Here is a 94,606-nt window from a genome sequence, read left to right as displayed (position 1 = left end):
AGGCTCCAGGACATGAATCCCCCATCCAGAATCGATCCCGTCGTCATCCGCAAGGGCAGATGCTCACTCCCTCAGTTCCAAACGCGATTCCCCTGATGCCATCAAGGAGCCAAAATACCGAGTGGTAGGCTATAAAAGCTATTGGAAATAAAAATCCAGTTATTAAGAAAAGAACCAGAGAGATATAGAGAATTTCAATGGAGAAGCGATCAACAAAGTCCGAAAGTGTAAAGAAGAATGGAGACTTTCCAGCGCGAAATAGAAAATATATCTCAACAAAAAGCAAGTTGAGCGCAACCTTTCCGCTCATTGAAAATGAGTAGCTTTTTAATTCCCCGTTCATGCAAAACTATCTCTCAAACATCCAACTCCTCCACAAACCGCGCGTTCTCGCTGATATACTGGAACCGTAATTCCGGCTTCTTGCCCATCAGCCGCTCGACAAGGTCCGATGTCTCCCCCGGCATGTCGTCATCGACCGACACGCGGATCAGGCGGCGGCTGGCCGGGTCCATCGTCGTTTCCTTCAAATCCTTCGCGTCCATCTCGCCCAAGCCCTTGAAGCGGGAGACGTCGATCTTGCCTTTGCCGCCCAAGCCCTCGGCCAGCAGCCTATCCTTCTCGGCCTCGTCCAAAGCGTAAACCCGCTTGGCCCCTTGGGTCAGCCGGAACAGGGGCGGGCAGGCCAGATACAGGTGGCCCGCGTCGATCATGGGGCGCATCTGGGTGTAGAAGAAGGTCATCAACAGTGCCGCGATATGCGCACCGTCCACGTCGGCGTCGGTCATGATGATGATCTTGTCATAGCGCAAATCATCCAGCCGAAACTTGGACCCGAGGCCCACGCCCATGGCCTGGCACAGATCGTTGATCTCTGCATTCGTGCTCAGCTTGTTCGACGCCGCCCCCAGCACGTTCAGGATTTTGCCGCGCAAGGGCAGCAGGGCTTGCGTGCGGCGGTCGCGGCCCATCTTGGCAGAGCCGCCCGCGCTGTCGCCCTCGACGATGAACAGCTCTGTGCCCTGTCGGTTGGTGGCGGAGCAATCGACCAGCTTGCCCGGCAGGCGCAGTTTCTTGGTCGCGGTCTTGCGCGAGGTTTCCTTTTCCTGCCGCCGCCGCAGCCGTTCTTCGGCGCGCAACACCAGAAAATCGAGGATCGCGCCCGCCGATTTGGGGTCGGCGGCCAGCCAGTTGTCGAAATGGTCGCGCACGGCCCCTTCGACCATGCGCGCGGCTTCCGTGGTGGCCAGCCGGTCCTTGGTCTGGCCCACGAATTCGGGTTCGCGGATGAAGCAGGACACAAGCGCGCAGCCGCCCGCCGCCATATCCTCGCGCGTGATCTGGGCGGCTTTCTTGTTGTTGGCGAGTTCACCGTAAGCGCGGATGCCCTTCAGGATCGCGGCCCAAAAGCCCGCCTCATGCGTGCCGCCTTCGGGGGTGGGGACGGTGTTGCAGTAGGATTGCACGAACCCGTCGCGCGCAGGTGTCCAGTTGATGGCCCATTCGACGGAACCGGGCTGGTTGAACTTGTCCTGAAAGCTGACCTTGCCGGCGAAAGGTTTGTCGGAATAGGTGACATTGCCGGTGAGTTGCTCGTTCAGGTAATCAGCCAGACCGCCGGGGAAGTGGAAGACGGCTTCGGTCGGGGTGTCGCCATCGGGGATGGCGGATTTCCAGCGGATTTCCACGCCCGAGAACAGGTAGGCCTTGGAGCGGACCATGTTGAGCAGGCGGGCAGGGCGGAATTTCAGCGCGCCGAAGATCTCGGCATCCGGGTGGAAGGTGACAGAGGTGCCGCGCCGGTTCGGCGCAGGCCCGACCTTGGCCACCGGGCCTTGGGGGATGCCGCGCGAGAATTCCTGCGCGTAAAGCTCGCGGTTGCGGGCGACTTCGACGCGCATGGTGTCCGACAACGCATTCACGACCGACGCGCCCACGCCATGCAGACCGCCCGATGTGGCATAGGCTTTGCCGCTGAATTTGCCGCCTGCGTGGAGCGTGCAGAGAATGACCTCCAGCGCGGATTTGTCGGGGAATTTGGGGTGCGGGTCGATGGGAATGCCGCGGCCATTGTCGCGGATGGTGATGGAGTAATCGGCGTGCAGTTCCACCTCTATGCGGTTGGCGTGGCCTGCCACAGCTTCGTCCATGGAGTTGTCGAGAACCTCGGCCACCAGATGGTGCAGCGCGCGCTCATCGGTGCCGCCGATATACATGCCGGGGCGTTTGCGGACGGGTTCCAGCCCTTCCAGCACCTCGATGGATGAGGCGTCATAGCTGTCGGCTTGCGGCAAAAGGTCGGACATGGGCGCACGATTCCATTTCTGTGTGGGAACACCACCAGTAGACCACCCAAGGCGCACAGGCGCAAGGGATTGGGGGCTGTGGCTTGGCTTGGGTGGCGGATCGGCAAGGTCATGGATCGGGCTTGCTGCGCTGCCGTGCCCGAATGCGCAACATGTGAAAAGCTTTCGGGCGGATTTGCGCAAGTTTCTGGCAATTTTGGCATTGACCCGCCAAGCTTCGCAACTTAGGTTGCGCCCTGCAATGCAAGGGAAAGCGGCAATGCGGAATGCACTTGTAATCGTAGTAGGAAAGATGCGCATGGGCCGGTAACGGACTTCCATAACGGAACCCCATGCGCCCCCGACGGAACCGGGGGCTTTTTTATTGCCGCGACCCGCGCTAAAGCGCCTTTGACATGACGGTGGATGGAGCAAACGATGACACGTCAGATGACCGGAGCCAAGATGGTGATCGAAGCCTTGAAGGATCAGGGCGTGGAAGTGATTTTTGGCTATCCGGGCGGCGCCGTGCTGCCGATTTATGACGAGCTGTTCCAGCAAAACGACATCAAGCACATCCTTGTGCGCCACGAACAGGGCGCGATCCACGCGGCCGAAGGCTATGCACGCTCGACCGGCAAGCCGGGCGTCGTGCTTGTGACCTCTGGCCCCGGTGCGACCAACACCGTGACCGGTATTGTCGACGCGCTGATGGATTCGATCCCGGTCGTGGTTCTGACCGGGCAGGTGCCGACCTTCATGATCGGGTCCGACGCGTTCCAAGAGGGCGACACCGTCGGCATTACCCGCCCCTGCACCAAGATGAACTGGCTGGTGAAGGAAACCGACAAGCTGTCGGCCACCATCCATGAAGCGTTCCATGTCGCCACCACGGGCCGCCCCGGCCCGGTGCTGGTCGATATTCCCAAGGATGTGCAATTCGCCACCGGCACCTATACCGAAAAAGCCGACACCCGCACCGGCCATTACGCGCCGCGCACCAAGGGCGACCCGGAAATGATCGCCCGCATGGTCGAGTTGATCGAGACGGCCGAGCGCCCGGTCTTCTACACCGGCGGCGGCGTCATCAATTCGGGCGACCGTGCCACCGAATTGCTGCGCGAATGGGCAGAGGCGACGGGCTTTCCGGTCACATCCACGCTGATGGGCTTGGGCTGTTACCCGGCATCGGGCAAGGCATGGCTGGGCATGTTGGGGATGCATGGCACCTATCAGGCCAACTGGGCGATGCATGATTGCGACCTGATGCTGAATATCGGCGCGCGGTTTGACGACCGCATCACCGGGCGGATCAACGCGTTCAGCCCCGGCTCTACCAAGGTGCATATCGACATCGACCCATCGTCCTTGAACAAGGTCATCCACACGCATGTGCCCATTATCGGTGACGTGGCCGAAGTGCTGGAAGAAGCCCTGGCGCTGTGGAAATCGCGCGGGGCCAAGGTGAACCGCGAAGCACTGGCCAAGTGGTGGAAGCAGATCGACGAATGGCGCGCGGTGGATTGCCTGGCCTACAAGCCCGGTACCCATGCCATTCGTCCGCAACACGCGATTGCCCGTCTGGAAGCCCTTACCAAAGGAATGGACCGCTATGTCACCACCGAAGTGGGCCAGCACCAGATGTGGGCGGCGCAATATCTGGGCTTTGAAGGGCCGAACCGCTGGATGACATCGGGCGGCTTGGGCACCATGGGCTACGGCGTGCCCGCGTCCATCGGCGTGCAGATCGCGCACCCGGATGCGCTGGTCATCAACGTGGCGGGTGAAGCGTCGTGGCTGATGAACATGCAAGAGATGGGCACCGCGATCCAGTATCGCGCGCCGGTGAAGCAGTTCATCCTGAACAACGAGCGCCTTGGCATGGTGCGCCAGTGGCAGGAACTCTTGCATGGCGAGCGCTATTCCAGCTCTTGGTCCGAAGCGCTGCCCGATTTCGTGAAGCTGGCAGAGGCCTTTGGCTGCAAGGGCATCCGCTGCGACAACGAGGCCGATCTGGACGACGCGATCCGCGAGATGCTGGCCTATGACGGCCCGGTGATCTTCGATTGCATCGTGGAAAAGCACGAGAACTGCTTCCCCATGATCCCCTCGGGCAACGCGCATAACGACATGCTGCTGGGCGACGCGGAAACCCAAGGCGTGATTGGCGCCAAGGGCGCGGTTTTGGTGTAAGGAAGAGATATGTCCCCCCTCAATATCCAGAAAGGCGCGTCGAAACATAGCGCCTATGACCTGCGCGACCCGAATGCAGAGGTGATCGAGACGCATACGCTTGCGGTGATCGTCGATAACGAATCCGGCGTTCTTGCGCGCGTGATCGGCCTGTTCTCGGCGCGCGGCTACAACATCGACAGCCTGACCGTGGCAGAGGTGGACCATCTGGGCCATTTGTCGCGCATCACGGTTGTCACCAGCGGCACGCCGCAGGTGATCGTGCAGATCAAGGCGCAGCTTGAGCGTATGGTCATCGTGCACCGCGTGCATGACCTGACGCTGGAAGGGCCGAACGTGCAGCGCGAACTGGCGCTGTTCAAGGTGAAGGGGAAGGGCGAGGCGCGGATCGAAGCGCTGCGTCTGGCAGAGATTTTCCGCGCCAATGTGGTGGATTCGACGCTGGAAAGCTTCGTGTTCGAGATGACGGGCACGCCGCAAAAGGTCGATGCCTTTGCCGAATTGATGCAGCCCTTGGGGCTGATCGAGGTGGCGCGCACCGGGGTCGCCGCGATTTCGCGCGGGGTCTGAGCCCCAAGCAAAAGGCCGCCCCTGATCGGGCGGCCTTTGTCGTTTCTTGTCTGTGTCTTAGGCGACCGAGACCACTTCCACCGCAAAGGTCAGCGCCTTGCCGGCCAGAGGGTGGTTGGCGTCGAGCGTCACGGTCGTCTCTGTCACCTCGGCCACCTGCACCGGAATTTGCCGCCCGTCCGGCGTCTGCATGTTCAGCATCGTGCCCAGATCCAGCGGAATCTCTGCCGGGATCTGCTCGCGTGGCACTTCCTGCCGCGCTTCGGGGTGGTAGTCGCCATAGGCCTCGGCGGCGGCGATGGTCACGGATTTCGTCTCGCCCGTGGCCATGCCGTCAATGGCGCGGTCCAGCCCCGGAATGATCTGGCCCGACCCAAGCGTGAATTCCAGCGGATCGCGGCCTTCGGAGCTGTCGAAGACGGTGCCGTCGTCCAGCGTGCCGGTGTAGTGAATGCGAACGGTCTTGCCCGCGGTTGCGTGCGTCATGGGGTTTCCTTCCGATTTCGGGAGTGGATTGCTCGAGGCGCGCAGTCTCGCGCGGTTGCTCTTGGCCCAAACCTGCCAAGAGCGCGCCCGAATGTAAACCCCGCCGCCTTTGCCTGCTTGACGGGTCAGCGCCAAGCCGCCATACCCCGCGCCGCGACAGGGGGGCATCATGGCCGAGCAGGAACGCAATTTCTACGGGCGCATCAAGGGCAAGGCGCTGAAGCCCGCGCAGCGGCGGTATCTGGACGAAGACCTGCCCGCGCTGGAATTGCGGGGCGTATCCCGTGACGAAAACCCTGAGCGCAATCCTGTGGATCCGGCCAGTTTCTTTGGCGACGCGCGGCCCCTGTGGCTGGAAGTGGGCTTCGGCGGGGGCGAGCATCTGGTTCATCAGGCCGCGCGCAACCCCGGCGTGGGCATCATTGGCTGCGAGCCGTATATCAACGGCGTTGCCATGGCGCTGGGCAAGATCCGCGCCGCCGGGGTTGCGAACTTGCGCTTGTATTCGTGGGATGTGCGTGACTTGTTCGATGTCCTGCCCGATGCCTGTCTGGACCGCGCGTTTCTTCTCTATCCCGACCCGTGGCCCAAAGCGCGCCACCATCGCCGCCGCTTTGTTACGCCCGATCACCTGTTGCCCTTGGCGCGGGTCATGACGCCCGGTGCCATTTTCCGCGTGGCGACCGACATTCCCGATTACGTGCGCCAGACCATGGAAGAGGTGCCGCAAGCCGGGTTCACCTGCCTGACGCCCGACCCGGCCGATTGGGCGCAGCCATGGGACGATTGGCTGTCCACGCGCTACGAGCAAAAGGCGCTGCGCGAGGGGCGGCGGCCGCATTACCTGACCTTCCGACGGGACGGCTAGGCCCGCCGCCTAGGGGCTTGCCAGCTTGCGCACCGCTCCCATGAAGGTGATGCCGTGGTCGAACTGCCCGTAGCGCAGGAATTCCAGCACTTCGGCCAGAACGATCGGGTTCGACATGATGAAGGTATGGGACGTGGGCAGCACGATATGGTCGGTCATGCCGGCAAGCTTGGTGCTCTCGATCGACACCTTGCCGTCATCCGCGCCGTCGATCAGCGCAGAGGTCAGCGGGTTCAGCGACAGATCGCCCGCGATCACGCCCAGTTCGTAATCGGGAAATTCGGGCAGTTGGTTGGGCGTTGCATCGCGCGAAGTGCCCAGCTCCAACCCCGCTGGTCCGTTGATCCATTCGAACGCGTCAATGTCGGAAAACACGTCCACCAGTTCCGACCCGTGATTGGGCGGGGCCAGCATGACCACGCGGCCCATCTGTTCGGGGCGGTTGCGCTCCAGCCAAGCGCGGGCAAGGATGCCGCCCATGGAATGCGTGACGAAATGCACCGGGCCCGCGCCGCATTGCGCAACGCCGGTGCCGACATGGTCCACAAGCTCGGCAATCGGCGCGGCGGTCGACGGGTAGCCTTGGTTCACCACCTGAAAACCGTGCAGGTCCAGCACCTCTTCCATCACCAGCATGGAGGTTTCGGTCCGCGCCAGCCCATGCAGCAGCAGCACGCAATCGGCGGCGGCGGGCAGGGGGGCAAGGGCGGCGATCAGGGCAATGGCTTTCATGTGCCACATATATGGTGGCACAAGGGGATGTGCCAGAAGAACGGAGTGCCCCATGCCGACCCCGCGCCTTGCCGTGCGTGCGCTGATCCTGCACCAGAACCGCTTGCTGTTGGTCAATGCCTGGCCCGATGGCAAAAGCGATCTGTGGTGCGCGCCCGGTGGCGGGGTCGAGCGCGGGCAATCGCTGCCCGACAACCTGAAGCGCGAAATCCACGAGGAATGCGGCTTGCAGATTGCCGTGGGCGCGCCTTGCCTTGTGAACGAGTTTCACGACCCCAAGGGCAGTTTTCACCAGGTGGACATCTATTTCCACGCCACGATCATCGGCGGCCAGATAGACCCCGCGTGGCGCGACCCCGAAGGCGTGGTCACTGCGCGGCGTTTCGTGACAGAGGCAGAGCTGCGCGGCCTGCGCTTCAAGCCCGACAGCCTGCCCGATCTGGCCTTTGGCAGCGATGGGGATGCGGCCAGCGCGTTTTATGACCCGCTAGAGCCGATTGTGCTGTAGCGCGGGCGGGGCTGGATTGGCTTTGCATTGACATTCCCTGTCCGGGTCTCACATGTAAGCCCGCATCACTGGAAAGCGCATCGCGCAAGTCATTTCGAGGAATTCATGGCCGTTGTCGTCGTCGAATCGCCTGCCAAGGCCAAGACAATCAACAAATATCTTGGGTCTGGTTACACGGTTCTCGCCTCTTACGGGCATGTGCGCGACCTGCCGCCCAAGGACGGGTCGGTCGATACCGAGCATGATTTCGACATGAAATGGGAGGTGGCGAGCGATTCGCGCAAGCACCTCAAAGCCATTGCCGAAGCGCTGAAAGACGATAACGAACTGATCCTTGCGACCGACCCCGACCGCGAGGGCGAGGCGATTTCGTGGCACCTGACCGAGGCGCTGACGAAGTCGAAGGCGCTGAAGAAAACGACGCCCGTGAAGCGCGTGGTGTTCAACGCGATCACCAAAACCGCCGTGACAGAGGCGATGAAAGCCCCGCGCGATGTGGATATGCCCTTGGTGCGCGCCTACCTGGCGCGGCGCGCGCTGGACTATCTGGTGGGCTTCAACCTGTCGCCGGTGCTGTGGCGCAAGCTGCCCGGTGCGAAATCGGCGGGGCGGGTGCAATCGGTGTGCCTGCGCCTGATCGTCGAGCGCGAGATGGAGATAGAGGCCTTTCGCGCACAGGAATACTGGAGCGTGGACGCCGCACTTGCCACCCCGCGCGGGGCAGAGTTCAGCGCGAAACTGGTCAGCCTTGCGGGCAAGAAGCTGGACAAGTTCGACCTGAACAACCAGACGGCGGCGGAAATGGCGGTTCAGGCCGTCACCTCGCGCGATCTGACCGTCACCTCGGTCGAAGCGAAGCCCGCCAGCCGCAACCCCTCGGCCCCGTTCATGACCAGCACGTTGCAGCAGGAAGCCAGCCGCAAATTCGGCATGGGCGCGAAGCACTCCATGAGCACCGCGCAACGCCTGTATGAGGCGGGTTACATCACCTATATGCGGACCGACGGGATCGACATGGCCCCCGAAGCCGTGATGGCCGCGCGCGATGTCATCAAGGACCGCTACGGGGCAGATTATGTGCCGTCCTCGCCGCGCATGTATAAGAACAAGGCCAAGAATGCGCAGGAAGCGCATGAATGTATCCGCCCGACCGACATGGCGGTCAGCCCCGACAAGTTGAAGGTCACGGATGCCGACCAGCGCAAGCTTTACGACCTGATCTGGAAGCGCACCATCGCGGGCCAGATGGAAGCCGCGCGGCTGGAGCGCACGACGGTCGAGATCGGCTCGAAAGACGGGCAGGTGGGTCTGCGCGCGACGGGGCAGGTGGTGCTGTTCGACGGCTTTCTGAAGGTCTACGAAGAAGGCCGCGACGATGTGGTCGATGACGACGACAAGCGCCTGCCGCAATTGTCCGAAGGCGACAAGCTGACCAAGCGCAGCATTACGCCCGAGCAGCATTTCACCCAGCCGCCGCCCCGCTACACAGAGGCGACGCTGGTCAAGCGCATGGAAGAGCTGGGGATCGGGCGTCCGTCCACCTATGCCAGCATCGTGACGACCATTCAGGACCGGGGCTATGTCATCAAGGACAAGAACCGCCTGATGCCAGAGGACAAGGGCCGCCTGGTCACGATCTTTCTGGTCAATTATTTCAAGCGCTACCTGGAATACGATTTCACCGCCGCGCTGGAAGAGAAGCTGGACGACATTTCGGCGGGCGAGGCTGACTATAAGGAAGTGCTTGACCAGTTCTGGCGCGATTTCTCGGCCGCGATTTCCGAAACCGCCGATCTGCGCATCACAGAGGTGCTGGACAAGATCGACGAGGTTCTGGCGCCGCAGCTTTACCCCCCGCGCGAGGATGGGACCGATCCGCGCATCTGCCCCAAATGCGGCGAAGGGCGGTTGCATCTGAAAACCGCGCGCTCTGGCGGGGCGTTCATCGGTTGCGGAAACTACCCCGAATGCCGCTTCACTCGCCCGATTGGCGTGACGGACGAGGCAGAGGCGGAACTTTCGGGCGACGGCAAGCTCTTGGGCCATGATGCGGGCGACCCGATCAGCCTGCGCACCGGGCGTTTCGGCCCCTATGTGCAGCGCGGCGAGGCCACGAAGGAAGACCCGAAACCGCCCCGTGCGTCCTTGCCGAAAGGGTGGGAGATTGACAGCATCGACCTTGAAAAGGCGCTGATGCTTCTGTCGCTGCCGCGCCCCGTCGGCCCGCACCCCGATGACGGCGAGATGATCGAAGCGGGGATCGGACGCTACGGCCCCTTCGTGAAGCACGGCAAGAAATACGCCAACCTGCCCGAGGTGGACGAGGTGTTCACCATCGGCATGAACCGCGCGGTCGAGGTGCTGGCCGCCAAGCCCGAGCGCGGTCGCGCGGCGGCGGCGGAACCGCTGAAAACCTTGGGTGACCACCCCGATGGCGGCGCGATTGCCGTGATGAAGGGGCGCTATGGGCCATATGTGAAATGGGAAAAGATCAACGCGACCTTGCCCAAGGATATGGAGCCGGAAAGCATCACGCTGGAACAGGCGCTGGAACTGGTGAACGCCAAGGCCGCGACCAAGGGCAAGAAAAAAGCCCCCGCAAAGAAGCCCGCTACCAAGAAGGCAGCCCCGAAGAAAGCCGCCACCAAGGCAAAGGCCAAAAAGGCCGAGTGAAATTTGACAATTACACCTGACAGTTGATCTGTCAGGTTGCTTCATATTGACTCTGCCCTTGGGGCAGGTCAGTGATGAGGGAACAAAAAACTCGGGGACGAATGTCATGCAGAAAGTTTTCGGCTCTGCCGCCGAAGCCCTTGATGGCTTGCTGTTCGATGGGATGACCATCGCATCGGGCGGGTTCGGGCTGTGCGGTATCCCGGAACTGCTGATCGCCGCCATTCGCGACGCGGGCACCAGGGATCTGACCTTTGCCTCCAACAATGCCGGTGTCGACGGGTTTGGCTTGGGCGTGCTGCTGGAAAGCCGCCAGGTCAAGAAGATGATGTCGTCCTATGTGGGCGAAAACGCCGAATTCATGCGCCAATACCTGTCGGGAGAGCTGGAGCTGGAATTCAACCCCCAAGGCACTTTGGCCGAACGGATGCGCGCGGGCGGTGCGGGAATTGCCGGGTTCTATACCAAGACCGGCGTGGGCACCCAGATCGCCGAAGGCAAGGAACATAAAGAGTTCAACGGCGAGACCTATATTCTGGAAGAAGGCATTTTCGCCGATCTGTCCATCGTGAAAGCCTGGAAGGCTGACACGACTGGCAACGCGATTTTCCGCAAGACTGCCCGAAATTTCAACCCGCCTGCCGCGAAATGTGGCAAGGTCTGTGTGCTTGAGGTGGAGGAAATTGTCGAACCGGGCACGCTGGACCCGGATGCGATCCATCTGCCGGGGATTTACGTGCACCGCCTGATTCAAGGCGAACACGAAAAGAGAATTGAACAGCGCACCACGCGCGCGGCGTAACGAGGGAAGGCGATGGAAGGACAAACGCTTTCAAGCGCATTGGGCACGAATGAAGCTTTTTCGGGCTTCTCACGGCTGAGCATTGCAATGGTGCTGACCGACCCGAACCAGGACGACAACCCCATCGTTTACGTCAATGACGCGTTCGAGCGCACGACCGGTTACAGCAGCGCCGCCGCCGTGGGGCGCAATTGCCGTTTCCTGCAAGGCGAAAAGACCGACAAGCGCGACGTGGACCGCATTCGCGCGGCGATCGAGGCGCGGCGCGAAGTGTCGGTCGATATTGTCAATTACCGCGCCAATGGCACTCCGTTCTTCAACCGGCTGATTATCGCGCCGATCATGGATGAAGAGGGCGAGCCGGTCTTCTTCTTCGGTATCCAGAAAGAACTGACCGAAACCGACCGCGGGGCCGACAACCGCATCACGGTCGACAATCTGGCGGTGGTTCAGAACCTTGTGCAGCGCGATCTGGCGCTGATCCTGACCAGCCTGCGCGAACCCGCCGCGAATGACGACATGTCCACCCGGCGCGAATTGGAAGCCCTGCCGCGCCGACTGGAGACGTTGCAACTGGTCTATGAGGAAATGCGCCTGACCGGCGGGGCCGACGGGCGCGGCAAGATTGATTTGGGCACATTGCTGGGCCGCGTCTCTGCCGCGATTGCGCATGACGAGGGGCGCGCGGGCATCCGCTTTGTCCAGACAGTCGAGCGTGCCGAGATCACGCTGGACCACGCCACGCGCATTGCCATGATCGTGTCCGAAACCCTGCACAACGCCTTTGCTCACGCCTTCAACCTGCAAGACGAGGGTCGGATCGAGATGCGCGTCACCAACCTGTCGGGTGGGGGCGTGCGGATCATGGTCAGCGACGATGGCGAAGGTCTGCCCGCCGATGTGAACTGGCCCAGCGAGAAATACGCCGGTGGCCGCTTGGTGCGCGGCCTGCTGGACGGGCTGGACGCCACGCTGAACGTGGTGCGCGGTGCCGCGGGGTCCGTGGTGCTGCTGGACGTGCCGGTGAATTTCGAGTCCTGAACGCTGGAAGGAAGGCTCATGCCCTGGGATCGCAACCAGATGGCCGCACGCGCGGCGCAGGAACTGGAAGACGGGATGTATGTGAACCTCGGCATCGGGATACCGACGCTGGTGGCGAATTACATTCCCGAAGGCGTGCAGGTCACGCTGCAATCGGAAAACGGGATGCTGGGCATCGGCCCTTTCCCGACCGAGGATGAAATCGACCCAGACCTGATTAACGCGGGCAAGCAGACCGTTACGGCGCTGCCGCATACCGCCTATTTCGACAGTGCCGAAAGCTTCGCCATGATCCGGGGCGGCAAGATCAACATGGCGATCCTGGGCGCGATGGAAGTGGCCGAGAATGGCGACATCGCGAACTGGATGATCCCCGGCAAGCTTGTGAAGGGCATGGGCGGCGCGATGGATCTGGTCGCGGGCGTGAAGCGCGTGATCGTGGTGATGGACCACACCAACAAGGCAGGCGAATCGAAGCTTTTGAAGCAATGCACCCTGCCGCTGACGGCCACGGGCGTCGTGAAGCGCATCATCACCAATCTGGGTGTGCTGGACGTGGTCGAAGGCGGCCTGAAGATCGTGGAATGCGCCGATGGCGTGACAGAGGATGAAATTCGCGCGGCGACCGAGGCGACGATCGTCAATTAACCCGACTGCGCGATCTTGAACACGCAAGGGTCACTGGGCAATTCCGGCACAGTGGCGCACAGGCCGCGGGCGACCTGCCACGCGGCCAGCACCTTTGGCACGTAGTCGCGGGTCTCGGCATAGGGGGGCACGCCGCCATTGCGGTCCACCGCGCCCTCGCCCGCGTTATAGCCCGCCAGCGCCAGCACCACGTCATTTCCGAAACGTTCCATCAGCCAGTGTAGGTATTGCACGCCGCCCTTTATGTTCTGCGCGCTGTCGAATGGGTCAGTCACGCCGAAGCGTTCGGCGGTGGCGGGGATAAGCTGCATCAACCCTTGGGCATTGGCGGAGCTGACCGCATCGCTGCGCCCTGCCGATTCGACAGAGATGACCGCCAGCGCCAGCGCGGGCGAAACGCGGGTGCCGACCGTGGCGAGCAGGATGGCGGGGGCGTGCGCCTCTGCGATGTTTTGCAGGTCTTGCAGGCGGGGGGCGCGCGTCGTGGCACCGGGGGGCGGGGCCGAAAGCACGTCGCGCGCGGCCAGAAAGCGCCCAACATCCGGCCCGCCGCTGGGGGGCACGCGGTCCCAGAACCATGCGAATTGGCCCACGGGGCCGCTTTCGGGCCGCGCCGCTTCGGCGGAGGGCGGCGTTTGCGGCACGCGCGGGGCTGCCGCCAGACGCGCGGCCTGTTCTTCGGGGTTGATCTGCACGGTGATGCGCCGCCCGGCGCCACCTTCGCCCACCGCGATGCGTCGGAAGGTGAAATCGCCCTGTGGCTGCTCTTGTGGCTGCTCTTGCGCGGGCGCAAGGGCTGGCCATGCCACCACGCAAAGGGCGGCCAAAAGGCTGCGATCCAACGTCATCGGGTTTACTGCTCTTTTATATTTTGTGCCTAAAGATGCCCATATGGTGCCGATTTATCCAGCAGAATCGAAATGGCCCGCCGACGGGTGTGGCCCCAAAACCGCGCCAATTGGGCGGCTGACCGAAACAATTCTTACTATTCACGCGATTGTCCCGCGTTCCCGAACTCTTCCTGAGTCGAGCCGTGCAAAGGTTCTGAAATGGTCAGAAACGTGCCCAAATCCCGCCATGGTTCGGGGGCTATATGGGTCTCAGCCAAGCGGTGAACGACCAAACACCATTTTAGAGTAACCGGTTCGGCTGAGTAGAAACTGTTCAAACGTTGGAGACTTAACATGAAACTGTTCGCAAACATCAAAAACTTCGCCGCTGACGAATCTGGTGCCGTGACCGTCGACTGGGTTGTGCTGACCGCCGCTATCGTGGGTCTGGGCATCGCCGTGATCGCTTCGGTTCGTACCGGCACCACCGACCTGGCAACCGACATCCAGACCTCGCTGTCGGGTGCGACTGTGCCTGGTCTCGGGACACTGGGTTACGGCACGGTTACTGCCGAGTAACCTGATTCAGGCCATGTCTTGCTGGGCGCCCGACTTCAGGGCGCCCTTTTCACTTTTGCCGTGCGACTTTCCCGACGCGCGCCTCGACAGTCGAATCGGCGGCAATCTCCGATTTTTCGTCTCGTCCCGAACAACAATCCGCCACATTCGGCGGGCATCGTTTCTGGGTAAAGAGGTCCGCATCACGTCGGATCACGTGAGTTGAAAGGATATGATTATGCGCATCGTTTTCGGAGCTGTCCTTGTCGCGGGCTTGGGTCTGGCCGGCGTCGCGGCGTATCAGACCCAAAACTACATCTCTGGTATGCAAGCAGAACTGGTCGAGGCGCGGGCAAACGCGAACACCGCCACCATGGTCAACGTGTTCCTTGCAAAACGCCCCATGACCTATGGCGAGGTGCTGACGCGCGAGGACGTGCTGGTCGCGCCCTTCCCGGATTATGCCGTGCCCGAAAACGCGCTGACCGATGTCGCGCAGCTTTTCCCCGGCAATACCGACGAACGCATCGTGCTGCGCACCATGGATGAAAAGGAAATGATCCTTGCCAGCAAGCTGACGGCACCGGGCAAGGAAGCGGGTATCACCTCGCATCTCAGCGCGGGGATGCGGGCGTTTACCATCCCGGTCAACCAGATCAGCGGTGTCGCGGGCTTCCTGCGCCCCGGCGACCATGTCGATGTGTTCTGGTCGGGCCGCCGCAATGGCAACGAGGAATTCACCCAGCTGATCCAGTCGCAACTGCGCATCATCGCGGTGGACCAATCCGCCGACATGGACCGCACCGACAAGGTGCGCGTGGCCAGCAACGTGACGGTCGAGGCTACCCCGGAACAGGCTGCCGCGCTGGCGCTGGCCCAAGGCTCGGGCCGGTTGTCGCTGGCGCTGGTGGGCGTGGGCGATACCGAAGTGTCGGGCGATGTCGAGATGACGCAGGACCGCCTGCTGGGCGTGGTGCGCCAAGAAGAAGTGGTGGAAGAAACCTGCCACATCCGCACCCGTCGCGGCAATGAACTGGTGCGTATCGAAATCCCGTGCACCAACTGATCTTGGCCGAAATTCACCACCAACCGGGCCTGTGCCACTGCACGGGGCCGGTTTTTGGTTAAGATCGCGCTGCTAGATCGGCCATATCGTCACCCTGTGGCTACAATATCTCGGGTTGCAAGACGGTTGCGTTGCAGTTTTCACATAAAGAAAGCACCGCAACCATCTGGATTCTTGATAAGTTATGCCAGTTCGGGCATAGTCGTGCAAAATAATGGGCAAAGCCCGAGCAGTTTTCAAAGGCAGGCAACCAATGCGTTTCAAGAGATTGGCAGTCGTACTGCTGGCCGTCACCGGCCTTGCGCTGGCGCAAGGCGCGCCTGTTTCGGCGCAAACGGTTCGGGTGATCGACGGCGATTCCGCGTCGACCCTGCGCGTTCCCATGAACCGGGCCGTGGTGGTCGAAACCGAACAACCCTTTGCCGAATTGTCGATTGCGAACCCCGGCATTGCCGATATTTCGACCCTGTCGGACCGTTCCATCTACGTGCTGGGCAAAACGCCGGGCCGCACGACCCTGACGGTTCTGGGGCTGGATGGCGGGCTGATGTCGAATGTCGAGGTGCAGGTGACGCCCGACATCGCGGAATTCCGCGAGCGGCTGCGTCAGATACTGCCGAACGAAAAAATCGAGGTGCGCACCGCGAATGACGGGATCGTGCTGTCGGGCACGGTTTCGACGCCCGCGCGTCTGGATGCCGCGTTCCAGCTTGCGCAGCGCTACGCGCCCGACCGTGTGTCGAACCTGATGAGCGTGGGCGGCACGCAGCAGGTCATGCTGAAGGTGCGCTTTGCCGAAATGCAGCGCGGCATCGGCAAGACGCTGGGCGGAAGCGTTCGTGTCAACAGCGGCACAAACACGCTTAGCAGCGGCAACTACGCCACACCCTCGCCGACCAGCCCCGCGGGCACGCTTGGCTTTACCATCGGCGGCGGCAGCCTGACCGCGCAGGTTCTGATCGAAGCGCTGGAAACTCAAGGCATGGCCCGCACGCTGGCGGAGCCGAACCTGACCGCGCTGTCGGGGCAGGAGGCGTCCTTCCTCGCCGGGGGCGAATACCCGATCCCGGTGCTTGAGGACGGCAATGTCACCATTCAATACAAGCCCTTCGGCGTAGAGCTGACCTTTACCCCGCGGGTGCTGGAAGACAACATCATCAACCTTGCGCTGGAAGCGGCGGTCAGCTCGCTCGATGGGACCAACACGGTGTCCATCGGCGGCACAGTGGTGAACGCCTTCCGCCGCCGCGAAACCCAGACCACGGTAGAGCTGCGCGACGGCGAGAGTTTTGCCATCGCGGGCCTGCTGGAGGATGATTTCCGCGCCGGATCGACCTCTGTGCCGTGGTTGTCGGAACTGCCCATCCTGGGCGCGCTGTTCCGCAGCGCCAATTACCAGCGTAGCCAGACAGAGCTTGTCATCATCATTACCGCGCATCTGGTCACACCCACGCGGGGCGAGGCGCTGATGCTGCCGACCGACCGTGTGCGCCCGCCGACCGAGCGTGAGCTGTTCCTGAACGGTCAGATGACGTCGCGCAGCAGCGGTGCCGTGGGCGAAGTGGCCCGGCAGGAATTCGGCGGGTCTTACGGGTATGTAATGGAATGACCGTCGCCCATTCAGGTGATGCAGGAGCGTGTCATGAGCTTTAGCAGACGTTTTTTTATACTGGGTACGGCGAGCGTCGGGCTATCGGCCTGTAGCGGGTCGTTCAACCGCGAAGCCGGGATCACGCTGGACGAGGGCGGCTTCGGCAACCCAAGCATGCACAACCACCTTGTGCAAACCGGGCGCATCAGCCTGGCAGAGATCATGACCCGACGGTTCCATGACGAAGTGCAGTCGATGGTCAATTTCGACTTCGGAAGCGCTACGCTGTCCGACGAAGCCCACGCCATCCTGCGCCAACAGGCCGACTGGATGAAGCAGTTCCCGGAGCTGCGCTACACGATCTATGGCCATACCGATGCCGTCGGGTCCGACGCGTTCAACCAGCGCCTTGGCCTGCGCCGGGCGCAGGCGGTGCGGCGCTATCTTGTCTCGCTGGGCGTGCCCCATCGCAGCATCATCGCGGTCGTCTCGCGTGGCGAGCGTCAGCCGCTGATCGTCAGCGAAGGCCGCGAACCGGCCAACCGCCGCACCGTGACAGAGATTTCGGGCGCAATCCGGCGCGGTCGTGACGTGATGAACGGTGAATATGCCCGCGTCATCCAGCGTGAATACGTCGCCTCGGCCACAGAGGTTCACGGGACAGCCCAGTAACCGCATGTTGACCAAGACGAAAAAAACCCGGCCAGACGCGACCGCCTTGGCCGGGTTTTTTATTTCCGTTTCATCACTTGCCGAACAATTATAGCCATTTGGCCCAATTCTCGCCCGATTTATCGACAATCTTGTCTCAACACTTTTAGCCCTATCCTGCCTGCACGCGATTCTGTGTCGGTTGGGGCCGGGGCGCAAAAAGATCATCAGGACGAATGCCATGAGCGCACAGTCACAAGCAAAAGCGAATTTGATCCGGGCCTGCACGGTTTCTCGTGACGTTCAGAATTTTGATCTGCTGATCGAAGACATGGAAACCGAGTATGGCGAGGATTGGGGCGATCTGACATTCGCAGAGGCCCATGCGTTCATGGATGCGCCAGAGGCCGGCGCTCTGGATGTGATCGCCATCGCGCTCGATGACGCGGATGAGCCGTCGACGCCGCTGGTGCGCAGCATTATCGAGAAGGCATCGGCGCGCGGTATTCACATCCTGCTTATTGCCGAAGCGCTTTCGCCCATCCTGCTGCACCAATTGCTGCGGGCCGGGGCAGAGGATTTCGTGCCTTATCCCTTGCCGGAAAACGCCCTGCATGACGCGATCGAGCGGCTGCACCGCGCTGAAGCGCAACAGGCCGCGAACCTGAACGCCGCGGCCCCTGGCGCGCAGGGCAGCGCCGGCGCGAAGGATGGCGCGGTTCTGGTGGTGCAAGCCTTGTGCGGCGGCGCTGGCGGCACGAATTTCGCGGTCAACCTGGGCTGGGAATTGTGCCAGCTTGCGAAGAACCGCACGCATAGCGTTTGCGTGCTGGATTTCGATTTCCAGTCCGGCTCTGTCGCGACCTACCTGGACCTTGCCCGCACGGAAAAGGTTTACGAATTGTTGTCGCAAACTCACAGCATGGATAGCGACGCCTTCTTCGCCGCGCTTCAGGTGTTCAAAGAGAAGATGTATGTCCTGACCGCCCCGTCGGACATGCTGCCGCTGGACCTGCTCAGCCCCGACGAGATCGAGCGCATCATCAGCGTTGCCAAGTCGCATTTCGACTATGTCGTGATCGACCTGCCGCGCGCGGTCATGCACTGGACAGAGACGGTGCTGAACATGTCGGACGTGTTCTTCGCGCTGCTGGAACTGGACATGCGCTCGGCGCAGAACACGCTGCGGATGCTGCGCGCGCTGAAAGCCGATGGCATCGACCTGAGCAAGCACCGCTTCATGTTGAACCGCGCGCCGAAATTCACCGATCTGAGCGGAAAATCCCGTGCCAAGCGCATGTCGGAAAGCCTGGGCATTACCCTTGTCGGCAACCTGCCCGATGGCGGCGCGCAGGTGCGCGACGCCAATGACCACGGCCTGCCGCTGGCCGAATTCGCCGCCAAGAACCCGCTTCTGAAAGAAATTCGCAAGCTTGCCACCGAATTGCACGATGCAACGACCGCGGCGCATAAACTTGCCGCAGAGTAACGAGGAAAGCCATGTTTTCACGCTATCGCAAGAATGCCGAGGCAACGGCAACGCCCGTTCGCCCCTCTGCCGTCGGCCCCGCGCGCAACGCCACGCCAGAGCAGCGCAAGCCGGAAACCGACGCGCGCCCGGTCAAACCCGTGGCCAAGGCGGTTCCGGCAACGCCCGAGATGTCCTCGAAAGAAGCGCAGCGCCAACTGCGGATGAACAAGGTCAAATCCGACCTGCACCGCCGCCTGCTGGACAACCTGAACCTGTCCGCGCTGGACAATGCCAGCGAATCTGAGCTGCGCTCAGAGATTAACGCGATCGTCGCCGAAGCGCTGGCCGAGATGGATGTCGTGCTGAACAGCGAAGAGCGCGCGACGCTGAACCGTGACCTGTTCTTCGAGGTGATGGGCCTTGGCCCGCTGGAGCCGCTGCTTCAGGACGACAGTGTGAACGATATCTTGGTGAACGGCCCGAAAAAGGTGTTCGTGGAACGTGCGGGCAAGCTGGAGCTGACAGATGTCACCTTCCGCGACGAACGCCACCTGCTGCGCATCATCGACAAGATCGTGTCGGCGGTGGGCCGCCGGGTCGACGAATCGAACCCCTATGTCGATGCGCGCCTGGCCGATGGCTCGCGCTTCAACGCCATGGTGCCGCCGGTCGCGGTGGATGGCTCGCTGGTCTCCATTCGTAAGTTCAAGAAGGAAAAGCTCAGCGTCGATGACCTGGTGAATTTCGGTGCCTTCTCGCCCGAGATGGCGCTCTATCTCGAAGCCGCGGTCTCTACGCGCCTGAACGTCATCGTCTCTGGCGGGACCGGCTCTGGTAAAACCACCACGCTTAACGCTTTGTCCAGCTTCATCGGCCATTCTGAACGTGTCTTGACCATCGAGGATACGGCGGAATTGCAGCTTCAGGGTGAACATGTCGGGCGTATGGAAAGCCGCCCCGCCAATATGGAAGGCAAGGGTGCCGTCACCCAGCGCGACTGTCTGCGCAACGCGCTGCGGATGCGTCCGGACCGCATCATCGTGGGCGAAACGCGGGGCGAGGAAGTGATCGACATGTTGCAGGCCATGAACACAGGCCATGACGGGTCCATGACCACGATCCACGCCAACTCTGCGCGCGACGGGATCAGCCGTCTGGAAAACATGGTTGCGATGGCGGGCATCGAAATGCCGCTGAAAGCCGTGCGCAGCCAGATCGGTTCGGCTGTGAACCTGATCGTGCAGGTCTCGCGCCTGCAGGACGGCTCTCGCCGGATGATGTCGATCACAGAGATCACCGGCATGGAGGGTGAGATCATCACGATGCAGGAAATCTTCCGTTTCGAGCGCACGGGCATCGAACCCGACGGCAAAATCCTTGGCCATTTCACCGGCACCGGGCTGCGCTCGCATTTCGCGGACCGCTTCAAGCGCTGGGGCTTCGATCTGCCCTCGACCATCTATGACCAGGTAAAGGCGTAATCCCATGGAACTCTCGCTTAGCCCACTGATTTATATTGCTATTTTCGGCTCTGTCCTGCTGGTCATCCAAGGGCTTTACCTTGTCATGTTCGGGCGCAGCATCGAACATGATTCCAAGATGAACCGCCGGTTGGACCTGATGTCCAAGGGTAAATCCAAGAAAGACGTGCTGGAACAGCTGCGCAAGGAGCGCTCGGTCCATGGCGAAGGGTTCTCGATCCCGCTTTATGGTCTGCTGTCGGAACGCGCGCAAAAGGCCAATATCGCCTTTAGCCCCACGCAGCTTATCATGCTGATGGGCGGGCTGAGCGTGTTCAGCTTTGTCATGCTGACCATGGGCACCAGTGCCCCCGTCGCCGTGCGTCTGGCCATCGCGATCGGCATGGGTGTGGGCGGCGTGTTTTTCTGGGTATCCAGCAAGGCGAAGAAGCGCATCACCGCCATCGAGAGTCAATTGGCCGAAGCAGTGGACCTCATGGTGCGCAGCCTGCGCGTTGGTCACCCGTTCAGCGCCGCGCTTGGCATCGCCGCAGAGGAGATTGCCGACCCGCTGGGCACCGAACTGGGCCTGATCGCGGATGAGGTTGCCTATGGCCGTGACGCGGGCGAGGCCTTGGGCGAATTCGGCAAACGCGTTGGCCTGCCCGATATCGGCTTCCTGTCGGTCGCGGTCTCTATCCAGCAGAAATCCGGCGGCAACCTTGCGGAAATCCTAGATGGTTTGGCCAAGGTGATCCGCGCGCGTTTCAAGCTTTTCCGCCGTGTGCGTGCGATCACGGCAGAAGCGAAATGGTCGGGCATGTTCCTGTCGGGCTTTCCGATCCTTGCGATGATCATGATTCAGGTCATCAAGCCGGATTATTACGACCCGGTGAAGGGCACGCCGCTCTATATTCCGCTGGCGATCGTGGTCTGCATGTTCCTTGTCATCAACGTGCTTTACATGCGCAAGATGACGGACATCAAAGTGTAACCCGCTGAAAAGTTAGGAAAAGTAAGATGTTCGACATGTTTTCAGGTGGGTTCGGGACGATCATGCTTCTGGGGGTTGCCGGCCTAGTGCTGGTGGCTATCGCCGGCTTGGCCGCCCTGCGCGACACGTCCGACGACCCGATGAGCAAACTCAAGGAGCAAACCCAGTCCGCGGGCCGTGCCAGCAAGCGGGCAGAGGCGAACAAGGCGCTGCGCCGCAAGGAAAGCGCGGGGTTTGCGGGGCTTGAGAAATATGCGAAATTCCTCGAACCCGAAAACGAGAAGGAATTGTCGGCGGCGCGCCAGCGCATGATCCAGGCGGGCTACCATGGCAAACACGCGGTGCGTGATTTCCAGGCGCTTCAGTTCATCCTTGCGGTTGGTATGTTGCTGGCTTCGCTTCTGGTTGTCTTCGTCCTGCTGCCAGAGAAGTTCGAGAGTATGCCGATGCGCGCCGCGGCCTTGGTGTTGCCCATGCTGGTGGGCTATTACGGCCCGCGCCGCTGGATCGAACGCCGCGTAGAGGCCCGCAAGGAAGAGATCATCTCCGGCTTTCCCGATGCGCTCGACATGATGCTGATCTGCGTCGAGGCGGGGCAGTCGCTGGACCAGTCGATCCAGCGTGTCTCGCAGGAGATCGGCGCGACCTATCCGGCGCTTGGCGAAGAACTGGGCACAGTCAGCGAGCAGGTGAAAGCCGGGCGCGAACGCAGCGAAGTGCTGAAGGATCTGGCCAAGCGCTGCGATATTTCCGACATCACCAGCTTCACGACCGTGATGATCCAGGCCGCGGCCTACGGCACCTCGATCACCGACGCGCTGCGGGTTTTCGCGGCAGAGATGCGCGACAAGCGGATCATGCGGGCCGAGGAAAAGGCCAATATCCTGCCCACCAAGATGACGCTGGGCACCATGATGTTCACTGTCCCGCCCTTGCTCATCATCTTGATCGGCCCGTCGGTTGTGGGCATCATGACCGAACTGAGCGGCAGTAACATAACGGGCATGTAATGCTGCATCGAACCCTTGCGCTCGCGCTTTTAGGCCTCGCTTCGGCCTGTGCACCGTCCTCTCCGGGGGGCGGTGACGGCGTTGCGGCGCTTGGCTCCGGGCCGGACCAGATCGCGGCGCGGCGCGGCGATATCTCCGAGGCGGTGGACGGGCTTGTGGTCGGGCACCGGCTGATGGCGGCAGGCGAGTTCGAACTGGCGTTGCGTGCCTATTACCGCGCCTCTGCGGAACGTGGCGTGACTGTCGATATCCTGTCCGCCATCGGCTCTGCCAATTTGCGCCTAGGCCGCGTGCAACAGGCCGAACAAGTGCTGCGCCGGGCGCTGGAACAGGACGAAACCTTTGTTCCGGCGCATAACAATCTGGGTGTCGCGCTGGCCGAACAGGGCAAATGGGGCGAGGCTGGGCTGCATTTTCGCAACGCTTTCGCATTTGATAGCGGAAGATCGTCCGAAATTCGCGAAAATCTGCGTTTGGCAATCGAAAAAACCAAAGAAACCGGGTATCTTGAAGGTGAGGCACACCAGCTTTCGCTGGTGCGGCGCGGACAGGGCAGGTTCCTGCTGCTGGAAACGCCGTTATAACGAGCAATGAGGACGCAAAAATGCGCCAACTGATCTTGATGACGCTGCTATCGGGCAGCGTGTTCGTCCTGTCGGCCTGTGACGGCAGCAGACAGGCAAACGTCACCCGCGCCATAGATGCGGTGAATGCTGTCGACCAGAAGAACGTGGCCGAGCTGATGCTGGCATCGGGCAACCCGGACGAGGCGGTGGCCTATTTCGCCGAGCAGGTAGACCGCAACCCCGAGGACATTGCCAACCAGCGCGGTTTGGCCCGGTCGCTGGTGCGCGCGGGCCGCCTGGCCGAAGCGATCCCGACATGGCGCAAGGTCGCGCAACACCCCGAGGCGACCCAAGACGATAAGGTCATGCTGGCAGAAGCGCATATCCGCGCGAATGACTGGGCCGAGGCTGAGGCGGTTTTGAACACGGTCCCGCCCACGCATGAAACCTTCGACCGCTACCGGCTGGAAGCGATGATCGCCGACGGCAAGAAGGATTGGAAAAAGGCCGACCATTTCTATGAAACCGCCGCCGGGCTGACGACGCGCCCCGCTGGTGTGTTCAACAACTGGGGCTTTTCCAAGCTGACGCGCGGTGCCCCGCGCGAGGCGGAGCAATTGTTCACGCAGGCGCTTCAGCACGATCCGCACCTGTTCACGGCCAAGAACAACATGGCGCTGGCGCGCGCGGCTCAAGGCAATTACAGCCTGCCGCTGGTCCGGATGAGCCAGCAGGAACGCGCGATGTTGCTGCACACGATGGCGATTGCCGCGATCCGCAAGGGCGATGTGAATGTCGGCCGCACGCTTCTGCAAGAGGCGATCGACACCCATCCGCAGCATTACGACGAGGCCGTGCGCGCATTGCGAGCGCTTGAAGGGGGGCAAGGGTGATGGCGCTTTCGGCACAGGCAGCGCTCTGGTTCCTGCCCTTCGTCGCCCCGATCGCGGTCTGGGTCGCTTGGAGCGATATGAAATGGATGAAGATCCACAACTACGCGGTGCTGGCGCTGGCCGCCGTCTACTTGCTGATCGGCCCGTTGGCCCTGCCGCTAGAGACATGGGCCTGGGGCTGGGCCAGCCTTGGCCTGGTTCTTGTCGTCGGCTTCGTGCTGAACATGGTCGGCCTGCTGGGCGCGGGCGACGCGAAATTCGCCGCCGCCATGGCACCTTTCGTCGCGCTTGGTGACTTGAGCAGTTTTCTGATGTTGTTAGCCAGCGTCATCATGGTCAGCTTCATCGCACATCGCCTTGCCCGGCGGTCATCGGCCATTGTCGGCATGGCCCCAGCTTGGGAAAGCTGGCACCGCCGCGAGTTTCCGCTTGGCTTGGCCTTGGGCCCAAGCCTGCTGTTCTACCTTGCTCTCGCGGCCGGGATCGGCGCGACCGCTTAGCTTGTTACGCGCCCGCAGCGCCTTGCGGGTTTGGAGTATCGGATATGAACGCCCATGCATCGCCCGTCGCTGCCCCGCCGGTTCCGCGTAATCTGGACGCCACCGGCCTGACCAATGTCATGATGCGGGACATCCTGCTGAAGACGATGTATCGCATGTCGCTGTCGCGCATTTCCGAGATCGCGCGCAACATTTGCCTGCCCATCCCGCAAACGATTGAACTGATTGACCTTTGCCGCAAGGAGCGCTTGCTGGAGGCGACGGCAAGCAGCAGCATAAGCGGATCTGGAGAGGCCGGGTTCCAGCTGACAGAGGCCGGCAAGGCGCGCGCCCTGAATGCGCTGTCGCAATCGGAATATTACGGCGCGATGCCGGTGCCGCTGGAAGCTTATGCCGAGCAGATCAAGAAGCAATCCATCCGCAATATTCAGGTCACGCGCCGCCAGTTGCAGATCGCGATGGGCGACCTGATCCTGCCGCCGACATTGATGGACGATCTTGGCCCCGCGGTCAGCTCAGGGCGGTCCATCTTGCTGTATGGGCCGCCGGGGAACGGGAAATCCTCGATCTCGAACGGTATTCGCGCGGCCATGGGCGACCGGATTTACGTGCCCCGCGCCGTGTGCCATGCCGGGCAGGTCATCAGCGTCTACGACCCGATCGTGCACACGATGGTCGAAACCTGGGTCGATGACCCGAACCTGCTGCGCCAGACCGGCAACCGGTTCGATGCGCGCTACGTCTTTTGCGAACGCCCGACGGTTATCACCGGCGGCGAGTTGACGCTGTCGATGCTGGACCTGACCTTCAACCCGGTGTCGCGGACATACCAGGCGCCGTTGCAGTTCAAGGCCACCGGGGGCGTGTTCATCATCGACGACCTAGGCCGCCAGGAAGAGCCGCCGCAGGCCATCGTCAACCGCTGGATCGTACCGATGGAGATGAATTATGACATTCTGGCCCTGCAATCGGGCGAGAAATTCGTGGTCCCCTTCGACACGCTGGTGATCTTCTCGACCAACTTCCACCCGAACGAGATTTTCGACCAGGCGGCGTTGCGCCGGATTTTCTACAAGATCAAGATCGACGGGCCCAGCCAGCAGGATTTCCTGAAGATCTTCGCGCTCGTGGCCAAGAAGCGCGGCATTCCGCTGAACGAAGATGCGATCATCCACCTCATCAAGAAGAAATATCCGACGATCAACAATGTCTATGCGAATTATCAGCCGATCTTCCTGATCGACCAGATGATCGCGATCTGCGATTTCGAGGGCAAAAGCCGCCGCATGACGCCCGAACTGATCGACCGGGCGTGGAAAAACATGTTTGTCGAGATGGAAAAGATCACGCGCTAGGCGTTATTCGATCTCTGCGGCGCGGGCTTCGAGCACGTCGAAGGGCACGCCGGGTTCCAGCTTGGCGCCGCGAATGACGAGCGAGGTTTTGACCGTTATCACGTTATCGGCGGCCAGCAATTCCTCTGTCAGGAAGCGCTGGAAGGTCGACAGATCCGGGGCCACACACTTCAGGATGAAGTCGATTTCACCGTTCAGCATGTGGCATTCGCGCACAAGCGGCCAGTCGCGGCACCGCTGTTCGAAGCGGGCAAGATCGGCTTCGGCCTGACTGTTCAGGCCGACCATCGCGAAGACCTGCACCTCGAAGCCTAGATCGCGGCTGTTGACCTGCGCGTGATAGCCGCGGATGAACCCGGCCTCTTCCAGCGCGCGCACACGGCGCAGACAGGGCGGCGCAGAGATGCCGACGCGCTTTGCCAGTTCGACATTGGTCATCCGACCATCGGCCTGCAATTCGGCCAGAATCTTGCGATCAATCGGATCTAGCTTGCCGCCCGACATTTCCACTCCTCAAGGTTTGCACTTATGTAAGCCGTCCCGGCGGGTTGCGCAATATTATTTCAATATTCGGCAAGAATAATTCCCGAGGGTCGCGCGCGGAATGTCCTCTTGTGTGGTCGGCCCGAATGCCTAGATTGCGATGCAGGAAACGTTGAAAGGACATGCCATGACCAGCCCGCGCCACACCCGCTTGTTGATTATCGGTTCCGGACCGGCTGGCTACACGGCGGCGGTCTATGCCGCGCGCGCCATGCTTGAGCCGGTTCTGGTGCAAGGCATTCAGCCCGGCGGCCAGTTGACCATCACCACCGAGGTCGAGAACTGGCCGGGCGACACGATGGTCACGGGGCCAGAGCTGATGGTCCGCATGGAAGCCCATGCCCGCGAGATGGGGACCGAGATCATCAGCGAGCATATCGCCTCGCTCGACTTGTCGCAGCGGCCGTTCCGCGCGGTGGGTGACAGCGGCGCGGTGTTCACTGCCGATGCCGTGGTCCTGGCGACGGGTGCACAGGCGCGCTGGCTGGGTCTGCCGTCCGAGCAGAAGTTTCAGGGCATGGGCGTCTCGGCCTGTGCGACCTGCGACGGGTTCTTCTACCGGGGTAAGGAAGTCGTCGTCATCGGCGGCGGCAACACGGCGGTGGAAGAAGCGCTGTTCCTGACCAATTTCGCGACCAAGGTCACGCTGGTGCACCGCCGCGACAGCCTGCGGGCCGAGAAGATCTTGCAGCACCGCCTGCTGAACCACCCAAAAGTGCAGGTGATCTGGGATCACACGCTGGAAGAGGTGATCGGCGATACCGATGGCGGCGGTGTGCAAGGCGTTCGGCTGGCGCATGTGACAACAGGTGCTGCGCAAGAGTTGAGCTGCGACGGCGTGTTCATCGCCATCGGTCACAGCCCGGCAAGCGATCTGGTCAAGGACCAGCTCAAGATGCAGCCCGGTGGCTATGTCTGGGTCGAACCCGGCAGCACGCGCACGTCTATCCCCGGCGTTTTCGCGGCGGGCGATCTGACCGATCACACCTATCGTCAGGCCGTCACCAGCGCCGGGATGGGCTGCATGGCCGCGCTCGATGCCGAGAAATTCCTGGCCGAGCAGGGTCTGGATGTCGAAGCGGCCTAAGCGCGGCTGACCAGGCCGCCGGGGTGGCGCTGCACGGCGCCATCCAGTTCCAAGGCCACCAGCGCAGGCGAGATGATCGCCGCCGACAGACCCATGTCGCGGATGACCATATCCTCGTGAATGGGGGTTGGACCCAAAAGGCGCAGGATCGCGGCTGTCACCTTGTCAGCATCGGGCGCAGCGGGCTGGGCCAGAGGTGCCGCGTCGGGGCGCGGCACGGGGGGCGCGCTGCGCAAACGGTCCAACACTTCCAGCACGTCCTCGACACTGCGGATCAGGGTTGCGCCCTCGCGGATCAGCCGGTTGCAGCCGCCCGCGCGCCCATCGACGGGATGGCCGGGCACCGCCATCACCTCGCGCCCTTGGTCGAGCGCGTCTTTCACTGTAATCAGGGTGCCCGATTTCTCCGCCGCCTCGACCACGATGACGGCCATGGACAGGCCCGAAATGATGCGATTGCGCGGCGGGAAGTGGCGTGCTTGCGGATAGGTGCCCATGGGCTGTTCCGACAGGCGCAGGCCTTGGTCGGAAATCGCGGCGGCCAGAACGGCGTTTTCCGCGGGGTAAATGACATCGACCCCGCCGCCCATGACGGCGATCGTGCCGGTTTTCAGGCTGGCCTGATGCGCCGCCGTGTCGATGCCGCGCGCAAGGCCCGACACGACCGTGTAGCCCGCCAGCCCCAGCCCTTCGGCAAGCATTCGCGCCATGCGCGTGCCAAGGCTGGAGGCGTTGCGCGCGCCCACAAGCGCGACCATGGGTTGCGCCAGCGGTTTGCGCCCGCCCATGCACCACAGGACCGGGGGCGCGTCCGAAATGCTGGCAAGGCTGGCCGGGTAGGCATCTGTCCCGAAGCACAGCATCCGCGCACCCTTGGCGCGGGCAAGTTCGATTTCGGCCTGCGCCTGTTCTACGGTGAAGGGCGTGTAGCTATCGACACCCGCAGCCTTGGCCACCTGTGGCAGCGCGTCCAGCGCGGTGCCTGCGCTGCCATGTTCGGCCATCAGGCGGTGAAAGGTGGTCGGCCCAACGCGGGGAGAGCGAATGAGACGAAGCCAGGATAGCCTGTCCTCTTCCGTCGTGGGTGGGGTGAAGGGTGGGTGAGAAGAAAACATATCTTTCGCCATCCGTCCTACCTCGTCTCATTCACTCACGAATTTGACCGCAGATAGTTAAAGGCTGGTAAAGAAACGCGCCCAAGGCAAAGTTTTTTCACGCAATGGCCACAAAAAGACCTTAATCGGATTCGCGCGCCCGCTGCGCGGCCTTGCGCACCAGCACTTCGCGCAGATCCTGCATGGCCAGAAGCAGCTCTTCCGTGGCGGCGTCCAGTTCCGCCGGGCTGGCGCGGAACTGCGCCCAATGCGCGATATGACCGATCTGTTCGGCAGCCTTGGCGGCGTCGCCGTCCAGCCCGTTGCCGCGCACCAGCCACGCGTCGATCAGCGCGCGTTCGGTCTCGGTCAGCTCATGCCCAGATGTCACGTCAATGTCGCCGGTTTTGGCGTTTATGCCCGCCACGCGGTGCATCTCGGACCGGCGCAGCCGCGCATCATAGACGATTCGCAGCATCATCGCGCCGCCGGGGCGCGGGCGGAAGTAATACTCGCGCCCGCCGCCCATGGTTATTTCAGCCCCGCGCAGAAATCCTGAATGCGGGTGCAGGCCTCGCGCAGCGCATCGTCAGAGGTGGCGTAGCTGACGCGGAAGGCGGGCGAGGTGCCAAAGGCCGCACCGAACACGACGGCCACGCCCTTTTCTTCCAGAAGGGCGGTTGCGAAGGCTTCGTCATCCTCGATCTTGGCGCCGCCTGCCGAGGTTTTGCCGATGCAACCCGCGATGGACGGGTAGACATAGAACGCACCTTCGGGGACCGGGCAGGTCACGCCTTCGGCGGCGTTCAGCATCTCGACCACTAGATCGCGGCGGCGCTGGAAAGTCTTGTTGTTCTCGGCAATGTAGTCCTGCGGGCCGGTCAGCGCCTCTACCGCCGCCCATTGGCTGATCGAGCAGGGGTTCGACGTGCTTTGCGACTGGATCTTGCCCATCGCCTTGATGATCTCTTGCGGGCCCGCCGCGTAGCCGATGCGCCAGCCGGTCATGGCATAGGCCTTGGACACACCGTTCACGGTCAGCGTGCGGTCATAGAGCGCGGGTTCGACCTGTGCGGGGGTGCAGAATTTGAAATCGTCGTAAACAAGGTGTTCATACATGTCATCCGACATGATCCAGACATGCGGATGGCGCAACAGCACATCGGTCAGTGCCTTCAGCTCGTCCCAAGTGTAACCCGCGCCCGTGGGGTTGGACGGCGAGTTGAAAATCAGCCACTTGGTTTTCGGTGTGATCGCGGCTTCCAGCGCGTCTGGCGTCAGCTTGTAGGCGGTGTCGGCGGTGGCTTCGGCGATCACCGGCTCGCCGCCCGCCAGCAGCACCATGTCGGGGTAGCTGACCCAATAGGGCGCGGGGATGACCACTTCGTCGCCGGGGTTAAGCGTGGCCACCAGCGCGTTATACAAGACCTGCTTGCCGCCGGTGCCGACGGTGACTTGCGCGGGCGTATAGTCCAGATCGTTGTCGCGCTTGAACTTGGCGCAGATGGCTTTCTTCAGCTCTGGCAGGCCGTCAACGGCGGTGTATTTCGTTTTTCCCGCATCAATTGCCGCTTTTGCCGCGTCCTTGATGTTCTGGGGCGTGTCAAAGTCGGGTTCCCCGGCGCCCAGCCCGATCACGTCTTTTCCCGCGGCCTTCAATTCGGCGGCTTTCATGGTCACCGCGATGGTGGGCGAGGGTTTGACGCGTGAAAGGGAGTCGGACAGGAAGGCCATGATGGGTTCTCCGGTTTGTGTCTCGGGCGTCCTTGTCATAGGTTGCGCCCCAAGGGCGTTCAAGCACAATCAAATCCGGAAGGAAGTGATATGACGGAAAACTCTGACACGACCGACTGGTATTCGGGCGACCATGCCACCTTTGGCGACCGCCTGACCGCCGCGCGTGAAGCCCAAGGACTAAGCCAGTCGGAACTGGCCAAGCGGCTGGGGGTGCGCCTGCCCAGCCTTCAGGGGTGGGAGAATGACACGTCAGCGCCGCGCGCCAACAAGTTGCAAATGCTTGCGGGCTTGCTAAATGTTTCCTTGGTGTGGCTGCTGACGGGCGAGGGCGATGGTGTGGCCGATCCTGTCAGCCAGGAAACCCTTGCCGAAGATGCCGAAGCGGTGCTGAAAAACCTGCGCGGGTTGCGGACCGAACTCAACCGGATCTCGACAGAGTTGGGACGGATGGAGAAGCGCCTGCGCGTGATTGTGAAGGAAACGATCTGACATGCAGATCACCCCGGAAGAAGCGCGGCTGAAGCGGCTGCGGATGCGGTCGTGGCGGCGCGGCATGAAGGAAATGGACCTGATCCTCGGGCCGTTCGCGGATGCGGGGCTTGCCGCGCTGAGCCCGGCAGAGCTGGACGCCTACGAGCGGCTGATGGAAGTGAACGATCAGGATCTGTACCTGTGGGTGACGGGCGCGGCAGAGGCACCTGCCGACCACCTTCCCATGCTGCAAACCATCCGCGCATCCATCGCCGCGCTCAATCGCTGACGGCTTAACCCTTTTTTCGCATGTTTTCGCCATTCTCTGCCTGTGAAAGGCAAAGACGGAGCTTGGTGTGAGCATTCAACAAGACATTGGCGCGCCCCTGCGCGACCAGACCATGGCGCGCTACCTTGACAGTGTCGCGCTGCTGGAACGGATGCATCGGCTGCTGCTGGATGTCATCAAGGACGAATTCGAACGGTTGGGCATCGTGAATATCAACCCGGTGCAGGCGCTGTTGCTGTTCAACATCGCCGATCACGAGGTGACGGCGAGCGAATTGAAATCGCGCGGCTATTACCAAGGGTCGAACGTGTCCTATAACCTGAAAAAGCTGGTCGAACTGGGGTATATGCACCACCAGCGCTGTGGCATCGACCGCCGCTCTGTGCGTGTGCGGCTGACGCCCAAGGGACAGGCCATCCGCGGGCGCGTGGCCGATCTGTTCGCACGCCACGCGGCAGACCTGGATGAAGCGGGTGTGATCGGCTTCGCGACGCTTGACGAAACGGTCCGCGCGCTGAAACGGCTGGAACGTTTCTGGGGCGACCAGATCCGGTATATTTACTAGTCTTTGGGGATTTCCCGCTGGGGGAATGGTGGGCGACCCTGGAATCGAACCAGGCGTGGGTCTCCCCGGCGGAGTTACAGTCCGCTGCCGCACCTTGCAGCCCGTCGCCCTAATGCGGCGTGACTTACGCGAGCCATCTGGACGCGTCAAGGGCGGAAATGCCCGCAAATCGAAAACGCGCCACGCCCACGGTTCGCCCTTGCGCAGCCATGGTTCCTTGCGCAAAGCTGGCCCCCGGAACCAGCCGAGGGAATGCGCGTGAAAAAGCCTGCTTGGGTCATCGAGAAAGAAAAGGCCCGGCGCGAGGGGCGTCAGGAAACCGTGTGGCTCTTCGGGTTGCACGCGGTGCGCGATGCGCTTTTGAACCCCAAACGCAAGAAACTGACGCTGTATCTGACCCGCAATGCCGAAGCGAAGCTGGCTGACGCGGTCGCCGTCGCGGGCATAGAGGCGCAGATCGCCGACCCGCGCAAATTCCCCGCCCCGCTGGACCCCGGCGCGGTGCATCAGGGCGCCGCGCTTGAAGTGCAGGCGCTGGATTGGGGCCGGGTGGCGGATGTGTGCCGCCCCGATGGGCGCGACATCGTGGTGCTGCTGGACCATGTCAGTGACCCGCATAACGTGGGGGCGATCCTGCGCTCTGCCGAAGTGTTCGGCGCGCGCGCGGTCATTGCCACGCAGCGCCATGCCGCCCCCGAAACCGGGGCGCTGGCCAAAACCGCCAGCGGTGCCCTGGAACGCCAGCCCTATCTGCGCGTTCGCAACCTGGCCGAAGAAATGGTGGCGCTTCAACAGATGGGCTATGTCCTGATCGGGCTGGATGGCGATGGCGAGCAAGACATTGGCCCGGCGCTGGACAGCCTGCCGCCCGGCCCGGTCGGGCTGGTGCTGGGGGCCGAAGGGCCGGGGCTGCGCGACAAGACACGCGCCACGTGCGATATGATCGCGCGCATTCCGGCGGCGGGTGCGTTCGGTTCACTCAACGTGTCGAACGCGGCGGCGGTCGCACTTTACGCCGCGCGCCATTCAGGGGGGAAAGAGACATGAAATACTGGGCGGTTCTCGGGGTTGCGCTGCTCCTGTCGGGCTGTGCAACGCTTAGCGAGGAAGAGTGCCTGTCGGGCGATTGGCGCGGAATCGGTCTGCGCGACGGCACGGCGGGCCAAGTGGCGGACGCGCAATTCGCCCGTCATGTGAAAGCCTGCGAAAAGGCAGGGATCACTCCGCAACGCGCGGCGTGGCAGCAAGGCTATACCGAGGGTTTGCGCAGCTATTGCACGCCAGCCAAGGGGTTGGAAGAGGGGCGCGCGGGGCGCAGCTACAGCAATGTCTGCCCCGTCGGGTCCGAGGCGGGCTTCTTGCGTGGCTACCGGGTCGGAGAGGCCGATTACGACGCCCGCCAAGAGGTGCGCCGCGTCGAGAGCGAGATGTCGCGGCTGGAGGCGCGCAATGCGCAGATCAGGGCGGCGCTCGCGGTCAAGGGCGATCCGTCTTTGCGGCAGGAATTGCGCAGCAACGAATCCGAACTGTTGCGCCTGCAACTGGAACTGGGTTTCGCCCGCGCCGAGGCTGCCCGCACCCGCCGCGCCGTGGCAGAGTTCAGGGCAGGCTGACCGGCGCACGGTTGCCTTCGGCCACGCGGCGCAGCACCAGCGGGTAAAGCTGATGCTCCATCGGCAAGACGCGCGCGGCCAAGGTGTCGGGCGTGTCGCCTGGCAGGATGGGCACGCGGGCCTGGCCCAGGATCGGGCCGTCATCCAGCGCTGCGGTCACTTCATGCACGGTGCAGCCGGCTTGGGCATCGCCCGCCTCTATCGCGCGGGCATGGGTGTGCAGCCCTTTGTATTTCGGCAAAAGCGAGGGGTGTATGTTCAGCATCCGCCCCTCGAAGCGGCGCACGAAGTCGGCGGTCAATACGCGCATGAAGCCCGCCAGCGCGATCAGGTCGGGCTTGGCGGCCAGAAGCGGTTCTAGCAGTGCAGCCTCGAACGCCGCGCGGTCGCCTTTAAAGGGGCGGTGGTCCACGGCGGCGGTCGCAATGCCCATGGCTTGCGCCTTGGCCAGCCCGCTCGCGGCAGGGTCATTCGACAGCACAAGGCACGGGCGCGCCGGGTGATCGCCGGTCATGGACTGCGCCAGCGCCACCATGTTCGACCCCGATCCAGAGATCAGGATGGCGACCCTCATGCCAGTTGCCCGCTATAGCGGATGCCCGCGCCTTGCGTCACGCAGCCCAGTGTGCAGACGCGTTCGCCTGCATCAGCCAGTAGGGCTTTCAGTGCGTCGGCCTGTTCCGGCGCGACCACTAGCACCATGCCGATACCCGCGTTGAAGGTTTTCAGCATTTCGGCCTGCGCGATGCCGCCTTCTTGCGCCAGCCAGCCAAAGACGGGGGGCAGCGACCACGCGCCAAGGTCGATGTCCGCGCCCAAACCTTCGGGCAGGACGCGCGGCAGGTTTTCGGTCAATCCGCCACCGGTGATATGTGCCAGCGCATGCACGCCGCCCGCACGGATCGCCGCAAGTGCGGGTTTCACATACAGACGCGTCGGGGCCAGAAGGGCCGCGCCCAGGCTGCCCTCGGCGAAGGGGGCGGGTGCATCCCATGTCAGGCCCGCACGCTCGACCACTTTGCGCACAAGGCTGTAGCCGTTCGAATGCACCCCGTCGGATTCAAGGCCCAGAAGCACATCGCCCTCGGCCACGTTCGCGGGCAGGTCTTGCCCGCGTTCCATCGCGCCCACGGCGAAACCGGCCAGATCGAAATCCTCGGCGGCATACATGCCCGGCATTTCGGCGGTTTCGCCCCCGATCAGCGCGCAGCCAGAGCGCCGGCACCCTTCGGCAATGCCGTTGATGATGCGGGTGGCGGCAGGCACATCCAGCTTGCCGGTGGCGAAATAGTCCAGAAACAGCAGCGGTTCGGCACCTTGGCAGACAAGGTCGTTCACGCACATGGCGACAAGGTCTATGCCGATCGTGTCCAGATGCCCGGTGTCGATGGCAATGCGCAGCTTGGTGCCCACACCGTCGGTCGCGGCCACAAGGATGGGGTCGCTATAGCCCGCAGCCTTCAGGTCGAACAGCGCCCCAAAGCCGCCAAGCCCGGCCATGACGCCGGGGCGCGTGGTGGCTTTGGCGGCGGGTTTGATGGCGTCAACCAGCGCGTTGCCTGCGTCGATATCCACGCCTGCGGCTGCGTAGCTCAGCCCGTTCTTGTCGTCTGCCATGATGCGCGCACTCCTGCCAAGCCATGCCTTGCCGCGCGATACCCTGAATCTGCGGGCAGGGCAACAGAGCGGGGTTGAAGCGCGGGGTCGGAAGCTTATGTCACATCTAGATAATAGAATATGATGGAGTGATCCGATGTCCGCCGAGCTGAAATCCCCCTTTGTGCGCGCGTTTTTCGACCGCCCGACCGGCAGCCTGCAATATGTGTTCCACGACCCCGCGACGAAGCGCGCCGCCATTGTCGACCCGGTCTGGAACTATTTCCCCGAAGCTGGCGCGGTCAGCACCGAAAGTGCCGACGAGATCCTGGCCTATATCGAAGAGCAAGGCCTGACGGTCGATTGGGTGCTGGACACCCACCCCCATGCCGACCATTTCAGTGCTGGCCCCTACCTGAAGGAAAAACTGGGCGCGCCGCATGGCATTGGCGAAAAGGTCACGGGCGTGCAAAAGCTGTGGGCCGAGATGTATCATCTGCCCGACCTGCCCACCGATGGCCGCCAATGGGACCGCCTGTTTGCCGAGGGCGAGGAATTCATGGTCGGCACGATCCCGGTCAAGGTCATGTTCTCGCCCGGTCATACGCTGGCGTCGATTTCCTATGTCGCGGGCGACGCGGCCTTCGTGCATGACACGCTGATGATGCCCGCCTCCGGCACCAGCCGCGCCGATTTTCCGGGCGGCAGCACCGAAGACCTGTGGAACTCGATCCGGGCCATTCTGGACCTTCCGCCGCAGACGCGGCTGTATATCGGGCATGATTACCCGGCAGCCGATGCAGAGCCGGAATACATGGCCACGGTCGCAGAGCATCGCGCACACAACCGCCATGTGAAAGACGGCATCAGCAAGGCCGATTTCATCGCCACCCGAGAGGCGCGCGATGCCACGCTGAAGCTGCCCGCGCGGATGCTGGAAGCGCTGCAAGTCAATATTCGCGGCGGGCGTTTGCCCGAACCAGAGGCGGATGGGCGCAGCTACCTGAAAAAGCCCATCGGGCGGTTCGACCCGCGCTGAGCGCGCGCGCTTGACGCGCGGGTGCATTCTGCGTAGCAGACGCTTGGCGGGCCTGTAGCTCAATTGGTTAGAGCAGAGCGCTCATAACGCTTTGGTTGGGGGTTCGAGTCCCTCCGGGCCTACCACGCCATCTGATTGTCTTGCGATCGCATCGGGGCGTTTTGGCTGCGATTTGGGCAAGTGATCCTCGCGCGCTGAGGCGGCCCCGTGAGGGGCCGCTTTCGTCGGTCGGAATTATTTTCACAACGCCCGCACCCGCCACTTGAAACACCGTTGCGCGATGCTGATTTCAGCGGCGTCCAGACGAATGGGTCGTCTGGCATTATTGAAAGAAAGTCTCGAAATGCGTCGTGCAGCACTTGCAGCCACATTTGTGGCCCTGTTCGCGGCCCCGGCTTTTGCCCTGACCGTGTCCGATGTCGACACCGATGGCGACAGCCTGATTTCCTTTGCCGAAATGGCAGTCCTGTATCCCGAGATGACCGAGGCAGAGTTTGCCGCGGTCGACGCCAATGCGGATAGCATGGTGGACGAGGCTGAGCTTTCGGCCGCGCTTGAGGCTGAACTGATCGCGGCACCTGCCCAGTAATCACCCAAACGCGTTTCCGGGACTGTCGTGATGGTCTCGAAAGGAAAGACGACAGAGACCTTCGTTTCACGGTGGGGTGCTTTCATCGTGGTCGTCGGTCTGATTGCCGTCGCCGTTGGGTATGGCATGGTTTCGCTCAGCGGCCTTTGACTGTGCCGTGAAGCCGGGCTTTTGCCAGATGTAACATGACAGCTTGGCCCCCGAGTCGTTCTCGGGGGCCGATGTTTTTGGCCTGAGCTGCTTATGTTGGCCTATGCGAAGCCAAGCCTTGAAAGCTGCCGCACTTGGCCTGCGCCGACCAACGGGCGCATATCGGGCTTGTTGTGCCGTATATCTTGGCCAACGACCCGCCCGCTGTATCTGGCTTTAGCCGCGCCGATATGGTCTTCTCAGCCAAGGTAGACGCGCAAGCAGAGCGGCAGGCATGGCACTATTCAACAACGCGGGCGGCTTGACCCTGCTCGATCTTCTTGCGGTGGCGCTGTTTTTCGCCGTCTGGCTGTGGTTGGGGTGGCGGATCGGGCATCCATCGGCGGCGCGACCCTCGGTGTCGGTGCTGATGCAGGATTACAGGCTGCAATGGATGCGGGTCATGGCCGCGCGGCAGCCCCGAATCTTCGATGCGCAGATCATGATGAGCTTGCGTCAAAGCACGTCGTTCTTTGCCTCGACCTGCTTGCTGGCGATGGGAGGGCTTCTGGCGCTGATCGGCAACGTGGACCCGCTGCAAGGTCTGGCCACGCGGCTGACCAACATGGAAAGTGCAAGCGCCGCGCTTCAGATCAAGCTGTTCCTGCCCTTGTTCATGCTGGGCAATGCGTTCCTGAAATTCGTCTGGGCCAACCGGGTCTTTGGCTATTGTTCCGTTGTCATGGGGGCGGTGCCGAATGACCCGGACGATCCGCAAACCTTGCCGCTGGCGATGAAGGCCGGACATCTGAACGCGCGTGCGGCGTTGAATTTCAATGCCGGGCTGCGGTCGATGTATTTCGCGCTTTGCGGATTGGCCTGGGTCGCAGGGGCATGGGTTTTGCTGGTTGGTGTGGCGGTCACGGCCTGGGTGGTCTGGAGCCGTGAATTTGCCTCTGCCTCGCGCGAGATCATTCACGGGCCATGATCCGGGAACGGCCCAAAATGGCGCTCTCAGGCTGGGCATTCGACATTTCGCGGATCTACCGACCAAGCCGCGCCAATGCCCCAAGTCGGTTTCCTGCGCGTGCAGAAAGCGCATCGCGATCATTTTGAACTGCAAAGCGCACATTCACCGGGCGAATGTTGCGAATTGCGGCGTTTCATTCGATTAACGACTTGACCCTCGGACGCTGCTCGGCGCAGATTATTTGTGCAAATGGCGCAATTCTGTGCCGAATGCTAAGTGCCCCAAGGGCAGACCGCCGCAAAGGCGGCGTCAACAGAGAGGATAACATGAAAAAATCCGTATTTTACGGCACCCTTGCCGCTACCGCTGTTCTGGCCGGTGCAGCAAGCGCGCAAACCACGCTGGAAACCGTTCAGCAGCGTGGCGAACTGATCTGCGGTGTGTCGATGGGCCTTGCTGGCTTCTCGGCTCCCGACGCAAACGGCGTTTGGCAGGGTCTTGACGTGGCCGTGTGCCGCGCCGTTGCCGCCGCGGTCCTCAGCGACCCGATGGCCGTCAGCTTCGTTCCGTTGACCAGCCAGACCCGCTTCTCGGCACTGGCGTCGAGCGAGATCGACATGCTGTCGCGCAACACCACTTGGACCTATTCGCGCGACACCGACCTGCAGCTGACCTTCGTCGGCGTGACCTATTACGACGGTCAGGGCTTCATGGTTCCGCGTGAGCTGGGCGTCAGCTCTGCGACCGAGCTGGACGGCGCGACCGTCTGCATCGAAACCGGCACCACCACCGAATTGAACCTGGCTGACTTCTTCCGCATCAACGGCATGTCCTACGAGCCGGTTCCGGTTGAAAGCAACGCCGAAGCACAGCAGCAATACCTGGCTGGCGCTTGTGACGTCTACACCACCGACGCGTCGGCACTGGCCGCCGTTCGCGCCGCCTTCCCCGAGCCGGGTGCGCATGTGATCCTGCCGGAAATCGTCTCGAAAGAGCCGCTGGGCCCGGTTGTGCGTCATGGCGACGACCAGTGGGGCGACATCGTCCGCTGGACCCTGAACGCGCTGATCGCAGCTGAAGAGCTGGGCATCACCTCGGCCAATATCGAAGAGCTGAAGGCAGGCACCGACAACCCCGAGATCAACCGTATCCTCGGTGCAGAGGGTGATCTGGGCGCGATGATCGGTCTGGACAGCGAGTGGGCCGTTCGTGCGATTTCCGCCGGTGGCAACTATGGCGAGCTGTTCGCGGCCAATGTTGGCGAGCAGACCCCGATCGGTCTGGCCCGTGGCCTGAACGCACAGTGGACCCAAGGCGGCCTGCTCTACGCACCGCCCTTCCGTTAATCCACATCTTTGACCGCGCCCCGCTTCGGGCGCGGTCATTTCTTTTCCAAATCCCTGCCTGACCGCCATTTGGTGAAGCGCTGCGTTTCGCAGCGACAGGAGAGTTCCATGTCAAGCACCGGCGACGCCCGTATGCAATCTGCCGCCCCGAAAGCGGCATTCAAACTGAGCATGTTGCTCTACGATCAGCGATACCGCTCGATCACGATCCAGATCGTCTTTCTGTTCGCGCTGATGCTGGGCATCGCGTGGTTGGTGGACAACACCATCAACAACCTGCGGGCGCTGGGCCGGGATTTCAGTTTCGCGTTCCTGGGCAATCCGGCGGGGTATGACATCAACCAGCGGCTGATCGAGTATGACAGCCAGATGACTCATGGGCGCGCGGCGCTGGTGGGGCTGCTGAACACCATCCTTCTGGCCATCATGGCCTGCGCTCTGGCGACCGTTCTGGGCATTGTGGCGGGTGTGTTGCGCCTGTCCAACAACTGGATCGTGGCGCGGCTGATGACCATCTATGTCGAGATCTTCCGCAACATTCCGACGCTGGTCTGGATCATCATCTTCGGCGCGATCATGTCCGAATCGATGCCCGCGCCATCGGCATTCCGGGGCGATGACCCATCTGCCAGCATGTTGCTGGGCGATGCTGTCGCGATGACGAATCGCGGCGTCTACATCCCGGCCATTCTGTTCGACAACAACCTTGGCAACCTGAACCTTGGGGTCGTGTCCCCGTCCATCAACTGGATTCTGGTGCTTCTGGCGATCTTGGGCGGCATCTTTGCCCATAAGCGCATCGTCGCGCACGCAACCGCTGTGCAAAACGCGACCGGCGAGCGTCCCAAGACATGGTGGAAAACCATTGCCGTCATCGCCGGTCCGGTCGTGCTGCTGTTCATCTTCTTCGGCGCGCATCTGGAATATCCCGAATTGCGGGGCTTCAATTTCCAGGGCGGCATTCATATGCGCAACTCGTTGATCGCGATGTGGCTGGGCCTTGGTATCTATACCGGGGCGTTCGTTGCCGAAATCGTGCGCTCGGGCATTCTGGCCATTTCGCGCGGCCAGTCAGAAGCCGCCGCCGCGCTGGGCCTGCAACCGGGCAAGACCATGCGCCTTGTGATCCTGCCGCAGGCGCTGCGGGTCATCATCCCGCCGCTGATCTCGCAATACCTGAACATCACCAAGAATACCTCGCTGGGTCTGGCCGTGGGCTATATGGACCTGCGCTCGACCCTTGGGGGCATCACCATCAACCAAACGGGCCGAGAGCTGGAGGGGATGCTGCTGATGATGGCGATCTACCTGATCGTGAGCTTGACCATCTCCAGCTTGATGAATGTCTACAACAATCGCGTAAAGCTGAAGGAGCGGTAAGATGAGCGATACCCAACCCATCAGCTATGTGCGCGACACCATGCTGGGCCAGCAAGAACCGCCGGCCACCCAGCGCGGCGTCGTGAAATGGCTGCGCGAGAACCTGTTCTCTAATTGGCTGAACAGTATCCTGACGCTGGCGGCGCTGGTCGCGATCTACCTGATCCTGACCTCTGTCGGGCCGTGGCTGCTGAATTCCATCTGGGATGCCGAATCGCTGCGCGAATGCCGCGATATTCTGGATGGCACGCCGGGGGCTTGTTTCGCGGTCATCACCGACCGCTGGCACCAGCTATTGTTCGGCTTCTACCCGCCGGAACACTACTGGCGCCCGGTTCTGGCGCTTGTCTTGTTGCTGATCGCGCTGGCCCCGATCCTCTTTGCCGAATTGCCGCGCAAGATGCTGTATTTCTCGGCCGTGTTTCCGTTCATCGGCTATCATTTGCTGTGGGGCGGGTCGGTCTGGTTCCCGATTTCGGTCTTCCTGGGCTTTGTCGCGGGCTATATCGCCTTTCGGGCACTGGCCAAGGTCTCGGCGCTGGTCAGCGTGATCGGGGCGGTTGCCGCAACGCTTGTCTGGTGGTTCTTCATCGCCGGTCCGTTTGACGCGGCCATGTATTCCGTAGCCCCCATCGGGCTGGAATTCGTGCGCTCGGAATCCTTCGGGGGGTTCCTTATCTCGCTGGTTATCGGCGTGACCGGGATTTCGCTGTCGCTGCCCTTGGGCATTCTGCTGGCACTGGGGCGGCAGTCGGACATGTTGTTCGTGAAAACCGTTTGCGTGGTGTTCATCGAATTCATCCGGGGCGTGCCGCTGATTACGCTTCTGTTCACGGCATCGCTGCTGTTGAACTACTTCCTGCCGCCGGGCACCAATTTCGACCTGATCCTGCGCGTCATCATCATGGTGACGCTGTTTGCCGCCGCCTATATGGCAGAGGTTATTCGCGGTGGTCTGGCGGCGCTTCCCAAGGGCCAATACGAGGCGGCGGATGCGCTTGGGTTGGATTACTGGAAGGCGCAGCGCCTTATCATTATGCCGCAGGCGCTGAAAATCTCGATCCCCGGTATCGTGAACACCTTCATCTCGCTCTTCAAGGATACCACGCTGGTGGTGTTCATCGGGCTTCTGGACCCGCTTGGGCTGTCCAATGCCATCCGCGCCGACACGGCCTGGACCGGCATCTACTGGGAGCTGTTCATCTTCATCGGAGCCTTGTTCTTCATCTTCTGCTTCAGCATGTCGCGCTATTCCATGTATCTGGAACGCAAGCTGAAGACCGACCACAGGTAAGGAGTCTGTCACATGTCAGAGAATGCTGCCGCAGAACGCAATATCGACACCAGCAAGATGCAGGTCAGCGACGAGCTGGCGATCCAGATCAACGGTATGAACAAGTGGTACGGGTCGTTCCATGTGCTGCGCGACATCAATATGAGTGTCTATGCCGGTGAGCGCATCGTGATCTGCGGGCCGTCGGGGTCGGGCAAATCGACGCTGATCCGCTGCATCAACCGGCTGGAGGAGCATCAGGCGGGGCAGATCATCGTCGATGGCACAGAGCTGACGGGCGACCTGAAGAATATCGACAAGGTGCGCTCCGAGGTCGGCATGGTGTTCCAGCATTTCAACTTGTTCCCGCATCTGACGATTCTGGAAAACTGCACGCTGGCCCCCATCTGGGTGCGCAAGATCCCGAAGCGCGAGGCCGAGGAAACGGCGATGCACTTTCTGGAGAAGGTCAAGATCCCCGAACAGGCTAACAAGTATCCCGGCCAGTTGTCGGGCGGTCAGCAGCAGCGTGTGGCAATCGCGCGTTCGCTCTGCATGAAGCCGCGGATCATGCTGTTCGACGAACCCACCTCTGCGCTGGACCCGGAAATGATCAAGGAAGTGCTCGACACCATGATCAGCCTTGCCGAGGAAGGCATGACCATGCTTTGCGTCACTCACGAGATGGGCTTTGCGCAGGCGGTGGCGAACCGGGTGATCTTCATGGACCAAGGTCAGATCGTGGAACAGAACGAACCCAAAGAGTTCTTCAACAACCCGCAATCCGACCGCACCAAGCTGTTCCTGAGCCAGATTTTGGGGCACTGACAAAAGTCAGCTTTGCAACGGAAACGGGGGCCGCGCGGCCCCCGTTTTCATTTCGTCAGGATCAGTTTCCCCGCGCGCGTGATGCGCAGTTGGTAGGTTTTGCCGTCCAGCACGATCTGCGCCAGATTGCCGCCGCGTGTCAGGGTGTAGACATCATGCACGGGGGCCGACGGTTCGGTTTCGGGAACGAAGCGGGTGTAGGCGTTCATGGTCACTCTCATGGGTCAGAAACGGGGCTGGCTGGCCTCGCGGCTGGCTTCGGGATAAACCTGACAAAATAAATCGGATTTGTCAAACCGCTTTCGCCATCGGCACCACGCCACCCGTCGCCGCGGTTATTTTTGTCGCAGTTTCGACCACCAGTGCGCCGATCCGGTCCAGATTATCAGTGTCCAGACGAAACGCCGGGCCAGAGACGGACACGCCAGCAACCGGTTCGCCATACGGGTTAAAAATGGGGGCCGCGATGCAGCGCATTCCGGGCGCGCGTTCTTCGTCGTCAAAGGCAAAGCCGCGCGCGCGGGTTTTGGCGCAATCGGCGCGCAGATCGCTCAGCGTGGTCAGAGACGCGGGCGTAAACGCGCGCAGGCCGCGGCGTTCCACAACTTGGGCCACGCGCGCATCGTCAAACCACGCCAGCAGCGCCTTGCCAATGCCAGACACATGCATCGGACCTATGGTGCCGGGCGGAAAGAAGGCGCGAATCGCTTGATGGGTTTCGACCTGTGTCAGGAATAGAACCTCGTCCTTTTGTTCCACGCCCAGATTGGCCGTCTCGCCGCTTTCGCGCATCAGCGCTTGCATGGGTGCGCGCGCGCGCTCCACAAGCGAGGTGCGCCGCAGAAACGACGTGCCTGCCCGAAACGTGCCGACGCCCACATGCCAGACCTGCCCGGCCGGGTCCAGGTCGACCATGTCACGTTGCTGAAGCGTCACCAGCACGCGGTAGACGGTCGCCGTGGACTGCCCGCAAGCGGCGGCGAGGTTCGACAGCGTCATCCCTTCTGACCGCGACAGGGTTTCCAGAATCGCCATCGCGCGATCCAGCGACTGGATGGTGTTCTGAGCAGTCTTGTCATTGAACGCACGGGGCCGCCCGCGCCGCGATACCTGTGTCATGTCCCACCTTTTTTGGCCCACGCCGCAGCGCAGAAAGCAGAGTGAAAAACGCTTACTACCTGATATATAACACGAATTCTGAGTTTTTCATATATGGTAATTATTTTTCAAAAAAATTGAAAAATGCCTGTAAAGGTGGGATGACAGCCCCAACTTAATGGAGGGGGATCAAATGTCCTTGCAGAACCCGGTTTTTATTCCCGGCCCGACCAATATGCCCGAAAGCCTGCGCAAGGCTTGCGACATGCCGACCATCGACCACCGTTCGCCCGCTTTCGCGGCGGTGTTCAAGCCTGCCGTTGCGGGCGTGAAAGAAGTGCTGGGCATGGGCGCGGGCGAAGTGATTATCCTGCCCTCGACCGGCACCGGCGGCTGGGAAGCCGCGATCAGCAACACGCTGTCGCCCGGTGACAAGGTTCTGGCCGCGCGTCACGGCATGTTCAGCCACCGCTGGATCGACCTGTGCCAGCGTCACGGGCTGGATGTGCAGATCATCGAGGCACCTTGGGGCGAAGGCTGCCCGGTCGATGCGATGGGCGCGGCACTGGCTGCCGACAAGGACCACGCCATCAAGGCCGTTCTGGCCACGCATAACGAGACCGCAACCGGCGTGCGCTCTGACATCGCAGGGCTGCGTGCGGCGATGGACAAGGCAAGCCACCCGGCGCTTTTGCTGGTCGATGGTGTCAGTTCCATCGCGTCCATGCCGTTCGAGATGGACGCTTGGGGCGTGGATATCGCTGTCTCGGGGTCGCAAAAAGGGTTCATGCTGCCCGCTGGTCTGGCCATTCTGGGCGTCTCGCCCAAGGCGCTGGCCGCGCGCGAAAGCGCGAAGTTGCCGCGCACCTTCTTCGATTTTGGCGACATGCTGAAGGGCTATGCCGCAGGCGGCTATCCCTATACGCCGCCGGTTGGCCTGATTAACGGTCTGGCCGCCAGTATCGAGATGCTGAAGGCCGAAGGTCTGGACAATGTTTATGCCCGCCACCACCGTCTGGCCGAAGCCACCCGCCGCGCCGTCGATGGCTGGGGTCTGAAACTGTGCGCCGCGCGCCCCGATCTTTATTCCGATACCGTCAGCGCGGTCATGGCCCCGGAAGGCTTCAACGGCACCGACCTTGTGACACTGGCCGCTAGCAAATACGGCGTGGCCTTTGGCGTTGGCCTTGGCGAGGTTGCGGGCAAGCTGTTCCGCATCGGCCATCTGGGCAGCCTGACCGATGTCATGTTGCTGTCGGGTCTGGCCACGGCAGAGATGTGCATGGCCGATCTGGGCTGGCCCGTGAAGCTTGGCAGTGGCGTTGCCGCCGCGCAGGATTATCTTCGTGGGACAGCGGCAGCACCGATTGCCAAAGCTGCCTAATGACATATCGCCAGTGTGGACGGGGCAGGCAAACCCGGACACACTGGCCACATCGCATCAGCAGGGGGTGACATGAAAGACCAAGCCGAAAGACCGCTTCCGACCTTTGACGACGTGATCGCAGCGCATGAGCGGATCAAGCCGTATATCCATCGCACGCCGATCCTGACCTCGGAATTCATGAACAAGCTTACCGGGGCAGAGCTTTTCTTCAAATGCGAGAACTTCCAGAAAGCCGGTGCCTTCAAGGTGCGCGGCGCGTCGAACGCCGTGTTCGGGCTGAGCGACGAGGAAGCCAAGCGTGGCGTGGCCACCCATTCCAGCGGCAACCATGCGCTGTCGCTCAGCTATGCTGCCGGCCGCCGGGGCATTCCGTGCAACGTGGTCATGCCGCGCACCGCGCCGCAGGCCAAGAAGGACGCCGTTATCGGTTATGGCGGCACCATCACCGAATGCGAGCCGTCGACGACCAGCCGCGAGGCGGTCTTTGCCGAGGTGCAGGAACGCACCGGCGCGGATTTCGTGCATCCCTATAACGACCCGCGCGTGATCGCGGGCCAAGCCACCTGCTCGCGCGAGTTGATGGAACAGGTCGAGGGGCTTGATGCCGTGATCGCACCCATCGGGGGTGGCGGCATGGTGTCGGGCTGCTGCCTGACGCTGTCGAATATCGCGCCGCATGTCGAGATTTACGCGGCAGAGCCAGAGCAGGCGGATGATGCCTATCGCAGCTTCAAGGCGGGGCATATCATTGCCGATGACGCGCCCAATACCATCGCCGATGGCTTGAAAGTGCCGCTGAAAGAGAACACTTGGCATTTCGTGTCGCATCATGTGACCGATATCCTGACCGCAACCGAGCAGGAGATCATCGACGCGATGCGCCTGACCTGGGCGCGTATGAAAATCGTGATGGAGCCGTCTTGCGCCGTGCCGCTGGCGACCATCCTCAAGAACCCCGAGGTATTCCGCGGCAAGCGTGTCGGCGTTATCATCACCGGGGGCAATGTAGACCTGGACAAGCTGCCGTGGATGGCAGGCTGACCGTATAACAGGGGGTTTAGAGAAATGAACTTGCAGACGAAATTCGAAGGTCTTGAAGTCGGCTATGACATCCCGGCGCTTCCGGGCATGGACGAGGCAGACATCCAGACGCCCTGCCTTGTGCTGGATCTGGACGCGCTGGAGCGCAACATCAAGAAAATGGGCGACTACGCGCGCGAGCACGGGATGCGCCACCGCGTCCACGGCAAGATGCACAAATCGGTCGATGTGGCAAAACTGCAGGAAAGCCTTGGCGGCTCTTGCGGCGTGTGCTGCCAGAAAGTGTCGGAAGCAGAGGTGTTTGCCCGTGGTGGCATCAAGGACGTGCTGGTGTCGAACCAGGTGCGCGACCCGGCCAAGATCGACCGTTTGGCGCGCATCCCCAAACTGGGCGCACGCGCCATCTGCTGTGTCGATGACGTGGCAAACGTGGCCGATCTGTCGGCGGCGGCGGTCAAGCATGGCACCCAGATCGAGTGCCTTGTGGAAATCGACTGCGGCGCGGGCCGCTGCGGTGTGACCACCACGCCCGAAGTGGTGGAAATCGCGAAAGCCATTGACGCCGCACCGGGCCTGAAATTCGCCGGCATCCAGGCCTATCAGGGCGCGATGCAGCACATGGACAGCTATGACGAGCGCAAGGCCAAGGTCGACATCGCCATCGGCATGGTCCGCGACGCGGTCGAGGGGCTGAAAGCTGAAGGGCTCGAGTGCGACATCGTCGGCGGTGGCGGCACCGGGTCGTATTACTTCGAATCGAATTCGGGCGTGTATAACGAACTTCAGTGCGGTTCCTACGCCTTCATGGATGCCGATTATGGTCGGATTCTGGACAAAGACGGCAAGCGCATCGACCAGGGCGAGTGGGAGAATGCGCTGTTCATCCTGACCAGCGTCATGAGCCACGCCAAAGCCGACAAGGCGATCGTCGATGCCGGTCTGAAAGCACAGTCGGTCGATAGCGGCCTGCCCTTCATCTACGGGCGCGACGATGTGAAATACATCAAATGCTCGGACGAACACGGCGTCGTCTCTGACCCCGATGGTGCGCTGAAAGTGGGCGACAAGCTGAAGTTGGTTCCCGGCCATTGCGACCCGACCTGCAACGTGCACGACTGGTATGTCGGCGTGCGGAACGGCAAGGTTGAAACCGTTTGGCCCGTTAGCGCGCGTGGCAAAGCTTACTAAGCCAGCCCAGTGATCCGCGAGGCTCCGGATCAAGTCCGGAGCCTTGTGCCCCCCCCTCTCCCCGTGCCCCGGACCTGATCCGGGGCCTCTTCCCCTGCGACCCGAACTTACAGGAGGCTGTCCCATGTGGATCGTGCCCGAATCCGCCATTGGCGGGCTTGTCGATGACCAAAGCGCATTCGACGCCGTTGAAGCCACTTTCGCCGCCATGGCGCGCGATGATGCCTATAACTTCCCCGTTGTGCGCGAGGCACTGGGCGAGGGGCGGCAATACGGGTTCAAATCGGGTCTGGACCGCGCGGGCGGTCAGCTTGGCGTGAAAGCGGGCGGCTATTTCCCTGGCAATGCCGCCAAGGGCATCATCAACCATCAGTCCACCGTGTTCCTGTTCGATCCCGACACCGGCATCTTGCAGGCGGCGGTGGGCGGCAACCTGTTGACCGCGCTGCGCACGGCGGCGGCATCTGCCATTTCCATCGCGCATCTGTCGCGGCCCGATTCGAAAGTTCTGGGCATGATCGGCGCGGGCCACCAGTCGGTGTTCCAGATGCGTGCGGCGCTGCGCCAGCGCAAGTTCGAGAAGGTCGTGGCGTGGAACTACCACCCCGACATGATGGACCGCCTGGCGAGCGCCGTGGCTGAGGAAGGGCTGCCCTTCGAGGAAGTCAGCCTGGACGATCTGGGCGCGCAGGCGGATGTGATTATCACCATCACCTCCAGCCCCGCCGCCAGCCTGATGGATGCGCATGTCCGCCCCGGCACGCATATCGCCTGCATGGGCACCGACACCATCGGCAAGCAAGAGGTGGAGCCGGCGCTTTTGGTGCGCGCCACGGTCTTCACTGACGAGGTCGCGCAATCCATCACCATTGGCGAGGCGCAACACGCCATCGCCCAAGGGCTGATCGCCGCCGAGGACATCACGCCCATCGGCGCGGTCATCAACGGCACGCATAAGGGGCGCACGAGCGCTGACGAGATCACGCTGTTCGACGGCACCGGCGTTGGCTTGCAGGATATCGCGGTCGCCAGCAAGGCCGTGGACCTGGCGCGCGCCAATGGCACCGCGATCGAGGTCGCGCTCTGACCCTGTGTTTCTGGCCCTTGCGCCCCGGCGCGCGCAGGGGCTAACTGCGCGCAAGTGCCGACAGGGCAGGGGGCAGCAACATGATACGGGTGGCGATCAACGGGTTCGGCCGGATTGGGCGGACCGTGCTGCGGGCGTGGCTGCAAGGCGGCTGGCCCGATGTGCAGATCGTGGCGATCAACGACATCGCCGATGCCGAAACCTGCGCCTATCTGTTCGAATATGACAGTGTTTTCGGGCGCTTGGCGCAGCCCGTTTCCGCAGGCGACGGGCAGTTTCGCGTGGGCGACACCACCCTGCGGCTGACACAAAAGGCCGACCTGTCCGAACTGGACCTGTCCGATATTGACCTTGTCATGGAATGCACGGGTCGCGCCGACCGCACCGAGGTCGCGCGCCGGGGCATTCGGGCTGGTGCGCGCCGCGTGCTGATTTCCGGCCCGTCAGAGGCGGCCGAAGAAACCATCGTTCTGGGCGCGAATGACGCCATGTTGCGCCCCGAGTTGGAACTGATCTCGAACGCATCCTGCACGACCAACGCGCTGGCGCCCTTGGCCAAGTTCCTGCACGACCGCTGGGGCATTGCCACGGGGTTCATGACCACGGTGCATTGCTACACCGGCAGCCAGCCCACGGTCGACGCCCCGCGCGGCGATCTGGCGCGCTCGCGTGCGGCGGCGCTGTCGATGGTGCCCACGACGACCAGCGCGCAAAAACTGGTGGAACGCGTGTTGCCGGAAATGGAAGGGCGCTTGCTGGGGGCGGCGGTGCGGGTGCCGACGGCCTCTGTGTCGGCAGTGGATTTGTGCGTCATGCTCGACCGGCGCCCCACCGTGGCAGAGGTGAACGCGGCGCTGAAGGCGGCGGGTGGTGTCATCGGCTGGACCGACCGGCCGCTTGTGTCGACCGATTTGCGCGCGCGCCCCGAGAGCATTGTCATGGCCTTGCCAGAGACCCAGCAAACCGATGGCGGGATGCTGCGGGTCTTTGGCTGGTATGACAATGAATGGGGCTTTTCGTGCCGGATGCTGGACATGGCGGCGCGACTATCGGCTTGGGCGTAAGCGAATTTCCTTGCCCGAATCCGTGCAGCCCTGTATTGGGAAGCCTGCGACGTTACCTCTATCGACCCCTGTTCTCCTTTATCGGCCACAGTGATCTCGATCTTGCACTGACTGAGCCGAACTGCCGCAATGTCGTGGGCAGTGATACATTTAGGAGACTTCACATGGCCACTGGCACCGTGAAATGGTTCAACGCAACCAAAGGTTTTGGCTTCATTCAACCCGATGGCGGTTCGAAAGATGTGTTCGTGCACATTTCGGCTGTCGAGCGCGCTGGTCTGCGCGGTCTGGATGACGGTCAGAAAGTGACCTTCGACCTGGAAAAAGGCCGCGACGGCCGCGAATCCGCGTCGAACCTGGCACTCGCCTAATCCAGCTGCCAAATTATTTGGCATGTTATTCGGAAGCCGCCCATTTTTTGGGCGGCTTTTGTTTTTGGTTGGAAAGCGGGCACTTCCGTCGGCCCGGTGGTTGGACCTGCGCCGCTCTCGTCCCATCTTAAGGGCATGGATATAGCGACACAGCGCCCCCATGCGGGGCAAAGCACGCGCATGGTGCTGGCGACGGACCTTGACGGAACCTTTCTGGGGGGCAGCGCTGCGCATCGTGCGACACTCTACACATGGTTGCGCGCACAGCCTGATGTGCGGCTGGTCTTCGTCACCGGGCGCGATCCCGCGTTTATCGGGCGTCTGGTGGAAGAGGGCGACGTGCCCGCCCCCGAATTCGTGGTCGGCGATGTCGGCACGACGATTGCCCGGTTCGATGCGGGCCGCGTCCAGCCGCTGCCCGATTTGGAAGCCCCGATTGCCGAAGCCTGGCGCGGGCTGGACGGCGAAATCCGCGCGCGGCTGGCCGATGTGCCGGGCCTGTGGCTGCAAGAGGCGGAATTTCGGCACCGCCTGTCGTATGAATATGACGACCGCTTCGATCGCGCCGCCCTGTCCGTGCTGGACGGGCTGGCGGTGGATCTCATCGTCTCGCACGGCTGTTTTGTCGATGTGCTGCCCAAGGGTGTCAGCAAAGGCCCCTCGCTTCTGCGGCTGATCGACCATCTGGGGCTGGATGCCGAGCGCGTGCTGGTCGCGGGCGACACGCTTAATGACCTGTCCATGTTTGAAACCGGGCTGCATGGCGCGCTGGTCGGCGGGTCAGAGGCAGAGTTGCTGGACGCGACCGCCCATCTGCCCCGCGCCCATCGGTGCCGCCATATCGGTGCGGGCGGCATCATAGAAGCCATCCACGCCCATGCGCTTCACCCAACACCACCGGAGATGCCGCTATGAAATCGGATCTTGTGATCGTCTACCATCGCCAACCCTATGAAGAGGTGATCGAGGACGGGAAGGTGCGCTACCGCGAAAACTCCAGCCCGAACGGCATTGTGCCGACGATGAAGGGCTTTCTGGGCAAGGCGGATCGTGGCGCATGGGTCGCCTGGAAAGAAGCCGAAGACCCCGCGAACCCCGATTTCGAGCAGGTGATCGAGATTTCGGACAGTTTCGGCACTTACACGGTCAGTCGCCTGCCGCTGACCAAGGAGCAGGTGAAAAGCTTCTACCACGTCACCAGCAAGGAAGCCTTCTGGCCGATCCTGCACGGCTTCAAGGAACGCTACAACTATGACCCGGTCGATTGGCCGACCTTCCGCGCGGTGAACTGGTCCTTTGCCGAAGCCGCCGCAAAGCAAGCCACCGACGATGCAGTGATCTGGATACACGACTATAACCTGTGGCTGGTGCCGGGCTATCTGCGCCAGCTGAAACCCAATGCCACGATCTGCTTTTTCCATCACACGCCCTTTCCGGGGCCGGATATGTTCAATGTGCTGCCGTGGCGCGAAGAGATCATCAACAGCCTGATGACCTGTGACAGCGTAGGCTTTCACATCCCGCGCTATGCACAGAATTTCGCGGCGGTGGTGCGCTCCATCAAGGGCGCGCGGCTGGTGTCAGAGGCCGAAACGCCCAGCACCCTGTCGGCCACGGGCGTGGCACTGAACGACCGGCGGATGCCGCTGATGCTGGAGCATATGGGTGCCACGACCTGCGTGCACACGAACCCGGTGGGCGTGAATTTCGACTATATAGAGGAACTGGCGAACAAGCCCGAGGTGGCCGAGCGGGTGCAGGAAATTCGCGCCGAGCTGGGCGGGACGAAACTGGTCCTGTCCGTGTCGCGCACCGATTACACCAAGGGCAATATCGAACAGTTGGAAGCGTTCGAGCGCCTGTTGCAGCGCCGCAAAGACCTGCGTGGCAAGGTGCGGCTGATGCTGGTCTCTGTCGGCGCGAACCGCAACATGACCGCCTATGCCGAGGTGCAGGAAGCGATTGAGTCACTCGTGGGGCGTATCAACGGCACCTTCGGCAGTTTCGACTGGCAGCCGGTCACGCTGGTCAGCACGGCCATTCCGCTGGCGCAGCTTGTAGCCTATTACCGCGCCGCCGACATCGCGTCGATCACGCCCTTGGCCGATGGGTTGAACCTTGTGGCGTCAGAATTCTGCGCCGCGCGCGACCTGACCCATCCCGGTGCACTGATCCTGTCGGAATTCGCGGGTTGCGCGGTGCTGCTGGACGGCGCGATCCCGGTGAACCCGTTTTCGCATTCTTCGATGGATTCCGGTCTGGAACAGGCGCTTGCCATGGGCATCGAAGAGGCAAGCGCCCGCATGGCCGCGCTCCGCCGCTCGGCCCGGACATGGGACATCGCCGCATGGACCCATTCCGAGATGGCGCATTTCCGCACGCTTCAGCGCGAACGCCACGGCACGGGGCCAGAAATGGCCGCGGCACCCGCCGCCTGACGCCGGTTTTATCCGGAATCGAACCGGTTTGCCTTGACTTTCATCACCCCCGTATTTGATGAAAGGCGAACTCTTTTACTCGCCCATTCCCTCTGCACCGCGTGCCCGCACGCGCGCGGATCATAACAAACGGAAAAAAACGCCGATGTCTCTTGCCCTGATCGCAGCGCTTCCATTTCTGGGTGCGCTCCTTCCCGGCCTGATGCTGCGCGCCGGGCGCAATGCCTGCGCCACAGCCACCGGCGCGGTGACATTGCTGGCCCTGCTGGGCCTGCTGTCGCACCTGCCTGCCGTGCTGCGCGGCGAAGTCGTTCAAGCCCGCTTCGAATGGTTGCCCATGCTGGGGCTGAACGCGAATTTCTTCCTTGATGGCTTGGGCTTCATGTTTGCCGGGCTGATCCTTGGGATCGGCTTACTCATCATCATCTACGCGCGCTTTTACCTGTATAAAAGCGACCCGATGGACCAGTTCTACACCTATCTGCTGTTGTTCCAAGGCGCGATGGTGGGGATTGTCCTGTCCGACAACATCTTGCTTTTGCTGATCTTTTGGGAACTGACCTCGCTCTCGTCCTTCCTGCTGATCGGCTATTGGAAGCACCTGCCCGAAGGCCGCCAAGGCGCACGCATGGCGCTGACCGTGACCGGCATGGGCGGTCTGGCGCTGATCGGGGGGATGCTGATCCTTGGCAATATCGCCGGAAGCTACGACCTGACCGTGATCTTGGAAAACCGCGAGGCGATCCAGCAAAGCGACCTTTATGTGCCCGCGCTGCTGCTGATCCTGCTGGGGGCCTTCACCAAATCGGCGCAATTCCCGTTCCATTTCTGGCTGCCGCACGCCATGGCCGCACCCACGCCCGTGTCGGCCTATCTGCATTCGGCCACGATGGTCAAAGCGGGCCTGTTCCTGATGGCGCGGCTTTGGCCGGTGCTGTCGGGCACCGACCTGTGGTTCTACCTTGTGGCGGGCGCGGGCCTGATAACCATGACGCTGGGCGCGGTGATCGCGCTGTTCAAGGATGACCTGAAAGGTTTGCTGGCCTTTTCGACCGTCAGCCATTTGGGCCTGATTACCATGCTTCTGGGCATGGGGACCGAGATTGCCGCCGTGGTGGCGGTCTTCCACATCATCAACCACGCGACCTTCAAGGCCGCGCTGTTTATGACGGCTGGCATCGTCGATCACGAGGCCAAGACACGCGACATCAAGCGCCTTGGCGGTTTGCGGTTCCTGATGCCCGTGACTTTCGTGATCGGCACGATTGCGGCGTTTTCCATGGCGGGCCTGCCGCCTTTCAACGGGTTCCTGTCGAAAGAGATGATGTTGCACGAGGCCGCGCATACCTCGACGCTGTTCATGGTCATGGCGACCATCGCCGCGACCTTCTCGGTGGCCTATAGCCTGCGCTTCGTGTTCCACGTCTTCTTTGGCCCCAAGCGCGACGACTACCCGGCCAAACCGCACGATCCGGGCTTTGGCATGTGGGCCGCGCCCGCGCTGCTGGTGGTGTTGGTTGTCCTGATCGGTCTGTTCCCGAAAACCATGGTCGGCAGCTTGGTCGCCACCGTGTCGAAGGCCGTGACGCAGACGGACGAACTGCCCTATTACTCGCTCGCGCTGTGGCACGGCGTGAACGCGGCGCTGATTATGTCGATCATCGCGGTCGCCACGGGGGCGGTGCTTTTGTTGCTGCACAAGGGCTTGGATCGCGCCTGGATCGCGGCGCCCCGGCCAGAGGCGAAAGAGATTTTCGATGCCCTGATCGGGGCCATCACCCGCTTCTTCAGCTGGTTCACCGACCTGCTGCATGACGGGGCCATGTCGCGCTATCTGGCGATTTTCACCGCCGCTTGCGTGGTGATCGTGGCGGGGGCGTTCTTCAGCGCCGATTACCTGCAAGGCACGCGGCCCATGCTGCCGATCACCAACGCGTCGATCATCGGCTTCGTGCTGATCATGGTGCCGACGATTGCCTTGGCCTTTTTGCACCGCAACCGCTACCTGTCGCTGGTGCTGATGGGTGTGGTGGGGCTGATCCTGTCGGTGGGCTTTGCTTACCTGTCCGCGCCCGACCTGGCCCTGACCCAGTTGTCGGTCGAAGTGGTGACGGTCATCCTGCTGTTGCTGGCGCTCTATTTCCTGCCGAAAGAGACACCCAAGGAAAGCAGCCCCGCCCGCCGCACACGCGACGCGGTCATCGGCGCGGGCGCGGGCCTTGGCATCGGCGCGCTGATGTATGCGCTTTTGCGGCGCGAGCCCGACAATATCGGCTGGTATTTCCTGGAGAACTCCTACACCGGCGGCGGCGGTAATAACGTGGTGAACGTCATTCTTGTCGACTTCCGTGGCTTCGATACCTTTGGCGAGATCATCGTGCTGGGCATTGCCGGTATCTCTATCTTCGCCATGGTCGCGGCGCTGATGCGCAGCGCGGGCGGCAAGCGCCTGCGCGAGATGGCGAAAGATCAGGTCAAGATCGGCGACCGCCATCCGTTGATGATGGTCGTGGCCACGCGCGCGGTGCTGCCAATCGCCATTGTCGTGGGCGCGTTCATCTTTCTGCGCGGGCATAGCGAGCCGGGCGGCGGGTTTATCGCCGGTCTGGTCGTCGCGGTCGCGGTGCTGATGCAATACATGGCATCGGGGCTGGAATGGGCACAGGCGCGGCAGCGGGTTGCCTATCACGGCATGATCGCGGTGGGCATTCTGACGGCGGCGGCGACGGGCATTGCAAGCTGGTTCTTCGGCTATCCGTTCCTGAAAAGCACCTTCGGCTATGTCACCATCCCGCCCCTGTCGAAGTTCGAACTGGCCTCTGCCATGGCGTTCGACGTGGGTGTGTTCCTGACGGTTCTGGGCGCGGTCATGCTGGCGTTGGCAGAGCTGTCGCGCATGGGCGTGGCCGCCGACCCCGATCAGCCGGTCAACACCGACCCGATGGATATTGTCACGGATGGCGGCGCGATCCGCTCTGCCACCAAGGATAGCTGAGATCATGGAACTACTGGTTGCAATCATTATCGGGTCGCTGACGGCGGTGGGCACCTACCTTATGCTGCGGATGCGGACCTTTCCGGTCATTGTGGGCCTGTCGCTGCTGGCCTATGCGGTGAACTTCTTCCTGTTCGCCAGCGGGCGGTTGATGCTGAATTCTCCGCCTTTGCTGTATGTCGAAGGGCCCCACACCGACGCGCTGCCCCAAGCGCTGACGCTGACGGCAATCGTGATCGCTTTCGGGATGACGGCGGTTGCGGTCATCATGGCGCTGACCGCCTATCTGAACGGCGGCACCGACAAGCTGGACATGGAGAATGAGGCCCCAGAGGTCACGCCAGAGGAGCGCGGCCAATGACGCATTTCATGGTTTTGCCGCTGATTATCACGGCGGTCATGGCACCCACTCTTCTGTTGGTCCGGGGTCAGTTGGTCATCCAGCGCACCCTGTCGGTGGCGACGACCGCGCTGCTGGTCGTGATCTGTGCCATGTTGATGGCGCAGGCCGCGACGGGCGAAGTCACCGTCTACAAGATGGGCAACTGGGATGCGCCCTTCGGCATTGTCATGGTCATGGACCGGCTGTCGGCGCTGATGATTACGCTGACGGCACTGCTGGCGCTGGGCGTGCTGATCTATTCCATCGGCACCAAATGGGACGAGCGCGGCGCGCATTTCCACCCGCTTTATCAGTTCCAGCTATTCGGCCTGTTCGGCGCGATGATGACGGGGGACATCTTCAACCTGTTCGTCTTCTTCGAGGTGCTGCTGATCGCAAGCTATGGCCTGATGGTGCATGGCGGCGGGCGCTTGCGGACCCGCGCGGGGGTGCAATACATCATCTATAACCTGGCAGGCTCGACACTGTTCGTGTTCTCGCTGGCCACGATCTACGCGGTCTTCGGCACGCTGAACATGGCGGACATGGCCGCAAAAGCCGCGACTTTGCCGCCCGAGGATGCCGCACTTGTGCGCACTGCGGGCGCGATGGTGCTGCTGGTCTTCGCCGTGAAGGGCGCGCTTTTGCCGCTGCATTTCTGGCTGCCCAACACCTACACACACGCGCCCGCGCCGGTGGCCGCGCTGTTCGCGATCATGACCAAGGTCGGCGCCTATGCCATCTTGCGCGTGTTCACGCTGATCTTCGGCCCGTCCTTGGCGCTAACGGGCACGCTGTTTTCGGACCTGCTGATGCCTGCGGCGCTGATTACCACCGTGATCGGCATGGTCGGCGTCATGGCGGGCGGGTCGCTTGCGCGGGTTGCCTCCTTCGCAGCCGTTGGGTCGATGGGCACGCTCTTCATCGCCATCGCGCCCTTTACCGAAGGGGCGACGGTCGCGGCGCTTTACTACCTGATCCACTCGACCCTTGCAGCGGGCGCGCTGTTCCTTGTCATCGACATGGTGCAGGCGCGGCGTGGCACTTGCGCGCTGGACTTGCGCGCGCCCATCGCGCAATCGGGGCTGGTGGCGGCGCTGTTCTTTGCCGCAGCCATCGCCACGACCGGCCTGCCGCCCTTGTCGGGTTTCATCGGCAAGCTGTTCGTGCTGGATGCGCTGCGCGATCATGCGCTGGCGGTCTGGGTCTGGGGCGTGGTGCTTGTCACCTCTCTGGTGGCGGTGGTCGGCTTCTCGCAGGCCGGGTCCATCGTGTTCTGGAAGGCCCATGCGGTGAAGGCGGACAGCACACCCGCCGCCCCCGCCACGGGTGTGGCGCTGGCCGGTGTGGGCGGGCTGTTGGCGCTGATCGTGCTGATGACCATCGTCGCCGGTCCGCTGACCGATTACCTGACCGATACCGCCGCGCAGCTTTACGCGCCCGAGGGCTATATCGGCGCGGTTCTGGGGGCGGAGGAGTAAGCCATGCTCAGAAAACTTTTCCCCCATCCGCTGCTGACGCTGGTTCTGACAGCCGTCTGGGTCATGCTGGTCAACGTGCTGACGCTGAACGCGGTGGTCTTTGGCCTGATCCTTGGCACCATCGTGCCGCTGGTGACAGCCGCCTATTGGCCCGACCGCCCGAAGCTGCGCAGCCCGGTCAAGATCGTGGAATACATTCTTGTCGTGCTGTGGGACATTTGCGTGGCCAATGTGCAGGTGGCGATGCTGATCCTGTTCAAGCGCAATGCCGACCTGAAATCGACCTTCGTGACCGTCCCGCTGGAACTGCGCACGCCGGAAGCGATCACGGTTCTGGCGGGCACCATCACCATGACACCGGGCACGGTATCGGCCGATCTGTCGGAAGATGGCAGCAGCCTGCTGGTGCATTGCCTGCACGCGCCCGACCCGGTCGGCACGGTGCATGACATCAAATCCCGCTACGAGCGCCGCCTGAAGGAGATTTTCGAATGATCCTGACCTATGCTCTGGTTTTCGCCGCCACCTGTTTCGGGCTGGGCTTGTTGATGAACCTGTGGTTCCTTGTGCGCGCCGACAGCACCGGCGACAAGATCCTCGCACTGGATACGATGGTCGTGAACATCATCGCGCTGATCGTGATCTACGGCATGGCCTTTGGCACCGGCGTGTTCTTCGAGGCGGCGATGCTGTTTGCCATGATGGGCTTTATCTCGACCGTGGCCTATTGCCGCTACATCCTGCGCGGCAACATCATCGAATAAGGGGCAGGCCCATGATTTTGGATTACGTTATCGCGGCGCTGCTGGTTATCGCTGGCTTTTTCGGTCTGGTGGGGTCGTTCGGCCTGCTGAAACTGCCCGACCAGATGACCCGGCTGCACGCGCCGACAAAGGCCACCACGCTGGGCGTGGGCGGCGTGCTGATCGCGTCGATGGTTTATTTCTTCGGCGTTGCAGGCACGCTCAGCTTTCACGAGCTGATGATTACGCTGTTCCTGTTCCTCGCCGCGCCCATCACCGCGTTTTTCATCGCGCGGGTGCAGTTGCGCAACCATGTGGCCGAGCGTGACCTGCCAAATCCTGCGCGCGAGGGCACGCGCTGGGCAGGCCATCTGGGCCAGGACAGCAGTTCGGATTGATCGGCGCGCCGACCTGCGGCATAGTTACCGCTGGGTGAGGGGTGCTGGCGGTCGGTCTTGACCGCTGCGCAGCTCGGTTTGGTTGTGAGTGCGTCGGGACAATGCTTCAGGACATGGCAGAGGCCGTGATTGAGACGCTTTGCGCCGAAGGCGTCGCGGTGCGCGGTATAGCCGAACGCCTTGCGCGTGGCTGGCCAGAGGCCGATGTGCTGGACCTTGTCCTTGCGATTGCGACGGCTTGCGATGAGGTCGAACGCATGTTCGGCATGGATGGCCCCAGCGGCAGGCGCGCGCGCGAGGGCTGGCAGGTGGCCACGCTGATCGCGACCGACCTGCGCGCCATGCAGGCCTTGGGCGGGCAGGGCACGCGCGCGGCCGATATTCTGGCCTATTGGCAAACCCAAGACCCGTTTTTCCTGACCCAAGACGCCGCCGAATGACCCGGCCCGGCCCCCGCAACCTGATAACCGATGTCGCGGGGCTGCGCGTGGGCAATGCGCAGGACGCGGAGCTTTGCTCTGGCACAACGGTTCTGGTGGCAGATGCCCCGCTTGTCGTGGGCGTGCATGTCATGGGCGGCGCGCCCGGCACCCGAGAGACAGAGCTGCTGGCCCCTGACCGCTTGGTGCAAGAGGTGGATGCCATCGTGCTGTCGGGCGGCTCTGCCTTCGGGTTGGACGCGGCTTCTGGTGTGATGGACGGTTTGCGCGCCCAGGGGCGCGGCTTTGCCGTCGCGGGGCAATATGTGCCCATCGTGCCCGCCGCGATCCTGTTTGATCTGGCCAATGGCGGCGCGAAGGATTGGGCTACGAACCCTTATCCGGCCTTGGGCCGCGCGGCTTTGGCGACTGCTGCGTCCGATTTCGCCTTGGGCAGCCATGGCGCGGGTTTTGGCGCGACAACGGCCACTGTGGCGGGCGGGCTTGGGTCGGCATCTTGGGTGCTTGAGGGCGGCGCGACCGTTGGTGCCTTGGTCGCGGCCAACCCGGTGGGCAGCGTGACCGTGGGCGACGGCCCGCATTTCTGGGCCGCGCCGTTCGAATGGCAGGACGAATTCGGCGGGCTGGGCCCGGCCCCACGCGCGGCCTATGCCCTGCCGCCCGTCACCAAACTGGCGCGCGAGGCGACGACCATCGCGATTGTCGCCACCGACGCGCGGCTGACCCAAGCGCAACTGACCCGGCTGGCCGTTGCCGCGCATGACGGCATGGCGCGCGCGATCGTGCCGTCGCATACGCAATTCGACGGCGACCTTGTCTTCGCGGTATCCACGGGCGCCGGGCCAGAGGCCACGCCTTTGGACATGGTGGCGCTTGGCCATGCCGCCGCGACCTGTTTGGCCCGTGCCATTGCGCGCGCGGTCTATCATGCCCAGCCACCTGCGCGGCTGACACAGAAAAGCTGGCAGGCCACGCACCGGGCGCTTGACTAGCGCGCGGGCCGGGCCGACAAGCAAGCCATGAATGAACATGTTAAAGGTTTGGCCCTGACCGCGATCGGCGTGCTATTCATCGTGCCCGATTCGCTGTTCGTGCGGCTGATCGACGCCAGCGCGATCACGATTTCCTTCTGGCGCAACCTGCTGGCCGGGGTGCTGATCCTGTCTTTCGTGCTGCTGACGGATGGACCGCGCGCCGTGACCTCGTTGCGCCAGACGGGCCGCGCGGGGCTGGCCTATGTGGTGCTGTTCGGGATCGCATCGATCAGCTTTGTCATGGCCGTTGCCAACACCAGCGTGGCGAATGTGGTGTTCATCCTTGCCGCGATGCCGGTCTTTGCGGCGCTCTTCAGCCGGGTTTTCTTGGCAGAGCCGCTGTCAACCCGCATGGTTTTGACCATGCTGGGCGTGTTCGTGGGGCTTGGGATTATCCTGCGCGGCTCGCACGAGACGGCGGGCGCGCATTGGACGGGTGATTTGTTCGCGCTGGTCGTCGCCGCCTGCTTTGCCGCTGCGCTGACGGCGGTGCGATCCTTGCGCGCGCGCTCCATGCTGCCCGCGATCCCGCTGTCGTTTATCGGTACGGCCATCCTGATGGCCCCTTTCGCCGATATTGCCGGGTCGTTCCCAACCCAATGGCCGCTACTTATGGGGCATGGGTTTTTCATCGCGATGGCCGCGTCGCTGATGACCTTGGGGCCGCGCTATATCAGTTCGGCAGAAGTGTCGCTTCTGATCTTGCTGGAATCGGTGCTGGCGCCGCTTCTGGTCTGGGCCGCCTTGGGCGAAGATCCGGGCATCTGGGCACTGGTGGGCGGCGCGGTGGTGCTGGCGGTATTGCTGGTGTCGAACCTGTGGGTCTTGATGCGCTACAGGCGCGCTCAGTCTTCCAGCAGGTAGTCTTCCCAATCGTCCAGCGGAACAGAGCTTTCCGACACGGTGCGGTCATGCATGGACACGCCAGCTTGCCGTACCGAATTCGGGTCGCCCGTAATCAGCGGGTGCCAGAGCGGCAGTTGATAGCCTTCGTGCAGCAGCCGGTAGGCGCAGGTCTCGGGCATCCAATAGGCGATCTCGGGCAGCGTCTTGGGCGTCAGAACCACGCATTCGGGCACCAGCGATTTGCGGTTCTCGTAGCTGGCGCAACGGCAGGTGCTGTCATCGAACAGGCGGCAGGCGACCCGGGTGAAGATCAGCTCATCCGTGTCGATGTCTTCCAGCTTGTTCAGGCAGCAGCGCCCGCAGCCGTCGCAAAGCGCCTCCCATTCGGGGGCTGTCATCTCGGACAGGGGCACTTTGTGCCAGAATTCGGGGCGCAAGGTCATGCGCCGATAGGTAATGCTCTTTGCGCCCGTGCGACACCCCCTTTTGGTGCCCGTCGGAATTTCCGGATGTGGGGCAATCTGGGGCTAGTCTGTCTGGACCGCAGGCTGCGGGACAAGGCCGGTATAGGATTGCACATTCCGGTTGAAGGGCACATGCCGACGCCGGAAGCGGGGGCCATCGCAGACAGCGGGCGCATCTATCCGATCCATACGAAAATGCCGAAACCCATCGCGGGCGGGGTCCCACGCGACGATGTACCAAAGCGGCGGCAGGATCAGCATGGCTTGCGGCTCTACCGTGCGAGAGGTGACATGTCCCTTGGCATCGCGGTAGTCAAAGCCAATAGGGGTTTGGTTCAGAAACCCGGCCTCGAACACTGGCAGCAGCGTCGGGTCAATCGGCCCAAGTTGGCTGATATCCTGCCCCGCTGGCAACTCGCCGATATAGAGACATTCCAAAAACGCACGAAGGTCCCGCAGCTTGTCGGTGGGCAGGGCGCGTTCGATCTTGGCAAGCGCGGAATCTGCAAGGTCAGAGAAGGGAATCGGTTGCGTCGCCCGCTGTGCTGCGACCGTGATAAGCAGCGCGAACACCTCTGGAACGGCTAGCCGCGCCGTTGTCTGAACAGAGCTGGGATCAAGCCGCACCCCGCCACCGCGCCCGACTTCTGATTGGATGATGAAGCCTTGGTCGCGCAGCGATGCGATGTCACGCAGCACGGTTCGGCGCGCAGCCCCGGTTTCAGAGCAAAGCGCTTGCAACGTGGTGCCGTGGTTCCGACGCAAGTAGCGGATGATTGTTTCGTGGCGCTCGCTGCGCTGCATCTGATCGGCTCAATATAAAAGGTGCCATATTTTGGCACCTTTAGGTTTTACGCAGTATCTGTCGATCAGAAAGGACTTCGACAATGACGGACACAGCCAAAAACCTGCCCCAGATCCTGAACCCCGCTGACATGCCCGACCCGCGCCCTTTGGGCTATAGCGTTGCCGCAATCGCGCCTGCCGGGTCGATTGCCTTTATTTCCGGTCAGGCGGGTGTCGATGCCCAAGGACAGTTCCCGCCAGATTTCATGGCGCAGTTGCAGCTAGCCTATGCCAATCTGCTTGCCGTTCTGAAAGCGTGCGGCGCTGGACCCGAGCATGTGGTCAAATTGGGCGTGTATGTTGTGGATCATGAGCCTTCCAAACTGCCGCTCTTGACACAAGCAGTCACCGAGGTGTTCGGCACGCGATTGCCTGCGCAGACATTGGTGCCTGTGCCCTGCCTTGCCATCCCGCCAATGTTGGTCGAGGTGGAAGCGGTTGTCGCCATGCCCTGAATGGGGTCTGTTCTATCCAAAAGGGGGCGGTCGCCCCCCTCTGGATGTGGTTTTAACGCAGCATTTGGCGGCGTAGCTGGACACCGTTCAGGGTGTCGTTCAAGACCACGTCCTCCATGCGCAAGGTTGTCCCTTTCGCAATGTTGCGTGTCAGCGCTACGCCATGCGCAAGGCCAATCGGCAAAAGTGCCTGCGCGCGGCTGGCTTGGGCGCTGGTCGCGCGGGCGTAGACGGTCCAGCCGCCTTCGCCATCCAGCATGTCGCCTGCGCGCAGGTCGCGCTTGGCCACGGCCACAGCATCGCCCCGCCAGTCGCGGGTTTGGCCGGTGGGTTCCCCCCGCAAGGCGACCGACAGGGCAGAGACTGACAGCTCCAACCCGATCAGGTGGAAGGGTTTATACATCGCCGCGTAGCGCCCGGTTGTGTCGGTGGGCAGGCCGTATTGCTTGAAGCAGGCGGCGGCGTAGTCGTTGGGTGCTTTCAGCACCACGTAGACGCCCCAGCGCAGATCGCGGAACACGGGTCGCCCATCGCGTTCCAGCGACGAGACGACCTCGACCATGCCATCGCGGGCAAGCTGTCCGCCAACGCTTTGGGGGCGCAGGATATTGGCCAGGTCGTCAACCCCGCAGGCGGGAAAGCCCAAGCCTGCTTCGGGCACGTCCAGCCCGCAGGCATTGGCCATGGCCGCGGCCTCGATGGCGGATTTCGTGCCGTCCAGAAACGAGTTGAACATCTGCGGGTTCATGCCCGCCGCTTGTGCGGCTTCTGGCGTCAGGCCGTAATGCGACCACACATCATCGGGCGTGACATGGTGGTAGGCGGGCAGGTATTTCGTGCCCTTGCCTGCGGCGGCAACCTGAAACCCGGTCGCGCGCGCCCAATCGACCATTTCGGCCACAAGCGCGGGCTGGTCGCCATAGGCCATGGAATAGACCACGCCCGCCCGCGCGGCACGCCGCGCCAGTTCCGCGCCCGCCAGCACATCAGCCTCGACATTGACCATGACGATATGGCGGCCCGCGTCGATGGCGGCCAGTGCATGGGTGATCCCGGCTTCGGGGTGGCCGGTGGCTTCGATCACGACATCGACCTCTGCGCGGGCGGCGTCCAGCCCGCTATCGGTGAAGCGAGTGGCGGCTATACGCGCGTCATCCCAGCCCACGTTGCGGCAGGCGGCGCGGGCGCGGTCGGGGTCCAGATCGGCGATGACCGCGACCTCCAGCCCCGCGATGGTGGGCACTTGGGCCAGGAACATGGACCCGAATTTGCCCGCCCCGATCAGGGCCACGCGGATGGGGTGGTCGCGCTCTGCGGCCAGTCGTGCAAGGTTCATGGCTTGTCCTTTCGCAAGGCAGGCAGGCCCACGCCGGTGCTGTCAAAGCCCCCATCGGCGGCCAGAACCTGGCCCGTGATGTAGCTGGCGCGGTCCGAGGCCAGAAAAGTGATCGCGGCCGCGATTTCGGCCTCTGACCCGTAGCGGTTCAGCGGGATCGCGTCGTGATAGGCGTCGATAATCTCTTGGCTGTGAACGGCCATCGCCAGCTTGGTGCGCACCGGGCCGGGGCAGACGCAATTGGCGCGCACGCCATATTCGCCCAGTTCCGCCGCCTGCTGCTTGGTCAACTGGATGACCGCAGCCTTCGAAGTGCCATAGGCCACCCGCAAGGTAGAAGCGCGCAGACCAGAGATAGAGGCGATATTCACGATGCTGCCCCGGCTGGCCTTCAGCAGCGGCAGCGCGGCCTGCGAACACAGGAAGGTGCCGTCCAGATTGGTGGCCATGACCGTGCGCCACATGGCGAAATCGCACGCCTCGATCGGGCCGAAATGCGCAACGCCCGCGTTATTCACAAGGCAATCCAGACGGGGCAGCGCGGCGAAGACCCGTGCCACCGCATCTGGGTCCGCGATGTCGCAGTCGACGCCGGACCCGCCGGGCACTTGCGCAACGGCTTGCGCCAGCTCCTCGCTGTCGCGGTCGAGCAGGACCACGCGCCAGCCTTGCGCCGCGAAATCCTGCGCCGTCGCCAGCCCGATGCCGCGCGCGGCCCCTGTGACCAGCGCCAGTTTCTGCTCTGCCATGTTTTCCTCCCTTGGCCTGTGGCGCGAGTTTTGCCATCGAATTTGTGAAAGACAAGCACCTGTCGGGCCGTTAGGCTTGGGGCAAAGCTGGAAGTGGAGTGGTGTATGCGCCTTGTCAAAGCCCTGTTCGTGGCCATTCTGGGCCTTGTTGTCCTTCTGGGGGCCGCGATTTTCCTTGTCCCGACAGAGCGGCTTGCCAATCTTGCCGCCGATCAGTTCGAGACCGCCACGGGCCGGCAACTGAATATCGGGGGCGAGGTGGGGCTGAGCGTGTTCCCCGTGCTGGGCGCGCGGGCGCAGGATATTTCCATCGGCAACCCAGACTGGGCGGGCGAGGGCGAATTGCTGCGCGCGGCGGAAATGGACATTGGGGTCGATCTGATGTCGCTGTTTTCCGGCCGGGTCGCGGTGGAACGCGTGGTGCTGCAATCGCCCGTCGTGACCCTGCGCCGCGCGGCGGACGGGCGCGCGACATTTGATTTCGCGCAACCCGGTGCTGCGGCAGCAGCCCCGCAAAGCGCCCCGTCTGGTGGGGCCATGCGCGAGTTGTCGCTGGCAGAGGCCCGGATCGTGGACGGTACCCTGCGCTTTGTGGATGAAACCAGTGACATGGTGCTGGACTTGGCCGGGCTGAATGCCTCGCTGTCCATGCCCGATATGAACGGCCCCTTGTCGCTGGACGCGGATGCCCTGCTGAACCGCCAACCCGTCACCATCAGCCTGCGGGCGGGCAATGCGGCCACGCTTCTGGCCGGGGGGCTGACGGCACTTGCGCTAGAGGCCGAGATCGCCGGGGCAGAGGCCAGCTTCGAAGGGCGCGCGGCGCTGACCGATCTGGTGCTGGAAGGGCGCGCGCAAGGCGCGCTGCCGGCGCTTGCGCCAGTGCTTGCGGCCTTGGGGCAGTCGGGCAGCGAAGTGCCGGCGCAATACCGCCCCATCCGGTTTGACGGGCAGGTCACGCGCACCGCCAGTGGCCAGCTTTTCCTGCGCGAGGTTGCGGCCAATGCAGGCGATCTGGCGGTGACGGGCGCGGCGGATGTCACGCTTGGTGGCGCGCGCCCGGTGGTCAATGCGCAGCTGTCCATTCCGGTTCTGAATGCGCGCGGCACGGGCGGTGGCGTAGATAGCGGCGGCGCGGCGGCGTCGGGCTGGTCGCGAGAGCCGATAGATGCCTCTGCCGTGGGCCTGATCGACGGTGAAATCGCGCTGAGTATCGGCGAGATCCGCAGCGACAGCGGCACGTTCGGCCCGATCCGCCTGCGCACAGAGATCGAGAACGCGCGCGCCGTGACCCAAATCCGCGAAGCGCGGTTGTTCGGCGGCGATGTGTCGGGACAGTTTATCCTCAACAATCGCAACGGATTATCGATGCGTGCCGTGCTCGATGCAGCGGGAATTAGCCTGATGCAGCTTTTGCGTGATACCGCCGACTTCGAGCGGCTCAATGGCACCGCGCAAGCGAGTATTGATGTGCTCGGGTCGGGCAACAGCCTGCATGCGATCATGAACAGCTTGCAGGGGCAGGGGTCCATGACCTTCTCACAGGGTGAGATTCTGGGCCTCGATCTGGCCGGGATGCTACGCAATCTGGACCTTGGTTATGTCGGAGAAGGCACAAGCACCATTTACAACAGCATTACCGGCAGCTTCACCATGGCGGGCGGGGTTCTGAGCAATGACGACCTCAAGCTCGACTCGCAGCGCGTGCAGGTTGACGGGCGCGGGCAGGTCGGTGTCGGGGCGCAGACGCTGGACTACCGGATCGTGCCATCGGCGCTGCGTGATGCCGAAGGCAATGCCCTGCGTGTGCCGTTGATCGTGACCGGCCCCTGGAGCGCGCCGCGCTTCCGGCTGGACATGGAGGCACTCGCCCGCGAACGGCTGGAAGAGGAACGCGAACGGCTTGAAGCCTTGGCCCGCGAGGAAGCGCAACGTCTGGAAGAGCGCGCCCGCGCAGAGGCCGAAGCCCGCATCGAGAGCGAATTGGGCGTGCAGCGCGAAGAGGGCGAATCGTTGGAAGATACCGTGCGCCGTGGCGTCGAGGGGCGTATTACCGAAGAACTGGGGCGCGGCCTGCGCGGGCTTTTGGGCGGCAACTAGGGCGCAGTGCCCGAACGCAAAACGGCCCGCGCGATGCGGGCCGTTCCGTGAAACTGTTCTGGTCGCCCTAGGCGTGCGACAGGCGTTCGATTTCTTCTTTCAGGCGTAGCTTTTGCTTCTTCAGCGTGGCGATTTCCTGGTCGCTGCTGCCCGGGCTTCGCTGGATCATGTCGACCTGTTCAGAGAGATGCGCGTGTTTTTCGCGGAGCGCGGTTAGATGCGAGGTTAGTGACATTCAGGTGTCCTCCTTCTCTGATTGCGACAGAATGATTGCACCACAGGTCAGGGCACCTGTCACCAAAAATCGGAGTGAGCGCGCGCGTCCTGCGCCGATTCCTGCCGGAATGGTTTCCGGCAAGTTTACACTGTCACCGCCTGTGCCTGTTGGGTGCCCACACCGAAAACCCGCTTGTAGCGTTCGATTTCCGCAGCTGGCCCCATGGCCTTGTTCGGATTGTCTGACAGTTTGACGGTGGGTTTGCCGTCGGCGCTGATGGCCTTGCACACCAGGCTGAACGGGGCCAGCCCGTCGCCTTCGGCCAAGCCGCGGAAATCATTTGTCAAAAGCGTGCCCCAACCGAAGCTGACCTTGACCCGGCCCGCGAATTGGCGGTGCAGGGCGGTGATGCGGTCCACGTCCAGCCCGTCGGAAAAGATGACAAGCTTCTCGCGCGGGTCTTGGCCATGGGCCTGCCACCAGCGGATCGCGGCTTCGGCCCCGGCTTCGGGTGCGCCCGAATCGATGCGAATGCCGGTCCACTCGGCCAGCCAGTCGGGGGCGCGGTCCAGAAAACCTTGGGTGCCGTAGGTGTCGGGCAGGATGATGCGCAGGTTGCCGGAATGCTCTGCCTGCCAATCGGCCAGCACGCGGTAGGGCGCTTGCGCCAGCGCCGCGTCATCGGGGGCAAGGGCGGCGTAGACCATGGGCAATTCATGCGCGTTGGTGCCGATGGCTTCGACCTCTCGGCGCATGGCGATCAGGCAATTCGAGGTGCCGATAAATCGCTCTCCAAGACCTTCCATCATGGCCTGCACGCACCAGTCCTGCCACAAGAAACTGTGGCGGCGGCGGGTGCCGAAATCGGCAATGCGCAACCCCTCCAGCCCTTGCAGTCCTTCGATCTTTTCCCAGACGCGCGTCATGGCGCGAGCGTAAAGCACCTGCAATTCGAACCGTTTCATCTGGCCCAGCACGGCGCGCGAGCGCAGCTCCATCAGCACCGCCAGCGCCGGGATTTCCCACAGCATGGCCTCTGCCCAAGACCCCTCGAAGGTCAGTTCATACTGATCGCCCACGCGTTCCAGATGGTAGGGGGGCAGTTGGAAATTCTCGAACCATTCCATGAAATCGGGCCGGAACATCTGGCGTTTGCCGTAGAACGTATTGCCGCGCAGAAAGGTCGATTCGCCGCGCGACAGGCGCAGCGTGCGGATATGGTCCAGTTGGGCGCGCAGTTCGCCTTCGTCGATCAGCTTGGCCAGCGGCACATCCTTGGCGCGGTTAATCAGGCTGAAGGTCACGCGCGTGTCGGGGCGGTTGGTAAAGACCGACTGGCACATCAGAAGCTTGTAGAAATCGGTGTCGATCAGGGACCGGACGATCGGGTCCAGCTTCCAGCGGTGGTTATAGACGCGGGTGGCGATGTCCATGGGTCAGGCCAACTCCACGCCGGCACCGCGCATCTGCTCTGCGGCCTTGGCCATGGACCCGTTCAGGTCGATCCCCCGGCACAGGCTGGTCAGCACGCGCACCTTGAAGCCCAGCTTCGCGGCATCAATCGCCGACCATGCCACGCAAAAATCGGTGGCAAGGCCCACGAATTCCAACTCGGTCAGCCCACGCGTGCGCAGATACCCTTCCAGCCCGGTGGGGGTTTTCTGGTCATTCTCGAAAAACGCCGAATAGCTGTCGATCTGGCGGCGGAACCCTTTGCGGATAATCAGGTCGGCGTGCTCGGTGTTCAGCCCCGCGTGGAATGCCGCCCCGTGTGACCCTTGCACGCAATGGTCCGGCCACAGCACTTGGGGGCCATAGGGCATGTCCACCATCTGCATCGGCGCGCGGCCTGCGTGCTGGCTGGCGAAAGAGCTGTGATCGGCCGGGTGCCAGTCTTGCGTCAGGATCACGGCCTCGGCCTCTGCCATGCGGGCATTCACGCCGGGCACGATCTGGTCGCCGTCTGTCACGGCCAGAGCGCCGCCGGGGCAGAAATCGTTTTGCAGGTCGATGACGATCAGGGCGTGCATGTTCGGCCTTTCGCTTATGCGGTCGCGCCTATCCTAAGCGTTGAAGCCATATCTGCAACGGGGTCGTTTTGACGTGTATCAATCCCCGCGGGCCGCATAGCTGCTATTTTGCCGCCATCACGTTCAGGAGGGTCGGATATGAAGATTCTCGTCGGCTATGCCACCAAGGAAGGGCAATCGCGCAAGATTGCCCGCTGGATCGCGGACCGGGCCGCGGATGCGGGACACTCGAGCGAGCTTTTGGCGTTAGACGATGCGGATGGGTTGGAGATGGCCCGGTTCGACCGCGCCGTTCTTGTGGCCTCCATCCATGTCGGTCAGTTCAAGCCCGCGCTGGCAGAGTTCGCGGCGGCCCATGCTGGCTGGCTTGGGGCGCATCCGACCTTGTTCCTGCCGGTGTCCTTGGCCGCAGCCGGGCACGATTCCGACGATTGGCGGGCCTTGGCCAAGATCGAACAGGATCTGGCGCAGGCAACAGGCTGGACGCCGTCGCGGGTAGAACATACCGCCGGGGCCTACACGCCGTCGAGATACGACATGCTTACAAGGTTCATCATGCGGCGGATCGTGGCCAAGAAAGACCCCGATGCCGATCTGGACGTGGATCACGAATATACCGATTGGGCCGATCTGGGCCGCGTTGTCGATTCGTGGCTGGAGGCCTGACACCGCTGCCTTCAGTCTTGCGATGACACGGATCGGGATTTATGGAGCCGCCATGTTTACCGTCGCCGCGCTATACCATTTCACCCGTTTCGATGACCCTTCGGCGTTGAAAGGGCCGTTGGCGGCCTTGTGCTGCGCCAAAGAGGTCAAGGGCTCTCTCTTGTTGGCGCAAGAGGGGATCAACGGCACGATTGCGGGCACGCGCGACGGGATTGATGCGGTTCTAGCCCATATTCGCGCACTTCCGGGCTGTGCCGGGCTGGAGTGGAAGGAAAGCCACGCGCCCGAGATGCCCTTCGGCCGCATGAAGGTGCGGCTGAAGCGCGAGATCGTCACCATGGGCCAGCCCGATGTCGATCCGCGCGCGGGCACCGGGCATTATGTGGACCCCGCCGACTGGAACGACCTTATCAGCGCGCCCGATGTGGCTGTGATCGACACGCGCAATGATTACGAGGTTGCCATCGGCACGTTTGAAGGCGCGATTGATCCGGGCACCAAGGCCTTTGGCGAATTCCCGCAATGGTGGGAGGAAAACCGCCACCGCTTTCACAACAAGCGGATTGCCATGTTCTGCACGGGCGGCATTCGCTGCGAGAAATCGACCAACTACCTGCTGGGGCAGGGGGTGCAAGAGGTCTATCATCTAAAGGGCGGCATCCTGAAATATCTGGAGGACGTGCCGCCAGAGCAAAGCCTGTGGAAGGGCGCGTGTTTCGTGTTCGATCAGCGTGTTTCGGTCGAGCATGGGCTAAAGCCCGGCCCGCATATCATGTGCCATGCCTGCCGCCGCCCGCTTTGGCCCGAAGACACCAAGCGCCCCGAATACGAAGAGGGCGTGCAGTGTCACCATTGCGTCGATGAATTCAGCCCCGAGCGGCGCGAGGGATTTCGCGAACGCCAGCGCCAGATCGCCTTGGCCGCAGAGCGGGGCGAATTGCATCTGGGCCGCTGAGGCAATGATGCGGCGTGTTATCGATAACATTGGTAAGGTTTTTTGTTCACTCCGGTCGCGGGCTGTGGTCTAAGTTCGCGCACGGGCAGAACACTGCCTGAATGATAACTCGGGAGGAGTAAGAATGGATCGTCGTTCTTTTCTGAAGACATCGGCGCTGGGCGGCACGGCTGCCGCAGCCTCGACCCTTGCCGCGCCCGCGGTGGCGCAAGGCAACATCACTTGGCGCATGGTCACGACATGGCCGCGCAATTTCCCCGGTCTGGGCACCGGCGCGCAGCGCGTGGCCGACCGTATCACCGCGGCCTCTGACGGTGCGCTGACGGTTGAAGTGTTCGCTGCCGGCGAAATGGTGCCGGCGCTGCAATCGCTGGACGCTGTCATCGACGGCTCTGCCGAGATGAGCCATGGTGCCGCCTATTACTGGCAGAACAAGTCCGTCGGCCTGTCCTTCTTCACCGGCGTTCCCTTCGGTATGACCTCGCGCGAATTGGCGGCATGGGTGCGTTACGGCGGCGGCCAGGAGCTGTGGGACGAAATCTATGACCAGTTCGGCGTTCAGGGCTTCCTGTCGGGCGATACCGGCACGCAGGCTGGTGGCTGGTTTAACCAAGAGCTGACCGGTCTGGCCGATATTCAGGGTCTACGCTTCCGCACCCCCGGCCTTGGTGGTCAGGTCTGGCAGAAGATGGGCGCATCGGTCACGAACCTTGCTGGTGGCGAGATTTTCCAAGCGCTGCAATCGGGCGCGCTGGATGCCGCCGAATTCGTCGGCCCCTACAATGACCGTGCGCTGGGCTTCCACCAGCTGCGCAAGCACTACTACACCAGCTCTTTCAACGAGCCGGGTCTGGCGACCGAGGTTGTGGTGGACAAGGCCAAGTTTCAGGCGCTGCCCGCGAACCTGCAAGCCATTGTTCGCGATGCCTGCCAAGCGGAATACGATCAGGTTCCGTCGGAATTCTATGCCAATGACCCGATCGCGCTGGCCGACATGGTCGAGAACCATGGCGTCATCGTGCACGAGAACTGGCCGGAAGAAATCTGGCAGGGTGGCGCGAATGCTGCGAAAGAGCTGCTGAGCGAAATCCTCGAAGGTGGTGACGAGCTGACCAAGAAGGTCGCGCAAAGCTATGTCAGCAACCTGAACGTGCTGCGCACCCGCACCGAGCGCACGGACCTGACCTACGCCCTGGCGCGTCAGAAATATTTCGATATTTCCGACCTGGGCTAAGGCCAATCGCAAAGCCAATCCCGAAGGCCCCGGACGTGATCCGGGGCCTTTTGGGCAACCAAGCATCCGATCACGAGGGCCATGATGACCGCACTCGCCGCACTCATGAAAGCGATCAACGCGCTGAACCGCCTTGTCGGCAACACCTTCATGTGGTTGTCGGTGGGGATCGTCCTTGTGTGTTTCTGGGTGGTGGTCGAACGCTACCTGTTCGCCAATACCCGGTTGTGGATGCAAGACCTTTACCCATGGCTGAACGGCGTGATGTTCACCGCCGTGGCGGGCTATGGCCTGTATCGCAACGACCATGTGCGCGTGGACATCTTCTTTCGGCCCGCCAGCACGCTGCGCAAGGCGTGGATGGACCTGCTGGGCGTCGCGATCTTCCTCATGCCCTTTGCCGCAGTGGTCTGGATTTATTCCTTCACCTTTGTCGAACGCTCCATCGGCCTGCTTGAGGGCTCGGCGAACCCCGGCGGGATGCCGGGTCTGTTCGTGCTGAAAAGCTTCATTCTGGTGTTCGCGGCGCTGATCGGGTTGCAGGGGATCGCGATGGCGATCCGGTCGATCCTGATTATCGCGGGTCGCGAAGACCTTGTGCCCGAAGACTACCGCTACCAATACGAGACGGAGAACGCCTGACATGGATCCGGTTTTGATTGGCGAGATCCTCGCCGGGACAATGTTCCTTGGCGTGATCGGTTTCCTGCTGCTGGGCTTTCCGGTGGCCTTCACGCTGGCGGGCACGTCTATTCTGTTTGCCTTCGCGGGCCTCTATTTCGGCGTGTTCGACATGTCGAACCTGCGTTCTTTGGCAGGCCGCTACACGGGCTACATGCTGAACGAGGTGCTGGTCGCGGTGCCCTTGTTCATCTTCATGGGCGTGATGCTGGAACGCTCGAATATTGCAGAACAGCTTCTGTCCACCATGGGCCGCCTGTTTGGCAATATGCGCGGCGGGCTTGGCATATCGGTTATCCTTGTGGGCGCGCTTCTGGCCGCCAGCACCGGCGTGGTGGGCGCGACCGTGGTGACGATGGGCCTGATTTCGCTGCCCGCGATGATGCGCGCGGGCTATGACCCCAAGCTGGCCTGCGGGGCCATCTGCGCCAGCGGCACGCTTGGGCAGATCATCCCGCCCTCGACCGTGCTGATCTTCATGGGCGACATGATCGCGGGGATGCACAGCCAGGTCCAGATGAGCCTTGGGAATTTCGCACCCACCACGGTGTCTGTGGGCGACCTCTTCGCGGGTGCGTTCATTCCGGGCTTGGTGATGGTAGCACTCTATATCACCTATATCCTGTTCATGGCGGTGGTGCGGCCCGAAAGCTGCCCCGCAACGCCCATCCCGCCCGAAGAAAAGGCCGGACTGGGCCGCGAAATCGTGACCGCGCTGATCCCGCCGCTTTTGCTGATCTTCGCCGTGCTTGGGTCGATCTTGGGCGGTATCGCGACACCAACAGAGGCCGCGTCGGTCGGCGCCGTCGGGGCCACCATTCTGGCCGCGCTGCGCCGCCGCCTGAGCGGTCAGGTTTTCGTCGATGTGGCGCGCCGCACGGCGGTCATCACCTCGATGATCTTCATCATCCTCTTCGGCGCGTCGGTCTTCGCCATCGTCTTCCGCCAGATGGGCGGCGACGATCTGGTGCACGAATTCCTGTCGGCCATGCCGGGCGGCGCGATGGGTGCGATGATTACCGTCATGGTGCTGATGTTCGTTCTGGGCTTTATCCTTGATACGTTCGAGATCATCTTCATCGTGCTGCCGATTACCGCGCCGACGCTGCTGATGCTGGGGGTCGACCCGGTCTGGCTGGGCGTGATGATCGGGGTGAACCTGCAAACCAGCTTCCTGACGCCACCCTTCGGCTTCGCGCTGTTCTACCTGCGCGGCGTGGCCCCGAATTCGGTCACGACCGGTATGATCTACAAGGGCGCGATCCCCTTCGTGCTGTTGCAGATCACGGCCATCGTGCTCTTGTTCATGTTCCCGCAGCTTGTGCTGTGGTTGCCGGGGGTTCTGTTCTAGGTCTTGTGGCTTTGACTTTGGCCTTGGGCGCGCCATTTGCCGCCCAAAGCCAAAGAGGACCGCATGACCCAGATAGAACCGACCCGCGATGCCGCCCTTGCCCGTCTGGCCGCCTTCACGCCAGAGATGGGCGCGCGCTACGCCAAGCGCCGCAACACCGATTATGGGCCGGGGCGGCATGGGGCGGTGTCACGGCTCTCGCCGCATATCCGCCGCCGCTTGGTGTCCGAGGACGAGGTGATCGCCGCCGCCTTGGCCGCGCATGGGCCAGAGGGGGCCGAGAAATTCATTCAAGAGGTCGTCTGGCGCAGCTATTTCAAAGGCTGGCTGGAACAGCGCCCCACCACATGGAACAGCTACCGCGACGGGCTGCAGCGCGATCTGGCGCTTGTCGCCGAAGACCGCAAGCTACGCGCACAGGTGCAAGCCGCGACCGAGGGGCGCACGGGGCTGGACTATTTCGACGCCTGGGCGCAGGAGCTGACAGAGACGGGTTATCTGCACAACCACGCAAGGATGTGGTTCGCGTCCATCTGGATATTCACCTTCGGCCTGCCATGGCGCTTGGGCGCGGATTTCTTCCTGCGCCACCTGTTGGATGGCGATCCGGCCTCGAACACGCTCGGCTGGCGCTGGGTTGCCGGGCTGCACACGCGTGGCAAGACCTATGCCGCGCAGGCGTGGAACATCGCCAAATTCACCGATGGCCGCTTTTCCCCGCGCGAAGCGGATCTGGCCCCAGACGCCCCGGCGCTGGAGCATGAAGAACCTGACGGCCTGCCGCCGCGCTTGGGCCTGCGCACGCCCTCCTCGCCTGACATGGCACGGCCTACGGCCTTGTTGCTGACGGAAGAGGATTGCACGCTGGCCGTGCCGGAAGGGTTGAACATCGTCGCAAGCGCAACCTTGGAAGCGAGCCATCTGCGCTCGCTCGGCCCGGTGTCAGACGTGGTCGCCGATTTCGAACGCGCAGCGCTTCAGGACTCGGCCAGCCGGCTTGCCCCTGACGCCACGGCCCTGCGCGCAGGCGTGCCGGGTGACTTGGCCAAATGGGCGGCCAAAGCGGGCGCGGAACAGATCGTGACAGGCTTTGTCCCCCGCGGCCCGCTGCGCGACTGGCTGGACAGCGCGTCGCCCGCTATGGCCGCGCAAGGCGTGACCCTGACAGAGGTCCAGCGCGACTGGGACCGACTGGTCTGCCCCCATGCGACGGCTGGATTCTTCAAGGTCAAACAGAAAATCCCCCAGATCCTGCAATGCGCAGGGCTGCTCTAGGCAGGGCGTGATAAAGGGTTATTCAGAGGAAGATGGCTCCGGCGGTAGGGATCGAACCTACGACCAATTGATTAACAGTCAACTGCTCTACCGCTGAGCTACGCCGGACCATGGGCGCGCTATAGCAACTGCGTTTGGGGGCGTAAAGTGGGAATCGGCAAGAAAATTGTCAGCTTTGCAACAAGCTGAATTCTGCCATCGGGTGCAGGGACTTGTGGGCCTTGACCACCTCTCGGTTATGCAGGTCGACCAGATGGGCAAAGACATTCCGCGCGGCGGCTTTGTGCAGGGCGGGGTTCAGGTCGGTATAGATCCGCCGGGTCAGCTTGTCGATTGTCGCCGGGCCTTCGCCAAGTTCCGCGAGGATTGCGCTCTCGCGGGCTTTGCGGTGGGTCGTAAGCTCTGCAATTCGGGCGGCGGGGTCCGTGATCGGCGCGCCGTGACCCGAGTGAAACACCCGCGCGCCCAAGTCTGCCAGTTTCGCAAGCGAGGCCATATACGCCCCCATATCCCCATCGGGCGGCGAGACGAGCGACGGGGCCCAGCCCATCACATGGTCGCCCGTGAAAATCATGTCGCGCCACTGAAAGCACATGTGATTGCCCATATGCCCCGGTGTCCAGATGGCGGTGATCCGGTTCTGCCCGAAACCCACGACCTCGCCATCTTGCAGGTCGCGGTCGGGGCGAAAGGCGGGGTCGACACCCTCGCCGCCCGATACACCTTCGGCGGCCAAGCGCTGCATAAGTGCGCTTTGCCCCGCGCGGCTGTCGCCATAGGCCAAAACCGGGGCACCCGTGGCGCTGGCAAGGGCAGGGGCCAGCGGCGAGTGGTCCTTGTGGCTGTGCGTGACCAGTATGCAGGCCACCTTGTCGTCCCCAACCGCGGCCAAGAGCTGCGCCAGATGGTCGGGATCGTCCGGGCCGGGGTCGATGATGCACAGATCACCCGACCCAAGAATATAGCTGTTGGTGCCGTCGCCCGTCATCGGCGACGGGTTGTTGCAGCGGATCAGGCGCAGGTCGGGGGCAAGGTGGGTCAGGCTGCTCATATGCCGGGAAAATATCGCGGTGCGATGGGGCTGTATAGCGTGTATGTTGGCCCCGACCCGATTGGACCTGCCCGATGCTGAACCCGTTGCCCGCGATCAAGACCATTTTGCCCCGCAGCTTTTTCGGGCGCGCAGTGCTGATCGTGGTCGTGCCGATCCTGCTTTTGCAGATCGTGCTGTCGGTGGTTTTCGTGCAGCGCCATTACGAGCGGGTCACGCAACAGATGACCGGCGGCGCGCTGGACGCGGCCCGCGTGGTGATCGCGCGGATAGATGCCGCGCCCGATTCCGATCTGCCCGCGATCATGCAATCCGACATTGCCCGCGCGCTGGAGATGCAGTTGACCCTTGGCACCGCGCCCCCTGAGAATAACCAGCCGGGGGCCGCTTGGTATGATCTGGCTGGGCGCGAGATACTGTCGGTGCTGGCCGCTGGCGTGCCGGAGTATCTGGGAGCCATGCTGCGCAACGACCCGGACAGTGCCGTGTTTTGGGCGCAGACAGGGCACGGGCCATTGCAAGTGTCTATCCCGCGCTATCGGCTGGCGCCTACAAATCCGCACCAGTTGCTGGTGCTTGTCTTCGCAGCCTCTATCGTGCTGGTGCTGATCGCGTTGCAATATCTGCGCCTGCAAATCCGCCCCATTCGGCGGCTGGGGGCGGCGGCAGAGGCATATGGGCGCGGGCAGTCGGTGCAATTGCGCGCGTCAGGCGCACGCGAGATTCGCGCCGCCGCGCTGGCGTTCATCGACATGCGCAACCGGCTGGAGCGGCAGAATGCGCAGCGCAAGATGATGCTGTCGGGCTTGGGCCATGACATGCGCACGCCGCTGACGCGAATGCGGCTTATGCTGTCCATGGCCGACCCGTCAGAGGATCGCGACGCGCTGGAAACGGAAATCGCCGATCTGGAAAAGCTGTTGAACGGTTTTCTGGATTACGCCCGCGGGGAAGAGGCGGCGCGCCTTGCCCTGCTGGACCCCGCGCAGATCGTGGCCGATCTGGTGGCCCGCTATCATAGTGCGGGGCGTAAGGTCGAGTTGCACTTGGCCGATGGCCTGCCCCGGCAGATGCAACTACGCGAGGGGCAACTGGACCGGGCGCTGGACAATATTCTGGGCAACGCGCTGGAATACGGCACGGTGGCCCGCGTGGACATGTCCTTGGATGGCAGCAGCCTGACAATCGCGGTCGAAGATGACGGGCCGGGCATTGCCCCCGAAGACCGCGCTCGGGTTTGCGAACCTTTCGTGCGGCTGGACCAGTCGCGCAACCAGAATGCGGGGGCGCATGTGGGCCTTGGCTTGGCAATCGCCCAAGACATCGCGCGCGCGCATGGCGGAAAGCTTGTGTTGGAGGATGGGGTTGCCCTTGGCGGTCTGCGGGTGGTTTTGCAGATCCCGGTTCGGACCGACCCACCCTGAGAAAAGGCGCGCAAGGCCATTGCCCTGCGCGCCCTTGGGTTAGTGAACGGCGGCTTTCGGCGCGTCCTCGTCGCTGGCCAGATGGTCGCCGATCAGCAACCCGTCCGGCCCGGCCGTGACGGTCACGGTGGTGCCGTCCATGATCTTGCCACCCAGCAGCAACTCTGCCAGCGGGTCTTGCAAGTAGCGCTGGATCACCCGCTTCAGCGGGCGCGCGCCATAGACCGGGTCATAGCCCTTGTCGGCCAGCCATGCGCGGGCGCTGTCGTCCAGATCCAGCGTGATCTTGCGCGCCAGCAGGCGTTTCAGCAACCGACCGATCTGGATATCGACAATCGCGTCCATATCCTTGCGAGCCAGGCGGTCGAAGATCACGGTCTCGTCCAGACGGTTCAGGAATTCGGGGCGGAAATGCGCCCGCACCGCTTCCATCACCTCGTCGCGCGCGGCTTTCGGGTCAGACCCTTCGGGCAGACGTGACAGCGCCTGCGACCCAAGGTTAGAGGTCAACACGATCAGCGTTTGCTTGAAATCGACCGTGCGGCCCTGACCATCGGTCAGCACCCCGTCATCGAGCACCTGCAACAGCACGTTGAACACGTCCGGATGCGCCTTTTCGACCTCGTCGAACAAGATCACCTGATACGGGCGCCGCCGCACCGCTTCGGTCAGAACGCCGCCTTCGTCATAGCCGACATAGCCCGGAGGGGCACCGATCAGCCGTGCGACCGAATGCTTCTCCATGAATTCGGACATGTCGATACGCACCATCGCCTGATCGTCGTCGAACAGGTAGGCCGCGACCGCCTTGGTAAGTTCGGTCTTGCCCACGCCGGTTGGCCCAAGGAACAGGAACGACCCAAGAGGGCGGTTCTCGTCGTTCAGACCCGCGCGCGCACGGCGCACGGCATTGGCCACGGCGCGCAAGGCCGCGTCTTGGCCAACAACACGCTTGCGCAACTCGTCTTCCATGCGCAACAGCTTCTCGCGCTCACCTTCCAGCATTTTACTTGTGGGGATGCCCGTCCAGCGTTCGACCACTTCGGCAATCTGCTCTGGGCGCACGGCGTCGGCGACCATCTTCTCGGTCTCTCGCGCTTCGGCCTCGGCCAGTTTGCGCTCCAGCTCGGGGATCTGGCCGTATTGCAGCTTCCCGGCGGTGGCGAAATCGCCCGTCCGTTTGGCGGTTTCCAGCTCTATCCGGGCGCGGTCCAGATCTTCCTTGATCTGGCGCGCAGCTTCCAGCTTGTCGCGCTCTGCCTGCCAGGTGGCGGTCATCTCGGCGCTGCGCTGCTGCAACTCCGCCAATTCGCGCTCCAGCCCTTCCAGCCGATCCTTGGACGCGGCGTCGTCTTCTTTCTTCAACGCCTCGGCCTCGATCTGCTTTTGCAAGATGTCGCGGTCCAGCGCGTCCAGTTCCTCGGGCTTGCTGTCCACTTCCATGCGCAGGCGGCTGGCGGCCTCGTCCATCAGGTCGATCGCCTTGTCCGGCAGGAACCGGTCGGTGATGTAGCGATGCGAGAGCGTGGCCGCTGTCACCAGCGCGCTGTCGGAAATCCGCACGCCGTGGTGCAGTTCATACTTTTCCTTGATGCCCCGCAGGATAGAGATCGTATCCTCGACCGACGGTTCCTCGACCATCACGGGCTGGAAGCGGCGGGCAAGTGCTGCGTCCTTTTCCACATGCTTGCGGTATTCATCCAGCGTGGTGGCCCCGATGCAATGCAACTCGCCCCGTGCCAGCGCGGGTTTGATAAGGTTCGCGGCATCCATTGCGCCTTCGGATTTGCCCGCGCCGACCAGCGTGTGCATCTCGTCGATGAAGAGGATGATCTCACCCTCGGCGGCGGTCACTTCCGACAGGATGGCTTTCAGCCGTTCCTCGAATTCGCCCCGGTATTTCGCACCTGCAATCAGTGCGCCCATGTCCAGCGCCATCAGGCGTTTGTCGCGCAGGGACTCAGGCACATCGCCGTTCACGATGCGCAGCGCCAAGCCCTCGGCAATGGCGGTTTTCCCCACGCCGGGTTCACCAATCAGGACCGGGTTGTTCTTGGTCCGGCGGCTGAGCACCTGCATGGCGCGGCGAATCTCGTCGTCGCGGCCGATGATCGGGTCGATCTTGCCGTCGCGCGCGGCTTCGGTCAGGTCGCGGGCGTATTTCTTCAGCGCGTCGAAATTGTCCTCGGCGCTGGCGCTGTCGGCGGTGCGGCCCTTGCGCAGGTCATTGATCGCGCTGTTCAGGTTCTGCGCGGTCACGGCACCGGCATCCAGCGCCTCTTTCGCGTCGGATTTGACCAGCGCCAGCGCGGTCAGCAACCGTTCGACCGTGACGAAACTGTCACCGGCCTTGTCGGCCACCTGCTGGGCCTGATCCAGCACGCGCGCCATCTGCGGGTCCATGTAGATCTGCCCGTCGCCGCCCTGCACCTTGGGCAGCTTGGCAAGCGCCAGATCGTTGGATTGCGCAACCTGCGCCGGCGCGCCGCCTGCGCGGGAAATCAGCTTTGCGGCCATGCCCTGATCGTCATCCAGCAACGCCTTCAGAAGGTGGGCAGGGGTTAGCCGCTGGTGGTCTTCGCGCAGCGCGATGGTCTGTGCGGCTTGCACGAAACCGCGGGCGCGTTCAGTGAATTTGTCCATGTTCATGGTGTCGTCCTTTCATAAAGCACCCGGTTCGTGACCCCGCCTGAAATGCAGCGCGGTGGCCTGTGCGGGCCTCGGGATATATGTGGGAAGCGCGCGGCACTGTTGCAAGATTGGCACAAGACGTGGCGTGGATTTTTCAAATCGGACCGGGGCTTTGTCGCGGGAATGTCCCGCCCGCTCCGCATTCTTGCCCGAATTGAGGACAAAGATGCATCATTATCGAATTGGTTTCTTGAGGCGTGACGATGGACCGACTGACCGAAATGGAAGCATTTGCCACCGTGGTGGACCAAGGCGGTTTCACCGATGCGGCCCGCAAGATGGGCATTTCCAAGTCCGCCGTGTCCAAGCACGTCTCTTCGCTAGAGGCCCGTCTGGGCGCGCGCCTGCTGAACCGCACCACGCGCCGCGTCAGCCCCACCGATATCGGGCTTGCCTATTACGACCGTGCCCGCCGCGTTTTGAACGACGCGGGTGAGGCGGACAGCCTTGTCACTTCCATGCAATCCGCGCCCTCTGGCGTGTTGCGGCTGGCGGTTCCGACCGATTTCGGCGCGACGCATCTGTCGCCCATCCTTGGCGAATTCCTGACCCGCTACCCCGATGTGTCGGTCAACATGGTGCTGAAGAACCGCTATGTCGAGCTGATCTCGGAAGGGTTCGATCTGGCCATCCGCATGGGCGAGATGGATGACAGCACCCTGCGCGCCCGCAAGATTTGCGAGACCACGCAACGCCTGATCGCGTCGCCTGCCTACCTGGCCGAACATGGCCGCCCGGAACGGCTGGATGATCTGAACGCGCATCGCTTGCTGTACTATTCGCACAACGCCGCCTCTTCTATGTGGAAGATCACCGCCCCCTCGGGCGAGGTGCGGCAGGTGCGCTCTGCCACTTGGTTCTCTGTCAATGACGGCCAGTCGCTGCTGACGGCGGCGATCAATGGGCTTGGCATCGCCTATCTTCCCAGCTTCCTCTATGCCGACGCCATGAAAACCGGGCTGGTGGAAGATGTCATCCCCGATCTGCCGCGCGATATTCAGGGGCTTCATGCGGTCTATCCTTCGGGGCGCTACACGCAGCCCAAGGTTCGCGCGCTGATTGACTTCCTTGTCGAGAAATTCGGCACCCGTGCCGCCGACGGCTGGTAAAACCTGTTCCCTCGGGCGCTCTCCTGCGCCGCCTCTGACTGCCAAGGCACCCCGGTGCCTTGGCCTTTTCGCATGAAAAAGGCCCGACAGCGGGATGTGCCATCGGGCCTGAGCTTTGCGGTGCGATCGGCTTAGACGAAGAACTGCGCGCCGTTCGCGCTGATGGTCGAGCCGTTCACGAAGCCCGCGTCATCCGACACAAGGAAGGACACGCAGCGCGCGATTTCCTCGGGTTCGCCCAGACGACCCGCCGGGATGCCCGCGATGATCGATTCGCGCACCTTTTCCGGCACGGCCATGACCATTTCGGTCGCGATATAGCCGGGGCAGACCGCGTTCGCGGTGATGTTGAAGCGTGCGCCTTCCTGCGCCAGCGACTTCACGATGCCCAGATCGCCCGCCTTGGTCGCGGCATAGTTCACCTGGCCGAACTGGCCCTTCTGCCCGTTGATAGAGCTGATAACGACCACGCGCCCGAACTTGCGCTCGCGCATCCCCGACCAGATCGGGTGCACGGTGTTGAACACGCCGGTCAGGTTGGTGTCGATCACCTCTTTCCACTGCTCTGGCGTCATCTTGTGGAAGGGCGCGTCACGGGTGATACCCGCATTCGCCACCACGATGTCGATCGGGCCAAGGTCAGCTTCGACCTGCGCGATCCCGGCTTTGGATGCGTCGTAATCGGCGGCGTTCCACTTGTAGGTCTTGATGCCGGTTTCGGCGGTAAAGGCCGCTGCCGCTTCGTCATTGCCGGCATAGGTTGCCGCAACGGTGTAGCCCTTGTCTTTCAGTTCCTTGGAAATCGCCGCGCCAATGCCGCGCGATCCACCTGTGACCAATGCCACTCTAGCCATGATGTCCCCCTCTCTAGGTTTATGTGCTGTGCAATTTCTGGTAACGAACTAGCGATGCGTGCGCAAGAATATTGCGCACGCCAAAGCGCCTTAGCGTTCGAGGCACATTGCCACACCCATGCCGCCGCCGATGCACAGCGTGGCCAGACCCTTTTTCGCGTCCGAGCGCTGCATTTCGAACAGCAGAGTGTTCAGGATGCGGCAGCCCGATGCGCCGATGGGGTGGCCGATGGCGATGGCGCCGCCATTCACGTTCACCTTGGCCGGATCCCAGCCCATGTCCTTGTTCACGGCGCAAGCTTGGGCGGCGAAGGCTTCGTTGGCCTCGATCAGGTCCAGATCCTCGGGCTTCCAACCGGCCTTTTCCAGCGCCTTGCGGCTGGCATGGATGGGGCCGACGCCCATGATCGACGGGTCCAGACCGGCGGTCGCGTAGCTGGCAATGCGCGCGAGCGGCGTCAGGCCGCGCTTCTCGGCCTCTTCCGCGCTCATCAGCATGACGGCGGCCGCGCCATCGTTCAGGCCAGAGGCGTTCGCGGCAGTGACAGAGCCGTCCTTGGTGAAAGCCGGGCGCAGCTTTTGCATGGCTTCCATGGTCGCGCCGTGGCGGATGTATTCGTCGCTATCGACCACGATGTCGCCCTTGCGGGTCTTGACAGTGAAGGGCGCGATTTCATCCTTGAACTTGCCCGCCTTCTGCGCGGCTTCGGCCTTGTTCTGGCTGGCGACGGCGAAGGCGTCCTGCTCGTCGCGGCTGATCTGCCACTTCTCGGCGACATTCTCGGCGGTCTGGCCCATGTGGTAGCCGTTGAACGCGTCCCACAGCCCGTCCTTGATCATGGTGTCGATCATCTTCATGTCGCCCATTTTCGTGCCTGCGCGCAGATGGGCGCAGTGGGGCGAAAGGGTCATGTTTTCCTGACCGCCGGCCAGCACGATGGCGGCATCGCCCAGCATGATGTGCTGCGCGCCAAGCGCCACCGCCCGCAAGCCAGAGCCGCAGACCTGGTTGATCGACCAAGCGGCCGATTCGATGGGCAGGCCGGCATTGACATGCGCCTGGCGGGCGGGGTTCTGGCCCTGACCGGCGGTCAGCACCTGGCCCAGAATGGTTTCCGACACTTCGGCCTTGTCGATGCCCGCGCGGGCGACCACGGCTTCCAGGATCGCCGCGCCCAGATCATGCGCGGGGGTGTTGGCGAAAGCGCCGCCGAACGAGCCGACAGCCGTGCGGGCCGCGGAAACGATAACTACATTGGTCATGAGTGCTCCTCTGTCATTGACGGCGCGCGCGAATGGACTAGCTGCACGCGTTTCACCTTGCGCTTGTAACATGATGACGTGTCGTTGCAATGCGCCAAACTGACCATTTGCGCAATATTGTTTCGCGCCCCTGTCTCGCGGCGTTTCCGCGCAGCGGGATTTGTCACGCCCGCAGTCACAAACTGTTTCTGCGAAACCGGGCGCATGGCATGGACTCTTGTGGTAGTGTTACGTTACCTGTGCCGCAGAGGTGTGCATGGAAAGAACTTGGGCAAAATACCATCTGGGTCAGGTGGTTCGGCATAGGAAACACCCGTTTCGCGGGGTGATTTTCGATGTCGACCCGAAATTCGCCAACACAGAGGATTGGTATCGCGCCATCCCCGAAGACAGCCGCCCCAGCAAGGATCAGCCGTTTTACCATCTGCTGGCCGAGAATGAGGACAGCTTCTATGTCGCCTATGTGTCCGAGCAGAACCTGCTGCCCGACGAATCGGGCGAACCGGTAGAGCATCCGGACCTGCCGGAGCTGTTCGGCGAGTTTCGCAACGGGCGCTACCCTTTGCAGATCGAGATGAACTGACCGTTTCGCGGTTCGTGCGCAGTGTCAGGCTAGGGTGTGGCCACAGCCGCCCTGTGGCCGACCGGCACATGGAATGTCAGGCAATTGACGCCATTCGCGCGCTGATAGGTCAATCCATGTGCAAGGCTTCGGATCAGGAACCAGCCGTACCCGCCTTCGCGCAGCAACGTGGGTTCCGGGGCGCCACGGCCCATGATGTCGGGGTCGAAGGCGCGGCCATGGTCGGATACGCAGCAGTCAAGCTGGTCGACCCCCATTTGGATTTCCAGCTCTATCAGCCCCTGCTCATGCGCGTAGCCGTGCCGCGCTATGTTCGAAAGAACCTCTGCCAGGATGATATTCATGTCCTCGCGCCAATCGTCGGGTGCGTGGGTTGCGCACAGATAGGCGTCGACCCTTTGCAAAAGCGCGCGCACCTCTGTCAGCGAACTGCGGCACTGGGTTGCAAGCCGGCTGAAGCCCAACCCGCCTTGCCGCGCCGGCGTTCCGGGCGTCCCGGTCCTGTTAGATGCGACGGTTTCAGCCGTCTTGTCCGTGTCATCGGGCATGATGTCAGCCTGTGGCGGGCAGCGCTTGGGCGACAGGCGGGCAATCGTGAATGCGGAACACGGTGTCCATCCGCGTCAGGCGAAAGACCTTGCGCACGCCGGGCGAGAGCGCCGCAATTTCCAGAGGGCGCTCTGGCCCGAGCAATTTCATCGCCCCCACGATCGCACCCAGACCGCTGCTATCCATGAATTCGACCTTGCTGAGATTCAGGATCACAGGGCTGCCGGGATGTGTGGTCGCCGAGCGAATCGCGTCCTTGAAGCGGATGGCCACGGCCGCATCAAGCCGCGTTTCGCATAGTTCGATCACAAGCGCGCCGCTTGCTTCGCCAACCGTCATTTGCATGTGCTGTCCTTTCACGGGCCGCCGTGCAGACACCTTAGCGCGCAAAAGTTACCAGATGCTTGCCGGCTTGAAGCGTCGCGTCGCGCGCGCTACCCAAGTCGCGAGGAAGCTATCTGAACACGCGCCGTCACGCGACCGGATGGAGGGGATATGACACAGCCGATCGACTGGGACGCGGCGTTCGAGAACGGGGCATATATCCCTGATGGCGCAAGTTATCCGGCCCGCTGGCAGGCCTGCGCCGCCGCTTTTCGCGCCACCGCCCGCGCGCGGCTGGACCTGCCTTATGGCCAGGCCCCGCGCGAGAGGTTCGACCTATTCCTGCCAGATGGCGTGCCCGAAGGTTTGGTCGTCTTCGTGCATGGCGGTTATTGGAAGGCCTTTGACAAATCCACATGGTCGCATCTGGCGCAAGGGGCCATCGCGCGGGGCTGGGCCATGGCGATACCAAGCTACACGCTGGCACCTGAGGGCAGTCTGGCGCAGATGACGGCGCAGATTGCCCGCGCCATTGTGGCCGCACGGGGCCACGTTGCGGGGCCGTTGCGCTTGGCGGGGCATTCGGCGGGGGGGCATCTGGTCGCGCGGATGCTGTGTGCCGATATGCCGGCGGGGACCGAGCGGGCTGTGTCCATCTCTGGCCTGCATGACCTGCGGCCCTTGCTGGAAACCCGCATGAACCAGATCCTTGGGCTAACCGACGCAATGGCGCACAGCGAAAGCCCTGCGCTGCTCAAGCCGCGCGCGGGCACGCATCTGACCGCTTGGGTGGGCGGGAACGAGCGCCCGGAATTCCTGCGTCAGGCCGCGCTGATCCGCGAGGCATGGCCGGGCACAGATCTGGTCGTGGACGGGGCGCGGCACCATTTCGACGTGATCGCGGCGCTTGAAGACCCGCAGAGCCCGCTGATGGACGCGGTTTTGCGCGCCGACACGTAAACTCCGCCGCCGTTGCTGCGAATCGGGCGGTGCGCTAGGCTGGTCGCAGGAGTGCTGCCATGACCCGCATCCTTGCCGCCCTGCTGATCCTTGCCGCGCCCGTGGCGCAGGCTGACGAGTGCGATGCGCAGTTCCTGCGCCTGATGCTGGACGGAAACCCGGAAGTGCCGGTCGTCATAGAGTTGACGCAAAGCTTCAACGGGGCCGCGCCCACGGTCACGCGCCACAGCGCGGATGGGTCCGGCGATTGGCTGAGCGAGGCGGTGGACCCCGCATCCCTGCCATGGTCCATGCAGCGCGGCGAGGTGATGTATTCCTCTGGCGATGGCGGGCAGACCTGGTCCGAGATTGGCCGTTTCACGCCCGAGCAACGCGAGGCCGCGCGCGATACGCTGCGCCGCGAGGCGGAAACACGGTATGACGTGGCCTGCCGCGCCGACACGCGCGATGGTGTGGCGTATCAACTGGTCGAGGGGCGCTATATTGCCAACAGCCAGCAAGATGCGCAGATGTTCCTGCGTTACTGGCTGGACCCCGATGGCTGGATCGCGCTGCATGAGATGCAGGTCCGCGCGGCTGCCTATGATCTGGATGTGACGCAGGTTCTGACCCGCGTCGATGCGGTGGAGTTGCCTGTGCCATGACCGACGATCTGACAATCGAACATGCTCGCGTCTCTGATGTCGCAGAGATTGCAGAGCTTTACGTTGAAACACGGCGTCAGGCCTTGCCCTTCCTGCAATCAACCTATTCGACCCGTGAAACGCAGGACTGGATGCGCGACACCCTGCTATCGCGCGACACCACCTGGGTGGCGCGGCGCGCGCGGGCGCTTTGCGGGTTTCTGACGCTCGACACTTGCGAGATTGACCAGCTTTACCTGCGCGCCGATCTGCGCCGCAAAGGCATCGGCGGCGCGCTTATGGTCCATGCCAAGCGGCTGAGCCCGCGCGAATTGCGTCTAGTCACCTTCCGCCAGAATTACGGCGCGCGCGCTTTCTACGAGGGCCACGGGTTTCGCCCGGTGGCGTTCCGCGATGGCTCTGAAAACGAGGAAGGGGTGCAGGACGTGGTCTATGAATGGCGGCCTGACAGGCTGACCTAGCTGTCCCGCCGCCCTTCCAGATGTTTGCGCAGCTTCGAAGGGGCTGCCTTCTTGCGCCCCTTGTAGGGGTTCTTGTCGGATTGCGAGCGCATGAACATGCGAATCGGCGTGCCCGGTATGTCGAAACTGTCACGCAGCCCGTTCACAAGGTAGCGGGTATAGGCGGCGGGCAGCTCTTCCGGGTGCGAGCACATGACAACGAAGCCCGGCGGGCGGGTCTTGGCCTGCGTCATGTAGCGCAGCTTGATGCGCTTGCCGCCCGGCGCGGGGGGCGGGTGCGCGATGACCATCGCTTCCAGCCATTGGTTCAGCTTGGCGGTGCCGATGCGGCGGTTCCAGATGTCATGGGCGCGCAGCACGGCGGCGTGCAGGCGGTCCAGCCCTTTGCCGGTCTTGGCCGAGACCGTGACCATCGGCGCGCCCCGCAACTGGGGCAGCAGCTTTTCGAACTTGTAGCGCAGCTCTTTCAGCTTTTCCTGCTTTTCGTCTTCCAGATCCCACTTGTTCACCGCGACGACCACGGCGCGGCCCTCGGTTTCGGCGAAATCCGCGATGCGCAGGTCTTGGGATTCGAACGGAATGGCGGCGTCCAGCAGGACGACCACCACCTCGGCGAAGCGCACGGCGCGCAGGCCATCGGCGACCGACAGTTTTTCGACCTTGTCGGTGACGCGGGCCTTTTTGCGCATCCCGGCGGTATCGAAAATGCGGGTGGGCGTGCCCATCCAGTCCAGCGTCAGAGAGATCGAATCGCGGGTGATCCCGGCCTCTGGCCCGGTCAGAAGACGGTCCTCGCCAAGGATCTTGTTAATCAGCGTGGATTTGCCAGCATTCGGCCGCCCGATCACCGCCACCTGCAAGGGTTTCGCGGCGGTCGGCGTGTGGTCGGGCGCATCGGTGTCGTCGGACACATCCAGATCGACGCTTGGCGCTTCGGCCTCGGCGCGTTCCTCGAAGCCTTCGGCGAGGGGGCGCAGCATGTGATACAGCTCGTCCATCCCCTCGCCATGTTCGGCGGACAGGCGCAACGGCTCGCCCAAGCCCAGCCCGTAGGCGTCCAGCACGCCGGGATCACCCGCGCGGCCCTCTGCCTTGTTGGCCCCCAGAATCACGTTGCGCCCGCGCTTGCGCAGGATTTCGGCCAAGCCTTCGTCGCTGGCGGTCACGCCCGCGCGCGCGTCGATCAGGAACAGGCAGACATCGGCCATATCGACCGCGCGCTCTGTCAGGCGGCGCATCCGGCCTTGCAGGCTGTCATCGGTCGCGTCTTCCAGACCGGCGGTGTCGATCACGGTGAAGCGCAAATCGCCCAGCTTGGCCGCGCCTTCGCGCAGGTCGCGGGTGACGCCGGGCTGGTCATCGACCAGCGCCAGCCGTTTGCCGACCAGCCGGTTGAACAGGGTCGATTTGCCGACATTCGGGCGGCCGATGATGGCAAGGGTGAAGCTCATAAACCCCTCCGGGGACAAAACGAAGAACGGCCCCGCTGCGGGCGGGGCCAATCAGATCGCGCAGCCTATAGACCAATCCTTAGCGATAGGCCAGCAAGCTGCCATCACGCGACACAACGTAAAGAGAGCCGCCGACCGCGATGGGCGCGCTGGCGGCGCCGCTGGGCAGTTCCGCCTGCATCCGCAGCGCGCCATTGGCCGGATCAAACCCGCGCAGCATACCGTCGCTGGAAGCAACGATCAGTTGCCCACCGGCCAAAAGCGGGCCGAAATGGGCATAAATCTCTGCCCGCTTGCGCTCGCGCGTTTCGGTGTGCAGCGGCATCGGCTGGCCCCAGATGAATTCGCCGGTGGACGCGTCCAGCCGCACAAGGCGGTTGCGGTCCGACATCAGGAAGACCGATCCGCCCACGGGCCAGACCGGGCCATAGGCTGCTTCTTCGGCGGTCCAGAGCTTGCGCCCATCGTCCAGATCCAGCGCCATGACACGGCCTGACTGGTTGCCGATGAACACGCGCCCGCCGTCGATGACCGGGTCGCCAGTGATGTCCTTGATCGCGGCATAGGCCACGCCCAGACGCGTGCCCGCGATATTGGTGCGCCATTCGATCATGCCGGTGTCGCGCCGTGCGGCGATCAGCTCGCCCGCCGGGGTCGGGAACAGGACCAGCGCGCCCGCAACCGCCGGGGCCGCGCCACCGACCATAGAAGCCGTGGACGGCGTGCCGGGCAACACCCAGTCCGTCTTGCCGTCGCGGGTCTCTAGCGACCATGCGGTGCTGTCAGAGGCCACGACATACACCCGATCGCCCGCGATGGTGGGAGGCGCGGTGACAGGGGCGTCGAAGGTTTTGGTCCAGACGGTCTGACCGCTGGCGGCATCCAGCACCGTCAGCGTGCCGAAGGCAGAAGTGACATACAAACGCCCATCCGACAGGGCCAGACCGCCGCCCGAAGCGCTGTCGGCGCTGCGCGTGGCACTGGGCGTCAGGTCGCGCGTCCAGACGGTTGCGCCGGCGGTGTTGGTGGCGGTCACAAGCGCGCGGCTGTCCAGCGTGAAGATGATGCCATTCGCCGCCACGGGTTCGGCCGTGATGCGATGGCGACGCCCGTCGCCCTGGCCGATGCTGGCCGCCCATTGCTGCACGGGCACGGCGTTCAGCGCGGGGTGCGCGATGCGCGTGTTGGGGGTGCCCAGACGGTGCGTCCAAGAGGCGTTGACCTGCGTGCCGGGCAAGCGGATCGGTTCGGCGCGGCTGGCTGGCGGTTCGCCCGCGTCTTCCGAGAAAGGCGCGCGCAGCGGAAAGCGCTCACCTTCGAGGATGAATTCGCGGTTACAGCCGGACACGGCGAGCGCCATGGCAAGCAAAGTTGCGGAAGTCCAGAGTCTCACCTTAGGCTCCTATCTCGCTATGCCCGCGCGTCACGCGGCGCCGGTTTCAGCCCCAAGGCTGATAAGAAGTTGCGTTACGCGCTGGCGCAGCGCTTCGGACACATCAGACTGTGCCAGCAAATCCTGCATGATTTCAATCGCTCTTTCCGCCTCGCCTGCTTCCAGCGCCAAAAGGGCGCTTTGCTCCAGCGCCAGCGGGCGGAAGGGCTGGCCGGGCTGGGCAAGGCCTGCGACCACGGTCTGGCGCTCTGCCAGCGGCAAGGTGCCCTGACCGGCCATCACGCGCTTCAGCGCGGCCAATTGGCGGTAAGCGTCGGGCAGGCTGTTATCTTCGGCGGCGGCTTGGAACGCATCCAGCGCGGCGGCCAGGTCGGTTTCCAGCAATTCGCCTGCGCGCAGCAATTGCAGCACGCCCTGTTGCGGGCCGGTGGCGTCAATCTCGCCAAGGGCGGCGATACGGGCATCACTGTCGTTGTTTTCCAGTGCCGAGAGCACGGCTTCGCCAAAGGCTTCGGCCTCGGCCTGCGCGCTGGCCTTGCGCCATTCGTTCCATGCCGTGCCGCCCACGATCAGCAGCACCGCCAGAACCGCGATCCAGCCGTATTTGCGCAAGGCATCCATGGCCCGGTCGCGCCGAAGCTCTTCGGTGACTTCCTCGAAGAATCTGTCGGTATTGCTCACCTTCGGCCCCTATCATTTGAAACTTGGGCACTCTTAGCGTGAAGCGGGGGGTATTGCCAAGCCCTGCAAGCCGCAGCCGGGCCGTGCCGCGCGCGCCGGATTATTGCGCAGGCGCAGAAATTCTTTTGGACGAAAAGAAATCTGAACTGGTCAGTTTAGCGTATTGGGCTTATATACGCGACTTGACTTTGAACCAAGAGGACGCGATGCGCATTTTCCCCTTGATTACGGCCCTGACCGTGGTTGTCGCCCTCTATATGCTCGTGATGGAGCGCTCGGCGCTTCTTAGCTTTGCCGGTGTGGTTACCGAGGCCAGCGCCCAAACCGAAGACGAAACCGCGCAGCCGCGCGTCAAGGTGGTGGCCATGCGCTCGGTCGCTCAGTCGGTTGACAGCACCGTCATCCTGCGCGGGCGCACCGAAGCGCCGCGCGCGGTAGAGGTGCGGTCGGAAACCTCTGGCCTAGTCATTTCCGAACCACTGCGCCGGGGGGCGCAGGTGGCTGCGGGCGATCCGCTCTGCGAAGTGTCGCCCGGCGTGCGCCAAGCCGCCTTGGACGAGGCCCGCGCCCGTCTGGCCGAGGCCGAGATCAATTTCCGCGCCGCCGAAGGCTTGCGCGAGGGCGGTTTCGCCCCGGAAACCCGGCTTGCCAGCGCCCGTGCCGCGCTTCAGGCGGCACAAGCCGGGCTGGACCGCGCGGTCGAGGATATGGCGCGGCTGGTGATGCACGCGCCCTTTGACGGCCTGCTGGAATCCGACACGGCAGAGCTTGGCAGCCTGTTGCAGCCCGGCGGGCTATGCGCGACGCTGATCCAGCTGGACCCGATGAAGCTGGTGGGCTTTGCGACCGAATTGCAGGTCGCGCGTCTGGCCGAGGGCGCGCCTGCGGGCGCACGGCTGGCTGGCGGGCGCGAGGTGATGGGGCAGGTGACGTTCATCGCCCGCTCTGCCGACCCCCAAACCCGCACCTTCCGCGTGGAAGTGACCGTGCCGAACCCCGACAACAGCATCCGCGACGGGCAGAGCGCCGACATCATGATTACCGCCGAAGGGCGCGAGGGACATTTGATTCCGGCCTCTGCGCTGACATTGAACGACGCGGGCGCGCTGGGCCTGCGCCTGGTCGATGACGCGGGCCATGTCAGCTTCGCCCCCGCCACCGTGCTGCGCGACACCGACCAAGGCATCTGGCTGGCCGGGCTGCCCAATGAGATCGGCGCGATCATCGTCGGTCAGGAATTTACTCGCGAAGGTGCGGTCGTTGACGTCACATGGCGCGAGGATGCGCCCTCTGCCGAGGAGCCTGCGCAATGATCGGCATCGTCAACTGGGCCGCGACCCATGCGCGGATGGTCCTTGCCCTTGTCGTGATGACGCTGGGGGCCGGGGCCGCTGCCTATTTCGGCCTGCCCAAAGAGGGCGAGCCGGATATCGAGGTGCCCGCCGTTATCATCACCGTGCCCTTCCCCGGCATCAACGCGATTGATTCCGAGGATGCCATCGTCAAACCGATGGAAACCGAACTGGCGGGGCTGGACGGGCTGAAAAGCCTTGGCGCGTTTTCCGCCGATGGCATCGGCGCGGCGGTGCTGGAATTCGAATTCGGCTGGAATAAATCTGAGACCATGGCCGACATCCGCGACGCCATGACCCGCGCCGAAGCGCAATTTCCAAGCGGCGCGCAGAATTACACCATCACCGAAATCAACTTCTCCGAATTTCCCATCGTGATCGTGGCGCTGTCTGGCGACGTGTCCGAACGCACGCTGCTAAGCGCCACGCGCAGCCTGCAAACCCGGATAGAGGCGCTGGATTCCGTTCTGGAAGCCGAAATCGCCGGCGCCCGCGACGAGATGGTCGAGGTGCTGGTCGATCCTCTGCGGCTGGAAGCCTACAACGTCACCGCGGGCGAGTTGATTCAGGCGGTGGGCGCGAACAACCAGCTTGTTGCGGCGGGACAGGTCGAAACCACAAGCGGGGCGTTTTCCGTCACCGTGCCGTCCACCTTCGAGACGACGCAGGACATTTACAAGCTGCCGATCAAGGTTAATGGCGACGCGGTCGTGACCTTGGGCGATTTGGCTGAGATCCGTCTGACCTTCGCCGACCGCGAGGGCACAGCGCGGTTCAACGGCGAAGACAACCTTGCTATTCAGGTGGTCAAGCGCAAAGGCTTCAACGCGATCGACACGGTCGCCGCCGTGCGCGAGGCAATCGCGCTGGAACAGGACAGCTGGGACACGCAGCTGCGCAATTCCATCCACATCACCACCGCGCTGGACCAGTCGGTGCAGGTGGACGAGATGGTGCGCCAGCTGGAAGGGTCGGTTCTGACCGCCATCGCGCTGGTGATGATCGTGGTTCTGGGCGCGCTTGGCACGCGCTCGGCACTGCTTGTGGGCTTTGCGATCCCGGCCTCGTTCCTTTTGTGCTTCATCCTGTTGGGTATCATGGGCGTCGCGGTGTCGAATATCGTGATGTTCGGGCTTATTCTGGCCGTGGGTGTGCTGGTCGATGGCGCGGTCGTTGTGACCGAATATGCCGACAAGCGCATTGCGGCGGGCGACGGGCCGATGCAATCCTATGTCCGTGCCGCGCAGCGCATGTTCTGGCCGGTCATCGCCTCGACCGCGACAACGCTTTGCGCTTTCCTGCCCATGCTGTTCTGGCCCGGTGTCGCGGGCGAGTTCATGGGGATGCTGCCGGTCACGCTGATCTTCGTTCTGACCGCGTCGCTGATCGTGGCATTGGTGTTCCTGCCGGTCATGGGCGGTGTCACGGGCCGCATGGCCCGCCGCGTGGGCCAGATGTCGGACGCGCTGCGCCGCTTCCCGCTTGTGGTGCGTGCCGGTTTGGCGGTTTTGCCAATGGTCGGGCTGTGGCTGGGCGGTATGCTAATGCTAAACCCCGGCTATTTGTCCGGCGGCACGGCACCCGCGCAATCTGCCATGCAACTGGTGCCCGGTACGGTGCTGATGACATTGTCGGCGGTCGGCATTTCTATCACCTTTGGCGCTTTGGCCATTCGCCGCGCGCCCAAGACCATCGACGCAAAGCGCCGCTATGGCCTGACCGGCTGGATCATGCGGTTCATCGTCGGCAACCCGGTCATGCCGGTTGTGACGGTCGTTGCCGTGGTGGCCTTCGTTATGGCGGTGTTCCAATATTACGGCGCGAATAATCGCGGGGTCGAGTTCTTTGTCGAAACCGAACCCGAGCAGGGCATCATCTATGTCCGTGCGCGCGGCAACCTGTCGCTGGACGAGAAAGACGCGCTGGTGCGGCAAGCCGAACAGGTGGCGCTGAGCACCGATGGCGTGGAATCTGTCTTTGCCTTCGCGGGCGATGGCGGTCTGAACACCAATACCGGCGGCACAAGTGCGCCCACCGATGCCGTGGGCCAAGTGCAGTTCGAACTGACCAGCTGGCAGCTGCGCACCGATGACCCGGACATGGCCGGCTCACGCATTGTCGAGCGGATGCAGGACCGCTTGTCGCAGATCCCCGGTATCTATGCTGAAACGCTCATCCAGGCGGGCGGGCCTGCGGGTGCGAAGCCTGTGCATCTGCGCCTGACGGGGCAGGATTTCGACACGCTGGAAAGCGCGGTCGATATGGTGCGCGCGAAATTCGCCGACCTTCCCGGCCTGTTCGACCTGGAAGATACGCGCCCGGTGCCCGGCATCGACTGGCAGATCAATGTCGATACCGAAATCGCGGGCCGTTTCGGGGCCGATGTGCAAACCATCGGCGGCATGGTTCAGCTTGTAACCCGTGGGTTGTTGTTGGACACGATGCGCGTCGACACCTCGGAAGAGGAAATCGACATCCGCGTGCGTCTGCCTGAAAGCGACCGCTTGTTGTCCACCCTCGAAACGCTGCGCGTGCAGACCAATTACGGGCTGGTGCCGCTGTCGAATTTCGTGACGACCGAAACGGTTGCCAGCCGCTCGCGCATCGACCGGATGGACCAACAGCGCTATTTCGACGTGAAGGCCGATGTGCGTCCGAACCTGGAACAGCTTGTCGATGCCGATGGCAACGTGGTGCGCGTGGTCACGCGGGCCGAAACCCACCCGGATGAAAACGAACCGGGGTCCGAGGCCCACCAGCTTGCCCTGCAAACCGTGGCCGAGATCGAGGAAAACGGCTGGCGTGTGGTGCCCATTACCGCGACCGAGCGGATCGAGACGCTGACGGACTGGCTGCAAACCGAGGCCGAACTGCCCCCTGGCATTGGCTGGGAATGGACGGGCGAGCAGCAGGACCAGCAGGAAAGCCAGTCTTTCCTGATGTATGCCTTCGGCGCGGCGCTGGGCCTGATGTTCGTCATCCTGCTGACGCAGTTCAACAGCTTCTATAACTCGGTTCTGGTGCTTCTTGCGGTGGTGCTGTCCAGCGCGGGTGTGCTGATCGGGATGCTGGTGATGGAGCAGACCTTCTCTGTCATCATGACGGGGACGGGCATCGTGGCGCTTGCGGGGATCGTGGTGAACAACAACATCGTGTTGATCGAC

95 protein-coding genes and 3 tRNA genes (1 of these 98 cut by a window edge) are annotated in these 94,606 nt (G+C 62.8%); 67 read left to right on the top strand and 31 right to left on the bottom strand.

Going from position 1 to position 94,606, the window contains the following annotated elements; all coding sequences use genetic code 11:
* Positions 1-43 precede the first annotated feature (43 nt).
* Together J1C52_RS10165 and parE are read right to left on the bottom strand one after the other, a co-directional pair.
* Entirely contained in the window at positions 44-343 is a 300-nt protein-coding gene (locus J1C52_RS10165) for a hypothetical protein (RefSeq protein ID WP_227427821.1), read from the bottom strand.
* Between the two features lie 13 nt (positions 344-356).
* Positions 357-2,306, bottom strand: coding sequence for a DNA topoisomerase IV subunit B (parE, locus tag J1C52_RS10160; RefSeq protein ID WP_227427820.1), 1,950 nt, complete (start codon positions 2,304-2,306; stop codon positions 357-359).
* A 417-nt stretch (positions 2,307-2,723) separates the two neighbouring features.
* Here parE and J1C52_RS10155 point away from each other — a divergent pair, with 417 nt between their 5' ends.
* Both J1C52_RS10155 and ilvN read left to right on the top strand, forming a co-directional pair.
* Entirely contained in the window at positions 2,724-4,478 is a 1,755-nt protein-coding gene (locus J1C52_RS10155; RefSeq protein ID WP_227427819.1) for an acetolactate synthase 3 large subunit, read from the top strand.
* A 9-nt stretch (positions 4,479-4,487) separates the two neighbouring features.
* Complete coding sequence (gene ilvN / locus J1C52_RS10150) at positions 4,488-5,048, top strand: acetolactate synthase small subunit (protein WP_227427818.1); 561 nt, start codon at positions 4,488-4,490, stop codon at positions 5,046-5,048.
* 57 nt (positions 5,049-5,105) lie between these two features.
* On the opposite strand, the gene J1C52_RS10145 is transcribed toward ilvN, so the two are convergent.
* Positions 5,106-5,534, bottom strand: coding sequence for an FKBP-type peptidyl-prolyl cis-trans isomerase (locus J1C52_RS10145; RefSeq protein WP_227427817.1), 429 nt, complete (start codon positions 5,532-5,534; stop codon positions 5,106-5,108).
* 169 nt (positions 5,535-5,703) lie between these two features.
* On the opposite strand from J1C52_RS10145, the gene trmB reads away from it, so the two are divergent.
* Complete coding sequence (gene trmB, locus J1C52_RS10140; RefSeq protein ID WP_227427816.1) at positions 5,704-6,402, top strand: tRNA (guanine(46)-N(7))-methyltransferase TrmB; 699 nt, start codon at positions 5,704-5,706, stop codon at positions 6,400-6,402.
* A 9-nt stretch (positions 6,403-6,411) separates the two neighbouring features.
* Here the strand turns inward: trmB and J1C52_RS10135 are convergent, their stop codons facing one another.
* Positions 6,412-7,134, bottom strand: coding sequence for an alpha/beta fold hydrolase (locus tag J1C52_RS10135; RefSeq protein ID WP_227427815.1), 723 nt, complete (start codon positions 7,132-7,134; stop codon positions 6,412-6,414).
* A 52-nt stretch (positions 7,135-7,186) separates the two neighbouring features.
* Between J1C52_RS10135 and J1C52_RS10130 the strand changes: the two genes are divergently transcribed.
* The 5 genes from J1C52_RS10130 (at position 7,187) to J1C52_RS10110 (ending at position 12,806) form a co-directional block, all read left to right on the top strand.
* Positions 7,187-7,642, top strand: a complete 456-nt coding sequence (locus tag J1C52_RS10130; RefSeq protein WP_227427814.1) for an NUDIX domain-containing protein — start codon at positions 7,187-7,189, stop codon at positions 7,640-7,642.
* A 105-nt stretch (positions 7,643-7,747) separates the two neighbouring features.
* The gene (topA, locus tag J1C52_RS10125) at positions 7,748-10,315 is read left to right on the top strand and encodes a type I DNA topoisomerase (RefSeq protein WP_227427813.1); all 2,568 of its coding nucleotides are present in this window, start codon (positions 7,748-7,750) and stop codon (positions 10,313-10,315) included.
* Positions 10,316-10,421: 106 nt separating this feature from the next.
* On the top strand, positions 10,422-11,117 hold the full coding sequence (locus J1C52_RS10120; RefSeq protein WP_227427812.1) for a CoA transferase subunit A: 696 nt from the start codon (positions 10,422-10,424) through the stop codon (positions 11,115-11,117).
* 12 nt (positions 11,118-11,129) lie between these two features.
* A complete protein-coding gene (locus tag J1C52_RS10115) occupies positions 11,130-12,158 on the top strand; it encodes a PAS domain-containing protein (protein ID WP_227427811.1) in 1,029 nt (342 codons plus the stop codon).
* An 18-nt stretch (positions 12,159-12,176) separates the two neighbouring features.
* The gene (locus J1C52_RS10110; RefSeq protein ID WP_227427810.1) at positions 12,177-12,806 is read left to right on the top strand and encodes a CoA transferase subunit B; all 630 of its coding nucleotides are present in this window, start codon (positions 12,177-12,179) and stop codon (positions 12,804-12,806) included.
* Here J1C52_RS10110 and J1C52_RS10105 read toward each other — a convergent pair.
* The gene (locus tag J1C52_RS10105) at positions 12,803-13,654 is read right to left on the bottom strand and encodes a lytic transglycosylase domain-containing protein (protein WP_227427809.1); all 852 of its coding nucleotides are present in this window, start codon (positions 13,652-13,654) and stop codon (positions 12,803-12,805) included. The genes J1C52_RS10110 and J1C52_RS10105 overlap by 4 nt on opposite strands.
* 336 nt (positions 13,655-13,990) lie before the next feature.
* On the opposite strand from J1C52_RS10105, the gene J1C52_RS10100 reads away from it, so the two are divergent.
* From J1C52_RS10100 to J1C52_RS10045, 12 genes are all read left to right on the top strand, one after another.
* Positions 13,991-14,215, top strand: a complete 225-nt coding sequence (locus J1C52_RS10100; protein WP_227427808.1) for a Flp family type IVb pilin — start codon at positions 13,991-13,993, stop codon at positions 14,213-14,215.
* A 217-nt stretch (positions 14,216-14,432) separates the two neighbouring features.
* Positions 14,433-15,260, top strand: coding sequence for a Flp pilus assembly protein CpaB (cpaB, locus tag J1C52_RS10095; RefSeq protein WP_227427807.1), 828 nt, complete (start codon positions 14,433-14,435; stop codon positions 15,258-15,260).
* Positions 15,261-15,513: 253 nt separating this feature from the next.
* A complete protein-coding gene (locus tag J1C52_RS10090; protein WP_227427806.1) occupies positions 15,514-16,869 on the top strand; it encodes a type II and III secretion system protein family protein in 1,356 nt (451 codons plus the stop codon).
* 33 nt (positions 16,870-16,902) lie between these two features.
* Positions 16,903-17,523, top strand: a complete 621-nt coding sequence (locus J1C52_RS10085) for an OmpA family protein (RefSeq protein WP_227427805.1) — start codon at positions 16,903-16,905, stop codon at positions 17,521-17,523.
* Positions 17,524-17,743: 220 nt separating this feature from the next.
* Positions 17,744-18,991 carry an AAA family ATPase gene (locus J1C52_RS10080; protein WP_227427804.1) on the top strand — a complete coding sequence of 416 codons (1,248 nt, stop codon included), beginning with the start codon at positions 17,744-17,746 and terminating at the stop codon, positions 18,989-18,991.
* 11 nt (positions 18,992-19,002) lie between these two features.
* Positions 19,003-20,454 carry a CpaF family protein gene (locus J1C52_RS10075; protein WP_227427803.1) on the top strand — a complete coding sequence of 484 codons (1,452 nt, stop codon included), beginning with the start codon at positions 19,003-19,005 and terminating at the stop codon, positions 20,452-20,454.
* 4 nt (positions 20,455-20,458) lie between these two features.
* Positions 20,459-21,427, top strand: a complete 969-nt coding sequence (locus J1C52_RS10070; RefSeq protein WP_227427802.1) for a type II secretion system F family protein — start codon at positions 20,459-20,461, stop codon at positions 21,425-21,427.
* 26 nt (positions 21,428-21,453) lie between these two features.
* Positions 21,454-22,437, top strand: coding sequence for a type II secretion system F family protein (locus J1C52_RS10065; RefSeq protein WP_227427801.1), 984 nt, complete (start codon positions 21,454-21,456; stop codon positions 22,435-22,437).
* Positions 22,437-23,021, top strand: a complete 585-nt coding sequence (locus tag J1C52_RS10060; RefSeq protein WP_227427800.1) for a tetratricopeptide repeat protein — start codon at positions 22,437-22,439, stop codon at positions 23,019-23,021. Before J1C52_RS10065 ends, J1C52_RS10060 begins: the two co-directional genes overlap by 1 nt.
* Positions 23,022-23,041: 20 nt before the next feature.
* Positions 23,042-23,896 (top strand): tetratricopeptide repeat protein, encoded by an 855-nt coding sequence (locus J1C52_RS10055; protein ID WP_227427799.1) that lies wholly within the window; start codon positions 23,042-23,044, stop codon positions 23,894-23,896.
* Positions 23,896-24,396, top strand: coding sequence for a prepilin peptidase (locus J1C52_RS10050; RefSeq protein WP_227427798.1), 501 nt, complete (start codon positions 23,896-23,898; stop codon positions 24,394-24,396). The genes J1C52_RS10055 and J1C52_RS10050 overlap by 1 nt, the downstream gene beginning before the upstream one ends.
* A gap of 44 nt (positions 24,397-24,440) precedes the next feature.
* Positions 24,441-25,751 (top strand): ATPase, encoded by a 1,311-nt coding sequence (locus J1C52_RS10045; RefSeq protein WP_227427797.1) that lies wholly within the window; start codon positions 24,441-24,443, stop codon positions 25,749-25,751.
* A gap of 3 nt (positions 25,752-25,754) precedes the next feature.
* On the opposite strand, the gene J1C52_RS10040 is transcribed toward J1C52_RS10045, so the two are convergent.
* A complete protein-coding gene (locus J1C52_RS10040) occupies positions 25,755-26,255 on the bottom strand; it encodes an Lrp/AsnC family transcriptional regulator (RefSeq protein ID WP_227427796.1) in 501 nt (166 codons plus the stop codon).
* Between the two features lie 166 nt (positions 26,256-26,421).
* On the opposite strand from J1C52_RS10040, the gene trxB reads away from it, so the two are divergent.
* Positions 26,422-27,381, top strand: a complete 960-nt coding sequence (trxB, locus tag J1C52_RS10035) for a thioredoxin-disulfide reductase (RefSeq protein ID WP_227427795.1) — start codon at positions 26,422-26,424, stop codon at positions 27,379-27,381.
* Here the strand turns inward: trxB and dprA are convergent.
* The 3 genes from dprA to J1C52_RS10020 form a co-directional block, all read right to left on the bottom strand.
* Complete coding sequence (gene dprA, locus J1C52_RS10030) at positions 27,378-28,508, bottom strand: DNA-processing protein DprA (protein WP_227427794.1); 1,131 nt, start codon at positions 28,506-28,508, stop codon at positions 27,378-27,380. The two genes, trxB and dprA, sit on opposite strands and share 4 nt — an antisense overlap.
* Before the next feature lie 109 nt (positions 28,509-28,617).
* Positions 28,618-29,004: a hypothetical protein gene (locus J1C52_RS10025; RefSeq protein ID WP_227427793.1), complete on the bottom strand. Its 387-nt coding sequence runs from the start codon at positions 29,002-29,004 to the stop codon at positions 28,618-28,620.
* A 2-nt stretch (positions 29,005-29,006) separates the two neighbouring features.
* Entirely contained in the window at positions 29,007-30,209 is a 1,203-nt protein-coding gene (locus J1C52_RS10020) for a pyridoxal phosphate-dependent aminotransferase (RefSeq protein ID WP_227427792.1), read from the bottom strand.
* 90 nt (positions 30,210-30,299) lie between these two features.
* On the opposite strand from J1C52_RS10020, the gene J1C52_RS10015 reads away from it, so the two are divergent.
* The 3 genes from J1C52_RS10015 (at position 30,300) to J1C52_RS10005 (ending at position 31,537) form a co-directional block, all read left to right on the top strand.
* Positions 30,300-30,701, top strand: coding sequence for a helix-turn-helix domain-containing protein (locus J1C52_RS10015; protein WP_227427791.1), 402 nt, complete (start codon positions 30,300-30,302; stop codon positions 30,699-30,701).
* A gap of 1 nt (position 30,702) precedes the next feature.
* Positions 30,703-30,972 (top strand): succinate dehydrogenase assembly factor 2, encoded by a 270-nt coding sequence (locus tag J1C52_RS10010; protein ID WP_227427790.1) that lies wholly within the window; start codon positions 30,703-30,705, stop codon positions 30,970-30,972.
* A gap of 67 nt (positions 30,973-31,039) precedes the next feature.
* Positions 31,040-31,537 carry a MarR family winged helix-turn-helix transcriptional regulator gene (locus J1C52_RS10005; RefSeq protein ID WP_370633255.1) on the top strand — a complete coding sequence of 166 codons (498 nt, stop codon included), beginning with the start codon at positions 31,040-31,042 and terminating at the stop codon, positions 31,535-31,537.
* Between the two features lie 26 nt (positions 31,538-31,563).
* On the opposite strand, the gene J1C52_RS10000 is transcribed toward J1C52_RS10005, so the two are convergent.
* Positions 31,564-31,647 (bottom strand) — tRNA-Tyr (locus tag J1C52_RS10000).
* Positions 31,648-31,795: 148 nt separating this feature from the next.
* Here J1C52_RS10000 and rlmB point away from each other — a divergent pair.
* A complete protein-coding gene (rlmB, locus tag J1C52_RS09995; protein ID WP_227427789.1) occupies positions 31,796-32,584 on the top strand; it encodes a 23S rRNA (guanosine(2251)-2'-O)-methyltransferase RlmB in 789 nt (262 codons plus the stop codon).
* On the top strand, positions 32,581-33,150 hold the full coding sequence (locus J1C52_RS09990; protein WP_227427788.1) for a DUF2799 domain-containing protein: 570 nt from the start codon (positions 32,581-32,583) through the stop codon (positions 33,148-33,150). Before rlmB ends, J1C52_RS09990 begins: the two co-directional genes overlap by 4 nt.
* On the opposite strand, the gene purN is transcribed toward J1C52_RS09990, so the two are convergent.
* The gene (gene purN / locus J1C52_RS09985; RefSeq protein WP_227427787.1) at positions 33,137-33,724 is read right to left on the bottom strand and encodes a phosphoribosylglycinamide formyltransferase; all 588 of its coding nucleotides are present in this window, start codon (positions 33,722-33,724) and stop codon (positions 33,137-33,139) included. The two genes, J1C52_RS09990 and purN, sit on opposite strands and share 14 nt — an antisense overlap.
* Positions 33,721-34,767, bottom strand: coding sequence for a phosphoribosylformylglycinamidine cyclo-ligase (purM, locus tag J1C52_RS09980; RefSeq protein WP_227427786.1), 1,047 nt, complete (start codon positions 34,765-34,767; stop codon positions 33,721-33,723). Before purM ends, purN begins: the two co-directional genes overlap by 4 nt.
* A 136-nt stretch (positions 34,768-34,903) precedes the next feature.
* Between purM and J1C52_RS09975 the strand changes: the two genes are divergently transcribed.
* The 8 genes from J1C52_RS09975 (at position 34,904) to J1C52_RS09940 (ending at position 42,300) form a co-directional block, all read left to right on the top strand.
* Positions 34,904-35,785 carry an MBL fold metallo-hydrolase gene (locus tag J1C52_RS09975; RefSeq protein WP_227427785.1) on the top strand — a complete coding sequence of 294 codons (882 nt, stop codon included), beginning with the start codon at positions 34,904-34,906 and terminating at the stop codon, positions 35,783-35,785.
* A gap of 48 nt (positions 35,786-35,833) precedes the next feature.
* A tRNA-Ile gene (locus J1C52_RS09970) sits at positions 35,834-35,910 on the top strand.
* Between the two features lie 155 nt (positions 35,911-36,065).
* Positions 36,066-36,374, top strand: a complete 309-nt coding sequence (locus J1C52_RS09965) for a hypothetical protein (protein ID WP_227427784.1) — start codon at positions 36,066-36,068, stop codon at positions 36,372-36,374.
* A gap of 424 nt (positions 36,375-36,798) precedes the next feature.
* Positions 36,799-37,491 (top strand): DUF599 domain-containing protein, encoded by a 693-nt coding sequence (locus J1C52_RS09960; RefSeq protein ID WP_227427783.1) that lies wholly within the window; start codon positions 36,799-36,801, stop codon positions 37,489-37,491.
* Positions 37,492-37,799: 308 nt separating this feature from the next.
* Positions 37,800-38,819, top strand: a complete 1,020-nt coding sequence (locus tag J1C52_RS09955) for an amino acid ABC transporter substrate-binding protein (RefSeq protein ID WP_227427782.1) — start codon at positions 37,800-37,802, stop codon at positions 38,817-38,819.
* Between the two features lie 108 nt (positions 38,820-38,927).
* Entirely contained in the window at positions 38,928-40,199 is a 1,272-nt protein-coding gene (locus tag J1C52_RS09950) for an amino acid ABC transporter permease (protein WP_227427781.1), read from the top strand.
* Position 40,200: 1 nt separating this feature from the next.
* Positions 40,201-41,493: an amino acid ABC transporter permease gene (locus J1C52_RS09945; RefSeq protein ID WP_227427780.1), complete on the top strand. Its 1,293-nt coding sequence runs from the start codon at positions 40,201-40,203 to the stop codon at positions 41,491-41,493.
* Positions 41,494-41,505: 12 nt separating this feature from the next.
* Positions 41,506-42,300: an amino acid ABC transporter ATP-binding protein gene (locus tag J1C52_RS09940; RefSeq protein WP_304621950.1), complete on the top strand. Its 795-nt coding sequence runs from the start codon at positions 41,506-41,508 to the stop codon at positions 42,298-42,300.
* A 47-nt stretch (positions 42,301-42,347) separates the two neighbouring features.
* Here J1C52_RS09940 and hemP read toward each other — a convergent pair whose 3' ends face one another.
* Complete coding sequence (gene hemP, locus J1C52_RS09935) at positions 42,348-42,509, bottom strand: hemin uptake protein HemP (RefSeq protein ID WP_227427779.1); 162 nt, start codon at positions 42,507-42,509, stop codon at positions 42,348-42,350.
* Between the two features lie 82 nt (positions 42,510-42,591).
* Positions 42,592-43,419 carry an HTH-type transcriptional regulator BhcR gene (gene bhcR / locus J1C52_RS09930; RefSeq protein ID WP_227427778.1) on the bottom strand — a complete coding sequence of 276 codons (828 nt, stop codon included), beginning with the start codon at positions 43,417-43,419 and terminating at the stop codon, positions 42,592-42,594.
* Positions 43,420-43,591: 172 nt separating this feature from the next.
* Here bhcR and bhcA point away from each other — a divergent pair, with 172 nt between their 5' ends.
* The 17 genes from bhcA (at position 43,592) to J1C52_RS09845 (ending at position 60,311) form a co-directional block, all read left to right on the top strand.
* Positions 43,592-44,782 carry an L-aspartate--glyoxylate aminotransferase BhcA gene (bhcA, locus tag J1C52_RS09925; protein ID WP_227427777.1) on the top strand — a complete coding sequence of 397 codons (1,191 nt, stop codon included), beginning with the start codon at positions 43,592-43,594 and terminating at the stop codon, positions 44,780-44,782.
* Positions 44,783-44,854: 72 nt separating this feature from the next.
* Positions 44,855-45,826 (top strand): beta-hydroxyaspartate dehydratase BhcB, encoded by a 972-nt coding sequence (gene bhcB, locus J1C52_RS09920; protein ID WP_227427776.1) that lies wholly within the window; start codon positions 44,855-44,857, stop codon positions 45,824-45,826.
* A 24-nt stretch (positions 45,827-45,850) separates the two neighbouring features.
* A complete protein-coding gene (gene bhcC / locus J1C52_RS09915; RefSeq protein ID WP_227427775.1) occupies positions 45,851-47,014 on the top strand; it encodes a 3-hydroxy-D-aspartate aldolase BhcC in 1,164 nt (387 codons plus the stop codon).
* A 124-nt stretch (positions 47,015-47,138) separates the two neighbouring features.
* Positions 47,139-48,101 carry an iminosuccinate reductase BhcD gene (gene bhcD, locus J1C52_RS09910; protein ID WP_227427774.1) on the top strand — a complete coding sequence of 321 codons (963 nt, stop codon included), beginning with the start codon at positions 47,139-47,141 and terminating at the stop codon, positions 48,099-48,101.
* Between the two features lie 80 nt (positions 48,102-48,181).
* Positions 48,182-49,165 carry a type I glyceraldehyde-3-phosphate dehydrogenase gene (locus J1C52_RS09905; RefSeq protein ID WP_227427773.1) on the top strand — a complete coding sequence of 328 codons (984 nt, stop codon included), beginning with the start codon at positions 48,182-48,184 and terminating at the stop codon, positions 49,163-49,165.
* Between the two features lie 164 nt (positions 49,166-49,329).
* Positions 49,330-49,536 carry a cold-shock protein gene (locus J1C52_RS09900; RefSeq protein WP_072244567.1) on the top strand — a complete coding sequence of 69 codons (207 nt, stop codon included), beginning with the start codon at positions 49,330-49,332 and terminating at the stop codon, positions 49,534-49,536.
* A gap of 135 nt (positions 49,537-49,671) precedes the next feature.
* Positions 49,672-50,451 carry an HAD family hydrolase gene (locus tag J1C52_RS09895; RefSeq protein ID WP_227427772.1) on the top strand — a complete coding sequence of 260 codons (780 nt, stop codon included), beginning with the start codon at positions 49,672-49,674 and terminating at the stop codon, positions 50,449-50,451.
* The gene (gene ggpS, locus J1C52_RS09890; RefSeq protein ID WP_227427771.1) at positions 50,448-51,974 is read left to right on the top strand and encodes a glucosylglycerol-phosphate synthase; all 1,527 of its coding nucleotides are present in this window, start codon (positions 50,448-50,450) and stop codon (positions 51,972-51,974) included. Before J1C52_RS09895 ends, ggpS begins: the two co-directional genes overlap by 4 nt.
* Positions 51,975-52,119: 145 nt before the next feature.
* The gene (locus tag J1C52_RS09885) at positions 52,120-54,969 is read left to right on the top strand and encodes a monovalent cation/H+ antiporter subunit A (protein ID WP_227427770.1); all 2,850 of its coding nucleotides are present in this window, start codon (positions 52,120-52,122) and stop codon (positions 54,967-54,969) included.
* Between the two features lie 4 nt (positions 54,970-54,973).
* On the top strand, positions 54,974-55,330 hold the full coding sequence (locus J1C52_RS09880) for a Na+/H+ antiporter subunit C (RefSeq protein WP_227427769.1): 357 nt from the start codon (positions 54,974-54,976) through the stop codon (positions 55,328-55,330).
* Positions 55,327-56,832 carry a monovalent cation/H+ antiporter subunit D gene (locus J1C52_RS09875; protein WP_227427768.1) on the top strand — a complete coding sequence of 502 codons (1,506 nt, stop codon included), beginning with the start codon at positions 55,327-55,329 and terminating at the stop codon, positions 56,830-56,832. The genes J1C52_RS09880 and J1C52_RS09875 overlap by 4 nt, the downstream gene beginning before the upstream one ends.
* Before the next feature lie 3 nt (positions 56,833-56,835).
* Complete coding sequence (locus tag J1C52_RS09870; RefSeq protein ID WP_227427767.1) at positions 56,836-57,327, top strand: Na+/H+ antiporter subunit E; 492 nt, start codon at positions 56,836-56,838, stop codon at positions 57,325-57,327.
* The gene (locus J1C52_RS09865; protein ID WP_227427831.1) at positions 57,327-57,596 is read left to right on the top strand and encodes a K+/H+ antiporter subunit F; all 270 of its coding nucleotides are present in this window, start codon (positions 57,327-57,329) and stop codon (positions 57,594-57,596) included. Before J1C52_RS09870 ends, J1C52_RS09865 begins: the two co-directional genes overlap by 1 nt.
* Before the next feature lie 11 nt (positions 57,597-57,607).
* Positions 57,608-57,973 (top strand): Na+/H+ antiporter subunit G, encoded by a 366-nt coding sequence (locus tag J1C52_RS09860; RefSeq protein ID WP_227427766.1) that lies wholly within the window; start codon positions 57,608-57,610, stop codon positions 57,971-57,973.
* Between the two features lie 101 nt (positions 57,974-58,074).
* Complete coding sequence (locus J1C52_RS09855; RefSeq protein ID WP_227427765.1) at positions 58,075-58,413, top strand: hypothetical protein; 339 nt, start codon at positions 58,075-58,077, stop codon at positions 58,411-58,413.
* Complete coding sequence (locus J1C52_RS09850; protein ID WP_227427764.1) at positions 58,410-59,405, top strand: P1 family peptidase; 996 nt, start codon at positions 58,410-58,412, stop codon at positions 59,403-59,405. The genes J1C52_RS09855 and J1C52_RS09850 overlap by 4 nt, the downstream gene beginning before the upstream one ends.
* Before the next feature lie 27 nt (positions 59,406-59,432).
* Complete coding sequence (locus tag J1C52_RS09845) at positions 59,433-60,311, top strand: DMT family transporter (protein WP_227427763.1); 879 nt, start codon at positions 59,433-59,435, stop codon at positions 60,309-60,311.
* Here J1C52_RS09845 and J1C52_RS09840 read toward each other — a convergent pair.
* Both J1C52_RS09840 and J1C52_RS09835 read right to left on the bottom strand, forming a co-directional pair.
* Positions 60,293-60,736 carry a YcgN family cysteine cluster protein gene (locus J1C52_RS09840; RefSeq protein WP_227427762.1) on the bottom strand — a complete coding sequence of 148 codons (444 nt, stop codon included), beginning with the start codon at positions 60,734-60,736 and terminating at the stop codon, positions 60,293-60,295. The two genes, J1C52_RS09845 and J1C52_RS09840, sit on opposite strands and share 19 nt — an antisense overlap.
* A gap of 84 nt (positions 60,737-60,820) precedes the next feature.
* On the bottom strand, positions 60,821-61,561 hold the full coding sequence (locus J1C52_RS09835) for a helix-turn-helix transcriptional regulator (protein WP_227427761.1): 741 nt from the start codon (positions 61,559-61,561) through the stop codon (positions 60,821-60,823).
* Positions 61,562-61,644: 83 nt separating this feature from the next.
* On the opposite strand from J1C52_RS09835, the gene J1C52_RS09830 reads away from it, so the two are divergent.
* Complete coding sequence (locus J1C52_RS09830; RefSeq protein WP_227427760.1) at positions 61,645-62,058, top strand: RidA family protein; 414 nt, start codon at positions 61,645-61,647, stop codon at positions 62,056-62,058.
* A gap of 52 nt (positions 62,059-62,110) precedes the next feature.
* Here J1C52_RS09830 and J1C52_RS09825 read toward each other — a convergent pair whose 3' ends face one another.
* Together J1C52_RS09825 and J1C52_RS09820 are read right to left on the bottom strand one after the other, a co-directional pair.
* A complete protein-coding gene (locus J1C52_RS09825; RefSeq protein WP_227427759.1) occupies positions 62,111-63,394 on the bottom strand; it encodes an NAD(P)H-dependent oxidoreductase in 1,284 nt (427 codons plus the stop codon).
* Positions 63,391-64,143, bottom strand: coding sequence for an SDR family NAD(P)-dependent oxidoreductase (locus tag J1C52_RS09820; protein ID WP_227427758.1), 753 nt, complete (start codon positions 64,141-64,143; stop codon positions 63,391-63,393). The genes J1C52_RS09825 and J1C52_RS09820 overlap by 4 nt, the downstream gene beginning before the upstream one ends.
* A gap of 105 nt (positions 64,144-64,248) precedes the next feature.
* On the opposite strand from J1C52_RS09820, the gene J1C52_RS09815 reads away from it, so the two are divergent.
* Positions 64,249-66,243, top strand: a complete 1,995-nt coding sequence (locus J1C52_RS09815) for an AsmA family protein (RefSeq protein ID WP_227427757.1) — start codon at positions 64,249-64,251, stop codon at positions 66,241-66,243.
* 67 nt (positions 66,244-66,310) lie between these two features.
* Here J1C52_RS09815 and J1C52_RS09810 read toward each other — a convergent pair whose 3' ends face one another.
* From J1C52_RS09810 to pncA, 3 genes are all read right to left on the bottom strand, one after another.
* On the bottom strand, positions 66,311-66,478 hold the full coding sequence (locus tag J1C52_RS09810; protein ID WP_227427756.1) for a YdcH family protein: 168 nt from the start codon (positions 66,476-66,478) through the stop codon (positions 66,311-66,313).
* Positions 66,479-66,603: 125 nt separating this feature from the next.
* A complete protein-coding gene (pncB, locus tag J1C52_RS09805; RefSeq protein WP_227427755.1) occupies positions 66,604-67,893 on the bottom strand; it encodes a nicotinate phosphoribosyltransferase in 1,290 nt (429 codons plus the stop codon).
* Between the two features lie 3 nt (positions 67,894-67,896).
* Positions 67,897-68,490: a bifunctional nicotinamidase/pyrazinamidase gene (gene pncA / locus J1C52_RS09800; protein ID WP_227427754.1), complete on the bottom strand. Its 594-nt coding sequence runs from the start codon at positions 68,488-68,490 to the stop codon at positions 67,897-67,899.
* 138 nt (positions 68,491-68,628) lie between these two features.
* Here pncA and J1C52_RS09795 point away from each other — a divergent pair, with 138 nt between their 5' ends.
* From J1C52_RS09795 to J1C52_RS09770, 6 genes are all read left to right on the top strand, one after another.
* On the top strand, positions 68,629-69,156 hold the full coding sequence (locus J1C52_RS09795) for a flavodoxin domain-containing protein (RefSeq protein WP_227427753.1): 528 nt from the start codon (positions 68,629-68,631) through the stop codon (positions 69,154-69,156).
* A 52-nt stretch (positions 69,157-69,208) separates the two neighbouring features.
* Positions 69,209-70,111 carry a rhodanese-related sulfurtransferase gene (locus J1C52_RS09790; RefSeq protein ID WP_227427752.1) on the top strand — a complete coding sequence of 301 codons (903 nt, stop codon included), beginning with the start codon at positions 69,209-69,211 and terminating at the stop codon, positions 70,109-70,111.
* Positions 70,112-70,235: 124 nt separating this feature from the next.
* On the top strand, positions 70,236-71,345 hold the full coding sequence (locus tag J1C52_RS09785) for a TRAP transporter substrate-binding protein (RefSeq protein ID WP_227427751.1): 1,110 nt from the start codon (positions 70,236-70,238) through the stop codon (positions 71,343-71,345).
* A gap of 84 nt (positions 71,346-71,429) precedes the next feature.
* On the top strand, positions 71,430-71,987 hold the full coding sequence (locus J1C52_RS09780) for a TRAP transporter small permease subunit (protein WP_227427750.1): 558 nt from the start codon (positions 71,430-71,432) through the stop codon (positions 71,985-71,987).
* A gap of 1 nt (position 71,988) precedes the next feature.
* Complete coding sequence (locus J1C52_RS09775; protein WP_227427749.1) at positions 71,989-73,377, top strand: TRAP transporter large permease; 1,389 nt, start codon at positions 71,989-71,991, stop codon at positions 73,375-73,377.
* A gap of 63 nt (positions 73,378-73,440) precedes the next feature.
* Positions 73,441-74,652, top strand: coding sequence for an FAD-binding domain-containing protein (locus J1C52_RS09770; RefSeq protein ID WP_227427748.1), 1,212 nt, complete (start codon positions 73,441-73,443; stop codon positions 74,650-74,652).
* A 33-nt stretch (positions 74,653-74,685) separates the two neighbouring features.
* Here the strand turns inward: J1C52_RS09770 and J1C52_RS09765 are convergent.
* Positions 74,686-74,760: transfer RNA gene (locus J1C52_RS09765), tRNA-Asn, on the bottom strand.
* 61 nt (positions 74,761-74,821) lie between these two features.
* On the bottom strand, positions 74,822-75,703 hold the full coding sequence (locus J1C52_RS09760) for an MBL fold metallo-hydrolase (RefSeq protein ID WP_227427747.1): 882 nt from the start codon (positions 75,701-75,703) through the stop codon (positions 74,822-74,824).
* 74 nt (positions 75,704-75,777) lie between these two features.
* Here J1C52_RS09760 and J1C52_RS09755 point away from each other — a divergent pair, with 74 nt between their 5' ends.
* Positions 75,778-77,127 (top strand): ATP-binding protein, encoded by a 1,350-nt coding sequence (locus J1C52_RS09755; RefSeq protein WP_227427746.1) that lies wholly within the window; start codon positions 75,778-75,780, stop codon positions 77,125-77,127.
* A gap of 39 nt (positions 77,128-77,166) precedes the next feature.
* Here the strand turns inward: J1C52_RS09755 and clpB are convergent, their stop codons facing one another.
* On the bottom strand, positions 77,167-79,776 hold the full coding sequence (gene clpB, locus J1C52_RS09750; RefSeq protein WP_227427745.1) for an ATP-dependent chaperone ClpB: 2,610 nt from the start codon (positions 79,774-79,776) through the stop codon (positions 77,167-77,169).
* 245 nt (positions 79,777-80,021) lie between these two features.
* On the opposite strand from clpB, the gene J1C52_RS09745 reads away from it, so the two are divergent.
* Positions 80,022-80,927 carry a LysR family transcriptional regulator gene (locus tag J1C52_RS09745; protein ID WP_227427744.1) on the top strand — a complete coding sequence of 302 codons (906 nt, stop codon included), beginning with the start codon at positions 80,022-80,024 and terminating at the stop codon, positions 80,925-80,927.
* A 131-nt stretch (positions 80,928-81,058) separates the two neighbouring features.
* Here the strand turns inward: J1C52_RS09745 and phbB are convergent, their stop codons facing one another.
* Both phbB and J1C52_RS09735 read right to left on the bottom strand, forming a co-directional pair.
* Positions 81,059-81,781, bottom strand: a complete 723-nt coding sequence (gene phbB, locus J1C52_RS09740) for an acetoacetyl-CoA reductase (RefSeq protein ID WP_227427743.1) — start codon at positions 81,779-81,781, stop codon at positions 81,059-81,061.
* A 90-nt stretch (positions 81,782-81,871) separates the two neighbouring features.
* Positions 81,872-83,044, bottom strand: a complete 1,173-nt coding sequence (locus J1C52_RS09735; RefSeq protein ID WP_227427742.1) for an acetyl-CoA C-acetyltransferase — start codon at positions 83,042-83,044, stop codon at positions 81,872-81,874.
* Between the two features lie 256 nt (positions 83,045-83,300).
* On the opposite strand from J1C52_RS09735, the gene hspQ reads away from it, so the two are divergent.
* Complete coding sequence (gene hspQ / locus J1C52_RS09730) at positions 83,301-83,627, top strand: heat shock protein HspQ (protein ID WP_227427741.1); 327 nt, start codon at positions 83,301-83,303, stop codon at positions 83,625-83,627.
* 29 nt (positions 83,628-83,656) lie between these two features.
* Here the strand turns inward: hspQ and J1C52_RS09725 are convergent, their stop codons facing one another.
* Together J1C52_RS09725 and J1C52_RS09720 are read right to left on the bottom strand one after the other, a co-directional pair.
* Entirely contained in the window at positions 83,657-84,175 is a 519-nt protein-coding gene (locus J1C52_RS09725) for an ATP-binding protein (RefSeq protein WP_227427740.1), read from the bottom strand.
* Positions 84,176-84,179: 4 nt separating this feature from the next.
* Positions 84,180-84,521: an STAS domain-containing protein gene (locus J1C52_RS09720; RefSeq protein WP_227427739.1), complete on the bottom strand. Its 342-nt coding sequence runs from the start codon at positions 84,519-84,521 to the stop codon at positions 84,180-84,182.
* Positions 84,522-84,671: 150 nt separating this feature from the next.
* Here J1C52_RS09720 and J1C52_RS09715 point away from each other — a divergent pair, with 150 nt between their 5' ends.
* From J1C52_RS09715 to J1C52_RS09705, 3 genes are read left to right on the top strand one after another with little or no spacing between them, the layout of a single operon-like run.
* Positions 84,672-85,460 (top strand): alpha/beta hydrolase, encoded by a 789-nt coding sequence (locus J1C52_RS09715; RefSeq protein ID WP_227427738.1) that lies wholly within the window; start codon positions 84,672-84,674, stop codon positions 85,458-85,460.
* 59 nt (positions 85,461-85,519) lie between these two features.
* Positions 85,520-86,104 carry a hypothetical protein gene (locus J1C52_RS09710; RefSeq protein WP_227427737.1) on the top strand — a complete coding sequence of 195 codons (585 nt, stop codon included), beginning with the start codon at positions 85,520-85,522 and terminating at the stop codon, positions 86,102-86,104.
* On the top strand, positions 86,101-86,565 hold the full coding sequence (locus J1C52_RS09705; RefSeq protein ID WP_227427736.1) for a GNAT family N-acetyltransferase: 465 nt from the start codon (positions 86,101-86,103) through the stop codon (positions 86,563-86,565). The genes J1C52_RS09710 and J1C52_RS09705 overlap by 4 nt, the downstream gene beginning before the upstream one ends.
* On the opposite strand, the gene der is transcribed toward J1C52_RS09705, so the two are convergent.
* The 3 genes from der to J1C52_RS09690 all read right to left on the bottom strand — a co-directional run bounded on the left by der (position 86,562) and on the right by J1C52_RS09690 (position 90,090).
* Positions 86,562-88,016 (bottom strand): ribosome biogenesis GTPase Der, encoded by a 1,455-nt coding sequence (der, locus tag J1C52_RS09700; RefSeq protein ID WP_227427735.1) that lies wholly within the window; start codon positions 88,014-88,016, stop codon positions 86,562-86,564. The two genes, J1C52_RS09705 and der, sit on opposite strands and share 4 nt — an antisense overlap.
* Before the next feature lie 79 nt (positions 88,017-88,095).
* Complete coding sequence (locus tag J1C52_RS09695; RefSeq protein ID WP_227427734.1) at positions 88,096-89,409, bottom strand: PQQ-binding-like beta-propeller repeat protein; 1,314 nt, start codon at positions 89,407-89,409, stop codon at positions 88,096-88,098.
* A gap of 30 nt (positions 89,410-89,439) precedes the next feature.
* Complete coding sequence (locus tag J1C52_RS09690; RefSeq protein ID WP_227427733.1) at positions 89,440-90,090, bottom strand: hypothetical protein; 651 nt, start codon at positions 90,088-90,090, stop codon at positions 89,440-89,442.
* A gap of 206 nt (positions 90,091-90,296) precedes the next feature.
* Between J1C52_RS09690 and J1C52_RS09685 the strand changes: the two genes are divergently transcribed.
* Both J1C52_RS09685 and J1C52_RS09680 read left to right on the top strand, forming a co-directional pair.
* Entirely contained in the window at positions 90,297-91,403 is a 1,107-nt protein-coding gene (locus tag J1C52_RS09685; RefSeq protein ID WP_227427732.1) for an efflux RND transporter periplasmic adaptor subunit, read from the top strand.
* Positions 91,400-94,606, top strand: partial view of an efflux RND transporter permease subunit gene (locus J1C52_RS09680; protein ID WP_227427731.1) — the 5' portion only. 483 nt of this gene lie beyond the right edge of the window; only the first 3,207 of its 3,690 coding nucleotides appear in the window; its start codon is at positions 91,400-91,402; its stop codon lies beyond the right edge, outside the window. The genes J1C52_RS09685 and J1C52_RS09680 overlap by 4 nt, the downstream gene beginning before the upstream one ends.

This window comes from Roseibaca sp. Y0-43, assembly GCF_020667835.1.
Classification (GTDB): Bacteria; Pseudomonadota; Alphaproteobacteria; order Rhodobacterales; family Rhodobacteraceae; genus Roseinatronobacter.
The sequence above is the reverse complement of the archived record's forward strand: the minus strand, read 5'-3'. Positions and strand labels throughout refer to the sequence as shown.

Excerpts from the sequence above, each read along its gene's own strand:
- J1C52_RS09905 (WP_227427773.1), top strand. The coding sequence starts at position 48,182 with ATGATACGGGTGGCGATCAACGGGTTCGGCCGGATTGGGCGGACCGTG.
- J1C52_RS10070 (WP_227427802.1), top strand. The coding sequence starts at position 20,459 with ATGGAACTCTCGCTTAGCCCACTGATTTATATTGCTATTTTCGGCTCT.
- J1C52_RS09755 (WP_227427746.1), top strand. The coding sequence starts at position 75,778 with ATGCTGAACCCGTTGCCCGCGATCAAGACCATTTTGCCCCGCAGCTTT.
- J1C52_RS10020 (WP_227427792.1), bottom strand. The coding sequence starts at position 30,209 with ATGGCCTTCCTGTCCGACTCCCTTTCACGCGTCAAACCCTCGCCCACC.
- J1C52_RS09950 (WP_227427781.1), top strand. The coding sequence starts at position 38,928 with ATGTCAAGCACCGGCGACGCCCGTATGCAATCTGCCGCCCCGAAAGCG.
- J1C52_RS09855 (WP_227427765.1), top strand. The coding sequence starts at position 58,075 with ATGCTTCAGGACATGGCAGAGGCCGTGATTGAGACGCTTTGCGCCGAA.
- J1C52_RS09870 (WP_227427767.1), top strand. The coding sequence starts at position 56,836 with ATGCTCAGAAAACTTTTCCCCCATCCGCTGCTGACGCTGGTTCTGACA.
- J1C52_RS09940 (WP_304621950.1), top strand. The coding sequence starts at position 41,506 with ATGTCAGAGAATGCTGCCGCAGAACGCAATATCGACACCAGCAAGATG.
- ilvN (WP_227427818.1), top strand. The coding sequence starts at position 4,488 with ATGTCCCCCCTCAATATCCAGAAAGGCGCGTCGAAACATAGCGCCTAT.
- trmB (WP_227427816.1), top strand. The coding sequence starts at position 5,704 with ATGGCCGAGCAGGAACGCAATTTCTACGGGCGCATCAAGGGCAAGGCG.
- J1C52_RS09725 (WP_227427740.1), bottom strand. The coding sequence starts at position 84,175 with ATGCCCGATGACACGGACAAGACGGCTGAAACCGTCGCATCTAACAGG.
- J1C52_RS09845 (WP_227427763.1), top strand. The coding sequence starts at position 59,433 with ATGAATGAACATGTTAAAGGTTTGGCCCTGACCGCGATCGGCGTGCTA.
- J1C52_RS09815 (WP_227427757.1), top strand. The coding sequence starts at position 64,249 with ATGCGCCTTGTCAAAGCCCTGTTCGTGGCCATTCTGGGCCTTGTTGTC.
- J1C52_RS09880 (WP_227427769.1), top strand. The coding sequence starts at position 54,974 with ATGGAACTACTGGTTGCAATCATTATCGGGTCGCTGACGGCGGTGGGC.
- purN (WP_227427787.1), bottom strand. The coding sequence starts at position 33,724 with ATGAGGGTCGCCATCCTGATCTCTGGATCGGGGTCGAACATGGTGGCG.
- J1C52_RS10110 (WP_227427810.1), top strand. The coding sequence starts at position 12,177 with ATGCCCTGGGATCGCAACCAGATGGCCGCACGCGCGGCGCAGGAACTG.
- pncA (WP_227427754.1), bottom strand. The coding sequence starts at position 68,490 with ATGCACGCCCTGATCGTCATCGACCTGCAAAACGATTTCTGCCCCGGC.
- J1C52_RS09785 (WP_227427751.1), top strand. The coding sequence starts at position 70,236 with ATGGATCGTCGTTCTTTTCTGAAGACATCGGCGCTGGGCGGCACGGCT.
- ggpS (WP_227427771.1), top strand. The coding sequence starts at position 50,448 with ATGAAATCGGATCTTGTGATCGTCTACCATCGCCAACCCTATGAAGAG.
- J1C52_RS10080 (WP_227427804.1), top strand. The coding sequence starts at position 17,744 with ATGAGCGCACAGTCACAAGCAAAAGCGAATTTGATCCGGGCCTGCACG.
- J1C52_RS10090 (WP_227427806.1), top strand. The coding sequence starts at position 15,514 with ATGCGTTTCAAGAGATTGGCAGTCGTACTGCTGGCCGTCACCGGCCTT.
- J1C52_RS10060 (WP_227427800.1), top strand. The coding sequence starts at position 22,437 with ATGCTGCATCGAACCCTTGCGCTCGCGCTTTTAGGCCTCGCTTCGGCC.
- J1C52_RS09820 (WP_227427758.1), bottom strand. The coding sequence starts at position 64,143 with ATGGCAGAGCAGAAACTGGCGCTGGTCACAGGGGCCGCGCGCGGCATC.
- J1C52_RS10135 (WP_227427815.1), bottom strand. The coding sequence starts at position 7,134 with ATGAAAGCCATTGCCCTGATCGCCGCCCTTGCCCCCCTGCCCGCCGCC.
- J1C52_RS10100 (WP_227427808.1), top strand. The coding sequence starts at position 13,991 with ATGAAACTGTTCGCAAACATCAAAAACTTCGCCGCTGACGAATCTGGT.
- J1C52_RS09760 (WP_227427747.1), bottom strand. The coding sequence starts at position 75,703 with ATGAGCAGCCTGACCCACCTTGCCCCCGACCTGCGCCTGATCCGCTGC.
- J1C52_RS09885 (WP_227427770.1), top strand. The coding sequence starts at position 52,120 with ATGTCTCTTGCCCTGATCGCAGCGCTTCCATTTCTGGGTGCGCTCCTT.
- J1C52_RS10025 (WP_227427793.1), bottom strand. The coding sequence starts at position 29,004 with ATGGGCGGCGGGCGCGAGTATTACTTCCGCCCGCGCCCCGGCGGCGCG.
- J1C52_RS09735 (WP_227427742.1), bottom strand. The coding sequence starts at position 83,044 with ATGACCAATGTAGTTATCGTTTCCGCGGCCCGCACGGCTGTCGGCTCG.
- bhcR (WP_227427778.1), bottom strand. The coding sequence starts at position 43,419 with ATGACACAGGTATCGCGGCGCGGGCGGCCCCGTGCGTTCAATGACAAG.
- J1C52_RS10040 (WP_227427796.1), bottom strand. The coding sequence starts at position 26,255 with ATGTCGGGCGGCAAGCTAGATCCGATTGATCGCAAGATTCTGGCCGAA.
- J1C52_RS09705 (WP_227427736.1), top strand. The coding sequence starts at position 86,101 with ATGACCGACGATCTGACAATCGAACATGCTCGCGTCTCTGATGTCGCA.
- pncB (WP_227427755.1), bottom strand. The coding sequence starts at position 67,893 with ATGGACATCGCCACCCGCGTCTATAACCACCGCTGGAAGCTGGACCCG.
- J1C52_RS09795 (WP_227427753.1), top strand. The coding sequence starts at position 68,629 with ATGAAGATTCTCGTCGGCTATGCCACCAAGGAAGGGCAATCGCGCAAG.
- J1C52_RS10120 (WP_227427812.1), top strand. The coding sequence starts at position 10,422 with ATGCAGAAAGTTTTCGGCTCTGCCGCCGAAGCCCTTGATGGCTTGCTG.
- J1C52_RS10075 (WP_227427803.1), top strand. The coding sequence starts at position 19,003 with ATGTTTTCACGCTATCGCAAGAATGCCGAGGCAACGGCAACGCCCGTT.
- J1C52_RS09975 (WP_227427785.1), top strand. The coding sequence starts at position 34,904 with ATGTCCGCCGAGCTGAAATCCCCCTTTGTGCGCGCGTTTTTCGACCGC.
- J1C52_RS09830 (WP_227427760.1), top strand. The coding sequence starts at position 61,645 with ATGACGGACACAGCCAAAAACCTGCCCCAGATCCTGAACCCCGCTGAC.
- J1C52_RS10045 (WP_227427797.1), top strand. The coding sequence starts at position 24,441 with ATGAACGCCCATGCATCGCCCGTCGCTGCCCCGCCGGTTCCGCGTAAT.
- J1C52_RS09780 (WP_227427750.1), top strand. The coding sequence starts at position 71,430 with ATGACCGCACTCGCCGCACTCATGAAAGCGATCAACGCGCTGAACCGC.
- J1C52_RS09895 (WP_227427772.1), top strand. The coding sequence starts at position 49,672 with ATGGATATAGCGACACAGCGCCCCCATGCGGGGCAAAGCACGCGCATG.
- J1C52_RS09840 (WP_227427762.1), bottom strand. The coding sequence starts at position 60,736 with ATGACCTTGCGCCCCGAATTCTGGCACAAAGTGCCCCTGTCCGAGATG.
- parE (WP_227427820.1), bottom strand. The coding sequence starts at position 2,306 with ATGTCCGACCTTTTGCCGCAAGCCGACAGCTATGACGCCTCATCCATC.
- J1C52_RS09790 (WP_227427752.1), top strand. The coding sequence starts at position 69,209 with ATGTTTACCGTCGCCGCGCTATACCATTTCACCCGTTTCGATGACCCT.
- J1C52_RS09965 (WP_227427784.1), top strand. The coding sequence starts at position 36,066 with ATGCTGATTTCAGCGGCGTCCAGACGAATGGGTCGTCTGGCATTATTG.
- hemP (WP_227427779.1), bottom strand. The coding sequence starts at position 42,509 with ATGAACGCCTACACCCGCTTCGTTCCCGAAACCGAACCGTCGGCCCCC.
- bhcC (WP_227427775.1), top strand. The coding sequence starts at position 45,851 with ATGAACTTGCAGACGAAATTCGAAGGTCTTGAAGTCGGCTATGACATC.
- J1C52_RS09775 (WP_227427749.1), top strand. The coding sequence starts at position 71,989 with ATGGATCCGGTTTTGATTGGCGAGATCCTCGCCGGGACAATGTTCCTT.
- J1C52_RS10010 (WP_227427790.1), top strand. The coding sequence starts at position 30,703 with ATGCAGATCACCCCGGAAGAAGCGCGGCTGAAGCGGCTGCGGATGCGG.
- J1C52_RS10015 (WP_227427791.1), top strand. The coding sequence starts at position 30,300 with ATGACGGAAAACTCTGACACGACCGACTGGTATTCGGGCGACCATGCC.
- J1C52_RS10055 (WP_227427799.1), top strand. The coding sequence starts at position 23,042 with ATGCGCCAACTGATCTTGATGACGCTGCTATCGGGCAGCGTGTTCGTC.
- J1C52_RS10115 (WP_227427811.1), top strand. The coding sequence starts at position 11,130 with ATGGAAGGACAAACGCTTTCAAGCGCATTGGGCACGAATGAAGCTTTT.
- purM (WP_227427786.1), bottom strand. The coding sequence starts at position 34,767 with ATGGCAGACGACAAGAACGGGCTGAGCTACGCAGCCGCAGGCGTGGAT.
- J1C52_RS09875 (WP_227427768.1), top strand. The coding sequence starts at position 55,327 with ATGACGCATTTCATGGTTTTGCCGCTGATTATCACGGCGGTCATGGCA.
- J1C52_RS09945 (WP_227427780.1), top strand. The coding sequence starts at position 40,201 with ATGAGCGATACCCAACCCATCAGCTATGTGCGCGACACCATGCTGGGC.
- J1C52_RS09715 (WP_227427738.1), top strand. The coding sequence starts at position 84,672 with ATGACACAGCCGATCGACTGGGACGCGGCGTTCGAGAACGGGGCATAT.
- bhcA (WP_227427777.1), top strand. The coding sequence starts at position 43,592 with ATGTCCTTGCAGAACCCGGTTTTTATTCCCGGCCCGACCAATATGCCC.
- J1C52_RS09960 (WP_227427783.1), top strand. The coding sequence starts at position 36,799 with ATGGCACTATTCAACAACGCGGGCGGCTTGACCCTGCTCGATCTTCTT.
- J1C52_RS09810 (WP_227427756.1), bottom strand. The coding sequence starts at position 66,478 with ATGTCACTAACCTCGCATCTAACCGCGCTCCGCGAAAAACACGCGCAT.
- J1C52_RS09685 (WP_227427732.1), top strand. The coding sequence starts at position 90,297 with ATGCGCATTTTCCCCTTGATTACGGCCCTGACCGTGGTTGTCGCCCTC.
- trxB (WP_227427795.1), top strand. The coding sequence starts at position 26,422 with ATGACCAGCCCGCGCCACACCCGCTTGTTGATTATCGGTTCCGGACCG.
- J1C52_RS10050 (WP_227427798.1), top strand. The coding sequence starts at position 23,896 with ATGGCGCTTTCGGCACAGGCAGCGCTCTGGTTCCTGCCCTTCGTCGCC.
- J1C52_RS10155 (WP_227427819.1), top strand. The coding sequence starts at position 2,724 with ATGACACGTCAGATGACCGGAGCCAAGATGGTGATCGAAGCCTTGAAG.
- J1C52_RS09710 (WP_227427737.1), top strand. The coding sequence starts at position 85,520 with ATGACCCGCATCCTTGCCGCCCTGCTGATCCTTGCCGCGCCCGTGGCG.
- J1C52_RS09720 (WP_227427739.1), bottom strand. The coding sequence starts at position 84,521 with ATGCAAATGACGGTTGGCGAAGCAAGCGGCGCGCTTGTGATCGAACTA.
- phbB (WP_227427743.1), bottom strand. The coding sequence starts at position 81,781 with ATGGCTAGAGTGGCATTGGTCACAGGTGGATCGCGCGGCATTGGCGCG.
- J1C52_RS09850 (WP_227427764.1), top strand. The coding sequence starts at position 58,410 with ATGACCCGGCCCGGCCCCCGCAACCTGATAACCGATGTCGCGGGGCTG.
- clpB (WP_227427745.1), bottom strand. The coding sequence starts at position 79,776 with ATGAACATGGACAAATTCACTGAACGCGCCCGCGGTTTCGTGCAAGCC.
- J1C52_RS09770 (WP_227427748.1), top strand. The coding sequence starts at position 73,441 with ATGACCCAGATAGAACCGACCCGCGATGCCGCCCTTGCCCGTCTGGCC.
- J1C52_RS09825 (WP_227427759.1), bottom strand. The coding sequence starts at position 63,394 with ATGAACCTTGCACGACTGGCCGCAGAGCGCGACCACCCCATCCGCGTG.
- der (WP_227427735.1), bottom strand. The coding sequence starts at position 88,016 with ATGAGCTTCACCCTTGCCATCATCGGCCGCCCGAATGTCGGCAAATCG.
- bhcB (WP_227427776.1), top strand. The coding sequence starts at position 44,855 with ATGAAAGACCAAGCCGAAAGACCGCTTCCGACCTTTGACGACGTGATC.
- dprA (WP_227427794.1), bottom strand. The coding sequence starts at position 28,508 with ATGGCGAAAGATATGTTTTCTTCTCACCCACCCTTCACCCCACCCACG.
- J1C52_RS10130 (WP_227427814.1), top strand. The coding sequence starts at position 7,187 with ATGCCGACCCCGCGCCTTGCCGTGCGTGCGCTGATCCTGCACCAGAAC.
- cpaB (WP_227427807.1), top strand. The coding sequence starts at position 14,433 with ATGCGCATCGTTTTCGGAGCTGTCCTTGTCGCGGGCTTGGGTCTGGCC.
- J1C52_RS10065 (WP_227427801.1), top strand. The coding sequence starts at position 21,454 with ATGTTCGACATGTTTTCAGGTGGGTTCGGGACGATCATGCTTCTGGGG.
- J1C52_RS09745 (WP_227427744.1), top strand. The coding sequence starts at position 80,022 with ATGGACCGACTGACCGAAATGGAAGCATTTGCCACCGTGGTGGACCAA.
- bhcD (WP_227427774.1), top strand. The coding sequence starts at position 47,139 with ATGTGGATCGTGCCCGAATCCGCCATTGGCGGGCTTGTCGATGACCAA.
- J1C52_RS09900 (WP_072244567.1), top strand. The coding sequence starts at position 49,330 with ATGGCCACTGGCACCGTGAAATGGTTCAACGCAACCAAAGGTTTTGGC.
- J1C52_RS10165 (WP_227427821.1), bottom strand. The coding sequence starts at position 343 with ATGAACGGGGAATTAAAAAGCTACTCATTTTCAATGAGCGGAAAGGTT.
- J1C52_RS09860 (WP_227427766.1), top strand. The coding sequence starts at position 57,608 with ATGATTTTGGATTACGTTATCGCGGCGCTGCTGGTTATCGCTGGCTTT.
- hspQ (WP_227427741.1), top strand. The coding sequence starts at position 83,301 with ATGGAAAGAACTTGGGCAAAATACCATCTGGGTCAGGTGGTTCGGCAT.
- J1C52_RS09955 (WP_227427782.1), top strand. The coding sequence starts at position 37,800 with ATGAAAAAATCCGTATTTTACGGCACCCTTGCCGCTACCGCTGTTCTG.
- J1C52_RS10085 (WP_227427805.1), top strand. The coding sequence starts at position 16,903 with ATGAGCTTTAGCAGACGTTTTTTTATACTGGGTACGGCGAGCGTCGGG.
- J1C52_RS10145 (WP_227427817.1), bottom strand. The coding sequence starts at position 5,534 with ATGACGCACGCAACCGCGGGCAAGACCGTTCGCATTCACTACACCGGC.
- J1C52_RS09990 (WP_227427788.1), top strand. The coding sequence starts at position 32,581 with ATGAAATACTGGGCGGTTCTCGGGGTTGCGCTGCTCCTGTCGGGCTGT.
- J1C52_RS10105 (WP_227427809.1), bottom strand. The coding sequence starts at position 13,654 with ATGACGTTGGATCGCAGCCTTTTGGCCGCCCTTTGCGTGGTGGCATGG.
- topA (WP_227427813.1), top strand. The coding sequence starts at position 7,748 with ATGGCCGTTGTCGTCGTCGAATCGCCTGCCAAGGCCAAGACAATCAAC.
- J1C52_RS09835 (WP_227427761.1), bottom strand. The coding sequence starts at position 61,561 with ATGCAGCGCAGCGAGCGCCACGAAACAATCATCCGCTACTTGCGTCGG.